Source organism: Bacillus infantis NRRL B-14911 (genome assembly GCF_000473245.1).
In the GTDB taxonomy this organism is placed as follows: domain Bacteria; phylum Bacillota; class Bacilli; order Bacillales; family Cytobacillaceae; genus Bacillus_AB; species Bacillus_AB infantis.
In genome coordinates, this window is sequence record NC_022524.1 from 2,400,883 (window position 1) to 2,513,094 (window position 112,212).

A 112,212-nucleotide genomic window follows, 5' to 3' on the forward strand; every position below is an offset into this window, starting at 1 on the left:
ACTTCGCTTTCCGCGGGGCGGCGCTGAGCCCTCTTCGCTCCGCTCATGCGGGGTCTCAGCCTTGCCGCTATCTCCCGCAGGAGTCTACGTGCCTTGCACTGCCATCAACTGTTCTCTATTATTTTTTCTCAATACTTCTAGCCGATTACGGCTGTACTATAACCGCACCAATCATACCCCTCTCATATTCCCCCACACAAATGTATGCAGCTGGGGCAGAACCCTGACTTCTTTCATTTCTTCTTCAAGCATTGCTTTTTCGATCAGCCAGCTGTATTTCTTCAGCTGCTGGCTCAGGAATTCGTCATTATTTGCAGCAGACAAATGTTCGTTGCCTGCCTGCAGGTAAAGTGGAATTCCTGGATATCGCTTCATTACCTTTTTGCTGTATTCAAAATCATTCTCGTCAAAAATAACCACCTTCAAGCTCACCTGGTGTGTAAAGCGATCTGCCAGTCTTTCAAAAATATCATCAAGAATTTCGAAGTCTGTTATCATGCCAGAGCTTGGCGGCTTTGGCGAGATTGTCAGCTGATCTATGGAATAGAACCAGTCCTGCCAGCGGCTGCCCTGTGTTTCCAGACAGAGTTGAATATTTTCTTTTTTTAACAGGCTAATCAGTTTGTCGAGATTTTTAAGGAGGGCAGGATTGCCGCCGGAAATCGTGACGAATGAGAAGCCTTCCCCGCCGATTGCCTTAAGTTCATTCCAGATTTCTTCTGCATCCATCTGTCTGATCAGCTCCTTGCCTGTTCCATCCCAAGTGAAGGAAGAATCACACCACGAGCATGAATAGTCGCACCCGGCGGTCCTGACGAACATTGTCTTCTGGCCGATGACCATCCCCTCACCCTGGATGGTAGGCCCGAAAATCTCCATGACTGGAATCTTACTCATTCTCCATCCACTCCCTCCTCGCCTCTGCATAACTGGTCGGAGTTTCAAACAATCTCACGAATTCGACCTTTGCATCCTGCTGCGGCGAGTAATCCTTTAGGCAGGCAGACATTTGCTCATAAATCCAGACAACCATATTTTCAGCTGTGGTGTTCATCGGAGGAAGTGTTTCATTCAGATATTTATGGTCAAGGTGGACTTCAATTTGTTTTTTCCATATTTCTTTAATATCTCCAAAGTCTATCAAAAGGCCAATTTCATCCACATACCCGCTGATTCCGAAGATGACCTTGTAGGTATGCCCGTGAAGGTTTTTACATTTGCCTTCATAGCAATGGAGATGATGGGCAGCATCAAAAGTGAATTCCTTGCTTACTAATACTCTTTTTCTATGATATTTTAGCTGGTTTTGCTTTATATCTTCATTTATCTTCTGAAGCTTGTCGACGATCCGGAAGCCATACATATCAGACTCCCTGCCTTTCAGCAAGATAGTCTTCCAATCCGCGCTTGCGCAGCCTGCAGGCAGGACATTCCCCGCAGCCGTCAGCGATAACACCCTCATAGCAAGTCAGAGTCTGCTTTCTTACATATTCAAGCGCCCCCAGCTCGTCAGCCAGCTTCCATGTTTCCGCCTTATTCAGCCACATGAGCGGTGTGTGAATGACAAATTGGCTATCCATTGAAAGATTCAATGTGACATTAAGCGATTTAACAAACTGGTCGCGGCAGTCGGGATAGCCGCTGAAATCTGTTTCGCATACGCCTGTAATGATATGCTTCGCTGCAACCTGGCTGGCAAGCACCCCTGCAAAAGATAAAAACAGCAGGTTCCGGCCTGGGACGAAGGTTGAAGGAAGCTCCCCCTCCTTCTCCTCTACCTTGATATCCTTCCTTGTCAAAGCATTAGGAGCCAGCTGATTTAAAAGGCTCATGTCAAGGACATGATGCTGGATAGCTAGGTCAGCGGCAATTCTTCTGGCGCATTCGAGCTCGGCAATATGCCTTTGGCCGTAATCAAAGGTGACTGCCTCCACCTCTTTGAAGTTCTTCTTAGCCCAAAAAAGGCAGGTCGTGCTGTCCTGGCCGCCGCTGAAGACGACGATTGCTTTTTCGTTTTTCATGGTTTGATCTCCTTTAACAGAAAAACAGCACCACTAAGAAAGCGGTGCTGTTTTCCTTAGTTTTTTTGAGAGGGTAGCTAGAACCTCTACCGTTTCAAGAACGGATTTTTATGCAGTTGTCGAAAATGACAGGTTTTATTCTACCATAAATATATGAGTCTATAAAAGATTGATTCTCTTTTTCTTAATAAAAATGTTTGATGCATGAGACACGTGGTATATAAATAATGCAAGCCAAAATATTAAAGGAGGGACTGGAAGCGATGGATCGCAGAACAGCGACTTCAAAATTGGTATTTGGCGCTGCACAAGAGGAAACTTTTACAGACAGGTCAATTGGGACACTTGTCCTGAATCGATATACGTAAACATCGATTCGGCTTTGATGTCTGGTTTCCATGATCCTTTTGGAGGATTGAGAAAAAGCGCCTATTCAGGGAATTGGCGCTTTTCTCGTTAATGGCTATTACGAAGCTGTCTTTGCCTTTTAATCCCCATCCTCCGTGACATCGAGGCAAGGCCAAAACTAATCAGGAGGGACTGGTATCGATGATTCGGTTAACAGCGACTTCTCGTTTATCGTTTGGCATTGAGAGAAAGATCAATTTTGCTTACCGGTCAAAGGGTCCGCAGTTCTATGGCCGCTATATGATAATAAGGTAAGGAGCAGAAAGCGCCGGCAGAATCCGGCGCTTTTTGTTTTATGCCGGAAAAATGGATTTCTCCCCTTTTTTGTGCTAGAATCCCCTTTAAATAACCAGCCGCAAGGAGTATTGACATGACAGCTTATCAAATTATTTTTTTGGATATTGACGGCACCATTCTTCGTCCTGATGATACCATACAGGAATCGACCAGGCATGCAGTCGCACAGGCAAAAGAAAAAGGCATCGAAGTGTTCCTTGCCACCGGCAGGCCATTGCATGAAATAGCAGAAATCGGAAAAGAGCTGAACATTTCCTCTTTTATCGGATATAATGGGGCCTTTGCCGTCCACAAAGGCAAAACGGTCCTGGATAAGCCGATGGACCGGCCAGTGATTGAAGAGTATTTGCAGACGGCAAAAGAGTATAATCATCAAGCAGTGCTTTATTCGAGTGAACAAAACTTATTGACCGACAAAGATGCCGGTAAAATGAAAGACTTCCTTGCCAAGTTCCATCTTAACAAAAACGCACTGATCAAGCCTGAGCACTTCGATCAGATTCTTGGAATGACAGTCCTCTCTCTTAAAGAAGGAGAACAGCATCTTTATGAAAGGAATGGAATTCACCTTTCCCAGGTTAATGTAGATGGAATGCGCGACTGTTATGACGTGATCCGCGATACAGTCAATAAAGGTTATGCCCTGGAGGTCGTCATGAAAGAGCTTGGCATCCCCCGGGAGGCCTCGATTGCTTTTGGCGACGGAATGAATGATAAAGAAATGCTGAAATATGCCGGTGTAGGAATCGCAATGGGCAATTCACATCCTGACCTGTTGGAATATGCAGACAAAAAGACGACCACAGTGTCAGATTCCGGCATTTTTAATGGGCTGAAAGAGCTTGGAATAGTAAATTGAATTGCAGCCGGAAACTATTTCCGGCTGCTTATTTTATTGGATTTCAGCTCTTCTTCCAAAGCCAGCATCGTTTCAGAGAGCTGCATCGTAATTTGCGACAGTTCATCTTTATCTTTTTTGCCGCTGCTCAGGTCGATAGGCTGTCCGATTTTAAGCAGGATAGGCTTGCCTGACAGCAGTGCTTTGACGCTTTCAGGTCCATAAAAGGCAGCAGGCACGATCACCGTCTTTGCCATGCTTGCAATTGTGACAGCCCCCCTTTTCAGGGATGCCTCCTCGCTCGACCTTGTGCCTGATGGAAAAATCCCGACTGTCTTCCCCTTTCTCAGAAGCTGGAGAGGAATCTTCAGTGTGCTTGTGCCAGGGTTTTCCCTATTAACAGGAAAAGCATTGATGCTTGTCAAGAACTTGCCTGCCAAACTCTTTTCAAACAGTTCTTTTTTTGCCATGAAGTGAATCTGCTCCGGGAAAACTCCTGCACCAAGTGCGACTACATCGACCCAGCTCCTGTGTGTACAGGCAATTACATACCCTTTTTCATCCGGCAGATTTTCCTTCCCTTCTATAATGAACTTCCCTCTTGATTTAAAAACTGCATTAGCCAGCCGGGCAAAAAAATTATACATCATGCTGACCCTCCCTTGTTGACAAGATTTATCATTATTTTAACACCAATTATTAGTATCTGGTACTAAATTTTACGAAAATAAAGAACGGGCTATTTAGGAGCCCGTTCTTTCCTCATTCAAATGAATCCACTTCAAGGAGGTCCCAGGAAGTAATGAAGCCTTGCGGTTTTTCATTATATCCGCCATGCTCTGTAACAATGATCCCTTCCAGCTTTTCATTCTTTGCATGATGGTCCTCGAACATATTTTCAATTTCAAAGATATCTAAATCTGCTGGAGCAAAGGCGATTTGATGCTTGAATTTCTTGTTATAGAGTTCCTTGATTTTCACTTCCTTAAGGCTGACAGTATCCTCAGAGAAATGCTCAGACATCCATTTTACGATTTCTGCTGAAGTAAGGAGCCAGCTGTATTCTTCTTTTTCGTTATAAATTGGGAATTGTGAATGCGAGAAACTATTGATAACCGAAAGCACATCTGAAAGCTTCCCTTCTTCATAAAAATAAAAGACCGGCTTGGCTGCTACCGAGATTGCAGTTTTAGGCTTTTCAAAATAATCGGCAATCTTTTCGATCTTTTCAACTGTTTCCAGATGGGGCTCTGCAATATAATAGCCAAGATCTATTTTTTCATGGACGATTGCGTTTCTCAGCTTGGCGAATTGGAAAAGATCAACCTCGTAACTTCTTACAAGTGAATGGCTTTTCCCCAAATCGACCAGCTTATGGAATTTGTCAGTGCGCGCGTTTTTAACTGATTGCTTCAATGCTTTGTGAATACGATTGAACGCAGCTTCAAAGCGCTCAGACAGGTTTTTCTCTGCTGTTTCTGCCATTATAATCTCTCCCAGGAATAAAATCTTTCGTTCATTTATTCCCTGATTCGCTGAAAAACTAACATCGGAAAAGAAAGTATTGATCTTCCTCATTAATATAATCTCAGCAAATATACTGAATGGATACTATTTTGTGACAATCTCAGATGGTTTAGATTCATTGCCGGATGAGCTGACTGCTGTGATATAGAAGGATGTTGCTTCTTCATTATCAATAACCATGCTCTTTCTTTCATGAGATGAAATACTGGCTGCATGGATGAAGTCTCCATTTTCTGTGCTGCTGTAAATGCGGTATCCTGAAATCTCACCGCTTCTGACTGCATGCCAGGTAAGCAGGCCCCCGCTTATTTTTACATGTTCAGGCGGTGGCGGTACTACCAAGGTTTCTGCTTTGTCTTCCTGTCCTGACTTAAGTACTGTGTAAACAACAAGCCTTTCTTCATGCGTGTTTGTTTTACGATTGTAAGTACCTGTGCACGTTATAAGGTTAAGCCTCCGTTCGTCTGAAGGACCAAACACTTCGCTGATGGGTGCGCGGTCATAAGGATAGCTTTTTAATTGCTGAACCTCAAACGTATAGCTTAGTCCATCCTGTGCTGTTACAATCACTGCATCCCCTTTTACAAGATCTTTTAAATAGAAAAAAACTGCGGGTCCTGCTTTACTGTCTACATGCCCAGCTATGACACTGCTTCCTTTTTCTCCAGGTTTTATTCCCGGTTCGAACCATCCGGCGGATTCGTTGTCATCAGGAACCCCCATTGCGCCATTCTCCAGGACGCCTACCTTGCCGACCGGGGCCTCGATTCCCAGAGAAGGGATTTTTATTGCTGCTGGTTCTATCCCTTTCAAATTCTCCTCTTCCTTGGTTTGAATCTTTATATCTACTGAATGGAATTCGTTTTTAATTTGTGACTTTTTTAGTTCCAGCTCCTGCTTTTGTTTAATTATGGGGGGATCCTCTAATTCATTGCTGTCCTTATAGCTAAAGCCTCCGATGATAAAACAGATCAGGCTGCCGGCAAGCAATACGGCTGGTTTTTTCATGGCTTCACCTCCCAGCGTCGCGGTTAAATCAAAACCGGGAAGAGGCAGCGCCCTTCCCAATTTTGCTGCAATTATTTTACTGCTTTTTTTCTAAGAGAAAATACTCCTCCTGCTGCAAGCATCACACCGAGTACACTCCATAAAATTGTGGCTGCTTCTGCAGGATTGCTTGCTCCGCCCAAGCCTGTCTTGGGCATTGATTCCGGCATGGCTGCTTCTGCAAACTTATCAGGCATCTGTGTGACAATTGCATTTCCCAGTACTTCCCCGATCGTGAACATAGCAGCAAATCCTTCACGGAAAGTTCCTGCTGACTCCTCATAATTGCCGGCTTTATATTGGTCAAAAGCCATGAGGACCTGGTTTTCATGGGCTTTTACAGCTGCTTCAGCGTCAGCTGCAGGAAGATTGCCATCTGTTGCCGCACCGAGGAATCCGCCGAAATCTTTTGCAAATTTGTCAAGCTGTGCCCTGGCTGCTTCGGCAGCTTCTTTATCTCCTTCAAGCTCTGTTGCTGCAATTTTGCCCTGGGCATTAATGTGGTCAGTCTGCCAAACTTTTTCAAACTGCTGTGCACCAGCTTCACCGTAAATGCTGCCTATGGCCGCCTTGAAGTCTGCAGTGTTGGCATTTTCTGCCCAAGTGATGAAATCATAATCCTCTGACTGAGTATATCCTTTTTCCATTCCCATGACTGCCAATGCAAAGTGTTCGGAAGCGAGGCTATTAAGGGCTGACCTCAAATCGGCCGCTGGCGTGTCAGAAGAAGAATTTGCAAACTTTTCCGGCATTTGAGCTGTGATGGCTGATGAAAGTGCTTTGCTGATGGAGAACATATGCTTGTACCCTTCACGGAAGCTTTTGTATGCTTCCTCGTATTCACCCTCAACATAATGATCAAAGGTTTGAATGACTTGGTCTTCGTGGAGGCTGACTGCTTTTGCAGCGGCTTCTGCCGGCAGCTTCCCTTCTGTTGCCTTGCCTAGGAAGGTGGAAAATTCCTCAACAAATTCTTCCACTTCCTTTTCTGCTTCCTGTCTGGCAGCTTCATCATTATTCTTAGCTGCTTGCACGAAGGTGTCTGCATAGCCGTTATGTCCCCGGAAAATCCTTTCAAACTCAGCAGCTCCTTCCTCACCGTATATGGAGGCAATTGCCGGTGTCATGTCGAGTGCATTTTGGTCCAGCGCTTTTGTAAGTGCTTCCGCATCCGTGGCACCTTCAAAGGATTTGGTCATGGACGAAACGGCAAGTATATAATGCTCTGATAAAAGCTGATCAAGTGCTGCCCTTAGATCGGCTGCTGGTGTTTTTACCGTTGGGGTCTGTTCTGCGGCAGATCCTGCAGAAGGGAATAAAAGTGAAAGCCCCAGTACAGGAATAATCATTTTTTTCAGGTTTTGTTTCAAATTCATGTGATGCACTCTCCTTTTCATAAGTTATTTTTTTGATTACATCTACTAAACGCAGCGGATTTTCTTTTGGATCACATTATAGAGACATTTTTTAATATTTTCTCAATATGAAAACATGCAGGAAGTATTTATAGAGCCATTTACACTTCATTTCTATCTAAGAAGCCGGATGCTTCAACCTGCCCACCGGCATATAAAGAAAGCCGGCTCCCTATTCGGAAAGCCGGCCTTTTATTGCTATAATTCAGAGCTTAAGACGATCTGCCCCTCTGGCAGGGAGTTGCCTGCTCTTGGCTCCAATGTCACTGCTATGGTATCCCAGTTTTCACTGCTGCTGTCTGCTGCTTGATAAAAGGCTGTACCTTTACTGGTGCTGTCTGGTACAAATGAACCTGCTGGAACAGGATTGCCGCCATTAATCAGCCACACCTGGTATACCTGTTCTCCTTCAGTCTGTTCTAGCCCTTCTGCATTAACAATGACTTTCAAGCCATTACTCTCCTGTATGAGATAGGCTTCAGCATTGCCGTCGAAGTTTTCCCCAGGCTGCAGGGCAATAGAAGAGATTTTTTCTTCCGCCCTTTGTACAGGCTCTTTCTCGGAGAGCTTTATTACTGCATAGCCATTTCCAATGACAGATAGAAGGAGTGCCGCAGCTAATGCTGGCATCTGCCATTTTCTCTTCTGTTTTGAAGTCAGTCCTGCCGGCTCATCAACTTTGTCTTCCTTAGCTGCTGTCTGCTTTTCTTCATTTTGGAATATTTCTTTAAATATACGGTCTTTCATGCCCTTTGGAGGCTGGACTTCCTCTGAAAGGAAGGGAAGATGGCCGGATAGCATTTTCAAATCCTCCATTTCTGCCCTGCATTCTTCGCAAGTCAGCAGATGCTGTTCGAATGCCTGTTTTTCTTCCTCTGAGAGTGTGCCATTAAAGTAGTCAATTGATAGTTCGCAATAATCTTTGTTCATGCCTTCTCCCTCCCTTCCGCAGCATCAAGAAATTTTCGGAGATTCCTAAGTGCCAGCCTTGCCCTGCTTTTGACAGTTCCAAGTGGAATATTGCAGGATTCAGAAATTTTCTGCTGTGTGAAACCTTTAAAATAAATAAGATCAATAATCCCTTTTTGGTCTTCAGACAGTTTTGAGACTGCACTATGTACCTTCATTCTTTCTTCTTTCCACTCTGTCTGCTCTTCCGCCGAGCTTTCCAGGCTGGCGGCCGGCTGAATTTCGTCAATAGGAACAGGACCCTTCTCCTTTTTCCGGATGATATCAATAGCTGTATTGCGCGCCATTGTAAACAGCCATGAACTGAATTTTCCTTTGTCTTCGGTATAATGTCCCTTGCCTCGCCAGATTTTTAAGAACACTTCTTGAAGGGCTTCCTCTGACAAATCTCTGTCTTCTGTCATTTTATATAAGAAAGAGAATAGGATTTTTTCGTATTTGTCATACAAATCCTCTAGTGCCTGCTTATCTTTACGAAGTATCTTTTCATAAAGCAAGCTGTCATTGCTTCTGCTCATCGTATTCCTCCTTCTTTTCAGGTTAGCTCTATCATTATATCGGAAAGTACTGTGCAGGAAGTAAATCAAATCTGCCCGCTCTATGCAAAAAACGAAAAGAAAAGGAATTTGGATCAGTTAAGATTATATTTTTTTCATATTCATGGCTTCGTATTAAAAGGGTCATATTTTGTTCATACTTTAACGATACAATGATCTTGTGGCTGCAGGCTGCCTGCTTTCCCCTTTTTAATATGGCCCTGCCTCTTTATCTTTGCTAACGGATATAGAGGCGGGCAAGCAAATGAATACCTCCCTTATCCTTCTGTTAAGGATTTTCCCGCCCGGCCAAAAAGCCGGGCATTTTTGTTATCAGCCTGAAGGTTAAATAGTGTGAATATTACGCCAATGAGGATATAATAAATACAGGCGATTAGAATACTATTTATTATTCTGCTCAAAGGTTTTAGGATGAACACAATTGAATATACTGTTTAAGATATGAGTGTATAATCCTGCTGCCGGCAGTACAGCCAGCTGCCAGGCAAGAAAAGGAGGGATGCGGGTGACGGAATTGGAAATTGGACAGCAGGCAGTTCTATTGAGAGAATCACACCGGAAAATGACAAAAGGAAAAATTCTCAAACGTGCTCTCCTCATTACGATAGGAGCAATCCTTATGGGAGTCGGGCTGGAGATTTTCCTCGTTCCCAACCAGGTCATTGACGGAGGAATAGTCGGCATTTCAATCATGCTGTCCCATCTTACAGGCGTTAAGCTCGGACTGATCATCTTCCTGCTCAATATCCCCTTTTTCTTTATCGGCTACAAGCAAATCGGAAAAACATTCGCGATTTCCACACTTTACGGTATTTTCATCCTTTCTATTACAACTGCCCTCCTTCATCCAGTGCCTGCTTTCACACAGGATATCCTCCTGGCATCTGTATTTGGGGGAATCGTGCTTGGAATCGGGGTCGGCATTGTCATCCGGTACGGAGGCTCCCTTGATGGAAGTGAGGTTCTCGCCATACTGGCCAATAAGAAACTTCCATTTTCAGTTGGGGAAATTATCATGTTCATCAATCTGTTTATACTTGGAAGTGCAGGGTTTGTCTTTACATGGGACCGGGCTATGTATTCTCTCATTGCTTATTTTGTTGCTTTCAAAACCATTGATATTACAATTACAGGACTGGAAGAATCCAAATCAGTATGGGTCATCAGCGACAACTACAGGCAGATCGGGGATGCCATCAACAGCCGCCTTGGGCGGGGTGTAACTTATCTTTCTGGAGAAGGCGCCTATTCCGGGGATGATAAAAAAGTGATATTTTGTGTCATTAACAGACTGGAAGAAGCAAAGCTGAAAGAAATAGTTGAGGGGCTTGATCCTTCTGCTTTCCTTGCCGTCGGAGACATTGCCGAGGTTCGGGGAGGAAGATTCAAGAAGCAGGATATTCATTGAGGATGTCCCGGACAGGATAGCCTCATTTTTTTGTGGATTTTTAAAAATACATGAACGAATTCAGTTTTGAACCGTCTTATCTTTGTACTTATAAATTTTAAGAGGTGTTCATGATGACAGAATTCTATATCTTTTGGCTGGCTTCGGTATTTGGAGCCATACTTGTCATTCCTTATCAGACCAAAATATTGCATGGCCGCATCCAGGAAGCGGCAGAAAAGCAGCCGAAAAAGAAGCTGCCTCCCCTCCCGGTGCTTGCACTGATTGGTGCAGTGCAGACTGGAGTCCTCCTGGGGGCAGCCTCATTTACAGGCACCTATCTGGCTCCAAAGACAGATTTGCAATGGCCGCTGCTGGACTATTATTTATATGGCACGAGGATATCTTTTTCAATATGGCCTGTTATGCTGCTTAGTATCCTTGGCGGTGCAGCATCCGCCTTGGCAATCCTGCTGCTGGACCGGATATTCAGCAAAAAGATGCCTCAAGCGGAAGCGGAAACACCGACAAGAAAACAAGCTTTTCTTGCTTCCTTTTACGGCGGAATATCGGAAGAAGTGCTGATGAGGCTGTTTCTGATGACATTGGTTGTCTATATGCTTTCATTCCTGTCCAGTGGAGGCTGGATCTACTGGACTGGAATAATCTTGGCTGCCTTCTTGTTCGGTGCAGGCCATCTTCCGGCAAGCTATCAGATATACGGGAAATCACTCATCGTGACGCTGCGGACTATTCTCCTCAATATGGTGCCCGGCATCCTTTTTGGCTACTTATATTGGAAGTATGGGATTGAAATGGCCATGCTGTCCCATTTTTGTGCAGATATCGTCCTTCATGTCATCCTAGCCCCGCTTGCCGCAAATTCAAGGAAGCAGTAAGGACCAGCGATTCCTGCAGCTGAACACATTTTTAGATATGACAGCGGCAAGATGTATTTAGATTTCTTTAGGCAGTATGTACTCTTCCATCCAATCAGCAGACTTTCCTTCTGCAGTAAATCCTGCCGCATCCCGAAAACTTGGCGGGTACGGCCTGCTTCGAATATGCCCGCAAACATGCTGGAGGACATCTTCATATATAAGGGCATTACATTGCCTGAACCACTGTTCGACCGTTTCATTTCTAAAGCGGCATAATGGATAGCTGCTTTCTATTAACATTAGTATTTTAAAAACTTCTGTTTTTTCCATGCTTTCTCACCTGCTTTCTGCCTGATATCATCTTGGCAAATAATCGTGAAAGCTAAACAGAATTTATAATCATTTATAAACTGAAAAGAAAGGTGATAAGATGGCTGCTATTATAAAAATGCTGGAACAGCCTCCGCTGGACTTGCTGCTGGCAGATCCTTCTGCTGAAGCTGTCAGGGACTATGCAGCTAAAGGAATTTGCTGGGGAGCGTACGAGGGGGAAGATCTGGCAGGAAGCTGCATCCTTCTTCTTACCAGGCCAAAAACAGCAGAGATCATCAATTTGGCCGTATATGAACACGCGCGGAGCCGTGGAATTGGGACACAGCTATTGAAGCATGCGATTAAATATACAGAGTCATCAGGATGCCTTACCCTGGAAATCGGAACAGGGAATTCAAGCGTACAGCAGCTTGGATTATATCAGAAGCATGGATTCCGGATAACAGGAATCGATTTTGATTATTTCACCAGACGTTACCCTGATGAAATCTGTGAAAACGGAATAGTCTGCCGGGACATGATCAGGCTCAGCTTGCACTTTTGAACCTCAATATGTTTCCCCGGTTTCGCTTTTCGTGATTAGGGAACAATATAGTGAAAGAAAATGGACAGGAGTGAGGAACATGGACAAATTGTACACAGCAAAAGCAACGGCTGAGGGCGGACGCAGCGGGAAGGTACGTACTGATGACGGCAATCTTGATTTTAACCTATCCATGCCAAAGTCTTTAGGCGGAAATGGAACAGAAAATGGAACGAATCCTGAGCAGCTTTTCGCGGCCGGCTATGCCTCCTGCTTTGATGGTGCCCTTAATCTAGTAGCCCGGCAGGACCGTAAGAAAATTGAATCAAAGGTAACAGCTGAAGTGACAATCGGGAAAGAAAACGATGGCGGCCTTGCCCTTGCGGTGGTTTTGAATGCGGCAGTCAGCGGCGTATCCCTTGAGGAAGCGAAGGAGCTGACAGAAAAGGCACATGGTGTCTGCCCTTATTCCAGAGCTACAAGAGGCAATATAGAAGTTACTGTAAACACAGAAACCTATTAAGCGCGAAGAATCCCCCGGATGATCCGGGGGATTTTCCTATTCTTCTATAATGTAACAATGACCGGGCCTTCTTTGGTCACTATAAGGGTATGCTCGATTTGAGCGACAAAGCTTTTTTCTTCGGTAACGTAGGTCCATCCATCACCAAGCTCCACTACTTCCTCAGCTGCTGTTGAAATGAACGGCTCAAACGCAATGACCATCCCCTCCCTGAGAAGCCCTGTATCCCATGAATCAAAATAATTAAGGACATGGTCAGGTTTTTCATGCAGTGAACGGCCGATTCCATGGCCAGTCAGGTTCATGATAACTGTAAATCCTTCATTGACAGCTGTCTGATGAACAGCTTTTCCTATTCCGTTCAGCTTTTTTCCCGGCCTGATTTTTTTAAGGCCGGCATCAAATGCCAGCTGGGCTGTCCTGCAAAGCTTTTTCAAGGTGTCATCAGCTTCGTCTCCTGCCACAAAAGAAAGGCCTGTATCCGCAAAATAGCCATTCTTTGATCCCGAGACATCTATATTGACCAGATCACCGTCCTTGATGATGCGGCTGCCCGGTATTCCGTGAGCAACCTCTTCATTTACACTGATGCATGTGTAGCCGGGAAAGTCATATTCTCCCTTTGGACCGGATATGGCCCCGTATTGTTCGAAAAGCCTGCCGGCATGCTCATCAAGCTCTTTTGTAGTAATGCCAGGCACTGTCTTCTCAATCAGTTCATCTCGGATTTTTGCAACAATGCTGCCGATCTCCTTAATTCCATTAATATCTTCTTCAGTTTTCACTATCATCTTTCGTTGTTCCCTTCTCTTTGAAATCTCTATATAAGATTACCACAAATTTTTTCTAATCAAAAACCATTATGAACAAGGTCTATCAGTGCATCAGATTGTTTTGAACTCATTATCGTAAAACTATGGTTAATATGTATTTCAGCAAAGCCAAGATCAAAGAAAAACGGCACCTGTATCAGGCTGCCGCATGTAACCGCATTCAGGAAACTGATATCCTAAAAAGAGGAGCCATGCTGGGTATATAGCTCCTCCTATTAGGGATTATCAAGATTGGGTATCCAATCCCTATCAGCATACTACCTCCTTTTTCGAATTGAGGCAAAAATGAATGTGCTGACAAGTAATTTTTTATGTAAAATACAAAAATCCCTTAACATTTCTAAATATTCTGAATATAATATAGAAAAATAAGGTATAAAAACATGCCGATGCTATAACAATATGTAAAGAAAAGGAGGTGAACAGCATGGGTCTTCTACAATCCTTCCAGGACTGGCTGGCTGCAAGGGAAGAAAACCGGATTGCCGGGATGCGGGCGGTCGACAAATGCCCTGACTGCTTTGGCCGCGGGTTCAATGCGTTCCATGCAAATGAATATGTGTATTATACCAATTCACTAGAATGCCCTGGCTGCAGCGGAAGCGGGCTTTATTCAGCCTGGGAGGAAAACAGGCAGTTTTAGCGGTCTAGCTGAATTTGGGACAGGCATCGATATGCTTGGTCCATGCTTTTCCTCTCTTCTGCTGAAAAATAGAAAACAGCCAATTGCTGAGTTTACTATGATCTATACTCCATTTAATAAAAGCCATGCGGTTAAGCATGGCTTTTATTCGCCCCCGGTTTCCTCTATCCAATTCTGAGACCATTGTTCAATTTCATAGAGTACTGGTTTAAGCGCCTCCCCTTTTTGGGTCAGCGAGTATTCTATCCTGACGGGTTTTTCCGGAAATACCTGCCGATGGACTACACCTTGCTTCTCCAAATCCTTCAGCCGCTCAGACAAAACTCTGCCGCTTATAGAAATAGAAGATTCTATAGTGCAGAATCTTTGCGGCCCTTGTGAAAGCTGATATATGATCAGCCCTGTCCACCTCTGGCTGAGTATGCTCATAGCCTTTTCAAATCTGGGGCAAATCTTTGAAGCGTTCATCTGAATTCACTCCTATAGCTACAGTATACATAAAAAAAAACAATTATAAAATTTTTGCTTTTCGTATGGCATTCTTCTTGACTGAATGAAGTTATTTTCATACACTAACTTACATAAAGTAAGTAGATTACAAAGGAGCTACTATTATGAATTTCCATGAAGCACCACTCACTTATGCTTCCCAAATAACACTCAAGGTCAGTGACCTTGAAAGATCGATTCTTTTTTATAAAGAAATAATCGGGTTAAAAGTGCTGCGGGAGGATACAGGAAGTGCTGAACTTACTGCTGACGGTAAAACAGTTCTGATTGTACTGGTGCAGCCGCCAGCTATAGAACAAAAGTCAGCCAGGTCTGCAGGCCTCTACCATTTCGCCCTCCTGCTCCCGGACCGCCCATCTCTCGCGTCAGCACTGGCACATCTGATCCAGACCGGCTGGCCTTTGCAGGGTGCTTCCGACCATCTTGTCAGTGAAGCGATTTATCTGGCCGACCCTGACGGAAATGGGATTGAGATATACGCGGACCGGCCCACAGAATCCTGGACCTGGGAAAGCGGAATGGTCAGGATGGACACTGCTGCACTGCATGCCGGGGAGCTCCTCGCCATGGAAGAAAAGATGCCTTGGAAAGGAATTCCGGGAGATACCATCATGGGCCATATTCATCTGCATGTGTCGGATCTGAAAGCAGCTGAAGAGTTTTATGTAAAGGGGCTGGGCTTCAATATTGCAGCTGAATACGGCGGGCAGGCTCTCTTTCTTTCCACAGGGAACTATCATCATCATATTGGCATTAACACATGGAATGGGATTGGTGCACCGCCGGCCAGAGAAAATGCTCCAGGTATGAAAGATTTTAAATTGCTCTATCCCGATACAAAATCAATCAGAGCAGCAGCAGAAAGGATCAGGAAGCTGGGCCAAAATGCTGAAATTCAAGGAGAGTTGGTTTTAACTGCAGATCCTTCAGGGAATAGGATTATATTATCACTCTAATTGGGTTAAAAAAATGAAATATTATTGTTAGCCTGCGTTTCTTTTTCACTCAGCTCTTATCCCAGAGATTAGGAGGAAGCTGGAATGATTTATGAAATGATAGCAGAGATTAAAATTCCCGAACTTAATGAAGGAATCGTTTGGTACAGTCCTTTTTTCAATAGAAAACCGGATCTGCTGCGGGATGGCGGCTTTGCAGAATGGTCTGTTGCTCCCGGCTGCGGTTTCAGGCTGGTCCAGGGACAGCCTGATTCAAAGAACAGCCTGCTCCGTTTAGGGGTATACAATCTTGAAACCGAGCTAAAACGCCTGAAGAAAGAAATCGGCATTGAGGTTGACGATCTTCAGATCAAAACCGAGCAAAGCATGCAAACCCGCTGGTGCACCATTAATGATCCCTGGATGAACAAAATTGGGTTATATGAATATTTAAATGAAAAACTCAAAAGCCAAGTGATTTTTTCTATACAGGATGATTGGAATGCTGCAGGTCCAGCTTAGATGTGAAGCTGGGCTGGATATGCAGTTTACATAATACATTTCTAGTCAACTTATTTATTGTTTGCCAGAATTCGCCAGAACAGCCTTTCCCAATTCCGCCATCCTATCCTGTCTTTCAGCTTCAGCGTGAAAGCTGTTCCCTTTCCTACTGGGTACCTCAGCCTTGTATTCTTTCTCCCAGCAATTTTCCCGCACAGCTCGGCCACTTCTGCGGGATCTCCGTATTTTTCAGAGCTTTTATTTAAATAATTTTCAAGCTGTGAATAGTATGCATAATAAGGAGAATCTGGCTGAAGAGACCGACTAGAAACCTTTTTACCTGTTGACCAGATGCCTGTATTGTATGAACCAGGTTCAATGAGAACAACATCAACATTAAAGGGCTTCATTTCAAGTCGGAGGCTTTCAGCCCACCCTTCGACTGCATGTTTGGAGGCGACATAGGGAGACAATCCCGGAAAACCCATTTTTCCGCTGATGCTGCTGATGGTGATGATCCTTCCCCTCTTTTGTTCACGCATATAAGGAAGGACAGCCTGAGTAACAGCAAAAACGCCAAATACATTGGTTTCAAACTGGCTCCTATATTCAGCAAGTTCAACTTCCTCTGCAAACCCTGCACCGGCAAATCCAGCATTATTAACCAGGAGATCAACTGAGCCAAGACCCTCCAGGTAGGTGCGGAACCGGAGAATAGATTCATCTGAAGCTACGTCGAGCTCATGCAAGTTTATATTATCCACTGCCCCTGCCTTTTCAGCCTGTTTCAGCAGTTCTGCAGAGCTGGACTTGTCCCTCATTGCAGCTGTCACGCTATAGCCCATTTTTGCGAGCTCAATGGAAATTAGAAGCCCGAATCCCCTGGATGCCCCTGTAACAATGGCATTCTTTTTCCCGTTCATTCTCTTTCATCCTTTCCTTCGGTACACTTAGATTAGAGCACAGCAAAAAAAATCCGGCCAGGCCGGCCGGATTTTTTTATTGTCTATTCTGCGACCACTTGTTTGACCGTTGCATTTACACTTTCGCGATTCATCTTTTCCTTGCCTTCTGACAAGGCAGAAAGGGTCCCATGTGCAAGTGCAAGCGGAATCCTGCAGAAATTCAGGATCGGGGCAGACTTGATATCTTTTATATATGCATCTGCAAGTGCAAGATTCCTGCGGGCGTAACTGAACATCTGGTCATTGTCCCAGCCATCGGGATAAAAGCTAACGCCCCGCTCTTTATCTTCGATTTTGTTGCGGAGGATATTGACAGATTGGAGACCGCGGCCAAATGCAATCGCCAGGTCCTTTTTCGTTTCTGTATTATCATGCCATTTCCAAATGTCGGAAAGCATGACGCCGACAAGGCCCGCCACATAAAAGGTATAGTCATCGAGATCTTTTTCGTCCCTGATATTCCAGCCCTTCATCGTCCAGTCAGCCATGCCCTTTGCCATTGTGCTGGTAGAATCAAGAACCTTTTCTTTGATGCTTGCTGGACAAAGCCTGATCCAGTCATACAGGCGCAATGTCACTTCAGGCAGCTTGGATTTATACGGCTTGAAAAGGGATTTCATATCCTCGGCATTTACAGGCTTCTTCAGCAATTCACTGATTGAACGCAAAAGGTGGTCCTTTGACTCCGCTTCAAGTTCGGGATGGTCTTCAATCTCATCTATAGCCCTCATGCATAAATAAGCGGATGAAACGGTTTCCTTCAGGCCCGGGGACAGATAACTGATCGGGATCAAAAAGGTCCGGCTTGTCTCTTTCAGCATTTCATAGGCTTCTTCATGTAGCTTGGCAGTGTCATTCATATCCAATGTTCCCTTCATAATAGAAATATCTATCTTAAATCCTACCATAAAATCATCTTTTTGTTATGTAATAATACTTCCCAATCAAAATATTGGCTGAAAGGCAGGAATTTTATCATACATTCCTGGCTAATACCCCTTTATGCAGGATAGTAACCCACATGTACTATTGAAGGAAACGGGTGGAAAAAGCCCATAAAGTAATGAGCTCTTCCATTTTGGCATAAAGATATTTTAAGCGAAATAGATATCTTGTTAAAACATTTAAATGTCTATCTCTTTAAATCTCTTACTTATTAATAATTATTATAAAAAAGTATTGATTTTTTATTGAGAAGTGATATCATTGATTACATGGAACAAGCAATCTATTAAACTAAGAGGTGATGTTTTGATGACAAATAATAAACTGACTACAAGCTGGGGCGCCCCTGTTGGCGACAATCAAAATTCAATGACGGCTGGATCCCGCGGGCCGACCCTTATCCAGGATGTACATCTTCTTGAAAAACTGGCCCATTTTAACCGTGAACGTGTACCTGAGCGTGTGGTCCACGCCAAAGGAGCAGGTGCGCATGGCTATTTTGAAGTCACAAATGACCTGACTACATATACAAAGGCTTCATTCCTTTCTGAAGTCGGCAAGCGCACTCCGCTGTTTATCCGTTTCTCCACTGTAGCGGGGGAGCTCGGTTCAGCAGATACAGTCCGTGACCCGCGCGGTTTCGCTGTGAAATTTTATACAGAGGAAGGCAATTATGACATCGTCGGCAATAACACACCTGTTTTCTTTATCCGGGATGCGATTAAATTTCCTGATTTCATCCATACGCAAAAGCGTCATCCGCAGACACATCTGAAGAATCCGAATGCTGTCTGGGATTTCTGGTCCCTTTCACCTGAAAGCCTTCATCAGGTAACCATCCTGATGTCTGACCGCGGCATCCCTGCTACATTAAGGCATATGCACGGTTTCGGAAGCCATACCTTCAAATGGGTCAACCAGAAAGGCGAAGGTGTCTGGATCAAATACCACTTCAAGACTGAGCAGGGTGTTAAAAACCTGGCGCCTGAAGCTGCTGCGAAAATAGCCGGGGAAAATCCCGACTACCATACTGAGGATCTCTTCAATGCGATTGAAAATGGTGATTATCCTTCATGGAAGCTTTGCGTGCAGATCATGCCGGAAAAAGATGCTGAAACATACCGTTTTGATCCGTTTGACGTAACGAAAGTGTGGTCCCAGAAGGATTATCCTCTTATCGAGGTAGGCCGGATGGTATTGAACAAAAATCCTGAAAACTATTTTGCGGAAGTAGAGCAGGCAACCTTCTCTCCTGGCACTCTTGTCCCGGGTGTTGATGTTTCTCCTGATAAAATGCTGCAGGGGCGCCTGTTCGCTTACCATGATGCACACCGCTACCGTGTAGGTGCGAATCATCAGGCACTGCCGATCAACCGTGCCCGGAATGAAGTGAATAATTATCAGCGCGACGGCCAGATGCGTTTTGACTCAAATGGCGGCGGATCAGTCTACTATGAGCCAAACAGCTTCGGAGGCCCTAAAGAAACACCGGAAAATAAGCCCGCTCCTTTTGCCGTAACAGGTGCTGCGGACAGCGTTTCTTACGACCATAATGATCATTACACACAAGCTGGAGATCTTTACCGGCTTATGAGTGAAGAAGAGCGTTCCCGTCTTGTGGAAAATATCGTCGGTGCCATGAAGCCTGTTGAGAGCGATGAAATCAAACTTCGCCAAATTGAGCATTTCTTTAAAGCAGATCCTGAATATGGAACTAAAGTAGCAGAAGGACTGGGCCTGCAGGTGCCTGTAAAAGCATAAATCCTTGTCTGAATCTGCCCTTCTCTATTCTCAATAATCGACAATATTCTCAATTACAGGCACCTGCTTCGGCCGGTGCCTGTAATTATTTTATGAAAAGGCTCATCGCATGAATGGCTGTTATTTTGCCATTCATAACTGAATAAGGAAATCCACAGGTTGAAAATAAGTGGAGTCATTCCGGCTATCAGCTGAAAAACTTGAAAATGGGCAACTTCGCTCTGCTTTATCGGAAATCCTCCGCTTTTTACACCCGCCAGAGTTATAGTCAGCAGCCTAACCGGAGAATCTACGCTTATTTTAAGGCTTGCTGGTCAAAAGACCGGATTGTGAATTGCTTCTTAAAGAATGGTCATTCGTACAAGCTGCTGAAGCAATATAACCATCCACAGGAGAGTAAATCCACGAAATGAGCCTCTGGCGACAATCTATCATGATCTTGAATTGTATGTGGAACTGCAGATTTGGACGAACTTCCTTATGGAACCGCCCCTTCTTCGGAACATGCAAGGAATGTGAAGATGCACTTGTCTCAGAATAATCAATGCTGAATGAGAAGGTGAAATTAATGATTAAGAAGATATGCCCTAAATGCCAGACAGCTGAAAAACAATTGAAGCACAGCATAATCTGCAAGTGCGGCAGCCGGCTGAGGGCGAAGAATTAATACGAAGAATGGTGTTTTAATATGATGATCATAGAATTTCCTGAATGCCGGGCCAGCCAATAGAAGCACGATAAATAGTGCTCTTTTATTGGCTGGCTAATTTTATGCAGGGCACCGCCGAAACTTTAAAAGATGTAATCAAGACCAGTAGATCATTTCCCGGCAAGTTCATCTCTTTCTGGACATGGCGGCGGCTGTTCGAACCATTTGTTTTGGATAAGCAGGTCAAGTCCGTCCTCTGAATAGGCTGTTGTATCTGCAAAGCATCTCATATAATAAGACGCAACATCCCTCCTCAGTGTCATGGACAGTGCCTGCCCGTAGCGTGCCACCCCCAAGGCATTGAGAGTAGAAACCAGGAAAAGCATCAATTGATCTGAATACGGAGCATCAGTAGATTTTGTTACTTTCGAGTCCCAGGTCATCCCATTTGGCACCAGGTCCTCTTCAAGCAGGCTCTGTACTTTAGAAACAAATTCTGAAGCAAGTTCCCTGCCCCTTATGAAATATTCTTTTATTTGCGGGTCTCTTACGGTTTGGATGAACCCTGTAAGCAGCTCCTTGCCCATCTGGTTGGTGATGCCGTTATCAAACAGCTGGGCGGCTTCGATGGCAAGAAGCGGCCTTCTTTTTCCCATCCACCCCTTGACAAAGCTATGTTTTTCTACGATATCAAGCTTGTCTGGATATGGGATATAAGGAGGCCGCACAAATATCCCCTTCCCTTTCATGGTATCAAGAATCTCTTTCAGCACATGGTTAGCTTCCTCATAGAATTCAGAATAGAGTATGAAAACATCTTCTCTGGAAGAAATGTTCAGGCCCATGGTATGGGAAAGGACTGCAAACCTTGCTGCATTAAGCATGACATCACAATAAAACATATCGGTATATAGGCGGGCAGCATTCAGGTTAACATGCTGGTCAGCCGGAAAGGCACGGGGCACCGGAATATTTTCCTTGGCAAACAGCTGTGCCACTCTTTCCATATGGCTTTCCGCCAATTGGATGGTATGCTCCAGGCAAGCCTTGATATCCTGGTCGTCCACTCGCTGGAAAAAATGATATATCAAACAGATGGTTGCGCTGTCGTCCATATAAGTGTTCCACAAGTAAGCTATTTCAGCACTGGTCAGCCTTGGGTCATGATGTAATTCCATCTTCCGATCCTCCTTTGATAATTGTAGTATGTGCGAATGGTTTAAAGAAATTACAGTAATATGGAATTAAATTGGGAATCATTATATTTAAATTGAGTCAGCAGAAATCTTTTACCATTGAATTTTGCTCAAGTTTGCATATAAAAAACGCCCGGGAAGATTCCGGGCGCTGCCTTTGGGATTATATTTAATGATTTAATCAGTTGTTTTCTCTGAAATTTAAATTCTGACCAGCTTGTTCCACTGTATTATTTAAATTTACCTGCTGGAACCTTTCTGGATAAAAAAGTGATGGCGAGCAGCAGAATAATAAACAACAGTGCCGTTAAAAAACTGCTTTCTCTGAAAACATTTTCAGCAAGCCTTTTTATTTTGTGAATGAGAGGCTCTTTTACTGCTTCCTCACGTTCATCCCTATATTGAACATGTTTGACAGTCGAGCCGGACATGACAGGCTCCCATCCATTCTTGCCTTCTTCGAGCCAAATTTCTATTATATCCCCCTTTGCGATATCCATCGGTGCAGGACCGGTGAATTGGTCAGCCATCCAGGAAGGAATATAATGATAATAAACCTCTAAGGCTACGTCCTGGTCAAAGCTTCCGGGCGCTTTTATTACTTCTGAGGGTAAAAGGGTCATTTTCCTGATCTGGAGAAATTTTTCGTTTGGCAAATCCTGAAAGAACGCATCTTTTTCCACCTTGCCAACGATATGCAATGGAGCCTGAAGCTTCATTTCTTCCACTTCAGCTGGATCGGGTGCAGCGAGAGCCTCTTCTCCTTCGTTTAAAATGAATAGAGCAAGAAGAACAGTTAAGGCCCTGACGATGGTTTTCATAAGAACCTCCCTATATATAAGCTTATTTATACAGCCGAAGATGCCCGACGATCATTTTGGCTTCTTCTTTATCCATAGGCGGCAGGGCTGATGCAGTGAGGCTTCCGGGAGCAACCTCTGTCCTTCCGGCATCTTTGATTGTTACATAGCCTTTCTCTTCAAGTTTCTTGAGCTCTGCTTCACGGCCGGAGAGCATAATTTTTGTTTGTCCGCTCATCAGCCATTCTTTGAAAAGTGGTTCTTCCATATAAGTGAGCACACTTATGGCTGCTGCATGGGCAGCCTGGGCAGCAGCTTTCCCGGCAGACATTTTTAAGTCAGAGTTAATCACATAATATTGCACAATTTGTTTCATATTGACCCTCATTTATTTCGTTTAGTTATATTCCAGCTCCAAATACATCCATGATTAAAGAGACTGCCAGCGGGCCAACGAAAATGGCAATGATCAGCCAGACGCCAGTTTCCATGCGTATTTCCTTTTTATCCAAAGACAGCTTTTTCAGAGCAAAGTCGGTTAATAGCAGGATGAACCCGATGGTGACGAAGATGGATAAGGTCTTCAAGGAATGCGGCTGGATATTTTCATAAGCAAAAGCAGCAGCCAGCCCTGACGAGACAAGGATAGCGGGATTAATAACAGTCGTCAGTTTCATAGGTCCTCCACTTTTTTTCAGATGGTTTTTAACTGGTTGATTTTGTAAGTTTCCTTGTTTTCTCATAGTAATGCATATGTGAAATTCTGTCCAGATAAGAAATTCTTTTTTTAATAGCGGCTTAATTTAAATATGCCTTTTTTTATGGACAAATAACAGAACCAAATCGCCTGCAGGAAGAACAAGGTCCCAAATACTTGTGCAGGAAGCAAAAGAGAAGCAGAAAGATTGGTTGCATCCCCTGCTGCCTGAGGAGACATCAAGCTCAGCAGCATGATCTCAAAGGCACTTGTGACGGATTCAACGAGCATGATCGATGCGATCAGGAGCAGGACATTTTGTATGAGCGAAGGGCTTCCTTTCTTTAAAAGAAAAGCAAAGCCGGCACCAAAAGAAATCAGCCAGAAGATCCCGTAAGCATTCCGCACCCAGAAAACCAGGTTAAGAATGATAAAGCCGAGCAGAATCAGAATCAGCACTTTGTCCTTTTTCTTCCCCAGCAGCCAAAAGGCGATAAAAGCCATAAAAGATGAAAAAACATATCCGGCAGCTCCAGTAAACACTCCCCCGAACCAATTAGAATGTCTTGTGTATGTGACACCTTCTGTATTGGCAAAAAGGGAGATATGATGGACTTCTCCCCCGAACAGGGCTACAAGCGCATGGCCGGATTCGTGGATGAGCGTATTGATGATGCCGGAATAGTCGCCGATGACCGGCATTCTTGTAATAAGGACGGCCAGTATTAAAAATATAAAAAACCGCCAGCTGAATTTGCTGCGAATAAAATTCATCCTTAGTCCTCTTTTCCTGGTATTCTTAGAGAAAATTATACCGGATATAACCTTAAAAAGCTTTTGTGGCTATTACTTTTTAAGTCTCTAAAAAATGCTAACTATATAAACCACTTTGCCTGCAGCCTTATTTTAAGTCTGATTTTCCATGCAGGCTGCTGATTTCCGTACCAGGCACTTCGCTTTCCGCGGGGCGACGCTGAGCCTCCTCAGAGCAAGCTCTTGCGGGGTCTCAGCCTTGCCGCTATCTCCCGCAGGAGTCTGCGTGCCTCCACTGCAATCAACAGGGTTTAATAATTTTGTTGGCTAGTTTTCAGTGATAAACTGGGTAGTTCCTCCACGGCTGGATTGGCTGTACTAAAAATATTTCACTTACTTCTATAAGAAAATAAATAACTTTCCCCCGAAATCCCTTCATTTTGTCATCTAGTTACATAAGTTTTTCTTATGATTAACTATAATATTCTGATCATTCCTCACTTTCTTTTCAAAAGTTAAAATAGATAATAGCAGATACATAAGGAGGTTTATTATGAAGGCGATACATGTTACAGCGTATGGCGGCCCAGAGAATATGATTCTGGCAGAAGCTGAAAGGCCGGTGCCTGCTGCAGGGGAAGTTCTGATAAAAGTGAAGGCGGCCAGTGTGAATTTTGCCGATATCAAGACGAGATACGGAAAAAAAGGAGGCGGTCCACTCCCTTATATCCCGGGTATAGACTGTACCGGCACGATAGAAGCTTTAGGGAACGGTGTGGAAGGTCTTATTCCAGGTCAGCGGGTAATTGCGTTTCCTTCTAAAGGATCTTATGCCGAATATGCCCTTGCCCCAGCCATGCTGACCTTCCCCATCCCGAAAAGCATTTCAGATATACAGGCTGCAGCATGCCCGATTGCCGGAATAACGTCACTTAAGCTGCTTGAAGATATAGCACGAATCCAGCAAGGAGAAACCGTACTAGTGCATGCCGGCGCTGGCGGAGTCGGGACTACAGCCATTCAGCTTGCCAGGATACTTGGCGCTGGAAAAGTAATCACAACGGCTGGTTCCCCTGAAAAAACAGCATATGCCTTGGAAGCAGGATCCGATTACGGAGTGTGTTATACAATCGAAGATTTTCCTGCAAAAGTAATGGAATGGACAGAAGGTAAAGGGGCTGATGTGATCCTTGATTCTGTTGCCGGTACAGTGACAGAAAAAAGTCTGGATTGCCTTGCACCTTTTGGAAGGCTTGTCAATTTCGGCAATGCTTCGGGAAATGCCGGATCTGTAGAGACAAATGATCTTCACAGCAGCTGCCGCTCCCTCCTTGGCTTCAGCTTTGGGACAGTGCGCAAAAAGAGGCCGCATCTTGTAAGGGCTTCAGCTGGAAAAATTATCGGTTTGCTGGAAACCGGCCGGCTCAGCATGAAAATTGGAGAAACTTTCAGCTTGTCTGAGGCAGCGGAGGCCCATACCAGGATAGAGAGCAGGCAGAGCCTGGGGAAAACTGTCCTGATTATAGACTAAAGATTCATAGCCTGCACCTATTTGCAGGCTATGAATCTTCTATATCGTCACACTTCTTTTAAGGCTTGCAGCAGCTTCCTTTATATCTGCAGCCTGGCTGATGCTTGTGATGACAGAAACGCCGTCTGCCCCGGCCAGAATAACAGCACGTGCATTGTGCGGTGTGATTCCGCCTATTCCTACAACTGGTATTGTGATAGCAGACTCTCTCAATTCCTGTATGAGAGCCATTCCCTGAATCGCCTTGGCATCTGCTTTTGTTGACGTCGGATAGATGGGGCCAAGACCCAGATAATCTGCGCCAGCCCTGACAGCTTCGTTCGCTTCCACAAGTGTATGGGCAGATACCCCCAAAATCTTATCCCCGATTTTCTCCCGTACTGCTTCGGCCGGCTCGTCCTCCTGCCCAATATGGACGCCGTCTGCGCCGATTTCACATGCCAGTTCTATGTCATCGTTGATGATAAAAGGAATGCCCCCTGTCCTGCACATCCGCTGAAGCTGCTCTGCAAGCACGTATTTTTCTTGCCTGCCAAGACATCCTGCCCCTTTCTCCCTGTACTGAAAAAGGGAGATCCCGCCTTTAATCGCCTCTTTCATAACCATATCCGGATTCTTAGTGCAGTTCGTGCTTCCCATGATAAAATAGACCTTTAACAGCTCTTTCATTCTTTGACTGTCAATTCGCGCCATATGCCAAGCCCTCTGCTTTCTGTCTATTGTTATATGCCCAGTGGTTTGTCGGGCCGTGGCCGCTCCCAAGGAGAAGATCATCTTCGATGGCTGCCTGGATGAAGTCTTTTCCAAGCCGGACACTCTCCTTTACAGAAAGCCCCTTCGCCAGTCCTGCCGTGATTGCTGCTGAAAAGGTGCAGCCGGTCCCATGGGTATTGACTGTATCCACCCTCCTGCCTTCAAACACATCAAAGCTGCTTCCATCAAAAAGCAAATCAGCAGCAGCTTCTTGATTTCCTGTTTCATGCCCCCCTTTAATGACTACATTGTGAGCGCCGAGCGCACATAATCTCCTGGCAGCTTCTTTCCGTTCGGCTAAAGAAGAGATTTTCATGCCGGTTATTGCTTCTGCTTCAGGAATATTAGGGGTGATGATTAGTGCGAGCGGGAGTAAATGTTCCTTCAGGGCTGCCATGGCGCTTTCCTGCAGGAGGCTAGCCCCTCCCTTGGCAATCATCACAGGATCGACGACCACCTTTGTCCATTGATAATGGCTGATAACAGCAGAAACAGCTTTAATGATGTCTGCATCAAAAAGCATGCCCGTTTTTAAAGCATCCGTCCCCATGTCGCTTCCAATGCTCTCTATCTGTTTACCTACAGCTTCGGCCGTCATCGGGAAGACCGCCTGCACGCCAGTGGTATTCTGAGCGGTGATTGCTGTCAGTGCTGACATGCCATAGACACCAAGTTCCTGGAAGGTCTTAAGGTCAGCCTGGATTCCGGCTCCGCCTCCACTGTCCGAACCCGCTATTGTCAATGCTTTCTTAATATTCATTTATATTTCTCCTTTGAGGACAGTAATGTCCGTCCTGTTTTCAAGATCCTCACCCTTAAGCAGGGCAAGGCTGTTAAGCAGCTCTATTTGAAAGGTTCCAGGTCCTTTGTTTCCCGCTGCTTCTGCAGCCATTTCTGCCGCTGCAGAGTATACAGCCAGCGCAGCCGCCGCGGCTTTCAGTGAGTCTGATTCAATTGCATGGAAAGCGCCTATGACCGATGACAGCAGGCAGCCGGTTCCTGTAACTTTTGTAAGGAGGCTGCTTCCGCCACTGATCCGGACAACTGTTATTCCATCAGAAATGATGTCCTCCTTCCCTGTAATAACAGTTACGGTGTTGAACAGTTTTGCAGCAAGAAGGGCTGTCTCTTCCGGGTTGCCGGCTTCCCCGCCGTCAACACCTTTAATTTCTCCTCCTTTTCCGGCAAGGTGAGATATTTCGGCTGCATTGCCGCGCAAAATGGAGATCGGCAGCTCTTCGAGAAGGTTTCTGCCTGTTTCAGTCCTGTAAGCTGTTGCACCTGCCCCGACCGGGTCAAGGATGATCGGCACTGAGTTTCTGCCCGCTGATTCTCCCGCAAGTTTCATAGATTTTACCACAGGGGAAGTAAGAGTGCCGATGTTCAGGACCAGCGCCCCTGCAATGCCGGCCATATCGGCAGCTTCTTCTGCAGCATGAGCCATGACAGGCGATGCCCCCAGCGCCAGCAGGCCGTTAGCGGTAAAATTGGTGACAACCATATTGGTGATATTATGTACAAGCGGCTTTTCAGCCCTAAGCTTTTCCAGCATCACTGCTATCTCTATTGTATTCATTCCCTTTTCTCCTTTCAGCAGCAAAAAAGCCAGGCCCTGAAAAGGACCTGGCAATTGTGCATAAAAATATAGCAAATAGTTCCACTTCGCTACTTTCCTACGCTGGCATCATCCAGATCAGGTCCAAAGGGTTAAAAAACGGGCCAGTTTTTCTCTCAGCCTGCTTTCCGCAGGCACCCCCAGTAGTTGCTTATTAGATTGACAATTACATAGTATCTTTTTTTGTCCCCGGCGTAAAGCGATAATCATTTACTAAACCATTTCTGCGGCAAAATGATAGATTGGCAGTTCAATGAAAACGGAAGTCCCTTCTCCTTCATTGCTCTCGGCCCAAATTTTACCATTATGCCTTGCGATGATTTCCCTTGTAATCGAAAGTCCGATGCCATTTCCGGCCGTCCTGCTGTTACTGCTTGCCTTGGTATAGTTCCTGTCAAAAATAAATGGAAGCCTTGCAGCCGGGATGCCGCTGCCGGTATCTGACAGGCATATCCTGACACTTCCGCCCTGGGATGCCAGCCTGGCGCTAAGGATCAAACCGCCAGTCTCTGTATGCCTGATGCTGTTTGAGACCAGATTGGAGAAGGCCTGCAGCAGACGGGCGGGATCTGCCTCCACCAACGGAACATTCTCAACATTCGTGTTTTCCAGATCCAGGACAAAATAAAGTCCTTTCTTTTCGGCTTCAAATTTAAATTGCTTCCTAATATTGACCAGCATCTGGCCAAGGGGCAAATAATCCATCTCAAACCGTATTTGGCCAGCCTCCATACGGGAAAGATCAAACAAGTCGCGGATCAGGACATTCAGTTCATTCAGGCGGCTGACACTTCGCTGAAGAAATTCTCTTTTTTGCTCTTCTGATTCGGCAATACCCTCCTGCACAGCTTCTATATAGCCCTTAACGGCAGCAAGCGGAGACCTTAAATCATGAGAGATGTCTGATAATATAGTGTTCTTTGCCTGCCTTGAGCGGTCGAGTTCTTTATTGGCCCTCTCCAGGCGGATATTTGCTTCATTCAGCTCTTCGGTCCGCCGGGCAACCCTTGCTTCCATCCTCTCATACAGATCTGCATTTTCCAAAGATATGGCTGCCTGAGAGGCAATCAATTCAAGAACCCGGAGATTTTCTTTTGTGAATGCATGCGAAATCTGGTTGTTTTCCAGGTACATCATACCCTTTACTTCACCCTTATTCAGGATCGGCAGGCAAATGAGCGACTTCAACAGCATCCTTTTGACATAAGGATCCCCTGAAATCAGACTGTTTTCACAGGCATAATCAAGAATGATTCCTTCTCTGCTCAGCTCTGCAAGTTCTATTGCCTGTTCGGACAGCATTTCTCTTCCTTGGACCGGCTCGAAGCGTTTTGGCCGTTCACCCCCACCGGCATACTCCCCGATCGTCCAAATTCCATCCCGTTTAAAGAGCAGAATCCCCCTGTCTGCTCCGCTGTAATGCATGGTAACCTCCATTAGCCGGGCCAGCAGATTTTCAAGCACTACTTCCCTGGATATGCTCTGGGCGGCGGAAACAAGGGCATACTCATCAAACTGAATGGAATGACTGGTTTCCGGTTCCTTCGGTAAGGAAATTTTAACCTTCTTCCGAAGATCATCAGCCTTGGCTTCTGCACCCCAAAGGCGATAGCATTTAAAAGCTTCTGAGAAAAAGGAACTTGCCATCCTGCTATATCCCTGCGCAGAAAAGTATCGGCCTGCACATTCATTTGCAAGGGCAGCATCCTGCAGGAAGCCGTTCTTTTCGGCTTCCTGAATGCTTTCATCATAAATATTAAAAAGATTGGAATCCCTCTTGGCAATCCTTCGGTATTCTGCTTTTAAAAGCAAGTATTTATGACGGAAATTCGACGGGGAAAGAGCTGCCCAGCGTTTCATTTTTGATATAGAGTCCTTCAGTTTAGCCAAATGAAGAGCTTTTTTCTTTTTCTGCTTTTCATGTTCATAAAAACGGACAAGCCATAAACCATGATAGAAATGGTATTCAGGGACAATGACAAGCGTCAGCCTTTTGCTGATAAGCGGTGCCAGTTTCTGAATCAGTTCATCGGCATATTCAGTTTTCTGAAAAAGATAGCTCATCTGCAGCCGGATCGTATAATGGATGATTTTTGCAGAGTCATCATCGAGCACAGGAGTAAAGGTCCAGTCATGACTCTCTTTTTCCTTCTTCAAATAGAGGACCCATTCCTCCATCTCCGTCAAAAAACCGATTGAAATAGGATATTGAATCCTATTGACGAACATGATCTGATTCCGGATCCCATCCAGCGCCTCTTCAAGCGGCGATCCTTTCATAAATAATGTGATGACGATGAATGAACTATTAGCACCGGCAAGATGGATATTTCCTGCATCCAGGCAGTATCTCTGTGAATCCGTGAGGTGGTGGAGGTTTTCTGAAATCGGGTGTCTCCAGTGGCTGACAAAGCTTCCAAAGACAAACTGCACACGGCCTTTAATGCCTGTGACACCAAAATGCTGAGACAGTTTGATCGCCAGCCTGCCATAGTCGTAGCTGCCCTTGAAATCGCTGAATCCCGCGCTTAATATCAGGCTGTAATTATTGAATACAAGGGCACTTAAGTCGGTTAATCCGTTGTTGAGCGTATAGTTCAGTGCCTTCAGCATCAGCATGGTGGCAAGATTCTGGTCTGCATGGTAGGATGGAGCGTTCAGGTTGATGAGCGTCTGCAGGATTTGCCTTTTGTCCCGGTCCACCATTTCAGGAAGGGACATTATGTCTTCTTGTGATTTACCGCTTAAAGCAAATTTTGCACGGAGAAACTCCATCACAATAGCATGTTTGCCGATGCTTGGTGCAAAAGTGATTCCGTAAAGCTTAAGGCCTTCTATTCCTGAGCTGACCGCCTCTTTCACCCTGTGCATATGAGTGAATAAAGTGATTTGCAGATTATAAATTGATAACTTCTCATAATCAGTTTTTGCATTTTCAAGCACTATAGCGAAGGTTCTTTCAGCTTCAACCAATTTTCCTGTCAAATAAAAGCATTCACCAAGACCTTTGAATATGCGGAAAGTCAGTTCATATTTCCCGTTCCAATCTTCCCCGGCGAGCTTAAGTGCAGCCTGGAAATAAGAGAGCGCTTCCCGAAAGGCAGCAGCATCCTTGGCAAGTTCTCCTGCAGCGGCATTCCATTCTGCCAGCGGAGCCCTTTCTTTCATTTCAAGCTGTTCACTGCAGATATTCAAATGGTGGACAATCTGGAAAAGGCGTGACGGTGTATTCTCCTTCATGCCGACAAGCAGCCTGCCGATTTTCAAATGGGAGGCATTCTGTTCTTCCAGGTTCATAGACTGATAGACTGCCTGCTGGACGGTATCGTGAAGGAAGCTGTACTCTGTTGGCATAGCATTCACATAGCCGCTGGAATGAATATATTTATATAAAGGATCTCTAGGGAGAATAAAGCCAGATTCAAGGGCCAGCCAAAGAGATTCAGCGAGCCACCCTGGACGGTCTTTGAACAGGAGGGAAAGCGTTTTGAAATCAAATCTGTTGCCAAAGCAGGAGGCAGCCTTTAAAACCTCTTTTGCTTTTTCAGGCAGCTTCTGGAAACGCTCCAGCATAAAACCGGATATTCCGTCATCCACTGGCCTTTCCATTATTTTTCCGATATCAGCTTTCCATTTTCTTTCTGCTGGATCCCTGGTAATGAAGCCATCCTCAAAATATGAAAATAAAAGCTGGCTGATGAACAGCGGGTTGCCCCCGGTTATCCTGTGTAAGAGCCCTCCGAGTTCCAAAACCGTTTTCCCATCATCTCTCAGGGCATTTCCTACCCATGCATAAATCTCCTTTTGACTGAGCGTGCGAACCGGGATATGATGAATCTCTGCTGCTCCTTCTTCCAGCCTGGCAAGTGTCCTTCTTACTGGATGCCTGGACCCTGTTTCATTGTCCCTGTATGCACAAATAAGCATAAAATGGGGAATCATGCCCTTCAGCAGGAGATATTCGATCAGCTCAAGCGAAGCAATATCCGCCCACTGAAGATCATCAAGAAAGAGAACAAGCGGATGCTGTTCATCTGCAAACAGGCATATAAACTGGTGGATATGAAACAAAAATTGCTGATGGGCGTCGGCTCCATTTGGCCCTTCTTCAACCTGCTCTCCCATAAGCAAGCCCAGCTCTGGAAGGACTGAGAAAAGGACCGCATAATTTCCGGTAAAGCCGTCCTTCAATTTAGATGCCCACATCGCTCTGCGGCTTTCGCTCTCAAGCATTACCTGGAGAACGAGAGAACGGAATGCTGCAATGATCGGGGCATAAGGCATCTGCCTTTGCAGCATGTCATATTTTCCGGAAACAAAATAGCCTTTTTCCCGGATGAGCGGCTTTTGGATCTCGTGTACAAGAGCCGTCTTTCCCATCCCCGGTGAACCTGGCAGGAACACGGCGCCTGTACCCCCCCGGCTGACCTCCTCAAAAACATGAAGGATTTGTGCTTTTTCATTGTCACGTCCATACAGCTTCCTTCCGGGTTCAAACAGCATACTATCATCGTCTTTCCCAAGTGGATAAACTTCTTGCCGCTTCCCGGACTTTAGATTTTCGAGGGCACGGAGAAGATCGGCGCGTATCCCGAAAGCGCTGCCGTATCGATTTTCAGGCATTTTTTCAAGCAGTTTCATGATGATTGACGCAATTACAGGTGGAAGATCAGGATTTGAATCACAGGGATTCTTCATACTTTTTGCCAGATGCTCGTACACAAGCTCAAGCGGTTCCTTCGCCTTGAAAGGCAATTCACCGGTAAATAATTCGTAAAATACTATTCCTGCTGAGTAGAAATCTGAACGATAATCAACTAGCCTGTTCAATCTTCCAGTCTGTTCAGGGGATATGTAAGGCAAATGAGCCAAATTGGCCAGGCTGGCAGCGTTCAAGGAAGGATGTTCTTCTTTTAATAGCGTCGACTGGCCGAAACCAGTAATTTTAATCCTGCCATCAACGGGGTTAAAAAGGATATTTCCCGGATTGACCGATTTATGGATAATATGCTGCTGGTGTACCTGCAGGATTGCCCCGGCCAGTTTTGCTGAAATGTCCAGCATCTCTGTAAGATCGGCATTCTTGATGCTGAGTTCACTTAGTGTTATACAAGGAAAGTATTTGCAGACCAGATATGGCTTTTTTAAGTGTATGATTAACTCTTCTGCTTTTAGGATGCTGTCTTCTTCCATTTCCTTTGTAAGCTGGTATTCGTGAACAAGAGCAGCAATCTCCATATCTGACAGCACATCGTTTTTATATGTCTTTATCAGCACCTGCTCCCTGCTTTTGACCGAGTAGCCTTTCAGGAAGATAAATTCTTCATTTGCAGTTTCTGCGGCAATCAGCTGGTATCCAGGTATATTAATGTTCTCAATCATAATGGTCACCCTCTTATTTAAGCGAAACTTTAATACGGCTTTAATAAAACTTTAACTTTCCATTTTATAATATAGCCAACGAGAAGAATGGTCTGGAGGTAAAGTATGAAGAAGGAAGAGAAAACGCTCTCTTATGAACAGGATTTGTATGAATGGATATGTTTGATGGCAGAAGCAAGAAAGCTTGGCATGACGGCTGAGGAAGTCAGGGAATTCTTCAAATCCGCCAAAAACCTCAACCTCCATTGAATTTATAGCCCATGCCCCTGACTGTGATAATATATTCCGGCCGGGCCGGGTCCTGTTCGATTTTCTTGCGGAGATTGCTGATATGGACCATAACAGTCCTGATATCCCCAAAGCTGTCTTTTCCCCAAATGGAATCGAATAAATGCTCTGCACTGAAGACACGGCCGGCATTTTCAGCGAGGCAGCAGAGCAGCTGAAATTCCTTTGCAGCCAGAGAGATGGGCTTTCCCTCCCTCGTCACTTCACAGCAGTCCCTGTCAATAGCCAGCTCTCCAAATATTAATGCCCGTCCATTACTAGCAGCCTTTGGGCTTCCTGACAGCTCTTTATATCTTCTAATATGGCTCTTTACCTTTGCAACGAGCACTGGCGGGCTGAACGGTTTCGTTATATAGTCATCGCCGCCTATCCTGTGACCTATTATCTGATCTATATCATCTTCCCTTCCACTAAGGAAAAGGATCGGAACCTTTGTCTTTGTTCTGATGATGCGGCAAACCTCAAATCCATCCATGTCCGGCAGCGCCACATCCAGGATGATCAAGTCCGGCTCCAGGCTTCCTGCCAGTTGCACCGCCTCTGCACCTGTTGCTGCAAAGGCAAGCCTAAAGCCTTCCTTAGATAAATAAGCCTTTTGAATATTCTGAATGTCAGGATCATCATCAACCAGCAGAATTAATTCACCAGTCATAGCACGCTTCCCCCTTTTTAAGCACAAGGAAAAAATTAACACTACTGATATATTATAGCACTCATTAGAGGTTTTATTGTATAAATCTTCTGACAGCAGGATTTATATGTTTGATGAGCTGGTCCCGGGGTAAAAAAGGAAGGAAAGCCAATCTATCGAAGGGACTGATAAACGATGAATCGATTAGCAGCGACTTCTGGTTTTGGCATCTTAATGGAAGGTTCTTTTGTTTTCCGTTCACAAGGAACCCTGGTGCTTAATCGGTGGACTTAGAACCGATTCGGCCCCAAAGCTGAACCTTCCGTGCCCCTCTAGGGGAAACTTAGCTGCTTATGCAGCAGAAAGCGCAGGCCATATGGCTTGCGCTTTTTCTATTGAAGATTGCAGCAGGAAACCGCACTTCTTGGGGTATCAGCAAAAAAATGGTAAGATATATTTAGGAAAACTAAACAAACAAAGAAGGTTGCAACATGCAAATCATTTCAAATAATAAGGGGTTCCTGGCTGCTTTTTTCATCGCTCTTGCCGGCGGTATAATTTTTACTCTCCTTCACCTGCCGATTCCCTGGCTGCTGGGCAGTCTGACGGCCATTCTTGCTGCCAGCCGGTTCATCCCCTTCAAGCTGGAATGGCCAAGAAAGCTGAGGGACGCAGGGATCCTCATGGTCGGATACAGCATCGGTCTGACATTCACAAAGGATGCAGTCAGCCAGATGTCAGGAAAACTGCCTAGCATGCTTGCCATGACCCTGCTTACCATTGCATTCTCGGTCCTCCTTGCCGTCATCGTTTCCCGCATATCCGGAATTGATTTTCCGACGGTCCTTACAGGAAGCATTCCTGGCGGGCTTTCGCAAATGCTTGTTTTTGCAGAAGAATCAGAAGGGATTGACTTGACGACAGTTACGTTTCTGCAGGTTGCAAGGCTGCTGATGATCGTCTTCTTTGTCCCTTTTTTAGTATTAGGTCCGCTTTTATCAGGAGAAGCGGGGCCTGCTGCTATCCTTCAGGAAGAAATACCGCAATGGAGTGCCTTGTTTCCGGCTGTCATACCCTTTATCTTCGCTTCACTGGCAGGTGCTTATCTGGGGAAAAAGTTAAGGCTGCCGACACCTTATCTGCTCGGCCCCATTGTCGCAACCGCTTTGATGGGGATATATTTTACGAGAGGACCTGCGCTTCCTCCTTCCCTGCTGGATCTGTCCCAGTTTTTCATCGGCGGCCATATCGGCCTCCTTATGAGGCCGGAAAAGCTCCATCACAAAACTAAAACCATCTCACTTGCCCTTTTAAGCGGCGCTCTGCTTATCGGTTTATCCCTTTTATTAAGTATCCTGCTGGCATTCGAGTACGATCTTTCATCTGCCACCAGCTTTCTCAGCCTTGCTCCAGGAGGAATGGACCAAATGGGAATCCTGGCACACGAGGTTCATGCAGATCTGGCCACAGTCACCGGCTATCAGCTTTTCCGGATCTTTTTTATCTTTTTCGCCGTCCCCCCTGCACTGCGCTGGTATTTCCGCCTTCGGACACGCAAGAGAACGGCAAAGAGGGCCTGACTATGACCATAGCAGTTCAGATAATGTAAAAATCACAGCCCAATAAACATGCGTTTTCGTAATGTAATTAGCAGGGTAATTAACACACCAAAAAAGCCTGGAATGTCCCCAGGCTTTTTATTTTTTTTTTGACTTTATTCAGTAAACGCTCTCAATCGCTGAATGGTTGAACTGTGATTTGCGTTAAACTTTTTGATTTTTAAACAATGAAGTCAGTTTTTTTGCAATAGAGTGTTATAGAGGGAAAAACTCCTCTTATTTTGCTAATTATACTGAAAACACCTATTATAGAGGGAGAAATTCCTTTTATGTAATCGAAAACGCGAAAAATAGATTGCTTTTATTTGCATAGAGGGAAAAACTCCTCTTATTTTAACCAAAAACGACTTCTGACCTGCAATTAACAGTAAAATCTCCCCTTATTGCCTGTCACTTGTTACTCACTTTGTAGTTTCCCAGCTGTTGTATCTGTTATGATCGATCGTAATTGTATGAGCAGATCAAACTCTCAAGAAAGTTAAATAACACCCTAAATGGCACGATACAATCTTCATTGCCAATGTGCTATTTGGGGTGCTTGTTTCTTTGCCATTTTAGTTGTGCTGTCTTATCAAACAACCATATGTTTTATGCACTGAAATGTATGCTGACACATATGCCATTTACAGTATTTCTACAAGAACGCTCTGATCAGGGCTTTAATTTATAGTTACAGCGTGGCTGCCCATCATCTTCCATGCTTCGGCGAAAGCTTCTTTTTCAGCCTTTCTGTCTTTCGTTCCATAAGGATCATTAACATAGATATGATCCTCATCATAGCCAGTGATCACGACACTGTGCATGTTGAATGTCACCTCTACCGCTCCCTCGGGCGTGTCCCATTTTTCAAAGGAAGCAGCCGGCGTTAAACTGGCCGTTGTTATAATCCATACGGGCGAGCCCTCACTAACCTTTTTAAGGATTTCTTCAAAGTCCCGGCCTGTCAGGTTTTCCGCCTTATCGCCGGCATAAGACTGAGCCAGCTTGAGAATGGGTCCGCTGTAGACGCCAAGTCCAGGCCCGTTGGCCATGTCACCCACAAACCCTGTGTTTGGGCTGCCATAGCTGCCGTTACTATAGCGGAGCGGGACGGTATCTATATTGTCCGCCAATTCATTTTTCGTAACCTTATATCCTTTATAATTCATAAGCATGGCTAGGCTTGTCACCTCACAGCCGTTATAAAGCCGGGGGGCGGCCATTTGGTTGAACAATGGGACATCCAGCATCACTTCCTCCTTTATAATTTCATTCTTCGTTATCGGCGCATTCTTTGCTTTACTATGTAATTCTGCTGCCAGGGCCTTTCCCGGCTGCTCGTTTTCTGCATCCATCCAATGGTAGCCTCCCAGAGTAATAGAAAGACCCACTGTGGCGGCAATAGCGATTCCCCAAGCTTTGTTCATCTGCAAATTCTCCTTAGCTGCATACATTCTAGTAGTTTTATTATTAAGTCTGGAGAGGGGACTTTCAAGAAATTTGCCTCAATTTTAAAGTTAACTTAACCCTTTCGACACAATCCCTCCCTTCTTTTCCAGTTAAGTATAGATATGGGCGCCTCAGCTGATACTGCCATCCTCCCCTTTTTTCTGCCAGTTTCGTGCAATTTCTCTTTCTATGATAGATTCCGTCTAGTTTTGTGAGCTTTTGTCAGACGGCAGGAAAAAAGACAGCACTGCGGAATATAACAGGCAATGATAAAAAGCGGCTCTAATACGTTAGGTAAAATCATGTTTTATATTCAATATAATTGAAAGGATGTTTTTTATGGAAACTCAATTTATGAAAGCTTACACGATTAAAGAGGTATCAAAGAAAATAGGAGTTCCTTCCGGTACACTCCGGCAATGGGAAAAAGATTTGAATGGCCTTCTTGTAATTCCCCGGTCCAAGCAGGGGGTGCGCTTTTTTACTGATACAGAAATTGAGCTATTGGGAAAAATTAAAGAGATGCGCGAGAAAAATCTCAGCAAGGAAATGATCCGCCATCTTATGCAGATCCACCTGGACGGGCGCGGCGAAGAAGATGCCGCCCCATTGCCGGCATCTCCTCCAGCCGTTACAAGAAGCCTTGAGGCGAATCCTGTAAATGATATGGAACTCTTTATGGAAGCCCTTGATAGCTACAAAGAAAGCTTTCTTGCTGATATCCGTGCTGAAATCAGGAATGGCATCCGAAAGGAAGTGCTTGAAGAAGTAAAAAAAGAGATTTCCAGGGGATCGGTGCACACAGTCAAAACAATATCCGATTCTATTTATAAAACAGCTGAAGGCACGAAATCCCAGCTTAAAAGCCTGTCTCACAAAATCGAACAGGTTTCAGAAGATACCTCCGAAACATTCGGAGCTTTTTCAGAAGAGGTTGCGAGGGCTTCGGAAGGCACTTCTGAGCAGATCCGCCAATTGACGGCACGTGTGTCGGATTCCTCGGAAGCGGCTTCTGAAGAATTCAAAACGATGATCCACTATATTTCAAAATCTGCGGAAATAACGAATCACGAGATTACCAGCCTCATTGATACACTGAATAAGGACCGTGATGCCTATCTTCATGCCATGAATGAAGAGAGAGAGCAATATCGGGTGGATATCAAACAGCGAGAAGATATCTTCCAGGATTTTGTCGTCGGCTTCCGCCAGGCAGCTGCTGCAGAGGAAAAGGCAAAAAAAGGCTGGAAATTCTGGAAATAAGCCTATATTCCTGATTGATCATCTGAGACATTGGCACGAAATTTCTGCAGCCTGACAGTTATTGTTATATTTTAACATCCTCTTTATGCTACGCTTATTTTATGCATTAGTACTAGCAAAGGAGCGATTAGCGTGTTTAATGGAAACCATCAAGACAACCCGGAAGCATACAGGATTTTTTCAAAAGAGTTTATCCAAAACCCTTATCCCGGCTACCGTAAGCTCAGAGAAGAACAGCCAGTCTATAAAACCGTCATGCCTGATGGACAGACAGGCTGGGTCATTACGAAATATGAAGACGCAGTTGCAGCATTGAAGGACAAGCGCTTCATTAAGGACTTTTCCAAACTTTACGGCGGCCAGATGGATCATGAGAGCATCTTTACAGAGAATATGCTCTTCTCTGATCCTCCTGACCACAAACGGCTTCGCGGTCTGGTCCAGAAAGCATTCACTCCGAGGATGATTGAAAACATGCGCGGCAGGATCAAGGAAATAGCAGACCAGCTTCTGGACAGGATGGAAAACAAGGAAGAAATCACCCTGATCGATGATTATGCTTTCCCCCTTCCGATCATCGTCATTTCGGAAATCCTTGGTGTCCCAACAGAAGACCAGGACAAGTTCAGGATCTGGTCCAACTCTTTGATTGAAGGGTCAAATGGCGAGAATTGGAATGAAATCCAGCAGCATATGAATGAATTTGTCAAGTACCTGGGCGAATGGTTTGCATTTTTGCGCGATAATCCGCGTGATGACTTGATCAGCCAGCTTATCAATGCTGAAGAAGGCGGGGATAAGCTGACAGAAAAAGAATTGTATGGCGTCGTCTCCCTGCTGATTATTGCGGGCCATGAAACCACCGTCAACCTGATCGGAAACGGGATCCTGTCCCTGCTTGAAAATCCAGATCAGCTAAAGCTTCTGAGGGAGAAACCGGAACTCATCCATAATGCCGTAGAAGAACTTCTGCGCTACAATGGGCCTGTAGAATACAGCACGTCCCGCTGGGCAATAGAGGATGTCGAATTCCAGGGGCAGACGATCAGAAAAGGCGAGCTGGTCATTGCTGCACTGAATTCTGCCAATCGCGATGATGAGAAATTTGCGGATCCGGACGTACTGGATATTACGCGGGAGAAGAGCCCCCATCTTGCTTTTGGCAAGGGCATCCACCTGTGCCTCGGTGCACCACTGGCTCGTTTAGAAGGCGAGATAGCCATCCTAGCCCTGCTGGAAAGGTTCCCGGAAATCGGTCTGAATGCTTCACCGGATGAGCTAGAGTGGCGCCCTGGCATGATTGTCAGAGGCGTTAAAGAGCTTCCTTTGAGGGTCAGATAAAAATTAAAAGCAGCACCCCTGTCAGGGTGCTGTTTCACTTTAAGATTCTGTCACTTTCAAATAAATCTCTTCATATTCCTCAAAATCCAGCACCTCGATAACGTCAGACCAATGAAGGACCGTCCCGATAAAATCCTTGATATCAAGGCCGGGCATTTCATATGTCTCATCTTTATTTACAGTGCCTGTGGCATCTTCAATGAAAGTTACTTTATATCCCCTGTCATAAGCGCTGATGCTTGTAAAGAGACAGCAGAATTCTGTATTGAATCCGGTGATCACCAGCTTTTCGACATCCATTTTCTGCAGCAGCTCTGCCAGATTCGTCTCAAAAAAGGCACTCGGGGTCCTTTTGTCAATCACATAATCTGGATAATCGGCAAATTCCCCGATGATTTCAGCTCCTTCACCTTTTTCATACAGCGGGCTTTCTTCAACTCCATCCAGATGTTTAAGGAATATGACCGGTCTGCCCCTGTCTTTAAATTCCATTATAACTTTTTCCATTTTTTGCAGTTCATCTGAAAAATCCCCTGTCGTAACAATACCATTCTGCACATCTATCACCAGCAATGCTTCCATTTTATCTCCCCCCCTAATTGGCAATCCTCTACCAATTCATCATTAGATTCGTAATCTCCTTCTATAAATAAGAAATCCAGGGGTGATGAATGTCCATTTGCCGGATGCCTTGCTTCAGCCAATACCTTTGTTCTTTGCTGAGAAAATCCCTCGCACTATGAAAATCTGCTTGATCTTTGGGACGGGCTTTCAGCTTGAAGAGAAGTACAACTTGCGGGTTTAGATAGGGGATATCATCTTCTGTGAACAGGATGGCTTCGGCAGCTGGGCAGGAAATCCCAAAGTTGCGGCGGAAGATCCACCTTCCTTCTTCACGCTCGCTCAGGAGAATTTCCGTCTGTTGATTATGTACTCTATCTACTGCGTGAATTTCATGTACCGGAAGATTGAGGTATTCTCCATTCCAGGTGATGAGAGACCCATTGACAGCCTTGCGAAACTCCCAATCTGCGAGTTGGTCCCTCAAAGCTTTCTGGTCTTCCCGGAATATGCCGATTTCCAGATCTGCATGCGGCCTGGTCTGTTTCCCTATAAAAAGATCAATCGCCCAGCCGCCCGCAACAAACCAAGGCCTCTCAAATCCGTCCATCCATCCAGCTGCTTTTTTACACTCCGGGAACATTGGCCCATTCCTCCTCTTTCTTTCAAAGAAAAAAACCGGATGGATTGCATCCGGCAGATTTCTGGACTAGCGGCTTTTTTCTTTGAGAAAGAAGCTTCCCAAAGTGGTTATGCTGGAAACCAGCATGAAGAAAAACGCAGTGCCGGCAAGCCAGGAACCTTGAAAAATCAAACATATAGCCAGGGCACTGAAAAAAATGATCAGGCTGAGATCCATCAGACCTTCCTTTGTCATAGAATTACCTGCCTTTCGTTGTTCAGTAACTCTTTGTTGTCATTTTTTCCGCTCAGACGGTCTTTTTAAACATAATGCTGAAATAATGCCATACAGCACCAGCAGGACTCCAGCTGCAAGAAAGGCTGCGGCAGCTTTTGGAATGTTTTGTTCGGAAAGGCTGTCAGCCATTTCAAAGCCCAGGAATTGTATGCCGATCCCGTCACCATCAACATCTGTCCCTAGGTGCATAAGCTCTATGCCTTTACAGGACAATGCTAAGCCTAAAATAGTCAAGAAGATTAGCAGGACAGCTTTCATTTACAGCACTCCCTTTTTTAAGGCAGTTTGTCTCTTTATTCGGGCTGGTGCATGTCATTCCCTCCTTTTTGGCAAAAGAAATAGGTTTCTGCATCCAAAATTCTGTTATAGCTCTCTTCATAGGCTGTTTGTTTAGTTTTTTCAGCGTTCCAAAGGAAAAAGAATAGAAATATAAGTGCGGCCAGGACAAAAATTGCTCCGTACATTAGATAATGCATCACAATGGATAGGGTCCTGTTTTGTTTGGGAAGGCGGTATAAAGTGAAGTGTATTTGTTGCTTGATAGAGTGCGGCAGATATGACGGCTCATTTTGCAGAATTCTTTTCAGCTGTTCATCCTTGCATTTATCATGCATTGCCGATCCCCCTCTCCTCAGAAAGATAGACAGACAATTTGGCCCTTGCCCGGTTCAGCCTTGATTTTACTGTTCCTGTGCTGATTTCCAGCAGCTCTGCAATTTCCTTGACGGAGAAATCCTCATAATAGTAAAGGATGACTGGTGCACGGTGTTTTTCATCCAGCTCACCGATTGCTTCGCTAATGCTTTGGGCCGGATCGCCGAGAAACCGGTCTGATAGATAATATTCAATATCCTCCACAGGCACGACTGTTTGTTTTTTTCTCAGGATGTTATGGCACTCATTGATGAGGATGCGCGTGATCCAGGTTTTAAAATATTTGGGCTGCTTCAGTTTGCGGATGCTGCGGAAGCTCTTCAGGATCGTTTCCTGAATGGCATCTGCACAATCATTATCATTGGACAGCAGGCCTCGCGCCACCCGGTAAAGCGATAGTTCGCAAGATTCGATCAGTCTGACGAAAGATTCCTCATTTCCTTTTTTGGCAAGAATAATGTCTTTTTCTGAAAACACATTTATCTTCCTCCCTTTGCACATTAGACATTTTTTCGAATGCAAAGGTTCCATTTTTTATCTAAATTGGGCTTAATTACTTATGGAAATTGGAGAAAAAAGGAGCTTTTTGGGCAAATGGTATTCCCGATTTCTAATCAGTCCCAGGCCTAGGCAGGCCTGAGCTTCAGCCGTTTAGGAGAAAAGATATCCGATGCAAGTATTTTGAGCAATATATTAAATGAAAGGTGAGAATGGTGCAAAAAAATGTTCATAAAAAAAGAAGGCCCAATTTCGGCCTTCTCTCATTACCTCCTGCCGCGGCCAGGTCCCCGGCTTCCATTTGAAGCTGGACCCCGGTCTCTGCGACCGCCTGTTCCATCTGAACTTCTGGAGCGCTGGCTGTCACGGCTCCGCTCCCCGCTTGAGCGTATGCCATTAGGCCTTGGGTTTCTTTCAGCAGATCGCCCACCTGACGATCTCCGGCCATCACTAAGAGAGCGCCTGTCCCCTGATCGGCGGCCATTCTCTCTCCGCTCGTCATGTGTATAGCTGCGGATTTCGCCATCGGCTCTGCGTCCTTCACTCGAACGGTTGCGCCTCTCCCCTGATCGGGTGCTGCGGACTTCCCGGCTACCCCGCCCTTCCGTCCGGCCGCCAGTCCTTCTCCGTGATTCAGCGCCGCCAGCCCTGCGGTCCCTGTCAGAACGATTTTTAGGTTTATCTCCACTGCTGCTTTTTTCCCCATCAGCTGTTGTATTGGCAGTCGCAGTGCTTTCTTCTTTAGGCAGTCTTATATTCAGCTCCTGCTCGATCGCTTTTAAAGCCGCCTCATCTTTTTCTGCGTAGAAAGTGACAGCAAGCCCGTCTTTGCCTGCCCGCCCGGTGCGGCCGATGCGGTGGACATAGCTTTCGCTGTCCTGGGGGATGTCATAATTGTATACATGTGTCACGCCCTCCACATCAAGGCCCCTGGCCGCTACATCGGTTGCGATCAGAAACTGGATTTCAGCATTACGAAACTTCTTCATGACTTTTTCACGTTTCGCCTGGGTAAGATCCCCATGAAGTTCTTCGCATGAGAACCGCTGGGACTTCAAGGCATCGTATAATTTTGTGGCCCTGCGGATCGTCCGGCAGAATATGATCGCCAAGAATGGCCTGTCTTCCCTGATCCTGCTGATAAGGGCATTCTGCTTGGCTCGGTCTGTCGTAAAAATAGCCAGCTGCTCGATAGCTTTTTCGGGAACAAATGTTTTTTCAATGCGTATGCTCTCCGGCTCCTTCAGATGCTTTTTGGACAATTTCCTGATATCGTCAGGCATGGTGGCTGAAAACAGCATCGTCTGCCTTGAAGCAGGTGTCTGGCTGATAATCAGTTCCATCTCATTTAGAAAACCGATATGCAGCATCTGGTCTGCTTCATCAAGAACAAGGAACGATACCTCATCAAGCTGGACAGTCCCCCTCCTGAGATGATCAAGAAGGCGGCCAGGCGTGGCCACTACAATCTGTGTCTGTCTTTGCAGCTTGTGCAGCTGTTTCTCGACATCCTGGCCCCCGTACACGGCCAGCACATTCAAGTCAGGCATGTCTTCGATCAGCTTTTTCACTTCGGATGTGATTTGCAGGGCGAGCTCTCTTGTCGGCGTGACAATCAATGCCTGCGTGCTTCCATTTGAAGGATCAATTTTTTCCAGGATGGGAAGAATGAACGCCAGCGTTTTTCCTGTGCCTGTCTGTGCCTGGGCGATGATATCCCTGCCTTCCAATACGATTGGAATCGCTTTTTCCTGGACAGCTGTCGGTTCATCGATTCCCTGGGCGGCCAGTTTATGTATAAGAGGATCTGAAATCCCAAGATGTTTAAAATTCAATCTAATCCCTGCTTTCTTTTGGACAATACTCCTATTATCTGCGATAGCTTCATCAAATAGCAACCTTTATCGGACCGTAAAAGAAAAAAGAGACCCGGGAGGCCTCTATAGGACAGAAGAATGCATAGCACGCTTAGTTTTCAATAGGTCACTGATGACTATCTTATCCGGAGGACTGATATTCTCAGGCAGCTGCTCCAACGGGAAAAACTCGACCTTCACTGCTTCCTCAGGATCTGGTTCAGCCGTTCCGTGGTATTTCGTGCAAATATAAGCAGCAATGACATTATAAACTTCGTCGCCATGAGGATACTTATAATATAATTGCTCGCCGGAATATACTTTGAAAAATGAAAGATCTTCTGCATGAAAGCCTGTCTCTTCCTTCAGCTCCCTGAGTGCTGTGCTTTCTAGTGATTCTCCCGGCTCAAGCGATCCGCCTGGAAGGCCCCAGCAGCCGTTATCCTTTCGCAGCTGCAGCAGCAGCCTGTCCATTCCATCCAATAGCAGGACACTGCTTCCCGCAGCAATAAGCGGCCGTGTCCCTACCACCTTTCTTAAATCCATTATATACCCCATGATTTTCCCCCTATATTAGTTTGGCAAGCTATGAACATCCTGCTAAATCCATTTAGAAAACCAGGCAACATAATAAGCAGCGGGCAAGAATAATGCCTGTGCAAAAAGCGTCCCGGCGAATTTACTTGTCACCATGGTCAGTGAATAGCTCTTCAAATACACATAGCCGGCCTTTTTATTGGCGACCCTGTCGGCGAGTATAGACGCTTTCGGATCAACAAAAAGGGTCAGCATAATGGTGGCGAAGCCATTGATGATGCCTGATGACATCATGGCTGCCCCCTGGTATTCAGGAGCCAGCGCCGAAGCATACAGTGCCGCAAGGATGCCCACTGTATAAATCCCGGAAATCAGGACATTAACGGCAAACAAGCGTTTAGGCACCGTCTGATAAGTGATGCCGTCCAGATAAGAGAGCCTCGGAAAACGGAAGCAGGCAGCTGTTTTTTTGAGGCTTGCTATTGTAAACCCTTTTTTCAGCACTTTGATATATGATCCTTTTTCTTCCGACAGCTGGACAATGGTCCTCGAAAAAATGCCGATGAAGGTTGGGAACAGCATTATGCCGAGCACGACCCCGGCAGATGAGACGAATAAAAGGAATCGGTATTGGTCCTCCAGAAAGCCAAGCTTGTCCCCTTCAGGAGCTAAATCGGCCAATTTTGCTGTCATCGGCTGCTGAAAAAGAGTGGAAAACCTGGATATAAGGACAATCGAGCTGAAAAGGGACAAAGCAGTGGCAATAAGGCCGACCCTTGCCCCTGACAGCCTTGCCGAATAAGCCAGTGTTTCTACAGCCGTGATGACCAGCAGAAGCAGGGCTATGATAAGGAGTTTTCCTGTAATGAAAGCCGCCATGCTCCACCCTCCTTTTTATTTTATTTTAAACCAAAAGGAAGATGATGGGAAATATTATCTTTAAAAGTTAGCTTTATAAAGTTCCATGTTTATAATACTGATAAAAAATAGGACTTCATGATTAGCGGAAGTTCCATTTTGCAGGAATTGCTTGCTAAACTGACGGACCCGATCGAAAAATCTATGTAAAAAAAAATCCGCGCCACCCCATAAAAGGACCGGACCTTCCCGGACCTGAATGAGGGGATCGGTGACAGGCACAAAAATAAGCGGAGAAACTCCCGCTTATTTTTAAAGCTTGCTGCTCAAGGATCCATTGAATCATCTTATCAACAATAGACTTTAACATAGCCTAAAACTTCATTTCCATCACTGTTGATATATCATGAAAGCCAATTTTCTCGTACATCCTCTTGGCGGGATTTCCCTGAAAAACATTCAGCTGTACCTTTTCATATCCCTCCCGCCTGAACACTTCTACCGCGTGGGACATCAGCATCCTTCCAACCCCAAGCTTTCTGTAGGGCGGGAACACATAAAGAGAATACAAAAATGCCGCATTGTTTCCATTTACAGGATTCGTATCCCTTCCTGCCATCAGCCAGCCAAGGATATTGTAATCATGGATTGCCACATAAAAGAATGCCCCACTCTGCAGCGCCGGAATAAATGCACCCAATCCCTTTTGGGGATCATTCTGAAGATGCCCCATTGAGCTTTCCTCCATCACATGCACGGTTGTATATAGCAGCTGTTCTGTTTCAGCCCGATTTGCTTTTCGTATAAACAAAAGGCAGCACCCCGTTCATTTGCTTTCAGCATAATATATGCCGGACAAATGCCCATGGTGCCGACAATCCTGTTTCAGCCGGTATTTTCAGTTGGATTTGAATCCCAGACCTTTTTCTTCATTATTATCACCGCAATGGCGATTAAAGCAATGATGCCCAGGCTAACGAAAAATCCGGGACGGATATTCTTTTCAAGCAGAGTGCCGCTGACGGCTGCCAGGATCAGCAGCAGTGCCGCCGAACCCATCAATTTACTCCAAATCTTCGCTTTGAGAAGCTTAAATGAAGAAATGACGATAAAAAACCAGTTATATAGAAGCAGTATCCCTGCCGCTGTTGTAATATACTCATAAATCTTACCCGGCAAAAGCAGGGCGGTGATAATGGATAACAGCAGCCCGACAGAAGCCAGCCCCAGGGATGGCAGGGGCAGATCCTTCATTTTCTTGATTTTTTTTCCGAAGAAAGCCGGTGCATCCCCATCCTTAGCCAGTGTCACAAGAAGATTGGTCACTCCGAAGAGTGAAGCAGTCATGGTTGAAAACCCGGCAATGATGATTGCCCCGTTAAAAACATGCGGAAAGAATGGCAGATGATTTTTCGACAAAGCCGTAATGAACGGGCTTTCTTTCTCATGGAAAGCATCAATCGGCACCATCGCGACAGCAAGCCCCAGAGAGATCACATAAATAGATGCCAGGAGGATCAGCATCACACTCCCCGCCTTTGGTGCATCTTCCTTCTTTTTCAGCTGCATGGCCATCAGCCCGATGACTTCAATCCCCCCATAGGCATAGAAAGCATAAATAAGGGAAGACCAGAAGCCTTTAAAGCCGTCTTCAAAAAAAGCACCTGCAGAGTCCGGGATCCCAGGGCGGTCCGCATCGCTGTGCAGCCAGCCGAACATGGCGGCTGCCGCCAGAATGATGAACATGATGATGGCTGCCGTTTTTACGACTGCCAGGATATCCTCTATCTTATCAAAGCCTTTTGTACCAGTCAGTACAACAAGGATGGACAAAATGGCATAGCCGGCTGCAAATACCCATAAAGGCACATGCGGGAACCAGAAACGCGACAATATGGACAAGGCTGTCAGCTGGCTGCCCATGATCAGGATATTGGATGTCCAATAATTCCATCCGCAGCTGAAGCCGGCCCATTTTCCATAAGCCTTTTTTGCGTAATAGCAGAATGAACCTTCCTGCGGGTCTTTTGCAGTCATCTTTGCAAGCAGGTTAAAAACAATATAAGTTCCAAGTGCAGCCAGTATGAACGAAAAGACGATGGAAGGGCCAGTAATCTTAATGCCGATGGCTGAGGCCAGGAAATAGCCTGTCCCGATTGTACAGCCAACCCCTGTCAAGGACAGCTGCCACCATTTCAGATTTCCTTCCTTCCCTCCCTTGCTTCCTTTTCCTGAACTGCTTGGATCACAACTAGCACTGCTCATTTTCTGCCTCCCTCTTAGAAAAATGAATTATTGTCATTTATCCGACAAACACTATACAAGATTATCGTTTCTAATCTTCGGCCAGAAAATCCGGTGAAATAAATGGAATCAGGGAGGTGTTGTTTGTGTTCGAGAATAAAAATAGGAAAATGATTGGTGCAGGCGCTATTCTCTCAAGCTTTTTCAGCCTGATCATTATTGGAATGACGATTTATCATCATCTGAGGATTGAGGAATTAATTATGAGGGTTCAGAACGGACAAAAGGTGAATTAAAGGCTTGTTTTTCTTTTTTACGTGGCTGGAGGAGGAGTGACATTTTGAGGTAAGTCTGGAATCAGGCTGAATAGAGTCATGACTCCCCTTTTGGCAGTCGGATCGTGCATCTCAGGAGCCTGTTGGGGTACATGACTTCCCTTTGCACGGCCGGGTCATGTATCCCAGGAGCCTGTTGAAGTACATGACTCCCCTTTGCACGGCCGGGTCATGTATCCCAGGAGCCTTTTCAAGTACATGACTTCCCTTTGCACGGCCGGGTCATGTATCCCAGGAGCCTGTTGAAGTACATGACTTCCCTTTGCACGGCCGGGTCATGTATCCTAGGAGCCTGATGAAGTACATGACTCCCCTTTGCACGGCCGGGTCATGTATCCCGGGAGCCTGTTGAAGTACATGACTTCCCTTTGCACGGCCGGGCCATGTATCCCAGGAGCCTGTTGAAGTACAGGACTTCCCTTTGCACGGCCGGGTCATGTATCCCAGGAGCCTGTTGAAGTACATGACTCCCCTTTGCAAGGCCGGGTCATGTATCCCAGGAGCCTGTTGAAGTACAGGACTTCCCTTTGCACGGCCGGGTCATGTATCCCAGGAGCCTGTTGAAGTACATGACTTCCCTTTGCACGGCCGGGTCATGTATCCCAGGAGCCTGACGGAATACAGGACTCCCCTTGCACTGCCGGCTCATGTACCTCAGAAGCCCAATGTAATACAGTACAACCCGTTAGAATGGGGAGTCATGTACCAGCCCTGACTTCCCCTCCCTTCTCATAGAACCGCCATAGCCAATAATACTATCAGTTCAAACAAAAAAGCCACAGCCATCAAGGCCATGACTAATCGCTATCTTCACTTACAAAACTCAGTCCCCCGGAATAATACCCTGCTACATCAGGATGACTTTCAAGCTCCTTCCTCCCTTTTTCTGTCAGGGAATAGGTTCCGCGGCTGATCCTTTCAAACCAGCTGTAGTAGTTTTTATGAAGGATTGATTGGGTTTTATCACCGGTGCCCATTTCGCGGAGCTTCTTTGGCGACAAGGGGCCAAAGCGCTTCAGGCAGCACGCGATGTGGATGCAATTTTCTTTATAGGCGGTCATGATCTTTGTCTGGGTGACTCCTCCAACATTATAGAATCCGTTCCGCCCGCTGATTTCAGAAAGCAATTTATCCTTCCTTTTCTTGTTGAGGCGGGAGCTTTTTTTGCGGTCGAATGCTCCCGGTTCAATCTGAATCTCCATTTTGGCGGAGCCCGCCTGGAAAGAAACTAAGATAAGGCCGAGCTCAAGCCGCCGGATGAGGTGGCTGATATCATTCCACTTTTTCGAGCGCATCCTGTACTTTGGCTTTGGGATCGCGATATACACCTGGTCGGACAGCTTTTGCCTTTTGGCCGCCTGCACCAGCAGCTCGACTGTCAGATTGAGCTTCAGCTCAACAATAATGAGCTCCTCTTCTTTCACAGCCACAACATCACAATCATGAACTTCTCCATAAACCTCGTAGCCGAGTGCAGAAAAATGCTTTTGTATGGGTCTGTATAAATCTGCTTCATATCTTTTCAAATTTGTGTTTTTCATTGCTGCTGCCTTTCTGTCTAATGGTTTCTCTTAAAGAAGTTCGAGGCCGCTATAAGGAGGATTCCTACTATAATGACAGGTATGGACAGATTGCTTACAGCTTCCGGCACATCCCCGATATCAAGCAGCGGATTGACGGCAAAACCAGCTGCAAAAAGGGCCATGCCAAGGAAATAGAGTGTCTTGCCTGTTTTTGAAAGGCGATTGATCATTATTATTTGCCTCCTTTATACTAAACGGCTTTAGTAACCGGCATCTCCCTCTGTTGATGATTCATGCGGTTAAGGAGGCTGCCGGCCGAAGCAGCCAGAATCTGCTGAAACAGCATGCCCATGATAACCGGAACTGCGACCGGGGCCGGAAAATAGGCAATGGCCAGAACGGCACCTGCACTGATGTTTCTCATGCCGCTGTTATAGGTAAGCGAGATAATTCCTGCTGTTTCTTCTTTCATGACCCTCCCTGCAAGAAAACCAAGGAGGTAAGCAGTGATAGAAAGCATAAGGACAGCAGCTGCTATCCCCCCCAGTTTGCTGGACAGAGTCTCAAGATACGGGGCAATCGCTGAACTGTTGATGGCGACCACCACCCCGATGCCTATTTTGGAAAACGGTGATAGGAATGGATTCAATTTTTTTGGGGCTGTGCCTTTAGACAGCTGGTTGGCTGCCATCCCCGCAATGGACGGGAGCACAATCATCCAAATCAGCCCTCCCATCATATCGGCCGCATTCATTTCTACCGATGCACCTGCAAAGAGATGCAGAATGAATGGCACTGCAAACGGGGCAATCATAGTGTCGACAAGAATGATGCATAAAGTCAAGAAGGTCTTGCCTCTATAAAGAGTCACCCAGACGAGGCTGGTGATGCCGGTTGGAATGACAAAGGAAAGGATCAAACCTGTCTTAGTGTAGTCATCATCCGGGAAAAACAGGGCTCCAGCGCCAAATGCTGCTGCCGGCATCACCAGGTGAAGGAGCAGCAGGCAGATGATGATCGGAAGCGGATGCAAAATGACCTTCTTCAAATCGCTGAAGCTTGAGCCGAGACTTCCGGAAAATGTCATGAAAGCAAATAGCCATGGCACGATAAAGACAAGATGATGAAGCTGATCTGCAAATGTAATGCCGAAAAGGACCGCCAGAGGCGTCATGAACGGCATGAATTTTTGTAAAAATCGGTTTAGCTTATCCAGCATAATTTCTCCTCCGGCCTTTGTGGTTTAAAAAGAAGGTGAACGGGTATTACCCTTTTGGGGCTGGAGGATTTCCGCCTAGTTCATCGATCAGCCTTTCAGCTGTCCTTCTATACATATTGCCCATATGGACGAGCGAGAGAATCAGGAGGATTTGTTCAAGCTCGCTGCTTCCTGCTTCCAGCTCTTCTGCCTGTTCGCGGGCCAAGCGGCGGCGGAGCGGGACATCTTCTTTAAAGCCGGCCAGATTCTGTTCTGCCAGCTGGAGATAGCTGCTGTAAAATTCCTCGATCCGGAGATTCCCTTTCAATGCATTATTATTCGCCCCATCCAGGGTCTGTTTGATATCCTGGATGGACAGGGAGCCTTTAAGCTGATAGATGAGGCTGATCATCATAAGCTGTTCACGGGAGTATTTTTTATTTTTGACCGGGGTAAACAGCTTTCCTTTGGCATAATTGTTGATCATCGTTTTGGTGAGGACCTTTTCCCCTTCATTGCGGGTGGCTGAACCAAATGTGTTCTCAAAAAGCTGGATCACCTGATCCATATACAGATCAATGCTTGGAAGCTCTTCAGGCAAAAGCTGCCTTTCAAAGCCAAGGGATTCGATCAGTTCTGTTATATTGTTTTTATCCATATTGTTTACCCTCTAGCTTTCTATGTAGTACGCTTCCTTTATTTTACCATAAGTGAGAACTATTTGTTGACGGGAAGGGATAATCGTTATATTATGATAAGTAGTTATCAATACTACGTATCGTTATGTAAGGGGGAATTGTCATGAATTCTTATATCCGCGAGCCAATCAACGGGCTCACACATCTTGCAGGCGCCATCCTGTCGTTCATCGGTCTGCTGGCAATGGTCATCAAAGCCTCGATGGTCACATCATCTGCCGTTGCAATCGCATCCTCTATCGCCTTTGGCGTCAGCATGATCCTTTTGTATTCTGCTTCAGCCACGTATCATATGGTGATTGCGAAGGACAAGGTAATCGCTTTCCTGCGCAGGCTTGACCACTCAATGATCTTTGTTCTGATTGCCGGGTCTTATACTCCCTTCTGCCTAGTGAGCCTGAACGGGACGACAGGCTGGGTCATTTTTTCCATTGTCACCCTTGTAGCCGTCTGCGGCGTCATTTTCAAAATGGTGTGGTTCAATTGCCCAAGATGGCTTTCAACTGTCCTGTATATCGCAATGGGCTGGATCATTGTATTGGCTTTCTCGCCGCTTTCAGAAGCCATGTCCTTTCATGGCGTTTTCCTTCTATTGCTTGGTGGGATCTTCTACACGGTTGGAGGCATCATCTATGCAGTCAAGCCAAAGTTCCTGGAATTCAAACATATGGGCTTTCACGAAATTTTCCATGTCTTCATTATGATGGGCAGCATGGCCCACTTTCTCAGTGTTTACCTTTATGTGCTGTAAGCGAAGCTGAACGGATTATCCGTCGGCTTTTTTTATTGCCTTTTACACCAGGCCCTCAGTTATACTTATGCTGTTTATTTAGTAAGGCAAAACCCTTAAATTCCTGTTCGCCTTTTGATGAGATTTCAGACAGCTCTTCCTGCGTCTGCCCCAATGCTGAAAGAACAGAACCGGCAGCCTGAATCCAGCTTCCTGATGTATCGAGCGATTTGCCGTCATTCCTCACTGCTGCGTCCGGATGTGTTAGAAAGGTGCTGAGGAAAAGCAATGTGCCGAAGGCCTGAAGGGAATTGCCGATAGCCTGCAGGAAACTGCCGATGATTTGAAAGGTTCTCCCTTCTGCTGTCGGATCATTCAGTTCGTCCCCAAGCACAGTAAGAGATCCGAGTGCCTGAATCAGATTTCCTGTAATGACCAGCTTTAACTCGCTTTCTTCTCCGGGATCTAAGACTAGTCCGGCAATTACGGATAAATTGCCGGCCGCCTGCAGTTCATTGCCTATTTTCTCCAAGGAAGGACGGTCTTGTCCGTCCGCCTCCAAAGCGCTTCCTGCAGCCTGCAATTCATTGCCTATAATAATCAGTGCCTCGGCGGCGCTGTCATCCAGAACAAGCCATTCAGACGTACCAATCGCGGCTATGATCGTCCCGGCAGCCTGTGTCCAGGCACCGGCAATCTCCTTTTTTTGATTTTTCATAACAGATTCCCGCCTGTTCTGCTGCTGGCTTACCAGGGGGCAGATGTCCGCCCTTTCACCAGTATATTCAAGAGCTGCTCAGCTGGTCAGCTTTCTGTTTAGTTTAAGCTATTATTTCTTATAGCCATATTTTTTTGGGGAGAGTATAATAGGGAATAAAATTCAGTATATTGGGATAATTAGACCAGAAAGGAGCTGGCTATGAAAGAAATAATGATCGGCATTCTTGCTTCCGTGTTTTTTGCGGTCACATTCATTCTGAACAGAACGATGGAGCTTGCAGGCGGGAGCTGGCTTTGGAGCTCCTCCCTAAGATTTATGTTTATGGTTCCTTTTCTTGTCATCATTGTAGCTTTGCGCGGTAATGGAAAGCAGCTATGGGCAGAAATGAGGAAACATCCTTTCTGGTGGCTGTTGTGGAGCTTTTTTGGATTCGTCCTTTTTTATGCCCCCATCACCTATGCGGCAAGCTATGGGCCAGGCTGGCTTGTTGCCGGTTCCTGGCAGCTGACGATCGTCGCTGGCACCCTGCTTGCCCCCTTATTTACTTCAGGCAGCATTGAAGGAAAAAGAAATAAAATTCCCTTTAGGGCCCTTTGCTTTTCGCTTATCATACTGGCTGGTGTCATCCTGATCCAGCTTCAGAAAGCAGACACTTTGTCTCCTGCTGAAATGGCCGCAGGAATCCTGCCGGTCGTAGTGGCAGCCTTTGCCTACCCGCTCGGAAACCGGAAAATGATGGAGCTTTGCGGAGGAAGGCTTGATACCTTCCAAAGAGTGCTGGGCATGACAATGGCGAGCCTCCCTTTCTGGCTCATCATCGCAGGTGCCGGCTACGCAAGTGCCGGACTTCCTTCCTCAAGCCAGCTTTTGCAGACCTTCATTGTCGCCATTTCATCAGGCGTTATTGCGACAACCTTGTTTTTCATTGCAACTGACCGGGCGCGCCATGATCAATCAAGGCTTGCAGCAGTGGAAGCGACACAGTCGACACAGGTGCTGTTTGTGATGGCAGGTGAAGTTCTCCTGTTTTCTGCACAGTCTCCTGACACCCTTTCTTCAGCAGGACTGCTGGTCATTGTAATCGGAATGGTGCTGCACAGCCGGTTCTCGCAATCTAAGGCTAAGCCCTCTCTGGCAATTCCTGCTTCACCTGTTAAAAAACAGGCTTGAAAACCCAAAGGACGAGACATTTCAATTGTCTCGTCCTTTTTCTGTTATTGAAAAATCATTGCTTTTATCCCCTGCAAGCATCCGGTGGAACGGGCATTTGCTAAGTGCACTGTCATCATCCCTTAAGAAATATTGCTGCCACTCATAATTATTATCGCTTCCATAACTGTTTAAATGAGGATGGGCTCCGATACTGTCGTAAGCTGCCAGCCGATCGCGAATTTTGCTTTTTACTTTAGAAGCACGCTCCGGGGCCGAATTGAACTCATCCAGCACCCAGCGGGGTGTGATTGCAAGCATGAAATAGGGAAAATATCTGCTTTGCCTTTTTACGTGCGCAGGTGTGGCGCAATACATGAAATACTGTTCTCCATGGCTGCAGAACTCCCAAAGCGGATCGTGAGGGTCCTCTGGAATATGGTCCGGCCATTTTTCCCTGTCCCTTTCTGCCAAAAGGTTCATCTGCTGCCAAAAAAGGGTTTCAAACTCCTCCACCGTCCCCTGCTCAGCCAGCTGTTCATTTGTTTCAAAAAAGACAATGAGCGAAGTATAACTGCCAAAGCTCCTTGAAAGTACTGTAAACTCCCTCATCATTTCTGCCAATTCGCCTGCTGAAGAAATATTCCGCGGATCTCCGGCAAATCCATAGCGCAGCTGCTGAAGGGCATGACCCTGGGTAGCCGGGATACAGGGGAATCGGTCTTTTTTATTGCCCAGCTTTGCCTGGAATGCCCTCAGTGCATCTTCTTCCCAGCAGTCTGTTTTTTTTAAGCCGGATATGTCGCTGATTAATTGCATGATCATCCCTGCCTCCTGTTTGCTTTTTCATCTTATTCAGGATGGGCCGTAAATGGGTTTGTACAGCGGAAAACCGGGCTTATACAGCGGAAAATTGAATACCCGTTTCACAGTTGGACAATACTGATAAGGTTTTTTACTAACTTAAACCAAGGAGATCATAATGGAACATATCGCTTACACCCAATCTGCCGAAAAAGTTTTGAAGCTCCCTACAAGTGCACGGCCATTGGTGAATCCTGATGATGTGTGGGTTCCAGAAGGGTACAAAGTGGAGGTGGCCGCTGCCGGCCTGTCCTTTCCGACCGGGATGGGATTTGCGGAGGACGGCACACTTTACATATTAGAAGGCGGAAGCACATGGCCGACAAGGCCTGCTCTCCCGCCAAGGATTTTAAGCCTGGATCCTGGTGGAATGCTCGATGTTTTTGCGGTGGAGACACTTGGCGGACCGCGCGGAGTCGTCTGCAGGGACGGGAAACTCTATGTATCCTGCAAAGGCGGCTATCTTGCACGCATTGTGGCATATGACAGAAAAACGAAGGAGCGCACCGTCCTTCATGAAAAAATACCAAGCGGCGGCTGGCATGAACCCGGAGGACCCGTTTTTGGGCCGCATGACGGATTATTGTATTTTGCCAATGGATCGGTTTCCCAAAACGGCGTCTGCCTCCCTGCAGGCTTTACAGTAGATTTGGCGAAACACCCCGAAGCCCATGATGTCCCCGGAGCGGATATTACCTTGACAGGGCATAATGTCACATCCCGAAACCCTCTCATGCCCTTCCCTTTCTTAACAGAGACAGGCGCTTTCAAGCCATTCGGGACACCAGCGCAGAAAGGGGAAAAAGTCAAAGGGGAATTATGGTGCTCAACGGGCCTCTGGAGATCTAATCCGGATGGAAGCGAACCTGAACTATTGGCCTGGGGACTCAGAAACCCATATGGATTGGCTTTCAGTGAAGAGGGCGAATTATATGCTTCAGACAACTGCCTGGAGGAAAAAGGCGAACGGTCGATCGCCGGCGACCCTGATAGAATCTGGCATATCCCCAATGCCAAAACAAAGCATGGAACAGTAAAAACACCTGACTGGTACGGTTTTCCCGATTACCGGGCAGATGGCGTGCCTGTATGGGATGAACGCTGTAAGCCGGCAAAAGGCAAGGCTGCCGAGCAGCTGATTGAGAATCCGCCTGAATGGGCCGGCCCTCCGGTTTACCTGGAGAAGCCTCATTCGGCCATGACGAAAATGGAGTTTTGCACATCCGATTTCTTTGGTCACCGCGGGAAGCTGTTTGTAACAGAATGGGGTACCTACGCTCCCATCAACACCCCGCACGAGAAAGACCTTAATAACGGATTCAGGGTGGCGATGGTTGATGTTAAAACAGGAACTTCCGAGGTATTCCTCCGCAACCGTGCCCCTGGTGCCGCTTCCTATTCAGGCACAGGCGGAATAGAAAGGCCGGTTGACTGCAAATTTCATCCGGACGGAAAAAGCTTGTATGTACTTGATTTCGGATACTCCCCTGTGACAAAAGGATATATTCAGGCATATGGCCATACGGGAGTGTTATGGAAAATAACAAAAGAATGATTGGAGGGTATGAATATGCAGGAACAAAAGGCCATTCTTATTGAACTGGGTGAGGATTATATTGAAATGCAGAAAAATGAAATGGAAAAATGGTTTGAACATATCCTCACAGCCCAAACCGCTCTTGAGGTTATGCTGGCAAAAGCTGTGCCCGCAATCAGGGAGCCCCATATCAGGGAAGCCATTGAAAAAATCCAGGAATCACAGCAGCATCATGCGGAAAGTGCGGATAATCTTTTTCGCTTTATCGGCCGAACAGCAGATGACCGTAAAGACCGGATTCTCGGCACGGTGATCGGCAAAGTGGAGGAAGCTTTATTATCTTTTCAGGACTTCCTCGCAGGTGCAAAAGGTTCCTGGCAATCCCTGCATCACCTTCTCCTGTTAAACCAGCAGGCAATGGGCGCTTTTGCTGTTGGTGAACAGCTCGGTCTTTCTGTCGGGAGCAGAGAAGTTGCCGACGCATGCTTTCTGATCGTCCATGATAAAACGATGCACCAGCTGCTTTTGCAGGAATATATGCTGGAGATGGCTCCTATCTCAATTTTATATAAAGAACAGGTATAATCCCGCACAGAAGCGCATTGCCTATAAGGGGGTGGAAAAATGAGCAGAAAATGGTTTCCGGGAATATCAGCGGCAGAAGAGATGTCCTACCATTCGAGTACGGTCAAAATGGTGATGGGCGCGATCCTTGGAGGCTTGGCGGCAATATTCCAGTCAGCAGGGCTTTTCGGGGGTGCAGGCTATGCGCTCAGCATCCTGACCACATGGCCAATCATTATAGCCTGCTTTCTATCGGTGCGGATCGGCCTGCTTACATATTTGCTCACAATTATGATGCTTGCTGTCCTCCAGCCTTCTGAGCTTTTCGTATTCCCATTTACCACCGGCTTGCTGGGCATCAGCATCGGCATTGCCCTCAATAAGCTGAAACATACTTTTACTGCCGTCTTATTAGGGGCTGCCTCCCTGACAGCCGGTATCTTATTCCTTTTGTATGTAGTGGGTTTTCCGATTCTTGGCCCTTCCCTGTCAGGTTATTCCGCATTGCTGACCGTCGGACCAATATTCCTGTTTGGCCTTGCCTACAGCAGCATCTGGCTCTGGCTATCACTGGCAGCAATGAAGGCCCTTAACCGGACAGTACGGAAGAAATCGCCTGAGCTGACATGAAAAAAGGCTGCCATTCAAGGCAGCCTTTGATCATGGACTTCATCTTGTCCTTCTTCAGCTTTACGGGCAAAGTATTCTTTCAGCATGGCTTTGTTTTCAACAATATCTTCTAGTGTATACTGATCCAGCACCTTTAAAAAACTTTCAAGCGCATGGTTTAAGATGTGCTTCAGAGAACATACCGGAGTGATCACACATTTATTTTTATGGTCAAAGCACTCAACAAGATAAAAATCCTCTTCTGTCTTCCTGACGATCTCCCCAATATTGATTTCCGCCGGGAGCTTAGCGAGCTTAAATCCGCCGTTGCGGCCGCGCACTGTCCTTATATAGCCCATCTTTCCAAGATTATAGATGATTTTCATTAGATGGTTCTTTGAAATATCGTAAGCTTCAGCGATTTCTTTTATGTTGACGAGCTTATCATTTTGATGTGATGCGAGATATATTAATACTCTTATTGAATAATCCGAATAGGTTGTAAGCCTCATGATTTTCCCTCACATTCTGTTCTCCCCCCCATCTTATCATAATTGTGAACAAATCATAAACTTTGCAGTCCTGCCCTCCAAAAGATGTATTTGCAATATTGCTTTTTAGTTATTTGGCCACTAAAATAAAGATGTATTCAAAATACTACTTAAGCAAAGAAGGGATTCAGCAATGTTATCTCGAAACACAATTGACACTATCGTATCAACCGTTCCTGTATTGGAAGTGAAGGGGACGGAAATAACAACCGTTTTTTACCGCAACTTATTTTCAAGCCATCCTGAGTTATTGAATATCTTCAATCATGCCAACCAGCAGAAAGGCAGGCAGCAGACCGCTCTTGCCAATACAATCCTGGCAGCCGCCGTTTATATTGATAACCTGGAAGCAATCATCCCTGCAGTGAAACAAATTGCCCACAAGCATAGAAGCCTTGGAGTCAAGCCGGAACATTATCCGATTGTAGGAGAACATCTTCTGGGAGCAATCAAAGAAGTGCTGGGCAATGCGGCAACTGATGAGATCATCGGAGCATGGGCAGATGCCTATGGCGTAATCGCCGACGCCTTTATCGGAATCGAGAAGGAAATGTATGAAGAAGCAGCCAGCCAGCCTGCAGGCTGGGAAGACTTTAAAGAGTTTACAGTTACAGATAAAGTAAAAGAAAGCGATGTTATTACCAGCTTCTACTTAAAGCCTTCTGACGGTTCAACTGTACCAGCCTTCTTGCCTGGCCAGTATATTACAGTTCGCATTGGCATCCCCGGTGAAGAATATCTGATGAACAGGCAGTACAGTCTTTCAGCAGCACCTGGCAAAGACTATTTCCGGATTTCTGTCAAACGGGAATCAGAAGAAAATACACCTGAAGGCAAGGTCTCCAATTACCTTCATGATGCCGTTGAAGCAGGCAGCATTATAGAAGTGACGGTCCCAGCCGGTGACTTTGTACTTGCAGCAGATGCTGATGAACCGGTTGTGTTCCTTAGCGGCGGTGTCGGCATCACTCCTTTCATGAGCATGATCAATTCTATTGCTGAACAAAACCCGGGACGCAAGGTAGAGTTTATAAATGCCTCCAGAAGCAGCAGCCACCAGCCGTTCAAAGAGGAACTTTCCTCACTTGAAGCTGAACTTGAAAACAGCAAGCTTCTGTATGTATACGAAAAAGCTAAGGAAACTGACCGCCAGGATGCCCGCTTTGCTAAAGAAGGCTATATCGATGCAGACTTCCTCCGCGAAATCCTGATTGATGGCGCAGACTATTATGTATGCGGGCCGGTGCCATTCCTCCGTGCAATTGTCAAAGGATTAAAAGAGCTGCATGTTGAAGAATCGAAGATTCACTTTGAATTCTTTGGTCCGTCATTGAATCTGGAAGTATAGGAATATTTGAAAAGAAAGAAGCCGGCGTCCCTTGATGGGCTCATCAGCTTCTTTTTTTTGCGGTTTGAGAGCAGATCTAGCGGCGGAGCTTGGGTACTCTCCGTGTGAAAAGGAGAAAATGCGGCTATTTTGGTGATTTTCAGGGAAATTCCGGCTGTTATTGTAAGCAGTCTTACAATATTGTAATTTTATTGAGTTGACAGCCGTAAGTGCTGGCTGCCTGGTTGGCTGACCCTTAGGAGCAGCCAATTTCCGTTTTTTAATCGAAGTTCGGATCATTTCAATCATTTGCAGGATTATTTTAATCAATTCGCCCGATAATTCAATCAAACTGCCAATTATTCTACCACCAGGGCTCATTCGGCGGTTTCGATGGATCCCCGGCACAGCTGACCTTTCCTGAGCAGCAGCCAATTTCCGTTTTTTAATCGAAGTTCGGATTATTTTAATCATTTGCAGGATTATTTCAATCAATTTTCCCGATAATTCAATCAAACTGCCAATTATTCTACCATTTCAACAAAATCAGGGCACATTCAGCGGTTCCAATAACTCCCTTGCACAAACCCAGTTGCCTCAAATGATTTCGCCAACCTTGGGACAGCATCACCATACCGCCTCACTATCTTCCCTCACACTCTCCGCCATCCTCCTTATTTCCTCCGCCTTTTCCTCCTGCTTACTCTCGCTCAATCGGTATTCGTCCTCCAGCAGGCTCCAAAGCAGCCGGTCTTTTTTTTCGGCGGGAAGATCCAGCCTCTTTATGACCAACCGGCAGTTCCCGAGGAATTCTGTATACACTGACCATGTCTCGTCAAAGAGCACCTCTAATTCTTTTTTCAGCTTCCGTGTCAGCTTAGGGCTGGTTCCGCCTGAAGTCACAGCAATCTGGAGGCCGCCCCGCCGCACTCTTGCCGGGAAAGTGACATTGCCGGTTTCAAATTCGTCAACTACACAGACGAGCTGATTGGCCGGGAGAGCCTTCTGCAGCTCATCATTGGCACTCCGGTCGTTTGTGGCCAGAATGGCAAGGAAGGCATCCGTAAAATCTGCAGCCGCTGCCTTACGTTCAATGAGCCCATAACCTTTACTCTCGGCTATCAAAAGAGCTTCCTCCGAAAATGCGGGGGCAATGAAAGTGATGTCAGCTCCCTCCTCTTCAAGTACACGCGCCTTCCTGGCTGCAATCCTGCCGCCTCCTGCAATGACTACTTTTTTCCCTCTTAGATCAATGAACAGGGGCTGCATCCTTCTCCTCCTTCCCTGCTGCACGGGCAATGACGATTTCCTCTATCGCAGAATGCCTGCTCAATGCGCCGGTATGTACAATCTGGATGCCTTGCTTTTTCCTTTTCCTCACCGCATTCTCAATTTCACTGAGAAGGAGCCCGCCGAACAATAGATAAGGAACGACTATGACCCGTCCAGGGCTATCAGCACATGCTTCCTCAAGGCCTTCACCGAAGGATGGGGAAGCCGCAGCCAGAAAGCAGACCTTCACCGAGGCGCCAATCTTATCAGCGACGCCCTTTTTAATCTCTTCAAACGCTTCAAGAACAGAAGGATCGCTGCTCCCCCTCCCAACCAGCAAAACAGAATCGTCTTTGGAAAGCACCAATGCCTCCTGAAATATCAATTCACAAACTGCCTGAATGATCGCCTGCTGGACACCAAAGGGATCTGCCATTTCAACCGGTATATCCGGAAAATTATTTTTTAACTTTTCAAGAATATCCGGGATATCTTCTTTTATATGCCCCGCTGATAATAGAAAGATCGGGACCACCCTGATAGAGGTGGCCCCCCGGCGAATACAATTTTCGTAAGCCTCGCCGATTGATGGTTCTGCAAGCTCCAAAAAACTGATTTCCTGGATCGGTGCGGCAGATTTCCCAATGATCCTATTCAAGAAGTCCCTTGCTTCCTGTGCCCCTTTTTTCGAGCGGGTGCCGTGGCCTATATAAAGGATCGATTCCATGTTCCTCCTCCTATATTCCCTGGATGACCGGCAGCCTGGGCGCAATTTCTTCCTCAAACCAATGGAGTTTTTTGTGCAGCTTTACGACTTCCCCGATAACAATCATGCTTGGATTGCTTATGCCGGCCCGTTCAACCAGAGGCAAGATTGTCTCAAGCGTCCCTGCGACAGTCTGCTGGCCAGAAAGCGTGCCCCAGTGCACAAGTGCTATCGGCGTTTCCTTTTCCTTGCCGTTTTCAAGGAGCTTGTCGACAATATTAGGTAGATGGGAAACCCCCATATAGACACAAATTGTATCAACCGCCCTTGCAAGATGGGCCCATTGATGCTCTGCTTCCCTGTCACCAGCCTGGTGTCCGGTCACAAAGGCGAAGCTTTTGCTGAGGGTTCGGTGGGTGACAGGAATTCCTGCGTAGGCAGCAGCTCCGATGCCGGCTGTTATGCCTGGAACTACTTCAAAAGGGATATCATTAATGGCGCATTCCTCGGCCTCTTCCCCTCCGCGGCCGAACACGAAGGGATCTCCGCCTTTTAATCTCACAACATTCTGGCCTTTTTTGGCGAATTTAACAAGGAACCGGCTGATTGTTTCCTGTTTCATTGTATGATAATGAGGCAGCTTGCCGCAGTAAATCAGCTGGGCGCCTTCTTTTGCGTACTCCAGCAGCTCAGGATTAACGAGCCGGTCGTATAAAATAACATCTGCCTGCCGGATACAGCGCAGCCCTTTTACCGTTATCAGCTCGGCATCCCCCGGTCCTGCTCCGACCAAATATACTTTTCCTGGCATCACTACCACCCTTTCTCATCTTCATCAAAAATATAGCCTGCCGTTTTTGCAGCCCGCTTTTTTTCGCGGAGGGCCACTTCCTGTACGCCCGGTTCTTTTAAATAAAATTTCTCGAGCTCAACATCCAATTGGCGGAAGGCCGCCTCGTCATTTTCAGCGAGGATGACAGCGGATATCTCTTTTTCTTCCAGCTGTACACTGAATCTATAAAGATAGGCCATGGGCTTCTCTTCCCAAAATAATATCAAGCTGCTGCTGGAAAAGCTCCAGACCGGCCCTGCCGACAAAATCGAAGAAGGATTCCCCTGCTGACTTTTCATTCTTGAAAAAGTGCAGCAATTCCTCAAGCACATCGGCCAGCTTTTCCGCTTCTACCTTCCCTTTCAGCTTTTCATTGAATTTGCCGCCGGCATTAAGCGTTCCTCCTACATAGATTTCGTAAGCCTCCACCATTTCCTTGTTCTCATTCCGCACCTTCATTCCCTGCAGGCCGATATCGGCAATCTGCCTTTGGCCGCAGGAGTTCGGGCAGCCAACCATATGGATTCTGACCGGCACATCCAGGGTGATCCGGTTATCCAGCTCTTCAGCTATCACGCGCATCCTTTCTTTAGTTTCTACAAGTGCCAGATTGCAATATTCAATCCCGGTGCAGGAAACCGCGTGGCCGATAAAGGAATTGGGATTGATGGTGATGCGGCTGAAAATCGGCTCCTGGAGCAGTGCTTCAACGTTTTCCTCAGGTATATTGGGAATGATCAGGTTCTGCGAATTGCACGTCCTGATTTCTCCATTCCCATAATGGGCAGAAATGCGGGAAAGCTCGAATACTTCATCAGCCGACAAACGCCCCACCGGTACATTGAACCCAAGGAACTTCAGGCCGGGCTGTTTCTGGTCATGGATACCGTAAAAATAGCCGGCATTCCAGCCTCCTGCAGGCTCTGTTCCTTTTTCAGGAAGAGGCCCTGTGTACTCCAGCAGCTTTTCCTTGAATTTCTCCGGACCCCAGTCAGCCATAAGGAATTTGAGTCTGGCCAGATGCCTTTTTTCCCGGTAGCCGTAGTCCCTGAATATCGTTGTTACGGCAATGGCTGTTTCCAGTGTGCGCTCAGGTTCAATAAATACGTCCAGCGTTTCTGCCAGATAAGGCCGGGAAGAAAGTCCGCCGCCAACCTTCAGGTGGAACCCTTTTCTCTCACCGCCATCAATCACCTTGACCGCCGGGGTGAAGGATACACAGTTGATTTCCGCATTAGAAGCATTATGCAGATTAGCTGAAATTGACATTTTATATTTTCTAGGCAGATTGGAGAAATCTTCATTTTTCTGAAAATAGGTATATACTTCATTAACAATCTCAGTGGTATCAAACAATTCGTGCGGATCAAGCCCGGCAATCGGATTGCCGACGATTGTCCTTGTGATGTCACCGCATGCCCCTGCACTCGAAAGGCCTACAGCCTCCAGCCTGTTGAAAATATCAGGAATCTGGCTGATTTCAAGCCAATGGAATTGGATAGCCTGCCTTGTTGTTATATCAAAGACGCCGCGCCCGTAGTCCCGGGCAATTCCGGCCAGAGCATCTACCTGCGGCTTCGTCAGGATGCCGGAGGGGACGTTCACCCTCATCATGAAATAGCCGTCCTCCTTCGGGCGCTGCAGGTACAAGCCTGCCCATTTGAACAGGTCCCACTGATCCTTTGGAATGGATTCAAAGCCGTTTGCTGCATAATAGGGAATATCATTAAGAATTTCGAGTCCGTCTTTTTCCAGCTTTGCTTTCTCCGTTTTGTTCAGCTTTTCATTATCAGCCCAATGCTTTACATATGCCATTCTTGCCCCTCCTTAAATGATTCCCTGCTCTTTTAAGTAGATTAATATCTTTTCAGCTGCCTCTTCTGGAGAAAGCTGGTCAGTCCGAATGATGATTTCCGGGTCTTCCGGCTCTTCGTAAGGAGCATCGATCCCCGTGAATCCTTTAATCTCCTCGCGCCGTGCTTTTTGGTACAGCTGCTTGGGATCCCGCTTTTCACATTCTTCCAAAGGGCAGTCAATGAATACTTCAATGAACTCCCCTTTTTCCGGAAAAAGGCTTCGCACCAGTTCCCTGTCCTTCCGGTAAGGCGAGATGAATGCTGTACAGACAATCTGGCCGCTGTCAGTAAACAGCTTAGCCACTTCACCGATCCGGCGGATATTTTCATTCCTGTCTTCTTCTGAGAATCCGAGGTCGCGGTTCAGTCCATGGCGGATATTATCGCCATCCAGGACATATTCATCAATGCCATCCTTGAAAAGCCGGTGGCTGACGATATTGGCTATGGTCGATTTACCTGATCCGGACAGCCCTGTCAGCCAGAGCACACAGCTGGCATGCCCGTTTTGCGCCCTCCTCTCTTCTTTTGTTACTGCTGCTTCATGCCATGTAAGATTCAGTGAATGTGCCATGCATTCTTCCTCCTTAAACCGTTTCTTTTTCCCGCAAGCCCTGAATCAGCACCTCAATTACTTCTTTCCTGCTGAAAGAGGATGGCGGGATTTCTCCGGCACGGAGCATTTCCCTGACCTTTGTGCCTGAAAGGATTACCCGGTCATCCGCTGTATGCGGGCAGGTCTTGTCGGAAGCCATGCCTTCACACACATTGCAATAGAAGCTGTGCTCGAAAAATAAAGGCTTGATCCCCAGCTCTTCTTCGGTAAACTCCCTGAATATATGCTGGGCATCATAGGTTCCGTAATAATTGCCTACTCCGGCATGATCGCGCCCTACGATGAAATGGGTGCATCCGAAGTTCTTTCTGGCGATGCTGTGAAAAATAGCTTCCCTCGGCCCCGCGTACCTCATGGCTGCTGGATAGACTGCGAGCTGGACACGGGTTTCAGGATAATAATGCTCCAGCAGCACCCGGTAGCTTTTCAGGCGGACATCTGCCGGTATATCATCCTCCTTCGTATCCCCGACGAGCGGGTTAAGGAAAAGGCCATCGACTGTTTCAAGGGCAGCTTTCTGGATATATTCATGGGCCCGGTGCACCGGGTTCCGCGTCTGGAAGCCGACAACCGTGTTCCAGCCTTTTTCAGCAAATAAGGACCGCGTCTCCTTCGGTGTCAGCCAGACATCTGTGAAATCTCCTTTATCAGGACGCTTAATCAGTGTAATTTTTCCTGCAGCATAGGTGCGGCCTCTTTCAAAAAGCTTATTAACTCCTGGATGTGCCCGGTCAGAGGTCCGGTAGACTGAAAGTGCCTCTTTTTCCAGATCTGGCTGGTAAAGCTCGGAAAGTTCAAGGATCCCGTAGGTTTCTCCCTTATGATTCAGCCTGCAGATATCACCTTTATGAAGGTCAGCTGCTATATCCGGAATGATCGGCAGCGTGACCGGTATCGGCCATACTGTACCATCTGCAAGGCGCATACTTTCAACCACAGATTCGTAGTCCTCCTTTCCCAGAAAACCTGTCAGCGGGCTGAAAAGTCCACAGGCGATCAGCTCCAGGTCACTTAATGCAACTGAGTCTATCTCTATCTCCTGATTCGTGTTCTGGATCGGATAATCCGGATTGAATGCTTCTATGAGTTTGCCTCCATGAGGCATAGGTAGTGACATTTTCATCAGCCTTTCCTTGCTAGTTTATAAGTTTCATTTTCCGGCAGGGCCGTATTCTGCCTTCCCATCAGGAAACGGACACCGAATACAGAAATAAGGACTCCAGCCATGGCAACAATCGGGTAAAAGTCATGCTTAATGATGATTTGGATCAAGGTATAGCTCAGTACCATCGACAGTACTGGCGACACAAGCCATACACCGAGGAGCCTGATGACAATTTCTTTCTGGAAAACAGAGCGCCCCTGGCCGGCAAAGCCGATTCCGATGATGGAGCTTGTCGTGATCTGGGTCAAGGGGACGGGAATCCCGAATAAGGATGCAGCAGTGACAATGCCTGCCCCGGTACCAGAAATGATGCATCCTTCTTCGAGCCGGATATCAGTGATTTTCTTTCCGTTTGTCTCCAGCACTTTACTGCCGAGAAAAACAGCGCCTGCGGCGACGAATATACCGCCCCAGAAAATCCCTGCCTCTGGCGGGAGGATGTCAGCACCAACAAGGGGGCCAACCGCATTGGCAACATTATTCATGCCGGCCGAAAAGGCTTCAAACAATCCCATGAGTGTGACCAGGAAGCCAAGGAAGCGGATGGTGCCCGGCTTTTTGGTCTTCTTGGTTGAGCGGAGTATCCTGATCAGCTTCGCTGCAATGACAGCAATGATAAAAGCGGCCAGCGGCGTAATCAGCCAAAAAGAAATGATCCACAAGAGCTTGGAAGCAAATAAAGATTGATAAGCAATCCCTGCCCCTACAACTGATCCGACTGTCACCTCACTGGTCGACAGCGGAATTCCGAAAATATTGGCCAGGAAAAGCGACAGTGCTGCAGAGGCAAGGACAATCAGGGCTATGCTCACGGTGAAAGTGCTTTTCGGCACAATCCCGCTTCCCATCGTTTTGACAACCTCGCCCCCTCCGAGCCAGGCGCCAAGGAATACGGCGGCTCCGCACAGCAGGAGAGCAGTCTTTCGGCTTTTGATGGATCCTGATCCGTATGCAATCCCCATCGAGGCAGCTGCCCCGCTTGCTCCTATATTCATGGCAAAGAATAGTCCAATGGTCATTGCTATTGCTGCAAGCATGGTCATGCCCCCCTTTCACCCGGAATGCAGGCCGCATTCCGTCTTGCCGGTCCCAGCCCACCTGCCTGCCCTGCTGTCCCCGCCAACTCCTGCAGCCCTTGTACAGGGAAAGCATCCAATGCTTGGATACCCATTGTCATGGAGGTTATTATATGGGAGATCTTTTTTACGGATATGCTCCCAAACTTCCTCCCAAGTCCAGTGAATAAGAGGGCAGATTTTTACATTTTGAAATTTGCTGTCCTTGTTTAAAAATTGCGCCCCAGCCCTGGATGCAGACTGATCCCTCCTCAGCCCGGAAATCCAGGCGATTTTGTCTTTCATGGCTTCCTGGAGCGGAATGATCTTCCGGATGCTGCAGCAGCGGTCCGGCTCTCTTTTCCACAGTGCCGGTCCATAGGCTTCCCGCTGGTCATCCAAAGAAAGGGAAGGAAGCTTCCTTTCAATATTCAGCTCCGGAAAACGCTCCTGCACCCTTTCAATGACCTCATAGGTTTCCGGAAAATGGAGCCCGGTATCCAGGAAAATAATATGGGCATCAGGCTTTATCCCTGTGATAAGATCAATCAGTACAATCGCCTCAGCCCCGAAGCTTGAGGCGTAGCTGATATCTTGCGGGCTGTAATGGCTATAGGCCCATTCCAGCACTTTTTGTGCTCCTTTGAATCCATCGTTTTCAGGGAATGATGGCGGTTCCCAGCTGGTGTATGTTACGGTGGTGCTCATTTCAGTGCTCCTTTCATGGTGCCTTCTGTTTTTTGACTGATTTTTAACAAGAAAAAAGGCAGCCTTCCTCCCGCTTTTGGGAAAAAGACCGCCTCTAGTTTGTCTAGTCAGCGCGCTTTATTAGATTGAAGGCGAACCTTTTCATTCTTCTCAATTTGAATGACCTTGCCATCCTGCACCACAAGTGTGATGCTTCCAAACTTTACAGACTGCAGCATCCTTTGCAGATGTGCGGCCACTTCCTCCCAATCAGCATGCTTCAGATCGGCTCGCCTCCTTTTTGAATGGCTGGGATGGGGACAAGGAGGAAAAAGAAAACGCCTTTTCCAACAGGAAAAGGCGCATTTCGCATACTTGCACCTTATCTCCCAAAATGCTGGACATTTTGCTGGAATTGGCACCTTGCTTTTAGCAGGTTGCCGGGCTTCGATGGGCCAGTCCCTCAGCCACTCTAGATAAGTGATATAATCAGGAGCGTTTGCTCTGATTTATTTTATTGAAATTAATCCTACCATACCCATATGATTTGTCAACGAGTTAACGAAAAGTTTTCTAATAATTTTTTTAATTAGGAAAATATGCTCATTTTATCTGATTCTCAAATTCCCACTCCTCTTTCCCGATTAAATAAAGAACCAGCAGGATGTCTTCCAGCTGCCTGAATGACTTTCGTTCCGGATCGATATCGAGCTTTGGCAGGAGTGAATAAGAAAGTTTTTTTGTGAGCTCTTCTCTTTTGCCTATAGGGAGCTGGAGCAGCCTCTCACTATAGGTCTTTAAAAGCTTCCACTCCTCGGCGCCAATCTTCCTGACAGTCCACTCGTCCATATATATATCTTCCTTTTTCAGGCCTCTTTCCTGGATTTCTTTTTCAATCCCGGTCATTTTACCCGGCTTCTTCTTTTTCCGTTCATGCACGACCACTGTCCCGGCAGCCAGATCGCCGACCCGTTTATGCCTGGAATGAAAAAATACCATCAGAATGCCAAGCAGATAGTACACCGGCAGGGAGTCTATGATGCGGAGGAGATTTCGGATAAAGCTTGAGAGCAATGTGATGCTCTGGCCGTTATCCTGAATGACCCTTATTCCCATGATCTTTTTCCCCAGTGTCCTTCCTGCCCAAAAATATTCCAATACAAAAAAATATCCCCAGTTGACCAGAAAAAGGCAAATTAGCATAATGGCGAACGGCCATGAAAGAAAAGTATCATCAAGAAAGAATGCTGCGGCACTGGAAGCATAAAAAGCAAATAAAAGAATGCTCGCCAGATTGAATACCATAAGGATCAGCTGATCGATGATGAGGGCCCCGGCCCTGCTGCCAAGTCCGGCAGGCTGGAATTGAAGCGATACAAATTCAGGTGTTTTGATAAGAATTGTTTCTGTTTGCATGATGCACCCCATTTCCTGGAAGTTTTGCCTGTATCTCACTCTCCCTATGATTTATAATGGAGATACAACTTTTATGGTTACAGGCAGGTGATTAGATTGAATAGTAAACAGTTCATCAAGCAGCATCGGGAAAACTGGCAGGAGCTCGAGGAGCTGCTCGCCAGGATGAAAAGACGAAAAGCCGCAGGAACTGATTTGGCCCGGTTTGACAGGCTGTATCAGAAAGCAGCACAGAATCTTTCATTCTCCCGGACTTTCTTTCCAGACGAAGAAGTGACTTTTTATTTAAATGATCTTGTCGCAAAGGCGCATAATCTTTTATATAAAAGCCAATCCTCCAGTATGGCCCAGCTGAAAGATTTCTTCCAGATCAAGTTTGTGCGGCTATTGTTCGAGCAATGGAAATTTGTCGTTGCCAGCATGCTCCTTTTCACATTGGGCGGTTTGGGGAGTTTCTTTGCTGTGATCCATGATCCGCTTTCAATCCATTCGATTCTCCCGGCCGAGATGTCCGGGGCAATTGATCCCCAGAGGCTCGGCGAGAATGAAGGTGCGGTCGATTCTGCGGTCATGTCAGCAAGCATCATGACCAATAATATCCGTGTCGCAATCCTCGCATTTGCCGGCGGTATCACCTTTGGGATTTTGACCGTTTATCTTATGATTTATAATGGCATCATTGTAGGCGCCATTGCCGGCCTGTTTTGGTCTCACGGAAAATCTTATGAATTCTGGGCCTATATTGTCCCCCATGGGATGATAGAGCTTACCGCGATATTCATCGCGGGCGGAGCCGGCCTGCTTATGGGATATAAGCTTCTGGTCCCGGGCAGATACTCCCGGGGCTATCAGCTGAAAACCAAGGCAAAAAGGTCGGTTCAGCTGCTACTGGGAACTATTCCGCTCTTCATCATCGCCGGATTGATCGAGGGGTTTATCACCCCTTCCCCGCTCCCGCTGGAAATGAAGTATATGGCTGCCTTCCTGACGGTCCTTGGACTGCTGTTTTATGCCTGGTCAGGCTGGCTCCTGGATCAAAAGCGAAAACGCCTGGTTCATCCCCTGCAAGCTCCATAAATATTTGCAGGGGTATATGCTATGGATGCTCTAAAAAACAGTTTCGCGCTCCCGACAGCTCACTGAGTGCCGGTGAGATAAACAAAATCTCTCCATGTAAATGGCAGAAATTAAAGAAGCCCCCGATTCAACACATTGATATAATGGGACACAGCAGCTGCTGCGAGACCTCCTTCAGGCGCTTCCGCCATTTGCAGGCCTTGTTTTTCCCATCTCAGCTTTTCCCGCTTTGCAATAAGGATCTGCTGCTGCGCCATGCTTTTTAGCATGGCGCTTTTTATAGTGTCCGGCCGATCTTTGGCCCGGGCTGAAAGGATATTGTCTTCGATTCCGAGCATAAAGAACAGGTGCCGCTGCCGGATCCTTTTTAGATAAACAAGCGCACCTTCCTCCAGGGTGAAAGTCCTTACATCAGAAAAGAGAAGCAATAAGCTCCTTTTGTTCTGGACAGACTGCAAATATTGAAAGGCACCGCTATAATTGGATTCTGCAGCGTCCGCCTGTATCGAATACAAAGCTTTCAGGATGAAGTTTAAGTGCTGCATCCCTTTTGAAGGCGGTACATACGATTGAATGTCTTTTGAAAAAGCAAGGACGGAAACATAATCACCGTTTTTGAGCGCCGCGGCTGCGGTAGTCATTGCCGCTTCCAGCGCCTTTTCAAGCCTGTTGCCCGTTTCCAGCTCCGCACCCATGATCCTGCCGCAGTCAATCATAATGGTGACATATTTTCCGTGCTCCGGCTCATGGACATTGGCCATGACCTCCTGAAGCTTGGCCGTCTGCCTCCAATTGATTTTACGGGGATCATCTCCTGGCGCGTATGCCCGTATTTTTGAAAATTCCCCGGCTCCGCTCTGCTGCCTCCGGATTTTTTCTCCTTCATAAAGCAAATAGGACTGAGCATTCTCAAGATAGCGCCGGGTTTCGGTCAAATCAGGAATCACTTTGACCTGGCTTTCGGCTTCTTTCACCATCTGCTTTTCCCATAGGCCAAGGAAGCTGCTGCAGCGGATATAGATCCTGTTCAGCGTATAATGCCCCCTTATACTGGCTGCGGTTTCATATTGGACTGTCCCCCTCGTGTTTCCTGCGAGCTTTCTTTTAAGCGGAAATGGCCTGGCAAAGGAGTCGGAGAGATCATCAATGATCCGCAACGTTAAAGGCAGCTGGGAATGGTTTTCTATTTCAATGCCAACATCGGCAGGAAGCCCTCTTTCCATCTCTTCCGGGACTCTCCGTTTCAGCCTGATCTGAGAACTCTTAGGCAAAAAAGCCAGGTCGGCAAAGGAAAGCAGCAGAAAGCCGATATTGAGTCCTGCTGCCAGTTTCCACGGCACTCCCCAGATTGCTGCCGCAGCAGCCAGGGCCAGTGAAAGAATAAACATGCCGATGAGGAGCCGCTTTCCGGGAAGTATGCCTCTATCTCGGAACAGGAACCGATCCCACAAGCTCATCGATTGTCTGGTCAACAGTCCTTCCCTCCAATTCTGCATTTGGGGATAATTGGATCCTATGCCTTAAAGCAGGCTTGGAAACCATCTTGATGTCATCAGGGGTAACATAATCGCGGCCAGCAAGATAAGCCCATGCCCTACCTGCTTTTCCGATGGAAATGGCCGCCCTTGTACTGGCGCCGAACCGGATGGACTCTGCTTCCCTCGTCTTTCTGACAATCCTTATGACATAATCCAGAATATCCTGGCTTAAAGCCACCCTCTCGATATTTTTCCGTATGGACAGAAAGTCCTCGAGTGAAAGTGCCTGCATGATCGACCCGGCTTCCATCCGTCCTTCCAGCACAGACTGAAGCACAAGCTTTTCCTCATCAAATTCAGGAAAACCAATGATCAGTTTGAAAAGGAAGCGGTCCTGCTGGGCCTCAGGCAAAGGATACGTCCCTTCAAATTCTATCGGGTTCTGGGTTGCCGCAACAAAAAATGCTTCCGGGAGCTGATAAGTTTCCCCCTGAATCGTCACCTGCTTCTCTTCCATTGCTTCCAAAAGCGCAGCCTGTGTTTTCGCAGGTGTCCTGTTGATTTCATCAGCGAGCAGGACATTTGTAAAAACCGGCCCTTTCAGGGTTTGGAAGGAGCTTTCCTTCATGTTATAAATCATACTTCCGGTTATATCGCTCGGGAGGAGGTCGGGTGTGAACTGGATCCGGCTGAACTCACCGCCGAGAAGCCCGGCCAGTGTCTTGACCATCTGGGTCTTTCCGGTGCCAGGCACCCCTTCTATCAATACATGGCCCCCTGAGAGGATTGCGGCAAGCAGCAGCCTCAGGTTCAGCCCCTGTCCTTTTATTCGTTCTTCATACTGCTGGAGCAGTGAAGATGTATCTTGTTTCATCTGTTCTCCACCTCTTTCCTTAAATGATCCAGTTTTGCAGACCAGAGCAAATAATCTTTTTTATGCAAATTCTCTTCTTTCAATACAGAAGATATCCCCTTAGTGAGTGACTCTACCTCTTCTTGAGTCAAAGAAGATGCTTTTGCCAGGATGGAAACCCCGGCTTCTTCCCAGTCGCGGCTGAACGGGATGCCCCATTTTTCCTGGAGCAGCTCTTTTGTATATTCCGACTGGATTCTAAGCGAATCCTGGTAGCGCCTTCCCCTTAAATGCCATGCAGACAAGGCTGAAATCTTTTCATCTGTAAAACGGACCGTTTCCTCCCTCGGCCAGTCGACAGGGCCAAACCTTTTGCCTTTATAGAAGGCCCATAATATAGCAAGCAGGGCTCCCTGTACAAGAATCACGAGGAACCATTGCGGATAAGCCCCGGCCCCGGAAGAAGATTCCTGCCCATGCAAAAATTCATCTATGAATATATCCTGTGAGGCTGATTCGTCCAATAATGCCAGGATGAGCTCTAAATGGTTTTCATCCAGGACCATTCCATTAGTGAGCCAGGAAGGGGAATTGACGGCAATCAGGCTGCCTTTGCCGACGGGCCTTTTGACCGCTACCGCACCCAGTTCATCTGAAAGCAGAATTTCATCTCCACGTTCTTCTGTGATCCGGAATGCAGAGTGTATGGCTGCACTGTGCACCTTCCCGTCTTTATCAGCAACCTTCACGGCGTTATCCCCTTCAGCTGCCAATTGCTCTGTTTTTATCCCGAACATCGGTGCCGGATTTTCCTTGAATAGCAGAATTGTATGGCCATTCTCCAAAAATTCCGTATAAGCTGCCATCTCCTCCCGGTCAGGGACAAAGCTGGGCTCTGCCATGACCAGGAGGATGGGTTCTTCAGAGTTCGGGAGCAGACCGGGCTCCCTGCTCCATTTTCTGATGCTGGAGCGGTTTTGCTCCAAATATGTATACAGTCCCTTAATGCCTGTCGGCGAAGGGGATTTGGCAAGATAGGGAGGATAGCTGGCTGGGGCATCGCCGGCCAGGAAAAAGCTGGCCATAATAAACAGCAGCAGCGGAACTATCCAGTAAAAAGCCTTCTTAATCAGCTGATTCCGCAACTTCCGGATCCCTCCCTTCCTGCAGGTTTGCACTATTGTCCATAAGTCTCAATGCTTCTCTCTTGAATTGCTGAAACTCACTGGCTTTTATGCTTTGACCCCCATAGGCAGCCCTGTCGAAAAGTGCTGAAAGTGAGTAGAAAACCTCAGCCGTTTTAGTGTCGGTTCTTTTAAGCTCCTCATAATAATCCCAGTTCGTTTTCCATATTTTCGCATTCAGCCACCCGTATTCATTGAACCAGAGCAGAAGGGCCAGGAAAATATGGCGTGCTCCTTTTGTCAAGTCCCCGGATTCCTCATGCTTTCCGGCTTCTTCAAGATGCTTCTTATAGGACCAGCTGATTTCAGCGGCCCTGTCAAGAGGCTGTTGCTCCTGCAGGATCTTTTGCCTTTTGGCAGCCCTTGCTGCCGCAAACACGACTATTCCAATGAATAGGACTCCCGCCAGAATCATGATGAACGGAAAGGCGCCTGAAGAGCCGCTGGAAAACTCTATCTGCGGGAACAGCTCTTCAAGCCACGTGAAGAATTTTTCCCTCAGCTTCTCAAGAAAGCTCTCCCCTTGATTCTGATAGACAGTATATTCCCTGTCTTCCAATATCTCAGACAGTTCTTTTCTTGCTTGTTCAGCATCCTTCATTGTCTCCACCTCTTGCCGGTATTCTCAGCCTTCATCCTACTGCACCCTGCTGTAGTCCTCTATCATGCTGTTAAGATCATCGCCGCCCTGCCTTCCTTTCAGGTCGAAATACATCACAGAAAATCCGATATAATACAAACATGTTGTGACAAGGGTTGCCAGATTCAAGATGATATCAAACAGTACACTGCCTCCAAGGAGAAGGCCGGCCGTCATCTCGATCGCAAAAGATACGATTCCGATGATCAAAAACAGCAGGGCATAAATAAGGAGCATATGCCAGGAGCGCCCCTGGGTCAATGTCCAGCTTTCGGAGAAACCCGGTGCTTTTTTTTCCAGAACGGTATATCCAAAATAAAAGCTCCACCTTGTCAGAAGGTAGCCTACTCCAACGGCAAAAGCGAGTAAAAACAGCCCGGCAAAAATAATGCCTATCACAGGATGGACCATTGACCCGAATATACCCGTGATGGATATAAATACAATTGGCAGAATGATGATGGCGAATGTGATGATGCTAAAAAGGATGCTTGTTCCCAGAATCGGCCAAAACCGCCTGAAAGCCTTCTTGATCACCATTCCCGGGGTGAATTCCATTCCTTTTCTCACCTGATCTACCGCTATAAGGACCGCCGCCCCTGCCAAAGGGATCATCAAAGCTGACAGCAGGCCGGCAAAAACCAGGCCCAGATCGGCAAAAAGCGAACCCGGTGCGTAAATATCTGTACCTGCGGTATCAGTTTCAAAGCTTGCGGCAATCTGTTCAAACCAGCTTCCCCCGGCATTTATGTCCCTGAAAAAACTCTGTCCCGCTGCCAGGCTGAACAGTGCCTGGAGAAGATAGACCGGCCCTACCAGAATGAGAAAGATGGCTGTAAAGGAACCAAATTTATTCCTGGCCAGGCTGAAGGTAAGATCAAGGATCTGGCCGATGCCTTTTGGCTTGTTTAATTGTGAATTCATATTTCAGCCTCCTAAATGAATGGAGAGGACCCCAGATAAATATCCGGATTGCGGTGATGCCTCTCCTGGATGAAAAATTTGTCAATCTATTGGATATTCTAACATTTTTCTTCCAGCAGCGGGGAGTAAAACCGTAAAACCTGGCAGTTTCCCAATATAGCAGGATACTATGATAGAAGTTTGTAATAAAAGACGGTTGTATGGAGGCTGCCGTCTTCCGAGCGGGCATAGCAGGGAATCATGCCTGATTCTGTATAACCCAGGGAACGGTAAAGAAGGTTGGAAGGATCTCCTTCCCTCGTATCGAGTACAATCAGCGAAACTCCGTCATCCATTGCCCTTTTCTCTGCAGCTTCCATCAGCCTGCGGCCAATTCCTTTGCGGCGGAAGTTTGTATGGGTCATCAGCTTGCCTATTTCAGCACGGTGGGTGCCATTTTCCTTTGTGCAAAATTGTAGCTGGACAGACCCTGCTATCATTCCTTCTTCTTCTGCTATCAATAGGGCAGTCTCTTTCAGCTGGAGTTCCTTCCAGTAGGAAAGGGCGGCTGCTTCATCCATCGGAGGCAGAAATCCAATCGACGCTCCGCTGTTGACTGCATCAGCCAGCAGCACGGACAGCTGTTTCAGTTCTTTTTCACCCAAGCTCTTAAGCTCTCTGACTTTCATTTTTAAATCCTCCTTTATTTTCTTTTCCAGATTCATTTGATTGTTCAGCCATGGAAAAAGGGGCCCATACATGGCCCCTTTCCTTCGCCTTTTCCATTTTATTCGCTGTCCTCAGCTATTTTTCCTTTTTTCAGGTCATAATAGGCCTTCATGATGCCCTGGCCGATTTTTTTATTGATAGAGTTTTTATCAGAAGACACATAAGGCACAACGATCGAGAAAGCAACTTCCGGATCACGTGAAGGCGAATAGCCCGCCAGTGTGAGATTATAGGTTGGAGTATCTTTGTACAGCTTTTTCTCTTCCATACTATAATAAAATGATTGCGCTGTGCCGGTCTTTCCTGCCAGGTCATATTCCCGGTAAGGGCTTCCGCTAAAATAGCTTGCTGCAGTCCCGCCCTGTTCCTGGAAAACCTTCTTGAAGCCGGCCTGAACCTGCTGGATTTCCCTCTCGCTCATGTCGATGCGGTTAAGCGTGACAGGCTCGAAGCCCTTATAGACAGGGCCAAGCTCTTTTGCAGGTGATGGTTCCCTGATTTCCCTGACAAGCTGCAGCTTCATGCGGTTCCCGTCATTGGCTATCGTCGATATATATTGTGCCAGCTGAAGAGCTGTATAAGTATCATATTGTCCGATTGATAAGTCGAGCAGAAGCCCGGGCCTGTAATCGGTGCCTGGAAGTCCGCTGGATTCGTTCGGAAGGTCGATCCCTGTCTTGACTCCAAGGCCGAACTGATTGAAATAATAGCGGAACTCCTCAAACGCTCCTGGATCGTACGGCAGCTTCATTCCTGGGGTATATTCCTTGCCGAGCGCCCTGATTGCCGTTTTAAACATATAAACGTTCGATGATTTCTTCAGTGCTTCAATATCATTAGGTGATCCCAGCGCAAGGCTGTATGATTTTTTCACTGGTGTCTGATACAAATTAAGGGGCTCATCTTTGAATCTGGTGCCGAGCTGAAGTACGCCCATTTCATAGCCGGCAAGGACAGTCGCCCCCTTGACGGCTGACCCGACTTCATACGATGAAGTGAAAGCGCCCAGTGCATAGTCATCCACCTTATAGCCGCCGTTTTCGTATTTAAGCTTCTTGCCTGATATAGCCAGGACTTCGCCTGTCCTAGGATTGGTCATGACAACGAAGGCACTGTCGAGGAATCTGCCTCCGCCGCTTGCTTTAGCAGCTTTCAGCTCACGCTCGATGACTTCCTCCACCTTCTCCTGCAGCTCAAGATCAATGGTCAGGATCAAATCCTTGCCGCTTTTTCCTGTTGATATCTCTACTGCTTCTTTCACTTTCCCGCTTTTATCCACTTTGTATTCTGTTTTCGTTTTTTCTCCAGCAAGCACATCTTCATATTGATATTCGATCTGGCTTTTACCGACCCGGTCATTCAGACTATAGCCGCGTGAAGTGAAATATTCCAGCCGGTCCTGAGGAAGGCCTTCTTCGCTTGAACTGATATTCCCAAGTATCGAGCGGAATGTATCGCCGTTTGGATATTCCCGCTTCCAGTCCGTGAAAACATCGACACCCGGCATATCCTGAAGATGCTCACTCACAAGGGCGGCTTCTTTACTGGTTACATTTTCATTTTTGACGATCTGCGGTGTGAGCGCATAGCCTTTTGCCATTTCCCTGAAGATGGCGGCTACCTTTTTATCCTGAGGCGTCATTTTAGCCAGATGATTTTCCGGAGAAATTCTTTTGAGCTGAAGCTTATAAAGGTCTTTGTCTGTCAGCTTCTCATTTTCCAGCTCTTTCTTTTTCAGCAGCGCCTTTGCCTCTTCTTCATGTGTCAGGATCCAAAAATCCTTCAGATCCCTTTCCGTCAGTTTTTCTGTGCTCATTTCAATATATTTGGCAAGCTCTTCCGCAACATTTTTGATGTCCTCTTGCTTCGTATTTTGATCTTTTATATAGGAAATGGCATTCTGCCCGACATTGCCGACAATTAGCCGCCCATCCCTGTCAAAGATTTTTCCCCTTGGGACAGATTCTTTGATGACATGATTCTCGGTCCTGTTCAGCTCGTTAACGAAATCCTCCCCTTTAACGATCTGGACGACGCCAAGCCGGACGATCAGAAGGCTGAAGCATACGAAAACAAAGAAGAAAAGCAGATTGAGCCGGAATGGCAGTTTGTTTTTTATCTTTTTTTTCTCTTTTTCCACTTCCACTTTTAAGGCCCCCTTTTATTTTTTGAACTCAAATAGCCTTGAGACAGACATATCAGCCATCTCGCCCTCTGCCTGTACAATCAAAAAGTATTCGCCCCCGCCTTCAATAATGCGGACAGGATTTTCCATCGACACCTCGAGCCTGCCGTCAGCATCTGGTATGAAATAAATATCGTCCTCAATCGAACCTTCCGCTATATCAATATTTTCAGCCGGTCCGAACACAACGCCAGCGTTTGCGGAGGACTTCAGTGTAACCGTATACCGGCGGCCGGGAGTGAGACTTTCAAGCGAAATTCCGCCAGTGAACTTCTGTGTACTGTCCATTGAAATGAAAGCCTTCCCTTTACCTTTTTCCATAGGAACGACCGTTTCCCCTTCCTGTTTTATGGAGATCACAGGTGTATTCTTTACGATTGATTTGATCCTCGCAGTATTGTTTGAATCCGAAGGGGCAAAGCGGATGGTATAGGCGTCTATGACGACTTGAATTCTCCCGCCTTCTTCCGCGGCCATTTTAATTTTATCTGAGAATTCTTCCTGATTTTCAAAAGTAATCCAGCTTTCCCTGGTATCTCCCTTAAAACGCGGCAGGAGAGCGTCAGTACCTGCATCAGGCTTAAAATAGAATTGGCCTTCAAGAAAACCGGAGGAGCTGCCGAAACTTTGGACTGTGCCGCTTAAAAGCTTCTCTCCCTTGAATTCTGCATATACTGTCTGGAAAGCCCCGTGCCTGCCTTCACTTTTAAGGTCCGATAAAATCATTGCCGCTACAGAATCGCCCGCCTCAGCTTCATCAGGGTCAAATATATTCCGTCCGGCGTCGATGGGGACCTCTTCTATAACAGCGTCCTGCGGCGTTGAACTCTGTCCTTCTGTCTGCAGGAGTCCCAGCTGATAGCCTGCAAATCCGCCTATAGACAGAAAGAATACACATGCAGTGAGCCATGCGGCAGCTTTGGGGAAAAGAGCTGGATAAGGTGCCTCTTTTTTTCTCTTTGCTGTGGCAATCTTTTGCCTGACCAGCCTTTTATCTTTCTCTGTAAAAACCGGGTCCTTAGAGATATAGGGATCAAAATGCTGCTTCAAATCTCTCAGCCTGTCATCCACTGAATTCATTCCCTTCTTCTTCAGAATAAAAGACTTTCAACTTATCCCGGCCCCTCCTGATCCTTGTTTTAACCGTTTCAATATGAAGATTCAGGATCTCCGCAATTTCCAGCATTGAAAATTCCTTTACATAGTAAAGGAGGATGCTCTCCCTGTATTTGACCGGCAATTTTAAGATATTTTCCATCAGGCGGTCCTGCCCATCTTTTTCAATCAGTTCATCCTCAGCCGATCTCTCCCTTTTGTCAAACCAGAATAGTTTGTCAGTAAACTGGAGATGGAGGTAATGCCAGCTTCGCAGATGATCTTTGCATTTATTTGCGGCAATTCGGAAAATCCACGTCTTAAAGGACGATTCACCCTTAAAATTTTCCAGATTCATATAAACGCTCAGGAATACATCCTGAAGAACATCCTCAGTCTGCGGCCAGCTTTTCGTATATGTATAAATAAATCGCTTCAATTTCTCGCCATACAAGTCCATGGCAAATTCTATGGCTTGGTCTTTTGTAAGCTTCAGCCAATCTCTATCGATGTCAGGGTTCAAAGGCTCCCTCCTTGCTGCCAAAAAAGCCGTTTGTAATATAGACGCAACACAACTGTAAAAAGGGTCAAAAAATAGGGAATTTTTTCTGGGGAATATGGGAGGACGCGCAGAAATCTTAAAAAATAGGGAAGCTCTGTCTGGATTGAGGATATACAGTCTGAGTTTAGCAGTGTGGGAATATATACTTCAGCTGATTCAGGATGATTCTGCATATATTTGCAGTTTTTCTGCCTGAATATGGAGGAGTTCTGCCAGCACTTTGAAGGATTCTACCTAAAACTCCTTTCTTTCTACCCGGAATCGGCAATAATTTTTCCAGCTTACAATTTTTTCAAAACTTAAAAAGAGCTGGAATCCATCCAGCTCTTCTCATTATTTGAACCATCCCTTTTCACGGGACCGTGTAATCGCTTCTATCCGGTTTTGTACTTCAAGCTTTTCCAGAATGGCAGACACATAATTGCGGACAGTCCCGCTTTTAATGGACAGCTCTGCTGCAATTTCATTTGTGTTCTTTCCGTCCGCGACCAGTTCCAGTACTGCTTTTTCTCTTTCGGTCAGCGGATTTTCTTCGGCATACATATCATCCATCAGCTCCGGGGCGTAAATGCGGCGGCCAGCCATGACACTGCGGATGCTGCCTGCCAGCTCTTCGCTCGGGCTGTCTTTGAGCAGGTAGCCGCTCACGCCGGCTTTGATCGCCGATTGAAAATAGCCTGTTCTGGCAAAGGTAGTCAGGATAATGACCTTGCAGATGCCTTTCAGTTCTTCCGCTGCCTCAAGTCCCGTTTTCAGCGGCATCTCAATATCCATGATGCAGATATCCGGCTGGTGCTGATGGACAAGGGCGACGGCTTCCTCGCCATTTCCTGCCTTGCCGACAACTTCCATATCATCTTCAAGGCTCAGCAGCGAACCAAGTGCACCAAGCATCATACGCTGATCTTCTGCTATGACAATACGAATCATTGCAGCTCCTCCTTTTGTCTGATCTTCACAACATTCGGCACCCGGACAATCAGTGTAGTTCCCCCGTCCTGGTACACCTCCATAGTGCCATTGACAAATTCAGCACGCTCCCTGATACCGAGCAGTCCGCTTCCTTTGCCAATGTCCCGGTCAGGATCAATGCCAACGCCATTGTCACTGACTGTGACTGCAGTTTCGTCATCGGCCTGCCTGATTTCCACGATAACCTCGGTAGCATTGGAGTGCTTCACCACATTATTCACTGCCTCCTTCAGGCACATGCTGAGGATGTTTTCCACAAACAGTGAAACATTGACAAGCTGCCGCTCCTGTTTAAGCACAAACGAAATCCCTGCAGCCCCGAGTATTTGTTCAATCAGGACTACCTCCTCCTTCAGCCGGATCCCCCTCATCTGCGAGACCATCTTCCTGACCTCATTCAGGGCGGTCCTGGCTGTCTGCTGCACATCTTTCAGCTCGGAACGGGCCTGCTCTGGATCTTTATAGACTAATTTCCCCGCCAGATCGCTCTTAAGCCCGATCAGTGAAAGCTTCTGGCCGAGCGTATCATGCAGGTCCCTGGCTATCCGCTGCCTCTCTTCCATCTTAACCAGCTCTGAAATCCGTTTATTGGCATCTTCCAGCTGCGACTCCAGCTTGCCCCGCATATTCCGGTTTTTGATGCTGAATGGCAGGAGGATGACGCTGAGCCAGCTGATGATTATAAATGGGATCTGCTTCACGAATAATGGATCCTGCAGGACAAACTGATAGTTGATTGCCGCAGAAGCTGCTGTCAGGTGAAGGATATAAAGAATGGCGAAAGCGGCCTTCCCTGTGATATTGCCGATGAAATAAGCAATGAAAAATGAAAAATACACATAACCGAAAAGTGTTGTCATCGCTGTTGAGATCCCGATCAGCACGATGGCCCAGATATAAACAGTCCATCCCCTCGAAAGGAAGGCCAGCCGGAAGAATAAATAAAAGATGACAGTTAAAATGATGCCGGCAACGATTTCCGCTGTTGATGAAGACTGAAAGATGAAATAGAAAGGCAGTATCGTTAGAATCGCCCATATATAAGGGGAAATCCCGGTGCTGCTGTTAAAGACAAGCAATTTTTTCTTCATTATACATCTCCAATATCTTTTGTATCCTTATTTTACATAAAAATGTCTTTTCAAAAAAGGACAGAGCCATGATATTCGGGCTCCGTCCTTTGAACTGGCTTTTTAAACTGAAACGCTTTTCTTCTTCTGTGCTTTCAGCAGGTGATGGATTTCCCTGAAAGAAACAAAGCTGCGGCTCTGTTCATTCCATAATCGGTATTTCAGCGACTTCAGACTAGTTGACAGTGTGATCGTCTGGACATTATTGAGCAGCGGTTCCTTATTATGGGCATCCTCCAGAAAATAGTTCGGAACCCTGGGGCTGAGATGATGGACATGGTGGAAGCCGATATTGCCAGTCAGCCACTGCAGGAGTTTCGGAAGCTTATAAAAGGAGCTTCCATCAACAGCTGCCCTGACAAATTCCCATTCTTCGTCGTATTCGAAATAAGAATCTTCGAACTGATGCTGTACATAAAACAGCCAGATGCCAAGCGCACCGGAAATATAGAAAATCGGTCCCTGGATAAGAAGGAAGGCCTTCCAGCCTACCAGCCAGCACATAAATGCAATCACAAGGACAATCAGGATGTTTGTGAGATAAGTGTTCATTTTTTCCTTAGGCCGTGCTCCCTTGCGGTTGAAGCGCTGGGCAATGAGGAACTCATAAATCGGTCCGAGGCCGAACATCACAAGCGGATTGCGGTAAGCGCGGTACTGCATGCGCTGCCAGAAGCTTGCGTCCAGGTATTCATCAACCGTCATGACCCAGATGTCACCGGTGCCCCTTTTATTCAGGTTGCCGCTTGTTGCATGGTGGACAGAATGGCTGTGCCTCCATTGATGGAAAGGGAATAGTGTCATCACTCCTGTGATCATGCCAAGCACTTCATTCGCCTTTTTGCTTTTGAAAAAAGAGTTGTGGCAGCAGTCATGGAAAATGATGAAGATCCTCACCAGAAATCCTGCATTCACAACAGTCAATATAAACGTGATCAGATAAGATATTTGCATGGTTTCATAGGCCAGATACCAAATGAGAAAGAAGGGCACCAGCGTGTTCATTAGCTGGAAGATACTGCTCTTTGTATCGGCTTTTTCGTAAGGAGAGATATTTTTCCTTGATAATTTGCCAGGTTTTGACGTTTTTTTATCCATATAGTTAATCCTCCTCGTACTTGCTTATTTCATTATGTAATACATGGAGGCATGATGTAAGGCATACATGTCATAGGGTGGACATGATAAATGTCATAGGTGGGGTTTAGAACTTCAAGTAGTTTCTTCCCCGCAAAGCACATACGGGGTCTTTAGCTTTCTGCTATTTTCGCTGGAGTCTGCTTATTCCTCTCAATCAACAAGGTCTCCATAAAATCAGATATCACTAAGTAAATACTACATTAAAAAGAGCACGGAAATTTTCTCCATGCCCTCTTTTTCCATGTTATTTAATAATCTTTTTATCCCTTCCCTGCCTGGAATCCGGGATACTGCGTCATACCTCCGTCAGCGAAGAGTGTGAGCCCGGTGACATAGCTTGCTTCTTTTGATGCCAGCCAGACGGCGCAGGCTGCGATTTCTTCGGGCTTTCCGATATAGCCCATCGGAATGAGCTCCAGGACGCCTTTTTCCAGTTCCGGATCCGAGAATTTTTCTGCGTTGATCGGTGTGTCGATGGCGCCGGGTGCAATGCAATTGACACGTATTCCTTTAGGGGCAAATTCTAGTGCGAGTGTTTCGGTCATCAGCTTCACGCCTCCCTTACTGGCAGCATAATGGACGAAGTGAGGCCAGGGGATACGCTGGTGGACGGATGACATATTGATGATAGAGCCTTTTATGTCGTTCTCCAGCATATAGTTGATTGCTTCTCGGGAGCCAAGGAACTGACCTGTCAGGTTTGTGTTGATGACTTTATTCCAATCATCCAGTGATAGTTGCTCTGATGGAACTTCATTTTCAATCCCGGCATTATTGACCATAACGTCAAGGGAACCAAAGGTATGCACAGCATGTTCAATGATCCGCTTGACATCTTCCTCGCTGCCGACATCGCCCTGGATGCTGCTAGCCTTTCCTCCTGCGTTTTCAATCTTCTCAATGATTTCGTCGATATTATCATCATTGCTGTGATAATTAATGACGACATTCGATTTTTCTGCTCCGAATCTTTCGGCCATTGCCCGCCCAAGCCCTGAGTTTCCACCTGTTATCACGACTGTTTTTCCTTCAAGGTCTTTGTACATATCCATTCTCCTTTCCTTATCCTTTTGTAAATCCAATCAGCACTCCGCCTGCTATGATGAGCAGGCACCCTGTGATGATAAGGATTGTTTGCTTTTTGGATGTTTTCTCGCCGAGAAGGAAAATCCCTCCCAGGGTAGAGATGACGATTCCTGTCTGAGAAAGCGAGAAGCTTGTTGCCACGCCGATTTTCGGGAGCGACAGCAGAAGCGTCAGATTTCCGGCTGCCCAGATCAGCCCTGTCAGAAGATTCCTGACAGCATATTTATTGAACGGCTTATTTTTGATTGTGAGTGCCGTACCGCCAATCACCATTCCAAGCGCCTGCGGAAGCAGCGCAGACCATCCGTCGATTTCGAGCCAGTTAATGATGACAACATATCCGACAAAACCAACAGTTGAAATAAGCAGGGTGACCAGCCCTTTTTTCAGATTCTTAGACTCATCATTCCCCTCCTTCTGGCCCCAGGAAGTCATGACTGCTCCGGCGATGATCAGGACAAGGGCAATGATGCCGAGCGTAATCTGAACCCCTGTCGACCATTCATTGAAAACGACAATCCCGAAAAAGCTTGTCCCGATAAGCTGGAGTCCGGTCGATAGCGGAGTAGTCTTAGCGACTCCAAGGTACTTCACTGCCCCAAACTGATTTTTTTGTCCCAGGGACCAAAGCGCCCCTGAAGCAAGTCCTGCACCCCATACAAGCGGTGACAGTTCCGGTCTGACAAAGAGAAATACCGCTCCTGCAAAAATCAGTGCGCCGATGGTTGTCCCAAAGGTCTGGCTATTATCATCCCCTCCGAGTTTATTGCTGACCAATATAATGCTGCCCCAGCATGCTGCTGTTATGACAGCCAATAAAATTCCTGACATGTATGCGGTCCCCTTTCTCGCTGATAAAAAACAAGATGCTGATATTAGCTTTTCCCTGATTGGGCTAAAAATGAAACCTCGAGTTAATAAGCACAATAAAAGGATTTTTTTTACAGATAGCAGAGTAATTGGACATATCTTTGCGGACATATGATCTAAGATAAGTCGGGAAGGTGAAAGAAATGAGAAAAGACGGGCAGTTTATCTTCTTCGTAATTGAAACGTCTTCCATCAAAAAATTCCTTACTTTGGAGATGGGTTTTGGGACAGCTTTCTATTATGGGGCAAAGTTTATTTTCGCCAATGAGATTACTTCAATATGTACTAGCATTTTGGCAGTGGAGGCTTTAAAAAAAGGTCTGAAACAGCTCGAGAGGTAAAAAGTTCATACAGTTTGAAGTGTACTTGGATAGGTCTAAAAAGACACTGTTCGCTTTAATGTAAAATATTCCTTGGCTCTACAAAAATAAGGCCCGGCATAATGCCAGGGCCTTCTATTTCATTTCTTCAGCCTCATTCTTCCCATTGCGGCTGATTGCCTCAGGAGGGAAAATCATCCTGCAGATGATTCGGGCTGCTTCCAGTGTATTGAGCGGCGAAGAACTTTGCTCCTCTTTATGAGGTCCATTTTCGGCCAAAATGAGGGCAGACCATGCGGCAGTGTCAAGATCTATGTCCTTCCAGGTCAATCCTTTTTGCCTCGCCTGTTCTAAACCCTGCACAATCTGCATATGTATATTTCTCCGAGCCTCCTGCAAAATGCCGGCCAATTCGGAATCCTTGGGCAGCAATTCAGGCAGCACACGATGAATGCCGACGGCTTCAAGCCTTTTGTAGTGCTCATCCAGCAGCCGGGCAAGGAGGAGAACCGGGTCTCCATTTAGCCAGTCGGGCTCAGGAATTATTAGAAAGTCGATTTTGTCCTGCAGCAGTGCCATCAGCAGCTGGCGCTTATCAGAGAAATAGCGGTAAAAGGTGCCTGTGGCCACATCGGCTGCCGCTGCTATTTCTTTTGCTGTTGTCATTTCGTAGCCTTTTTCTATGAATAGCCTCCGCCCGCTTTCCAGGAGTGCCTTTCGTTTTTGAAGTGCTCTTTCCTGTTTGGGCAGTGATGGGAATTCGCCCGGAAACGGGCCGGCACTTTTATCCGCCATAGGCTCACCTCCAAACTCATCATATCATATAAAGAACATAGCAGAGAGCTTAAAATCAGGTAGCAAAAAAACATGAACTGAAGTTCACCTTATTGTTTGACAGGGGTTTTTTATGGTGCAATAATGAACTTAATTTCACTAGGATAGTCCTTACGTCAAAGTTTTTTTACTGATTGAAAATTTAACGATAAGGGGTCACACATATGGCAAAAGAGGGAGATACAATCAGATTTAAAAGGCATGACCTTACCATTACCGGAACGGTTGTGAAGGTTAAAGAAGAAAGCGTTCTTGTCCAAATAAGCGATGAGGATGCACTGCTGTTAAAAATTGATACACCAATAACGGTTGTATCGCATAAAAATTACAAGATTGTCTGAAAGCGTGATATGTATAATGGCGGCCGAAGATATTAATAGAAAAAAAGCTGCTGAGTTTATTTGCTTTTACATGAAAAAATACGCAGGATTTAAGCTATAAAGGTAGAATTGATTTATATGTTTAATCATTCTGCCAATTGATCAAAATTCATACCCTGGGAGGATTCTGGCATGGAAATCAGCAAAGACTCAAAGAAATTAGCGGTAGATTCACCTGTTTTGCTAAAAGGGATTGTAAAGGCTATTTACAAAGATACCGTTCATATCCAGATCGGCGGCAAAATCATTGCTCTGCCAGCTTCCAATATGCCCGCCGCTTCCTCTTAACCTGCAGCCTGATGAAGGCTGTTTTTTATACTCACATAGGAATTTTCACCTTGTAAAAGGAGCCGGTATACCGGCTCCTTTTGTGCAGACTTATTCAGAAACCTTTTCAGCATATCTGAAATCCGGATTATTGAGCGGGCTGAACCGGATTCCCTTAATATTTTCTTTTACAACCGCATTCTGAGAAGAAAAGTAGATTGGGATGATCGGCATCTCATCCATCAGGACAGATTCAGCCTGATGCAGCAGTTCAAATCGCTTTGCTTCGTCCTGCTCTGTCAGTGACTGGTCAAGCAGCTTGTCAAATTCAGGATTGGACCAGTTTGTAAAGTTGCTGGAACTGCCTGAGCTGTACAGATCCAGAACAGGGTACGGATCCAGGAAGTCCCCTACCCAGCCCATGCGCGCCGCCTGGAAGTTTTTCTGCTTGAAAGTATCTATGAATGTTTTCCATTCCTGGTTCTCCAGCTTCACTTCAACCCCAAGGTTCACCTTGAACATTTCCTGCAGAGCTTCGGCAATCTTCTTGTGGTTTCCTTCTGAATTATATTTCAGGGTTACAGAAGGAAGCTCCTTCCAGCCTTCTTCCTTCATTCCTTCTGCAAGCAATTCTTTTGCTTCGTCCGCATCAAAAGAGTAGTAAGGTTTCTTCTCATCCCGGAAGTCCTTCCCTGACGGCCCTTCCACACCGTAGCCCACATAGCCGTAGGCTGGCTCTTCGCCGCCTTTAGAAATGTTTTTTGTGATAGCTTCACGGTCGATTGCCAGGCTGAAAGCTTTGCGGATTTTACTGTTATTGAAAGGCTCTTCATTTACATTGAATGTATATGTATAGACACTGAATTGCGGAGAGTTGATAAATTCCTTGCCCCCCTTTTCGATATCTATCGCATCGGCGGCAAGATTCTTGATCAAATCAATATCGCCTGATTTATACATCTGATATTCGGTGTTGGCATCAGCCACCATTTTAAAGTTTACGGATTCAATAGTAATATCTTTACTGTTCCAGTATTGGCTGTTCTTTTTCAGAGTAAGAAGATTATTATGTTCCCATTTGCCGAGTGTATAAGCGCCATTGGTCACAATGGTTTCCGGCCCTGCAGCCCAGTTTTCGTCTGCTTCGACTGTTTTCTGGTTCACCGGCATGAAGCCCTGTCCCATCAGTACTTTCGGAAAGAACTTGATCGGGGTGTCCAGCTCCACCTTCAGGGTATGATCGTCTTCTGCAGTAATTCCTACATCTTCCACAGAACCATTTTCCCTGTTATATTCTTCAGCCCCTTTTATGTAAAAAAAGCTAGAAGGATCATAGGCGCCTGTTTCAGGATTCAGGACCCTTTTCCATGCAAACTCAAAATCCTTTGCTGTCAGCGGATCTCCATTGGACCACTTCTGCCCGTCCCTGATTGTGAAGGTATATATTTTACCGTCTTCTGAAACATCAACCTTGCTGGCTGCCCCTTCCACTGCATTTCCGTCTTTATCATAGCGGTATAAGCCTTCATATAAGTTATCGATCACCCAGAAGGAAGTTGTATCAGATGCAAAAGCAGGATCAAGGGTATACGGCTCCCCTCCAAGATTGGCATTCAATACTTGTTCAACGTCATTTTCTCCGGATGCTGATCCTTCTTCACCATTGCTGCACCCTGCAAGAACAGCCAGCGCAAACAGCAGGATGGCCAGCGATACCAGTGATAATTTTTTCATAATTTTATCCTCCTTTTATTTTAGCGCTCTAAATCGATTTATCATATTAAAATACTAAGATTTAAATTAGCAATCCCCCCGTCCTTTATGGCTTATTCCGAAAATATCCTTTACTTCTTTACCATACTAAAAAACCTCCCGGCAAAGACAGCTGAGAGGAATGGTCTCTGCTTATCTTTCCGGTATACCGGTGGAATTGGCACAGTGTCAACAGACCTGCTGCCGAGGCTTCATCGGGCCAGTCCCTCCGCCTCTCTGGATAAGTGATATAGTTTTTTAGCTGGCAGAAATAAAAAAGCCCCTTCTGCAGATAGAAGAGGACAGTATGTATGAACAAGATCCCTTCTTATCTGCCAGGCCTTTGCCTGATGGATTTGGCACAGTGTCCGGATGAACCTGCTGCCGAGACTTCTTCGGGCCATACCCCTCCGTCTCTCTTGATAAGAAATTATAGATATATAATTTTTCGGTGCACTAAGAATAACCAATTTAGAAAATTTCGTCAACAGAAAAGATAAAAGTTCTACTTTTCTATATTTTCAAACAACAGAAGGGCTAAAGACATAATTAGGATAGTTCCTGCCTTATAATTCCTCCCTAAATTGCAAACACTATTTTCATACTGATTGAAGGAGTCTTCCTATGGACCAGAAAACCCCCCTTACATCGGCAGAAATCGCGATGCTCTGGACTACTTATATGAATGACAGCATGTCAAAATGTGTTCTTGGCTATATGATTACCCATGCAACAGAAGCTGAAATTGGCGCTGCCCTCCAATTTGCCATTGATCTTTCGACCAGCCACCTGCAATACCTGGAACCCCTTTTCAAAGAAGAAAAAATGGCTGTTCCGAATGGCTTCGGCGGAGGCGATGTCAATCCTGATGCTCCTAGTCTGTTTTCAGACACCTTCTGCCTGGCATATATCAACCATATGGCAAAAGCGGGAATGCTTGCTTACAGCGGCATGCTTGCTATGTGCGCCAGAAATGATATAAGGAAATTCTTTACCGAAGGATTGGCAGAAACAGCCTTGCTCTACAATATGACTACAAACCTGATGCTTGAAAAAGGGATTTACATAAGAGCTCCCTACATCTCGTATCCGCATGAAACGGATTATGTGGATACAAAGAAATATTTAAGCGGCCTGAACCCCTTTGCGACTAAAAGACCTTTGAATGCGGTGGAAATTTCTCATCTGACCGTGAATATACAGACAAATTCCATCGGGCTGCAGATTGCCGCAGCTTTTGCACAAACAGCTCGGCTGAAAGAAGTACAGGAATTTATGCTGAGAGGAAAAGAAATTTCCCAAAAGCATGTTGGCATTTTTACGAAGATTCTGCTGGAAAGCAATATACAGGCTGTAGGTTCACCTAATATAGCCGTATACGATACAACTAAGCAGGTATTTTCCGATAAGCTGATGATGTTTCATATGTCTTTGTTAAGTGCAACCGGGTCCGGAAATTATGCTACAGCAGGCGTTGCAAGCCAGCGTACTGATGTAGCAGCCAGCTATCAGCGGCTAGCCGTTGAGATTGCCCTGTATGCTAAAAGCGGAGCAGACATTATGATCAAGCACGGCTGGCTGGAGCAGCCTCCCGGAACGACAGACCGTGATGCATTGGCTAAAAAAGGAACACCCTGACCCCATCTTTAAAAGCTGGGGTTTGTGCTGTTCTTTTTTCGTTTGCTTCCATGATTGAATACAACCGGATTATACCAGCAGATAAGCAATTAAGGAACCTGGACAAAATATACCCAAGACTCCAGCTGGGAGAAAGTTTTAAGACTGAAAAAGGGACATCAGGCAAATCTAAAAAGGATACCAATGAGAGGAGGGCTTCTCATGACACAGTCTAAAAAGCAGGAAGAAAGACAGTGGCGGCAGAGAAAAGAAACTCAGCATCCGCATGGTAAGGTTAAATCATTTGATCAGCTGGCTGATGAACCCGGCAAAGGCGGACGCTCCTGAAAGAAAGGGTCCGGGACATAGTCCCGGGCCTTTATTTAGACTTTACATTTCCTTTCTGGCGCTGAAGTTGCTAATAAACTGGGAAAGATGCTAGTAAAATCGAAAAGTTGCTAATATATGGTTTAAGTTGCTAATAAACTGAAAAAGTTGCTAATAAATCCCAAAACTTGCTAATAACGCCCTTTTCTCTTGATAGCCTGTGCTGTAACTGGCTATTGGGAGCAAACCTGATCTATAACTGCTGCCATTCACACCGCCTTTCATAAATCCAGACAAGCATTTCAGCATTCAAGCTGAACAATTCCTTATCTCTTGAAAAATAAGCCATAAAGATCAGCTGGATGCAGAGCAGCATCTCCCCAAAATACTTCTTTTCAAGAGCCGTCAGACCGATTGTTTCATCATAGTACTTGAAAAGCATTTTTGAAAACAGCACCCACTGTTCCCTTTTTTCTTCATCACCAAAGATTTCGCATAATACACTGGTCGCACAATAGCAAATATCAAAAATTCGGTGGTTTACTTCAGCGATTTCAAAATCGATCATGCCTGAAAACCTGCCTTCATCAAAAAGAATGTTATAAAAATGTGCATCGCGATGAATCAGCTGCCTGGGAAGTGTGTCAGACATACTTCTGACAGCCGGCTCTACAGCAGCAATAATCTCTCTGATAGAATCCCCCCTTGCTAATGGGCTTTTCACCACCTCAGGGACAGCAAAACCATAGACAGTTTTATAAAGTTCCTTCTCCGGATAGCCAAGTTCGATTTCTTTCATTTCAGCATGAAAAGCCGCAATGGATGATGCCAGCAGCTGTGGTGCTTTTTCAGATATCAGTACTTCGTCAGCCTTGAAGTTTTCCCCTTTGCAATAGTTGTAAAGGCTGTATTCCTTGCCGCTATGAGTAAAGGATCGAGACCCATCTAATGCAAATAACAGCTGCTGGGCGGGTAGCCCTTTATCCTTTAAAATCCGGAGCAGCTCCCCTTCTCTCTCCAGATCATGACCGTTCGTCTTTTTGAGAATATAACGCATCCCGTCTTCAGAATTTAAAAGCGAAACACGGCCAGTCAGCTTCTCTTCCTTGCTTATTTTGAACTTATATTTGCTTTCCACAGCAGAAATTCTGTTCATTGGTTCCACTTCCATTATCGTTTTCTGAAATATATACAAATAAGGCCAAGGGTTTTCCTGCAAAAAATCAGGAATTTTGTACAATTTCCCCGCAGACAAGGATATGCGAGTATAATAAGGGTGGCAGTTTGCCACGCTTTCTTATCCAAGTCATTTTTGGGGGATCACATTTGATTACTTTGCTAAAAACGCTTTTAATAAACATGACGATATTATTCTCATTCACCTTTAATGCAAATTTATTTTTTCCTTTTCAAGTAAAGGAGCTGCTTTCCTTTAAGCACAAGCTTACTTACGGGCTGATTGGATCTTTGGGAGCAGTCTTTTGCATGCTGTATCCTATTGAGACACTTGGAGACACTCACTTCGATTTCAGGATGATCGCGATACTGATCATTTCTCTCTATGCCGGGCCTATACCAGGCCTGATCGTTGTACTTGTCGTCTCGCTGATCAGAATGGCCATTGGCGGTCCATTTATGATTACCGGTGTTGTGGTATCATTGCTTGCTATGCTGGTCGGGCTCGCTTTCCGGAAGAAATATATTGAAACTTCATATAAATTGATCATAAGCTCTGCAGCATTTGCAGTTTATGCAATCCTATATATCCTGGTCATTTACTTCAATATAAGATTTTTGGATTTATCTTTTTATCTCATGTACTTTACTGCTTTTTATATTACTTTCAGCAGTATTATACTGATTATCGAGAAACTCATTAAGACGAATAAGCAGATAGAAGAGGTTGTGTATCTGGACAAGCTGACGATGGTCGGACAGATGGCTGCTGCCATTGCCCACGAAATCCGGAACCCGCTTACAACAGTCAGGGGATTCATCCAGTATTTGAGCGAAAAGACGACAGATGATCAGGTTAAATCCTTTTCTCCACTCATATTGGAGGAATTGGACAGAACCAATAAGATCATCACTGATTATTTAAAAATCGCCAAGCCGGAACAATTCAATCTGACTGTCATGAATCTCGAAAAAGTCGTCAGGGATAGTGTGGACTTGCTCCGTCCGCTGGCGAATTACATTGATACGTCGATACTTTTTGAGGAACAGGGGCATCATTTTGTCCGCGGTGATGAGCACCATCTGAAGCAGGCCATCATGAATGTAATCAAAAATGCCATAGAATCTACAGAGAAAGACGGGCAGATTCAGATCACCATCCAGCCCAATCAGCTTTCGAACACGGTATCCCTTAAGGTTATTGACAATGGAATCGGCATGACAGAGGAACAGCTGAAAAAGATAGGTCTTCCTTTCTACACAACAAAATCAAAAGGAACGGGGCTTGGCAGCATGGTGACAAATAAGATCATCAGGGAGATGGATGGGAGGATAGAGTATGAAAGTGAAGTGAACAGGGGCACAGCGGTTACGATCATCCTGCCGCTTCAGCTTATTCCTGATAGAACAAAATAATGTGTCTATTAAGCCACATATGGTACAGGGGAAAAATAACGTGTATAGTTAAGAAAGAATCCATAAACAGGAGATTTATGATGCTGAATAACTTGTATGATCCGGATTTTATCCGTTTTTGTGAAACAGCCACCCCTCTTGAAATGGTCACAAGGCTTACAGGAGGAAAAGTGCGCGGACTGGAAAACCTGGCACTCAGGTCCCTGAACAACCGGAGACAGCTGCCGAAGGTAGTTGTCAATGTCCTGCTTGTTTATTTTTATGACTCATATGCCCATCAGGTATACGACCGTAACAGCCTGGCACGGCTTTATGATTACTGGGCGACAAAGAATGTCCGCTCCTTTGCTGCGGCTCGCGATATGGCTTCTATAGATATCAGGTCAATCATTAATAATTAGAAACAGTCTCTTCAGAGGCTGTTTTTTTTTCTCAGTTCCCTCACTTTCATCCACTTGGCTTCATAAAAAAACTGCTTCTGAACATGCTATTAATAGGTCTTTTTTATATTTTTGGCTCTTTAAACATTGCTGGTGGTTTGAGGTCATATAGACAGAATTTTTACGGTGTAAAAGCAGGCTTTTTCAGAGCAGAATATCCTGCTGCCTTTCGGTGCGACAAACACAGCCGAGCCTTAATTTTAAAGAAGGGAATGAAGAGCGATGGGACGAAATGCTTCAGACAGAAAAGTACTATGGTTCATGTCTATTTTTTCAATCTGCATCCTCTTTTTCACCTTAAGGAAACCGCCCATTAAAGATTGGCTTCTTGCATACCTTTTCAATGCGTACACAAATGGGATCATTGATAAATATGTTGTCAGCAAGAAGCTTGTTTCCTATCCTGTCCGGTTTTTGCCAAAGCTGAGTGATATCAATATACTATTTGACTATCTGTTTTACCCGACAGCCTCCCTGCTTGCCAACCAGGTGACAAGCAGGGACAAAGGGGTGCTTCTTTTTGTTAAAATGATTGTCATTACTTTTATCATCTTTCGGATAGAATCATGGGCTGAACGGAGAACAAAGCTTGTTAAATGGCAGAAAGGATGGACAGGATACCATTCATTTGCTTCACTTACGATCAAGTCGCTTCTGAACCGGTATATTATTGAAACTATTCGAAAGGTCGACTATAAACAGCAGAGAGCGTTTTTGAATAAAAATAGACATTAAATTTCAAGATTTCTTACCGGGCAAGGTTTTGAACTTGTCCAGCTGGGTATTAAAAAAGTGTATGAAATATTAAAGGAGGAGTTGAATCAGCCATGTCCATGATTGAAAACCCATTCAAGGCAGAAACTGATGCAGCCGCCATTCGGTCAGGTGAAGTGGAGCCCAAGAAATTGGTTATCAGCTTAACAGGTAGCAGTTCTGTCGTCCCTCCTTCTACTAAAGGAACAGCCCCCGAATTCGATATTTTCGGGACAGGATTGAATGAATACCGCTAATACCCTATTTACCTCCCCAGCCTTCAATGAGAAGGCTTTTTTTTTCGATTATTTTTCTATAAAGAAACGAAAAATAATAGACGATAAAATTATTATGTAAACAGAAAAAAGGAACAAGCTGCTGCCTGTCCCTCTTTTCTGTTTCAACTCTGCTTATTACTGATTAGAGCCTTGGTTGTATGCATTGCGAAGAATTTCCTTCATTTGGCCGCGCAGTGATTTGCGGAGGCTGTCAGCGCCTTTTCCAGAATCGGCATCCTCTTCGTAGCTGTCTCCGAATCCGTTCAGATCAGGCTTGTCAAAGTCCTGTCCGTCCTCATATTGACCCTGAAATTCTGGTTGAGCATCGAAATTATCAGCTGCAAATTCATCTGCCCCAAATCCACAGCGTGGATCAAACTGCTGTTTCTGGAAAAGTTTTAAGAAAATAACAACTTCCATTTTTTCAGTGATTTTCTTAAAGCTGCCGCACAGATTGTGATCTTTAGCCAAATCAAGCTCGTTAATAATAGCTCCAAGCAGTTTCACTTCAATTGGCTCATTAAAGAACTCGGAATGATAGGAACCGAATTGGTCTTTATCTGCACCATGTCCTTTTTTGTCCAGGAAGCGGTTTTCGTGGACGCTGGACTTTTGGCTTGTTCTGTTATTTACAGGATTGAAGATGCGGACCTGCTGATTGGTGCTGAACTTGATGTCTACGCCATAATCTCTTACATATCCGCTGTATTCTTCTACATACTGAATGTTTTTGTGGACTACGCCGGTAATGAACACTTTTACCAGGTCTCTTCTGACAACAGAAGGAATTACCTTAGCCTGAGTCAGGTGTACGTTTTTGCGGATGGATTTGATTTCCTTTGCCGGAGTCGGCAGTTCGATATGCGCCTCTACATCAGCTTCAAGAAGAACTTCTGCCAGCACCACATTTGCATCAATGACAGGGAAGAATTGAAAGTCTCCGCGCGGCGGGAATGAGCGTGTAAAGGCATCAACTGTTTCTGTTTCCCCTTTGTTGGACGGCTTGCAGTATCCATCAATCTGATGGTTTGCCGGATATTTCGGCGTGTGCTTCGGCGGGCATCCATAGTTCATATTATGCTGATAGCTAGTTGACTTTTTCTTTTTTTGATCTGACATTCTCATATCACTCCTTGGAATTTTTTGCTGACAGGTCCTCCCGTTGAATAAGGGAGCTGAAGTTCTGAAAGCATTGTGAAGTTTCTTCACTCTCTTAATTTATATGTGATGCAGCTATACGCGGCTTGTACGGTTGCCAGTGGTAAAATGTCTATTTTGCAAACAAAACGGATGGCCGGTATCCAGCCATCCGTTTCTGCACTCTATTTTTCAGCCAAGGTCCCTGTTTCGATAACCGGTAAAACCGGCAGAAGCGAAAACAGCAGCAACAATCAGCAAAAACAGAGGTCCCCTATTTAATTCTTCTGCAGGCAATGACGGAACATAGCCAAATGGCGACAGCCTCGCAAGCCACTCGGGAAAGTTAAGCAAGCTTCCCAAATAAACGATAATGAAAGAATAGCCGAGTATAATCCATATGAGGCCAGTCAGCCTTGGGAGGTATCCAAGCAGAAGGACGGCCGCGCCTGCCATCAGCCAGACAGCTGGCAAATAAACAATACCGGCACTCAGCATACTTCCAAATGGAATCGGATCTTCCATAACGGACACAGCCGCCCCCCAAAGTCCAAAAATAGCCAGCATTTGCATGACAACGCTGGAAATCAGTGATAGGCACAAATAGCTTCCTGCCAGTCTCAGCCGTGAAATGGGTTTTGACAATAGTATATCGATTCTGTCGTTTCTCTCCTCGCTCTTAAGCCTTAGAAAGAAGATCAGCGGCGGAATGCATGTGATCATAGATATGACGGACATCAGCATCGTCATGAATTGTTCTGTCAGTGATATGCTGCTTGCAGGGTCAATCATCCTCTTGAGCATTTCATTTTCCGTGAAAAAAGACTCCAGATCCCCAAACACAGATCCGTAGGAAACACCAAGGATAAACAACCCCGCGGCCCAGGCAATAATGGCAGTCCGCTGCAGCCGGAACGCCAGTGCAAAGGGGCTGGACAGCAGCGGGGAGGCCTTTATCTTCCCTGGTCTTGACGGGAAAAGCCCTGCATCAATATCGCGTCTAAGATTGAAATAAAAAGCTGCTGTAGTTATCAGGAGGCCAGCGAAGACTGTGAGGATGACAGGATACCAATAGTCATTAACGTATACTTCCGTGAACACTATCCATCCGAGCGGCGAAAACCAGGACAGGCTGCCGCCGCTCACATCCCCGACAGCTCGTATCAGGTAGGCGATGCCAAGAACAGCAAAGGACCAGCCGGCTGTTCCCCTTGCATTGTCTGAAAGCTGGGCGAACAAAGCAGCTATCCCTGTAAAAAGGATGCCTGCTGCACCGATTGCAGCTCCATAAAGCAGTGAACCTTCCAGACCGATACTTTCAATTCGCAGGCAGTAAAGACCTAAACCAGTCATCATGGCCAAAACTGTATTCACAGCAAACAAAACAATGACAGCAGCTGTCAGATTGGCCATTCTGCCAACAGGCAATGAACGGATCAGCTCGATCCTTCCCTCTTCTTCATCATTCCGGGTATGCCTTGCCATCAGGAGGATGCTCATAATGGCTGCAGCCATGCTTGTGAATAGGAGCATCTGATGGGCCATCATCGGGCCGGCAGTATAGTTTTCCAGCCCAAAGCCAGGTCCTACCATCGCAGTCATAGCCGGATTCTTCATTGTTTCTGCAATGGCCTGGCGTTCAGCACCGGTCTTATATAAATCAGTGAAAGCTGAAGCAGTCGCAATTGTCAGCCCTGCAAGCGCTAAGACCCAGACGGCTGCCCTGACTCTGTCCCTCCTGAGCAGAAAAAGGATTAGAAACCCTGTCCTGCTGAATAGTCTCTTTCCCATTCAGTTCCCCTCCTGCTTTTTTCCGCCATGATCCGGTGATGCTTCATAATGGCGCATGAAGAGTTCTTCCAGGGTCGGCGGCATGCTCTCCAGCTTTATGATGCCAAACTGGCTGACATATTGAAGTATCGCACCGAGATCTTCAGCATCTGCCTTCAGTGAAATAATTCCCCCATTGGCCTTAAGGTCATGAACCCCTTTCTGGCCCTCAAGATCCGGAACACTATTGCTGGTTTGAAAAACCAACTGTGTGCGGGTCAGGTGGCGGAGCTCGGCAAGCGATCCCGTTTCTATGATTTCTCCCTGCCTTATAATGCCGACCCGGTCGCACAGCTTTTCCACTTCGGAAAGAATATGGCTGGATAAAAGGACGCTTTTCCCCTGATTTTTTGCTTGCAGCACGCATTCCTGGAAGACGATTTCCATTAATGGGTCAAGTCCTGAAGTTGGTTCGTCCAGGATAAACAGTTCTGCGTCTGAAGAAAAAGCTGACACAAGAGCGACTTTTTGCCGATTTCCTTTTGAATAGGTCCTGCTTTTTTTTGAAGGATCCAGGTTGAACTTTTCCAGTAATTCCTTTGTCCGCTTTTTATCGGCAGTTCCCCTGAGCCTTGCAAAAAGGTCTAATATCTCTCCCCCTGTAAGATTTGGCCATAAATTGACGTCTCCAGGCACATAGGCAATCTTTTTATGAATATCTACAGCATCTTTCCAGGCATCCCTTCCAAACAGCCTTGCTTCTCCTGAGGTTGCCTTCAGGATACCGAGCAATATTTTGATTGTGGTGGACTTTCCGGCACCGTTCGGTCCTATAAACCCGTAAATTTCCCCTTCATTCACTTCAATGTTAATATCATTCAAGGCTGTAAACTTTCCGAACCTTTTTACAAGGCGGTTCGTTTCTAATAACGCCATTTTCATTCCTCCCCGCTTCGGCTCTTACTTCTTTTCATATTTATGAAATATTTTTATCGTTCGAGTTCATATTACATATAAATTCTACTTCTTACAAGAGTTTATGAACTATTTTATTTGTTATATTACATAAATTTCATTACAATAGGTTTGAGGTGAATAAATTGGACGGATTTCAGCGCAGAAAAGAACAAAAGCAGCGCCATATACTTGAGGCTGCCATTAAACTGTTTATGGACTCGGGAATTCATAAAGTGTCTATATCAGAAATTGCGAAGGAAGCACATGTTTCACAAGTGACCATATATAATTATTTTGAAAGCAAGCATAAGCTCATCCATGAGGTATTCCTCTATTATGTTGACAAAGCATCCAGTGAATTTGAGCAGCTAATCAGCAGCAATGATGCATTTCCGGATAAAGTGAAGAAAATCATTTTTAATAAAAAGGAAAATGCCAATGGAATCCACGAAGAGTTTTATCAATATATGATGAAGGAGTATTCTGTGGAAGGCAATTATATAGATAAAATCTATGAGGATAAAGCCATCCCCCTTTTCAAGGAGCTGTTCAGGCAAGGGCATGAACAAGGATATATCAATCCTGATCTTTCGTTTGAGAGTATGCTGTTCTATGTACAGATGATGAAGGAGTATTTTCAGCGGGAAGAGGTATACAGCAAGGCTTTGCCGCTGACTGAAGATATTACAAATATATTTTTCTATGGAATTATAGGGAAAAAGGAAGACCGCTAGAGCTGTCTTCCTTTTTCAATTGATTTCCGCTGATTTGCCTTTATCATGAAAGTTTGTCCTTTCAGCTGCATATATATAGGCTGTTCCTTCTTTTAAGGGACAATCTAATCAAGAATAGGCAGATGATCATGACTGGATTAATTATAATCTTTTTTCTCGTTCTGCTGCTGCCATTTACGCTGAAAGCTGTGGAACACAATCTGGAGATTTTCCTCTTTGCAATGGGAATTCTGGCGGCTTATATGAGCGGGATATTCAATGGCGAACTATTCCTTAAGGCTGCATGGGATCCAATTAAAATCACTGCGGCTGTCCTGGCTGCCGGTCTGCTGTTCAAATGGCTGAAGAGGCCGCTTGAAAGGATCATCATGGGGATAAGCAGAAGAATGCCATTCAGGCTGTTTTCCGCTTTAACGGTTGTCGTCCTGGGACTGGTTTCCAGCATCATTACCGCAATCATTGCCGCGCTGGTGCTCGTCCTGATTGTCGGCGCCCTCCGGCTTGAACGGCAGGCAGAGGTTCGCTTTACTGTGCTGTCCTGCTTTTCCATCGGCCTCGGGGCTGCCCTTACTCCTATTGGAGAACCCCTGTCAACCATAGCTATTTCAAAGCTGAATGAGGACTTCTTTTTCCTGGTAGAGCTGATTGGGCCTGAGGTAATCGCAGCCCTGCTTGCATTAGCGATTATGAGCATGCTCCTTATCCAGCCTCCTGAAAAACGGCCCGGAAGCTTCCGCAAAGAATCCGGAAATGAAACATATGAAGAAATACTGGCAAGAAGCATCAAAGTCTACCTGTTTGTTATGGGGCTGACCTTCCTTGGCGCCGGCTTTGAGCCGCTTATCAGGCATTACCTGATCGGCCAGAGTCCAGCACTTCTTTATTGGGTCAACATGATTTCCGCCATTCTCGACAATGCAACTCTAGCAGCAGCAGAAATCAGCCCTTCAATGGACCATTTTACGATTCAGTCCATCCTTCTCGGGCTCCTGATTTCAGGCGGCATGCTGATCCCCGGGAATATTCCCAACATCATCTCTGCCGGGAAGCTGAAAATCACCAGCAAAGAATGGGCAAGGTTTGGGGTCCCGGTCGGACTTCTAACTATGTTTGCCTACTATCTGGCCATCATGTGGCTGGAACATAGTTAAGAATCCCTTTATGCAGGGATTCTTCTTTTTTAGCCTCCTATGAATAGCTCTTGCTTATTGATCATCTGAGCCTTCAATCTGGCCCCAGTAATACAGAAAGCCTGCCGAAGACAGCATTGCCAGCAGGATCAGCAGCAGATTCATACTAACACCTCCATTATTTCATGCATTTTCTTATCATCCTCCAAAACATACAGCTTTTCCTCAAAAGGCTTGAGCAATTCCATTATTTGCGGCTTGCTTACTGTTTCGAAATACCGGTTCCATCTGAACATTTTCCTGAACATTTCCAATGTCGGCTTGTAGTTTGCTTTTTCCATATGAAGCTTTTGCTTGATGAACCGTTTAATGATCCTATAGATTCTTTGTCTATTAGGGGGATCCAGCAGAATGATCTGGTCCGCCTGCCTAAGGCTTTCCATGATCCAGGTGTGGTGAACACCTTCAATGATCCAGCTGTCAGAAGAAATAATTTCCTGTAACAGAGCATCCCTTTCCTTTTCAGTCCTTCGTTTGTCACCGTGCGGCCCCCTTTCCCATACCACATTGTCCAGTTCATAATGGGGAATTCCGAGCTGGGCAGATAACTTTCTGGCCAAAGTTGTTTTGCCGCTTCCAACAGAGCCGATAACATGGATTTTTCTATTCTCATTCATTAGGCATGCCACTCTTTCTATACCTCTTCGAGGAGTTCCTGATTCACTAACAGCTGAAGCAGAAACTGCCTGTCCTCAGGGAAAGAAAGGGGGATCCTTTCAAGCTCTTCTGTGGCTATCCAGGAAATATCATAAATAAGTCCATCAGGGTCCTGGATAACAGGTCTGCCGCCAGCTATTTTAATTTCAAAATAACCCACTTCCGAAAATTCAGTCTCTTTCACGAACAAAGGACGGATGATTTCAGCCAAATATCCTGTCTCCTCAAACACTTCCCTGATACAGCAATCCTCACTGCTCTCTCCCTGCTCCTGACCGCCCGATGGAACTGACCAGCGTTTTTCTTCATCAGGGGTTCCCTGCAGGACCATCAGCAGTTTTCCATTTTCAATACAAACACCAGCTGAACCAAACCACTTCTTCATTTGCCTTCCTAGTACCTCCCATTTACTGCTATATCAATATGCATTTCGATAATGAATGTATAAGTCCTTCTTTTTTGAGGAAAAAATAAGCAAAGAAAAAAACAGAGGATATTCACTCTGCTTTATACCGTATGTCCCCATATTTCTCGTATGCGTTTCTTTTCTTCTGATTTATCCATATATTCAAAGAGTCCCAGCAAATTTCCCCAAGGATCCGTAAAAGTGCCCCATTTTACCGGTACCCCGCTTCGCGACTGTATTAAAAAGGGTTCTATCATTAATTCATCCATCAGCCGCTGTCTTTCTGCTTCAATATTCTTGACCCCGAGGCGGATAGGCCCGCTTCCTTCTGCAGTATTCCCTGACGCCAGCTGCAGCCAGCTGCCAGGCACAAGCTCCCACTCAGCAAACCCTTTATGCGGAATAAAGTCAGGTGCTCTCTTGAGAAGGATGGTATACCAAGCCTCGCCTCTTTTAAAATCTGCCACTCGCAGCTGAGTGGTCATTTCAATGTACATATAGAACCTCCTCCTGGCGTTTTATCCAGTGTATCAGATAAAATCCGTGAGAAATTCTTCTTGATTGCTATTTTTTCGATCTTCTATAGATCTGTGGACATATTTCTAACATAGATTTTGTGCTGCAAACCCTCATCTGCTAAAAAGAATGACAGCAATAAAAACAGCGATTGGCACTTTTAAAATATCGGTCAAGTATTTTGACAGTTCCCTGAAGGTTCTTTTGCTTTTCAATCGATGCGTTCAGTTCTTTCCGAATTTCCATAAGTTTATCAAGCGGAATGCTTTCAGAAAGCAGAAAGTCTTCGATGCTTTCGGACAGCCATCCTGCCGTTTTGCCCTGGACTGGCAAGGAAAGTATCTTGCTTAAAAGCCTTCTTTTTTGTACAGTCCCGCGGGAACAGCAAGGACAGACTACCTTCTGCAAAATTTCTTCCAAGAGCCGATCCCCCTTCTCTTTTATATACGAATAGCTTATATGCTTTTGGAGAAGATTTCTGTATGCTTAACGGAGGATTTTTTACATTTATGTTACAAATTTTACTAGTTCTATTGTACGAGCTATGCTTCTTTATCCATTCAGTTAACGGCATTTTCATTATTTTTATGATGGTGAATGAACCAATAATCCATTGCGTATCTTTTAATTAGAATGAATTTCCTTCAAATTTAAAAAATAGCTTTGAGCAGAGGCAGGAAAGCTAGTATTGGAGAGTTTAGATGCTATAATTGAATAGTAATATCATTTTATATTTCTTATAAAACAGATGTTGTTTTATAAGAATCAGAGGGAGCACATGAATGGAAAACTGGAGAAATATTTGGGTAAAGACTGGTGCGAAGCGGATCATCATTTTTGCGATCATCCTCTTGCTCCTTATTTCACTTCACAGCATGATCAATATCATCCTGCTGACCTTTATTTTTTCCTTTTTAATGGACCGGCTGACCACCCTGCTTACAGATAAATGGAACCTTAACCGGCCGCTGGTGGTAATGTTTTTATACCTGGTTTTAATCGGCGGCCTGACACTCGCGGCCATTAATTATTTGCCTGTCATTTCACGGGAAGTAACACAATTGATTGCCCAGCTGCAGGCGTTTTATCTGCATCCCCATGAAAATGGATTCATCAATTATATTGTATTGTTCATTGAACAAAATGATATTAACAAATATCTTGAGCAAGGATTTACATTTTTGCTGAAATATTTTACTGATATAAGCAAAATCGGCATGCAAGTGCTGATATCCCTGCTGCTCAGCCTGTTTTTCCTTCTTGAAAAGAAGAAACTGATTGATTTTACCTTAAAATTCAAGACAAGCAAAGTCGCTGCTTTTTATGATGAAATTGAATATTTTTCAAGAAAGTTCTCCATGACATTCGGAAAAGTCATTGAGGCTCAGTTTGTTATTGCCATTGTCAACTGCATCCTGACAACACTGGCTCTTTGGATCATGGACTTTCCTCAGCTGGTGGCCCTGTCATTAATGGTATTAGTCCTGGGTCTAATCCCTGTAGCTGGTGTCATTATCTCTATGATTCCGCTGACAATCATAGCCTATTCCATAGGCGGATTCATGCTCGTCGGCTATATCATCCTGGTCGTCATGGTCATTCATGCTATCGAAGCTTATATCCTTAATCCGAAGCTGATGTCTTCCAAAACAGAGCTTCCGGTTTTTTATACCTTCATTGTACTTATCTTCTCGGAGCATTTTTTCGGTATTTGGGGTCTGATCGTGGGTATACCTGTATTTATGTTTCTGTTGGATATATTGGGCGTCAAAGAAATTGCCCCAAAACAAACAAAGCAGGCCCGCGTCAGCTGACCTGCTTTGTTTCTGGACAAAAAGGATGCACCTGAAGGCTGCATCCTTTTTGTCATGCTATGAAACTCTCTTTACTTCAATATACAGAACCTGGTGTCCGTCTTTTTCAGTAATTTTGAAAATAAATCCTTCTGCCTCTACTTCAGTTCCAATTTCAGCATCGAAATCCTGCGAAAGGACCCACCCGCCGATCGTATCGATATCATCACTCAACAGTTCAATTCCGAGAAGATCGTTTACGTCCTCAAGCAGCATTTTGGCATCAAGGATATACTCATCTTCCTTCACCTTCCGGATTTCAGGAACTTCATCGTCATCGAATTCATCCCTGATTTCCCCAACGATTTCTTCGAGTATATCTTCTACCGTAACAAGTCCTGATGTTCCTCCATACTCATCCATAATGATTGCAATATGGGTACGTTCTTTCTGCATCTTTACCAGCAGATCATGAATCGGTATATTTTCAATCACATGCATAACAGGTTTGACGAACTCGGCAAGTTCGTGGATTTTACCGTCATCCAGGATTTTTGCAGTGAGGAATTCCTTCACATTAACATAGCCGATGATATGGTCTTTGTCTCCATTGACAACAGGATAGCGGGTATAATTCTCCTCTTCCACCGTCAGCATGATTTCTTCAAATTCATCCTCAATGCTGATCGTTATCATTTCGGTGCGCGGCACCATGATTTCTTTTGCAACTCTTTCATCGAATTCAAAGATATTGTTGACATATTTCAGTTCGTTCTGGTTGATTTCACCGCTCTTATAGCTTTCTGACAAAAGCAGGCGGAGTTCTTCCTCTGAATGGGCAAGCTCATGCTCGGACGCAGGTTTCAGGCCAAAAAGTCCGACAAGCAAACGTGCTGACCCGTTAAGGAACCAGATGAAAGGATACATCAGACGGTAAAACCAGATGATGGGCCTCGCAAAGAGCAATGTGATTCTCTCAGCCTTTTGAATGGCAAGAGTCTTCGGGGCAAGCTCCCCTACGACAACATGCAGGAAAGTGGCAATAGCAAACGCAAAAGCCAGAGTCAGAATATGGGAAAGCGATTCGCTTACTTGGAAATATTCAAGCACAGGGTGCAGGATCACTTCAAATGTCGATTCTCCCACCCAGCCGATGCCCAGTGCTGTCACGGTAATGCCGAGCTGGCAGGCAGAAAGATACTCATCAAGATGAGTCACGACTTTTTTTGCAGCCAGTGACCCGTTTTTCCCTTCTGCAATAAGCTGGTCAATCTTAGAAGATCTTACTTTAACGATTGCAAATTCCGTCGCCACGAAAAAGGCGGTCAATGCAATTAAAATAGCAAAAATGATCAAGTTAATAGTGGTCAATGAATAGCCTTACAGAGTAAGGCGTACACCTCCTGGAAAATTAGGTTCATGACCGCTGCGTATCCCCTGTCAGTTGATCAGGCAAGTCAGGAGAAATATTTCTATTACTCATGTTTTTTAAGAACTTTTCAGGCGCTGGTGTTGCAGCAGCCTTCAATCCATTACTTAAGCCGAATCCCGGCCAGGCTGCAGCGGCAATTCAATTTAGAACGTACAGGTTTCAGCAAACTAAATTTGGTGTAATAGTTTACAGAACCCCTTGCATCATAGGTTGCTGTTGAAAAGCCAAGCAGCTTTAATTGCTCGTTCCCAAATGAATCACCCCCTTACTGGCACGTTATAGTTAGTTCTTATTTTACTGTCATTTTTGGCCGGTGGCAATCTATTAGTCCTTCTGTCCATAAAATGTTCAAAAATGATAAATCAATGCCAGATGGTTATGCTAAATACTGGACAAACCATTTGGAAAAAATGGAGAGGTGAAAAGATGTCTTTTATTCAATTGTTGAAAAAAGGTAACAAATCATCCGGCATTGCTGCGATTGGCAATACTGTGCTGACGATTGCCAAAGGGGTAGCTGCTGCCATAAGCGGCAGCGGTACAATGCTTGCAACCACCCTTCACTCTGCAGCAGATGCCCTTAATCAGGGCTTTGTATTCATCGGCAGTGCCCTTGCTGAGAAGGAGCCGACGAAAAGATTTCCTACCGGCTTCGGGCGTGTTGTCAACCTGTTTGTCCTGGTTGCGGTCATCGTCATCGCGATCATGGCCTATGAAACAATCCACAAAGGCTGGGAGCTGATCCAGCACCCAAAAGAGTCCACCAATATCCTGCTTAATATTTCCATCATGCTTCTGGCAATAGGGGTTGACGGCTTCATTCTGGTAAAGGCAATGAAGGAAATCAATCATGAAACCCGCAGTGAGGCCAAAGGCTTTAGCATTGTCACGACTGCGTTCAAGAATAATGGCCTGGCATCGCCGCCGACCAGGCTGGTGTTTTATGAAGACCTGATTGCCACATTTGGCGCACTGCTGGCACTTGTCTCCATCCTGCTTGCTCACTTTACAGGTTTTTACTTTCTTGATGGAGTCGGAACAATACTGATCGGCTTACTGCTCACAGGAATCGCCGTAAAAATCGGCTATGAAAATACCATCGGCCTGATCGGGGTAGCCGCACCGAAAATCGTGGAGGACCGTGTGGCAAATATGATCCTTTCCGATCCTGATGTGGTCGATATCTTGGATATGCGGATCCTGCAGGAAGGCAGGCGCTTTCATGTAGAAAGCTACATCGAGCTGAGGGCTGGCCTTTCACTGGCAGATGCTGATGATATCAAATTCAGAGTACGCGACCTGCTGCTGACCGATACCGACATCGGCGATGCAACACTTGGCATACTGGAAACAGACAATGTCCAGACCTGGAAAGATGAAGATAAATAAATAAAGAAGAGGGAGACCTCTTCTTTTTTATTTGGTCCGGGTGTGGTAACCTTTTTCGCCATAGGGCTGAAAATGATTATGCCACTTCTCTTCCAGCTCTGCCAAAGCTTCCTTTTCATTATAATAGGGGTCTTCCTTCTTCTTTAGAACCTCAATCACCGAGATTTCGAAAGCATCCATCCCGTACTTCCTCCAGTCATCCTGAAGATGCTTATTTATATAAGAGCCTGTTTCCAGACTGAATTTCAATCCATTCAGTGTCTTTAGATTCCTGGTACTTCCAATAAACATTTTATGGTTGTGTTTGTTTTTTATTTGAAAAACACCCGCTTCCACTTGGACTTCCTTAAATTGATTTTTCAGTTCTTTTCTCCGGTCCATTATTATTTCCTCCTTCGGTTTATCTTTTCAGCCAATATGCGCTTCCATCGGCCTTTCTGTCCAGAAGGCCATATTCAATCAGATATCTTCTGATAAGTGCATAGTCTTCGTAAATGCTCTCAATAATGCTGTTTAACTCTTTTTCGCTGTAAACTATGCCAGCCTTCAGAAGCTTACTGATTTCCCTTATCACTGCAAGCCGCTGTTTTTCTTTTGGCGGGAACTTTACAAGGCCGCCTTCTATGCCATTGGGTAAAAATTTATCAACGATTTTTTGCTGCTCTTCCTCAGTTATGGCATATCTGTCATCAACCATAGATGCATGTATATGCGGGGGTATAAAAGCTGGCGCATACCGGTCCTTCTCCCTTAAGAGCTCCATGACGGCAAGGAAAGCCTTTGCCTGTCTCTCTTTTTCCTTTAGGGCAAAACGGTGATGCCTGATTGTCGATGCACTGCCTATGCCCAATTCCGCTTGCACCTCTTTATCTGCCATCCCTTGATAGAACAAGCGCAAAAGCTGGCTCTGGTGCTCTGTCACCCCGGTCCATTTCTTATCAAGTCCCAGCAAATAATCAAACACCGAAGAATGCGATCTCTCGATATGAAGACGTGTATATCTCTCAGCTTCATACAAGAGGTTTTCATAAGGATAGACAATACCCTTATCAAATTTCTCCCCGCATAACAAGCATAGAAAGCTCTCACTTTCTTCTCTGTATCCTTTTTTTATTTCTTCAAGACTCGCCTCCCAAAGGCTTGCTGATATATCCGGCATACAAACACCCCCAATAGATTAATGACCTCAATACAAACTTAATATATTTTTGTTTATAATTATACAAACAATATATATTTTTGTTTGTTATAAGTCAATAAAAAACGGCTATCCATTTTTGGATAACCGAATATATTTATAAGTTCTTTCCTGTCAGATAGCCCAGGCAGGCGAGTAGAATACCGAAGAAATAGGTGATGCCAATGTACAGGAAAAATGCTTTTTTCTTTTGTCCGATATGCAGCTGGATGGTTTCTAGCTTTAGTGTAGAAAAGGTTGTAAAAGCACCCATAAAACCGGTGCCGGCGAATAACAGATATTTCTGGTCCAAATGGGCTCCTGTCAGCAGGCCCAGCAGAAAGGCACCAGACAGATTGACGATGATCGTTCCAGTAGGAAGGGATTTCTCTTTGCTGTTGTATTTCCGGCTTATGGCAAACCGGGCCATGCTTCCGAAAAAACCTCCGATGCCCACCAGTGCAAAGTGATAGAAACTCATGAAGCCAGCTCCTCCTTTGCTATCCTGAATCCAAGCCTGCTGAACAGCAGCCCGCCGATCATACTGAGGATGATATAAAGAATCCCAAGGACCAGATGGCCCTTGTTAAATAAATCGACAGTTTCCACACTTAAAGTTGAAAAAGTCGTGAATGACCCGACAAAGCCTGTGCCAATAGCTGCCGTAAGCTCAGAAGAGACATATATTCTTTTGAATCCAATGGTTGTCAGCCATGCGAGCACAAAGCTGCCGGCCAGATTGCAGGCCAGTGTGCTGTATGGAAAAACATTCTCCACGAACAGGCTGATCCCTATCCAGTATCTCAGTATGCTGCCTAACATTCCGGCGAGTCCGACATACATATAAATCATGGTGTTAACTCCTTTAATACTAATAATCTCTAACCGTACTTTTTAGTATAACATTTTTCTTGTTTCTCTTGATAATCATGAAAAAACCCCTGCCTGCATAGGAGGAGTTTTTATCTGTATCCTTATTTGTCCAGGTATGCCTGAAGAGCAACCAGTTCCCTTGCCAGTTTTTCAATTCTTTCAAGAACAATGGGTGATGCAATTTCATTGTCTTCATTAAAGTCCTTGCTGTGGACAAAAACTGAGCTGGCTGGGGTGGTTCCCTTAAGGTAGGAAATAATCGGCTTGAGCTGATATTCTGCTACAAGGAAATGCTTGTCGGATCCCCCTGTTGTGACAATACCGACTGCTTTTGAGTTAAAAACATCAACCGCGAGATGATCAAATAGATTTTTCAGCGCTCCTGTGATAGAGGCCTGATAGATCGGTGTGCCTATAATGAGGATGTCAGCTTCTGATACAGTCTGCACAACCTTCCATGTATCACTGTTATAATAGGTCAGCGGCTTTCCTGTAACAAACTCAACGTTATAGTCCTTTAAGTCAAGCAGCTCTGTCTGAATAGATGGATACAATCGCTTTGCAGCAGCGAGTATCTCATGTACAGCCTTTGATGTTTTCGATCCGGTCAGGGATCCTGAAATGCCGACAAGTTTCACAGCCGATTCCTCCCAATGTCAGATTTATTATATGGCAAATTCCTTCAATTCATTATCAATATGCTCTTTTATCAAATGAAGGCACTCCTCTGCTGTCTTTGCAAAAATCCTTTTTCCATTCACGATTGCATAAGGACGCCTGGCACACATGCCGCAAAAGGAGAGGCAGCTGCTTTCAATAACGGCCACTTCAGGATACTCCCCTTCAAGGAGCCCTTCGAGATCCAATTCTGTAATCAGGCTCCCGTCGCAAATCTCCACCACTACTATACCCATCGCTGCTCACCTCCCTGCTTTTTAGGCATGCTGCCCTTTGTATAATTCCTCACCAAGGGTGATCACTTCGGTTTCAAGGTCGACACCATGCTTTTCCTTCACAGTTTTCCTGACATATTCTATAAGTGCCAGATAATCCTTTGCCGTACAATTATCTTTATTAATGATGAAGCCGGCATGCTTGCGGGAAACTTCTGCCCCGCCGATATTTTTACCTTGAAGACCGCTGTCCTGTATAAGCTTTCCTGCATAATGGCCAGGAGGACGCTTGAACACACTCCCGCAGGATGGAAATTCAAGCGGCTGCTTGCTTTTCCTCGCCTCCGTGTTTTCTTTTATCCTGGCTGATATATCCTCTTTGCAATCAAAGGACAGATTAAACTCTGCCTTCAGGATGATGAATTTTTTTTCAGCCATGATGCTTTTCCGATAGCTCAGCACAAGCTTCTCTCTTCCCAGTTCCAGGATGCTTCCTTCCTCTGTGAGAACTAGTGTTTTTTGAAGGACATCAGAGATTTGTCCGCCGTAGGCACCTGCATTCATGTAAAGGGCCCCTCCAGTCGTCCCAGGGATCCCGCATGCAAATTCCATTCCTGAAAGGCTATGCTCTAATGCTTTGAGTGAAACATCGATGATCCGGCTGCCTGCTTCGGCAATTACCGTCTCTCCAGTGACCGAAATCTTATTCATTTTTGACAATGACAGAACAAGCCCCCTGATTCCTCCATCCCTGATGATCATATTCGAACCGTTGCCTATCAGAGTCACAGGCACCCCCTGCCGCTTTGCCTGCTTAAGGATATAAGCTGCATCCTCAGGGCATGCCGCTTCAGCGTAAAGATCTGCCGGTCCGCCAAGCTTTGTATAAGCATGCTCCTTTAAGGGTTCATTAAGTCTAAAAGAAGAGTCCGGCAATTCTAAGGAAAGCAATTCATACAGATTTTTTAGCATATGATTCATGAAACCAGCTCCTTAAACAGCAGGCGGGCCGAATTTGCCATTATGGAAATCCCGGTATGCCTCCCTGATTTCTTCCATTGTGTTCATCACAAATGGACCATAGGGAACAATTTCTTCCTTAATCGGTGCACCGGAGTATACAAGCACCTTTGATTTTCTGCTGTTCGCCTTTATGGCAAGTTCGCTGCCTTTATTAACATCCCCGCCGTCCTTGTATGAAAGGGTCGCGACTCCATGCTTTTTCAGATTCACTTCATTTTTCCCAAAGTCCATATCCCCTGAGAGGACATACAAAAAAGCATTATGATTTTCAGGGATGGTCAGGGTATATTCTGCACCCTTAGTTAAGTTGATCTCAGAAAGAGTGATGGGGACTGCAGAACTAAGCGGACCCTTGACACCTGCTATGTCTCCGGAAAACACCTTGATGGAGCCTCCTTGGAAATCCACCGTGGGTGCATCCTCTCCGTAAACATTCTGATAGCTTGTTTCAGAATTTTTCAATTCCTTCGGCAGGTTAAGCCAAAGCTGCAGCGTGTGGGCAATATCATTTTCCACGCCCTCCTCGGCATGGCGCGCTGCCCAGCCGGCATTCATATACTGCACATCGCCAGGCTCAAGAATATCCCGGCCTCCTGCATTGTCGATATGCTCCAGCCTGCCATCCACAACATAGGTGACTGTCTGGAACCCCCTGTGCGGATGGTCAGAGAAAGCGCCCCTCTTAAACCAGTCCTCCGCCATCAGGATGAATGGATCAAATTCCATGAAGCGGTCAGCCGGCAGTACCCAGCCCTTCTGGATGAACGGGAAGCTCGCTTCTTCATACTCAACATACCAGTGGTCTTTGACGCTTCTTTTAAACAGGGGTTTTTCTTCCATTCTATCCATCTCCTTCTTCGTTCAAGTAATCGGTATTCTCAGTATTTGCCTCCATTAGAACACATATTAGTTGTTATATCAACCATTAAGCTTTCTTCTTGTACACGCCTTTTTTATCAGATGAAGCACACAGTCAGGATGGGTATAAACATTGATAAAATCGGCATCATATTTATGCAGCCAATACACCAGCTCGGAGTATTCCCTGGAGCGGCTGTAAAAAATGACAGGATGATTGCTGAAAAAAGAGAGCCTAAGCTGATTTGCCAGCATTGAGTCTATATCCACAATAACAACATCCGCATCATCAGGCACACTGCCGCGTGCATCCTTCAGGAATGATACCTCTAATTCTGGGTATGCCTGCAGCAGCAATATTAAGCTTTTCCCTACTCGCCCATTATCCGAAACAATTACTGCCTTCATCAGCTCAGCCCCCTTTTTGCTCTTCTATCATAATGTAGCATAATGCAGAAGGGTTTCCTTCCGTCATTCTGGCGAAAAGCCTATGCTGCTTTTGGCTGAGTGGACTAAGACTAAAGTTGCAGGGAGGTCTCCTGTGATTGAAGCTAACTTGCTATATATGAATTCCTTTTTTGCCAGCTTAGTATACTGAGTGATCCATTTACTTTCAAAGTCCACTTATTCAGTGCCGGTA

General features: G+C 45.7%; 123 protein-coding genes and 5 riboswitches. Of the genes, 34 read left to right on the forward strand and 89 right to left on the reverse strand.

Annotation, left to right across the window (positions count from 1 at the left end):
* Positions 1-171: 171 nt before the first annotated feature.
* Genes queE through queC form a run of 3 tightly spaced genes read right to left on the reverse strand, consistent with a single transcriptional unit; the run spans position 172 to position 2,021 of the window.
* Entirely contained in the window at positions 172-897 is a 726-nt protein-coding gene (gene queE, locus N288_RS11985) for a 7-carboxy-7-deazaguanine synthase QueE (protein ID WP_009793682.1), read from the reverse strand.
* A complete protein-coding gene (queD, locus tag N288_RS11990) occupies positions 890-1,363 on the reverse strand; it encodes a 6-carboxytetrahydropterin synthase QueD (protein ID WP_009793681.1) in 474 nt (157 codons plus the stop codon). Before queD ends, queE begins: the two co-directional genes overlap by 8 nt.
* Position 1,364: 1 nt before the next feature.
* A complete protein-coding gene (queC, locus tag N288_RS11995) occupies positions 1,365-2,021 on the reverse strand; it encodes a 7-cyano-7-deazaguanine synthase QueC (RefSeq protein WP_009793680.1) in 657 nt (218 codons plus the stop codon).
* 50 nt (positions 2,022-2,071) lie between these two features.
* Positions 2,072-2,114: riboswitch (PreQ1 riboswitch) on the reverse strand.
* Positions 2,115-2,799: 685 nt separating this feature from the next.
* On the opposite strand from queC, the gene N288_RS12000 reads away from it, so the two are divergent.
* A complete protein-coding gene (locus tag N288_RS12000) occupies positions 2,800-3,585 on the forward strand; it encodes an HAD family hydrolase (RefSeq protein ID WP_009793677.1) in 786 nt (261 codons plus the stop codon).
* A gap of 14 nt (positions 3,586-3,599) precedes the next feature.
* Here the strand turns inward: N288_RS12000 and N288_RS12005 are convergent, their stop codons facing one another.
* The 6 genes from N288_RS12005 to N288_RS12030 all read right to left on the reverse strand — a co-directional run bounded on the left by N288_RS12005 (position 3,600) and on the right by N288_RS12030 (position 9,040).
* A complete protein-coding gene (locus N288_RS12005; RefSeq protein ID WP_035402537.1) occupies positions 3,600-4,211 on the reverse strand; it encodes a lysophospholipid acyltransferase family protein in 612 nt (203 codons plus the stop codon).
* A gap of 115 nt (positions 4,212-4,326) precedes the next feature.
* On the reverse strand, positions 4,327-5,049 hold the full coding sequence (locus N288_RS12010) for a CBS domain-containing protein (protein WP_022543894.1): 723 nt from the start codon (positions 5,047-5,049) through the stop codon (positions 4,327-4,329).
* Between the two features lie 126 nt (positions 5,050-5,175).
* Positions 5,176-6,099 (reverse strand): class F sortase, encoded by a 924-nt coding sequence (locus tag N288_RS12015; RefSeq protein ID WP_022543895.1) that lies wholly within the window; start codon positions 6,097-6,099, stop codon positions 5,176-5,178.
* Between the two features lie 71 nt (positions 6,100-6,170).
* Entirely contained in the window at positions 6,171-7,514 is a 1,344-nt protein-coding gene (locus tag N288_RS12020; RefSeq protein ID WP_009793673.1) for a hypothetical protein, read from the reverse strand.
* 237 nt (positions 7,515-7,751) lie between these two features.
* Positions 7,752-8,483, reverse strand: a complete 732-nt coding sequence (locus N288_RS12025; RefSeq protein WP_009793672.1) for an anti-sigma factor — start codon at positions 8,481-8,483, stop codon at positions 7,752-7,754.
* Complete coding sequence (locus N288_RS12030; RefSeq protein ID WP_009793671.1) at positions 8,480-9,040, reverse strand: RNA polymerase sigma factor; 561 nt, start codon at positions 9,038-9,040, stop codon at positions 8,480-8,482. Before N288_RS12030 ends, N288_RS12025 begins: the two co-directional genes overlap by 4 nt.
* Before the next feature lie 601 nt (positions 9,041-9,641).
* Here N288_RS12030 and N288_RS12035 point away from each other — a divergent pair.
* Positions 9,642-10,487, forward strand: coding sequence for a YitT family protein (locus N288_RS12035; RefSeq protein ID WP_374703147.1), 846 nt, complete (start codon positions 9,642-9,644; stop codon positions 10,485-10,487).
* Between the two features lie 110 nt (positions 10,488-10,597).
* Positions 10,598-11,365 (forward strand): CPBP family intramembrane glutamic endopeptidase, encoded by a 768-nt coding sequence (locus tag N288_RS12040; protein ID WP_009793669.1) that lies wholly within the window; start codon positions 10,598-10,600, stop codon positions 11,363-11,365.
* A 57-nt stretch (positions 11,366-11,422) separates the two neighbouring features.
* Here N288_RS12040 and N288_RS12045 read toward each other — a convergent pair whose 3' ends face one another.
* The gene (locus N288_RS12045; RefSeq protein ID WP_009793668.1) at positions 11,423-11,677 is read right to left on the reverse strand and encodes a hypothetical protein; all 255 of its coding nucleotides are present in this window, start codon (positions 11,675-11,677) and stop codon (positions 11,423-11,425) included.
* 100 nt (positions 11,678-11,777) lie between these two features.
* Between N288_RS12045 and N288_RS12050 the strand changes: the two genes are divergently transcribed.
* Together N288_RS12050 and N288_RS12055 are read left to right on the forward strand one after the other, a co-directional pair.
* Positions 11,778-12,224 (forward strand): GNAT family N-acetyltransferase, encoded by a 447-nt coding sequence (locus tag N288_RS12050; RefSeq protein WP_009793667.1) that lies wholly within the window; start codon positions 11,778-11,780, stop codon positions 12,222-12,224.
* 79 nt (positions 12,225-12,303) lie between these two features.
* A complete protein-coding gene (locus N288_RS12055) occupies positions 12,304-12,726 on the forward strand; it encodes an organic hydroperoxide resistance protein (RefSeq protein ID WP_009793666.1) in 423 nt (140 codons plus the stop codon).
* A gap of 44 nt (positions 12,727-12,770) precedes the next feature.
* Here the strand turns inward: N288_RS12055 and map are convergent, their stop codons facing one another.
* Entirely contained in the window at positions 12,771-13,517 is a 747-nt protein-coding gene (gene map, locus N288_RS12060; RefSeq protein ID WP_009793665.1) for a type I methionyl aminopeptidase, read from the reverse strand.
* Between the two features lie 469 nt (positions 13,518-13,986).
* Between map and N288_RS12065 the strand changes: the two genes are divergently transcribed.
* Positions 13,987-14,202, forward strand: coding sequence for a hypothetical protein (locus N288_RS12065; RefSeq protein ID WP_009793663.1), 216 nt, complete (start codon positions 13,987-13,989; stop codon positions 14,200-14,202).
* 144 nt (positions 14,203-14,346) lie between these two features.
* Here the strand turns inward: N288_RS12065 and N288_RS12070 are convergent, their stop codons facing one another.
* On the reverse strand, positions 14,347-14,670 hold the full coding sequence (locus N288_RS12070; protein WP_009793662.1) for a winged helix-turn-helix transcriptional regulator: 324 nt from the start codon (positions 14,668-14,670) through the stop codon (positions 14,347-14,349).
* A gap of 146 nt (positions 14,671-14,816) precedes the next feature.
* Here N288_RS12070 and N288_RS12075 point away from each other — a divergent pair, with 146 nt between their 5' ends.
* Together N288_RS12075 and N288_RS12080 are read left to right on the forward strand one after the other, a co-directional pair.
* Positions 14,817-15,668, forward strand: coding sequence for a VOC family protein (locus N288_RS12075; protein WP_009793661.1), 852 nt, complete (start codon positions 14,817-14,819; stop codon positions 15,666-15,668).
* A gap of 84 nt (positions 15,669-15,752) precedes the next feature.
* Positions 15,753-16,169 carry a VOC family protein gene (locus tag N288_RS12080; protein ID WP_009793660.1) on the forward strand — a complete coding sequence of 139 codons (417 nt, stop codon included), beginning with the start codon at positions 15,753-15,755 and terminating at the stop codon, positions 16,167-16,169.
* Between the two features lie 50 nt (positions 16,170-16,219).
* Here N288_RS12080 and N288_RS12085 read toward each other — a convergent pair whose 3' ends face one another.
* Both N288_RS12085 and N288_RS12090 read right to left on the reverse strand, forming a co-directional pair.
* Positions 16,220-17,071 carry an SDR family oxidoreductase gene (locus tag N288_RS12085; protein ID WP_009793659.1) on the reverse strand — a complete coding sequence of 284 codons (852 nt, stop codon included), beginning with the start codon at positions 17,069-17,071 and terminating at the stop codon, positions 16,220-16,222.
* Between the two features lie 83 nt (positions 17,072-17,154).
* Positions 17,155-17,973 carry a squalene/phytoene synthase family protein gene (locus N288_RS12090; RefSeq protein WP_035402531.1) on the reverse strand — a complete coding sequence of 273 codons (819 nt, stop codon included), beginning with the start codon at positions 17,971-17,973 and terminating at the stop codon, positions 17,155-17,157.
* Positions 17,974-18,367: 394 nt separating this feature from the next.
* Here N288_RS12090 and katA point away from each other — a divergent pair, with 394 nt between their 5' ends.
* Complete coding sequence (gene katA, locus N288_RS12095) at positions 18,368-19,819, forward strand: catalase KatA (protein WP_009793657.1); 1,452 nt, start codon at positions 18,368-18,370, stop codon at positions 19,817-19,819.
* An 819-nt stretch (positions 19,820-20,638) separates the two neighbouring features.
* Here katA and N288_RS12100 read toward each other — a convergent pair.
* The 5 genes from N288_RS12100 to N288_RS12120 form a co-directional block, all read right to left on the reverse strand.
* Positions 20,639-21,646 carry a DUF3231 family protein gene (locus N288_RS12100; RefSeq protein ID WP_009793655.1) on the reverse strand — a complete coding sequence of 336 codons (1,008 nt, stop codon included), beginning with the start codon at positions 21,644-21,646 and terminating at the stop codon, positions 20,639-20,641.
* 248 nt (positions 21,647-21,894) lie between these two features.
* Positions 21,895-22,485, reverse strand: a complete 591-nt coding sequence (locus tag N288_RS12105) for a hypothetical protein (protein WP_009793654.1) — start codon at positions 22,483-22,485, stop codon at positions 21,895-21,897.
* 22 nt (positions 22,486-22,507) lie between these two features.
* Positions 22,508-22,840 (reverse strand): aminoacyl-tRNA hydrolase, encoded by a 333-nt coding sequence (locus tag N288_RS12110; protein ID WP_022543897.1) that lies wholly within the window; start codon positions 22,838-22,840, stop codon positions 22,508-22,510.
* Positions 22,841-22,865: 25 nt separating this feature from the next.
* Complete coding sequence (locus N288_RS12115) at positions 22,866-23,141, reverse strand: hypothetical protein (RefSeq protein ID WP_009793652.1); 276 nt, start codon at positions 23,139-23,141, stop codon at positions 22,866-22,868.
* Between the two features lie 110 nt (positions 23,142-23,251).
* A complete protein-coding gene (locus N288_RS12120) occupies positions 23,252-23,935 on the reverse strand; it encodes a M50 family metallopeptidase (RefSeq protein ID WP_022543898.1) in 684 nt (227 codons plus the stop codon).
* Between the two features lie 532 nt (positions 23,936-24,467).
* On the opposite strand from N288_RS12120, the gene N288_RS12125 reads away from it, so the two are divergent.
* Complete coding sequence (locus N288_RS12125; RefSeq protein WP_009793649.1) at positions 24,468-25,445, forward strand: quinone oxidoreductase family protein; 978 nt, start codon at positions 24,468-24,470, stop codon at positions 25,443-25,445.
* Between the two features lie 39 nt (positions 25,446-25,484).
* On the opposite strand, the gene thiE is transcribed toward N288_RS12125, so the two are convergent.
* From thiE to N288_RS12145, 4 genes are all read right to left on the reverse strand, one after another.
* On the reverse strand, positions 25,485-26,138 hold the full coding sequence (thiE, locus tag N288_RS12130) for a thiamine phosphate synthase (RefSeq protein WP_022543899.1): 654 nt from the start codon (positions 26,136-26,138) through the stop codon (positions 25,485-25,487).
* On the reverse strand, positions 26,125-26,958 hold the full coding sequence (gene thiD / locus N288_RS25135) for a bifunctional hydroxymethylpyrimidine kinase/phosphomethylpyrimidine kinase (protein ID WP_009793647.1): 834 nt from the start codon (positions 26,956-26,958) through the stop codon (positions 26,125-26,127). The genes thiE and thiD overlap by 14 nt, the downstream gene beginning before the upstream one ends.
* Entirely contained in the window at positions 26,959-27,774 is an 816-nt protein-coding gene (thiM, locus tag N288_RS25140; RefSeq protein WP_050767298.1) for a hydroxyethylthiazole kinase, read from the reverse strand.
* 77 nt (positions 27,775-27,851) lie between these two features.
* Positions 27,852-27,965, reverse strand: a riboswitch (TPP riboswitch).
* Between the two features lie 61 nt (positions 27,966-28,026).
* A complete protein-coding gene (locus N288_RS12145; RefSeq protein WP_009793645.1) occupies positions 28,027-33,195 on the reverse strand; it encodes an ATP-binding sensor histidine kinase in 5,169 nt (1,722 codons plus the stop codon).
* 105 nt (positions 33,196-33,300) lie between these two features.
* Between N288_RS12145 and N288_RS24720 the strand changes: the two genes are divergently transcribed.
* Complete coding sequence (locus tag N288_RS24720; RefSeq protein WP_009793644.1) at positions 33,301-33,444, forward strand: anti-repressor SinI family protein; 144 nt, start codon at positions 33,301-33,303, stop codon at positions 33,442-33,444.
* Here N288_RS24720 and N288_RS12150 read toward each other — a convergent pair.
* Positions 33,431-34,135 (reverse strand): response regulator transcription factor, encoded by a 705-nt coding sequence (locus tag N288_RS12150; RefSeq protein ID WP_009793643.1) that lies wholly within the window; start codon positions 34,133-34,135, stop codon positions 33,431-33,433. The two genes, N288_RS24720 and N288_RS12150, sit on opposite strands and share 14 nt — an antisense overlap.
* Before the next feature lie 470 nt (positions 34,136-34,605).
* Here N288_RS12150 and N288_RS12155 point away from each other — a divergent pair, with 470 nt between their 5' ends.
* Entirely contained in the window at positions 34,606-35,694 is a 1,089-nt protein-coding gene (locus N288_RS12155; protein ID WP_009793641.1) for an AbrB family transcriptional regulator, read from the forward strand.
* A gap of 698 nt (positions 35,695-36,392) precedes the next feature.
* On the opposite strand, the gene N288_RS12160 is transcribed toward N288_RS12155, so the two are convergent.
* Complete coding sequence (locus N288_RS12160; RefSeq protein ID WP_022543901.1) at positions 36,393-37,139, reverse strand: C39 family peptidase; 747 nt, start codon at positions 37,137-37,139, stop codon at positions 36,393-36,395.
* A 361-nt stretch (positions 37,140-37,500) separates the two neighbouring features.
* Between N288_RS12160 and N288_RS12165 the strand changes: the two genes are divergently transcribed.
* Both N288_RS12165 and N288_RS12170 read left to right on the forward strand, forming a co-directional pair.
* Positions 37,501-38,424, forward strand: a complete 924-nt coding sequence (locus N288_RS12165) for a MerR family transcriptional regulator (RefSeq protein WP_022543902.1) — start codon at positions 37,501-37,503, stop codon at positions 38,422-38,424.
* A 132-nt stretch (positions 38,425-38,556) separates the two neighbouring features.
* Positions 38,557-39,765 (forward strand): cytochrome P450 family protein, encoded by a 1,209-nt coding sequence (locus N288_RS12170; protein WP_009793638.1) that lies wholly within the window; start codon positions 38,557-38,559, stop codon positions 39,763-39,765.
* A 39-nt stretch (positions 39,766-39,804) separates the two neighbouring features.
* Here the strand turns inward: N288_RS12170 and N288_RS12175 are convergent, their stop codons facing one another.
* From N288_RS12175 to N288_RS12220, 11 genes are all read right to left on the reverse strand, one after another.
* Positions 39,805-40,347 (reverse strand): isochorismatase family protein, encoded by a 543-nt coding sequence (locus tag N288_RS12175; protein ID WP_009793637.1) that lies wholly within the window; start codon positions 40,345-40,347, stop codon positions 39,805-39,807.
* A 61-nt stretch (positions 40,348-40,408) separates the two neighbouring features.
* Positions 40,409-40,969: a nucleotidyltransferase domain-containing protein gene (locus N288_RS12180; protein WP_009793636.1), complete on the reverse strand. Its 561-nt coding sequence runs from the start codon at positions 40,967-40,969 to the stop codon at positions 40,409-40,411.
* Positions 40,970-41,035: 66 nt separating this feature from the next.
* Positions 41,036-41,203: a hypothetical protein gene (locus N288_RS25145; RefSeq protein ID WP_009793635.1), complete on the reverse strand. Its 168-nt coding sequence runs from the start codon at positions 41,201-41,203 to the stop codon at positions 41,036-41,038.
* A 39-nt stretch (positions 41,204-41,242) separates the two neighbouring features.
* Positions 41,243-41,503, reverse strand: coding sequence for a hypothetical protein (locus tag N288_RS12185; protein ID WP_009793634.1), 261 nt, complete (start codon positions 41,501-41,503; stop codon positions 41,243-41,245).
* Positions 41,504-41,538: 35 nt separating this feature from the next.
* Positions 41,539-41,859, reverse strand: coding sequence for a hypothetical protein (locus N288_RS12190; protein WP_009793633.1), 321 nt, complete (start codon positions 41,857-41,859; stop codon positions 41,539-41,541).
* Positions 41,852-42,376, reverse strand: a complete 525-nt coding sequence (locus N288_RS12195; RefSeq protein ID WP_022543903.1) for a sigma-70 family RNA polymerase sigma factor — start codon at positions 42,374-42,376, stop codon at positions 41,852-41,854. The genes N288_RS12190 and N288_RS12195 overlap by 8 nt, the downstream gene beginning before the upstream one ends.
* A gap of 287 nt (positions 42,377-42,663) precedes the next feature.
* Positions 42,664-44,232, reverse strand: a complete 1,569-nt coding sequence (locus N288_RS12200; protein ID WP_022543904.1) for a DEAD/DEAH box helicase — start codon at positions 44,230-44,232, stop codon at positions 42,664-42,666.
* A 105-nt stretch (positions 44,233-44,337) separates the two neighbouring features.
* Entirely contained in the window at positions 44,338-44,811 is a 474-nt protein-coding gene (locus tag N288_RS12205; protein WP_022543905.1) for an NUDIX hydrolase, read from the reverse strand.
* 42 nt (positions 44,812-44,853) lie between these two features.
* Positions 44,854-45,669, reverse strand: a complete 816-nt coding sequence (locus N288_RS12210; RefSeq protein WP_009793629.1) for a lipid II flippase Amj family protein — start codon at positions 45,667-45,669, stop codon at positions 44,854-44,856.
* 352 nt (positions 45,670-46,021) lie between these two features.
* Positions 46,022-46,459 carry a GNAT family N-acetyltransferase gene (locus N288_RS12215; RefSeq protein WP_009793626.1) on the reverse strand — a complete coding sequence of 146 codons (438 nt, stop codon included), beginning with the start codon at positions 46,457-46,459 and terminating at the stop codon, positions 46,022-46,024.
* Positions 46,460-46,533: 74 nt separating this feature from the next.
* The gene (locus N288_RS12220; protein ID WP_009793625.1) at positions 46,534-47,913 is read right to left on the reverse strand and encodes an amino acid permease; all 1,380 of its coding nucleotides are present in this window, start codon (positions 47,911-47,913) and stop codon (positions 46,534-46,536) included.
* Positions 47,914-48,038: 125 nt separating this feature from the next.
* Here N288_RS12220 and N288_RS25150 point away from each other — a divergent pair, with 125 nt between their 5' ends.
* Positions 48,039-48,188 carry a hypothetical protein gene (locus N288_RS25150; protein WP_022543907.1) on the forward strand — a complete coding sequence of 50 codons (150 nt, stop codon included), beginning with the start codon at positions 48,039-48,041 and terminating at the stop codon, positions 48,186-48,188.
* A gap of 836 nt (positions 48,189-49,024) precedes the next feature.
* Here N288_RS25150 and N288_RS12225 read toward each other — a convergent pair.
* The 4 genes from N288_RS12225 to N288_RS12240 are packed head-to-tail and all read right to left on the reverse strand — an operon-like array spanning position 49,025 to position 51,606.
* On the reverse strand, positions 49,025-49,768 hold the full coding sequence (locus N288_RS12225) for a DUF2161 domain-containing phosphodiesterase (protein ID WP_009793623.1): 744 nt from the start codon (positions 49,766-49,768) through the stop codon (positions 49,025-49,027).
* A gap of 17 nt (positions 49,769-49,785) precedes the next feature.
* Complete coding sequence (locus N288_RS12230) at positions 49,786-49,980, reverse strand: hypothetical protein (protein WP_009793622.1); 195 nt, start codon at positions 49,978-49,980, stop codon at positions 49,786-49,788.
* A gap of 20 nt (positions 49,981-50,000) precedes the next feature.
* Positions 50,001-50,969 carry a bile acid:sodium symporter family protein gene (locus tag N288_RS12235; protein ID WP_009793621.1) on the reverse strand — a complete coding sequence of 323 codons (969 nt, stop codon included), beginning with the start codon at positions 50,967-50,969 and terminating at the stop codon, positions 50,001-50,003.
* 46 nt (positions 50,970-51,015) lie between these two features.
* A complete protein-coding gene (locus N288_RS12240) occupies positions 51,016-51,606 on the reverse strand; it encodes a DUF1836 domain-containing protein (RefSeq protein WP_009793620.1) in 591 nt (196 codons plus the stop codon).
* A gap of 143 nt (positions 51,607-51,749) precedes the next feature.
* On the opposite strand from N288_RS12240, the gene trhA reads away from it, so the two are divergent.
* A complete protein-coding gene (trhA, locus tag N288_RS12245) occupies positions 51,750-52,397 on the forward strand; it encodes a PAQR family membrane homeostasis protein TrhA (protein ID WP_009793619.1) in 648 nt (215 codons plus the stop codon).
* 55 nt (positions 52,398-52,452) lie between these two features.
* On the opposite strand, the gene N288_RS12250 is transcribed toward trhA, so the two are convergent.
* On the reverse strand, positions 52,453-53,094 hold the full coding sequence (locus tag N288_RS12250) for a DUF6944 family repetitive protein (protein WP_022543908.1): 642 nt from the start codon (positions 53,092-53,094) through the stop codon (positions 52,453-52,455).
* A gap of 201 nt (positions 53,095-53,295) precedes the next feature.
* On the opposite strand from N288_RS12250, the gene N288_RS12255 reads away from it, so the two are divergent.
* Complete coding sequence (locus tag N288_RS12255; RefSeq protein WP_009793616.1) at positions 53,296-54,267, forward strand: DMT family transporter; 972 nt, start codon at positions 53,296-53,298, stop codon at positions 54,265-54,267.
* 21 nt (positions 54,268-54,288) lie between these two features.
* On the opposite strand, the gene N288_RS12260 is transcribed toward N288_RS12255, so the two are convergent.
* Positions 54,289-55,071, reverse strand: a complete 783-nt coding sequence (locus tag N288_RS12260; RefSeq protein WP_009793615.1) for a YqcI/YcgG family protein — start codon at positions 55,069-55,071, stop codon at positions 54,289-54,291.
* A 157-nt stretch (positions 55,072-55,228) separates the two neighbouring features.
* Here N288_RS12260 and N288_RS12265 point away from each other — a divergent pair, with 157 nt between their 5' ends.
* The 3 genes from N288_RS12265 to N288_RS12275 are packed head-to-tail and all read left to right on the forward strand — an operon-like array spanning position 55,229 to position 57,841.
* Positions 55,229-56,665, forward strand: coding sequence for a PQQ-dependent sugar dehydrogenase (locus tag N288_RS12265; RefSeq protein ID WP_009793614.1), 1,437 nt, complete (start codon positions 55,229-55,231; stop codon positions 56,663-56,665).
* A 15-nt stretch (positions 56,666-56,680) separates the two neighbouring features.
* Positions 56,681-57,232 carry a hypothetical protein gene (locus tag N288_RS12270; RefSeq protein WP_022543909.1) on the forward strand — a complete coding sequence of 184 codons (552 nt, stop codon included), beginning with the start codon at positions 56,681-56,683 and terminating at the stop codon, positions 57,230-57,232.
* A 39-nt stretch (positions 57,233-57,271) separates the two neighbouring features.
* On the forward strand, positions 57,272-57,841 hold the full coding sequence (locus tag N288_RS12275) for a hypothetical protein (RefSeq protein WP_009793612.1): 570 nt from the start codon (positions 57,272-57,274) through the stop codon (positions 57,839-57,841).
* A gap of 14 nt (positions 57,842-57,855) precedes the next feature.
* On the opposite strand, the gene N288_RS12280 is transcribed toward N288_RS12275, so the two are convergent.
* On the reverse strand, positions 57,856-58,332 hold the full coding sequence (locus tag N288_RS12280; protein WP_009793611.1) for an RrF2 family transcriptional regulator: 477 nt from the start codon (positions 58,330-58,332) through the stop codon (positions 57,856-57,858).
* Positions 58,333-58,504: 172 nt separating this feature from the next.
* Here N288_RS12280 and hmpA point away from each other — a divergent pair, with 172 nt between their 5' ends.
* Positions 58,505-59,719 carry an NO-inducible flavohemoprotein gene (hmpA, locus tag N288_RS12285; RefSeq protein ID WP_022543910.1) on the forward strand — a complete coding sequence of 405 codons (1,215 nt, stop codon included), beginning with the start codon at positions 58,505-58,507 and terminating at the stop codon, positions 59,717-59,719.
* On the opposite strand, the gene N288_RS12290 is transcribed toward hmpA, so the two are convergent.
* The 12 genes from N288_RS12290 to N288_RS12345 form a co-directional block, all read right to left on the reverse strand.
* Entirely contained in the window at positions 59,699-60,214 is a 516-nt protein-coding gene (locus tag N288_RS12290; protein WP_009793609.1) for a hypothetical protein, read from the reverse strand. The two genes, hmpA and N288_RS12290, sit on opposite strands and share 21 nt — an antisense overlap.
* 111 nt (positions 60,215-60,325) lie before the next feature.
* Positions 60,326-60,967 carry a precorrin-2 dehydrogenase/sirohydrochlorin ferrochelatase family protein gene (locus N288_RS12295; RefSeq protein ID WP_009793608.1) on the reverse strand — a complete coding sequence of 214 codons (642 nt, stop codon included), beginning with the start codon at positions 60,965-60,967 and terminating at the stop codon, positions 60,326-60,328.
* Positions 60,948-61,697, reverse strand: coding sequence for a sirohydrochlorin chelatase (locus N288_RS12300; protein ID WP_009793607.1), 750 nt, complete (start codon positions 61,695-61,697; stop codon positions 60,948-60,950). The genes N288_RS12295 and N288_RS12300 overlap by 20 nt, the downstream gene beginning before the upstream one ends.
* A 10-nt stretch (positions 61,698-61,707) precedes the next feature.
* Positions 61,708-62,487 (reverse strand): uroporphyrinogen-III C-methyltransferase, encoded by a 780-nt coding sequence (gene cobA, locus N288_RS12305; RefSeq protein WP_009793606.1) that lies wholly within the window; start codon positions 62,485-62,487, stop codon positions 61,708-61,710.
* 2 nt (positions 62,488-62,489) lie between these two features.
* Positions 62,490-62,708, reverse strand: coding sequence for a DUF3906 family protein (locus N288_RS12310; RefSeq protein WP_009793605.1), 219 nt, complete (start codon positions 62,706-62,708; stop codon positions 62,490-62,492).
* Positions 62,692-64,323, reverse strand: coding sequence for a nitrite/sulfite reductase (locus N288_RS12315; RefSeq protein WP_009793604.1), 1,632 nt, complete (start codon positions 64,321-64,323; stop codon positions 62,692-62,694). Before N288_RS12315 ends, N288_RS12310 begins: the two co-directional genes overlap by 17 nt.
* Positions 64,324-64,335: 12 nt before the next feature.
* Positions 64,336-64,938: an adenylyl-sulfate kinase gene (gene cysC, locus N288_RS12320; protein WP_009793603.1), complete on the reverse strand. Its 603-nt coding sequence runs from the start codon at positions 64,936-64,938 to the stop codon at positions 64,336-64,338.
* A 13-nt stretch (positions 64,939-64,951) separates the two neighbouring features.
* Positions 64,952-66,097, reverse strand: a complete 1,146-nt coding sequence (sat, locus tag N288_RS12325; protein WP_035402499.1) for a sulfate adenylyltransferase — start codon at positions 66,095-66,097, stop codon at positions 64,952-64,954.
* A 5-nt stretch (positions 66,098-66,102) separates the two neighbouring features.
* The gene (locus N288_RS12330) at positions 66,103-67,182 is read right to left on the reverse strand and encodes an inorganic phosphate transporter (RefSeq protein WP_022543912.1); all 1,080 of its coding nucleotides are present in this window, start codon (positions 67,180-67,182) and stop codon (positions 66,103-66,105) included.
* A 15-nt stretch (positions 67,183-67,197) separates the two neighbouring features.
* The gene (locus N288_RS12335; RefSeq protein WP_009793600.1) at positions 67,198-67,908 is read right to left on the reverse strand and encodes a phosphoadenylyl-sulfate reductase; all 711 of its coding nucleotides are present in this window, start codon (positions 67,906-67,908) and stop codon (positions 67,198-67,200) included.
* Positions 67,909-68,015: 107 nt separating this feature from the next.
* Positions 68,016-68,147: a YezD family protein gene (locus N288_RS24725; RefSeq protein ID WP_009793599.1), complete on the reverse strand. Its 132-nt coding sequence runs from the start codon at positions 68,145-68,147 to the stop codon at positions 68,016-68,018.
* 119 nt (positions 68,148-68,266) lie between these two features.
* A riboswitch (SAM riboswitch) is annotated at positions 68,267-68,370 on the reverse strand.
* Between the two features lie 120 nt (positions 68,371-68,490).
* Positions 68,491-69,303, reverse strand: a complete 813-nt coding sequence (locus N288_RS12345) for an RDD family protein (RefSeq protein ID WP_022543914.1) — start codon at positions 69,301-69,303, stop codon at positions 68,491-68,493.
* 96 nt (positions 69,304-69,399) lie between these two features.
* Between N288_RS12345 and N288_RS12350 the strand changes: the two genes are divergently transcribed.
* Positions 69,400-70,380 (forward strand): stage II sporulation protein M, encoded by a 981-nt coding sequence (locus N288_RS12350; protein ID WP_009793595.1) that lies wholly within the window; start codon positions 69,400-69,402, stop codon positions 70,378-70,380.
* A gap of 110 nt (positions 70,381-70,490) precedes the next feature.
* Here the strand turns inward: N288_RS12350 and N288_RS12355 are convergent, their stop codons facing one another.
* The 15 genes from N288_RS12355 to N288_RS12435 form a co-directional block, all read right to left on the reverse strand.
* Positions 70,491-71,768, reverse strand: a complete 1,278-nt coding sequence (locus N288_RS12355; protein ID WP_009793594.1) for a DUF58 domain-containing protein — start codon at positions 71,766-71,768, stop codon at positions 70,491-70,493.
* A gap of 34 nt (positions 71,769-71,802) precedes the next feature.
* The gene (locus tag N288_RS12360) at positions 71,803-72,732 is read right to left on the reverse strand and encodes an AAA family ATPase (RefSeq protein ID WP_009793593.1); all 930 of its coding nucleotides are present in this window, start codon (positions 72,730-72,732) and stop codon (positions 71,803-71,805) included.
* Complete coding sequence (locus N288_RS12365) at positions 72,729-73,856, reverse strand: DUF4350 domain-containing protein (RefSeq protein ID WP_009793592.1); 1,128 nt, start codon at positions 73,854-73,856, stop codon at positions 72,729-72,731. The genes N288_RS12360 and N288_RS12365 overlap by 4 nt, the downstream gene beginning before the upstream one ends.
* Entirely contained in the window at positions 73,837-74,496 is a 660-nt protein-coding gene (locus N288_RS12370; RefSeq protein ID WP_009793591.1) for a DUF4129 domain-containing protein, read from the reverse strand. The genes N288_RS12365 and N288_RS12370 overlap by 20 nt, the downstream gene beginning before the upstream one ends.
* A 36-nt stretch (positions 74,497-74,532) precedes the next feature.
* Entirely contained in the window at positions 74,533-75,459 is a 927-nt protein-coding gene (locus N288_RS12375) for a hypothetical protein (protein WP_009793590.1), read from the reverse strand.
* Positions 75,460-75,626: 167 nt separating this feature from the next.
* Complete coding sequence (locus N288_RS12380; protein ID WP_022543916.1) at positions 75,627-76,127, reverse strand: GNAT family N-acetyltransferase; 501 nt, start codon at positions 76,125-76,127, stop codon at positions 75,627-75,629.
* A 98-nt stretch (positions 76,128-76,225) separates the two neighbouring features.
* A complete protein-coding gene (locus tag N288_RS12385; RefSeq protein ID WP_009793588.1) occupies positions 76,226-78,313 on the reverse strand; it encodes a peptidoglycan D,D-transpeptidase FtsI family protein in 2,088 nt (695 codons plus the stop codon).
* 15 nt (positions 78,314-78,328) lie between these two features.
* Complete coding sequence (locus N288_RS12390; protein ID WP_009793587.1) at positions 78,329-79,432, reverse strand: hypothetical protein; 1,104 nt, start codon at positions 79,430-79,432, stop codon at positions 78,329-78,331.
* Complete coding sequence (locus N288_RS12395) at positions 79,416-79,970, reverse strand: sigma-70 family RNA polymerase sigma factor (RefSeq protein WP_022543918.1); 555 nt, start codon at positions 79,968-79,970, stop codon at positions 79,416-79,418. The genes N288_RS12390 and N288_RS12395 overlap by 17 nt, the downstream gene beginning before the upstream one ends.
* A 372-nt stretch (positions 79,971-80,342) precedes the next feature.
* On the reverse strand, positions 80,343-80,939 hold the full coding sequence (locus N288_RS12400; RefSeq protein ID WP_009793584.1) for a response regulator transcription factor: 597 nt from the start codon (positions 80,937-80,939) through the stop codon (positions 80,343-80,345).
* On the reverse strand, positions 80,936-82,072 hold the full coding sequence (locus N288_RS12405) for a sensor histidine kinase (RefSeq protein ID WP_009793583.1): 1,137 nt from the start codon (positions 82,070-82,072) through the stop codon (positions 80,936-80,938). The genes N288_RS12400 and N288_RS12405 overlap by 4 nt, the downstream gene beginning before the upstream one ends.
* 102 nt (positions 82,073-82,174) lie before the next feature.
* A complete protein-coding gene (gene desA / locus N288_RS12410) occupies positions 82,175-83,209 on the reverse strand; it encodes a Delta(5) desaturase DesA (RefSeq protein WP_009793582.1) in 1,035 nt (344 codons plus the stop codon).
* 302 nt (positions 83,210-83,511) lie between these two features.
* Positions 83,512-84,297 (reverse strand): SDR family oxidoreductase, encoded by a 786-nt coding sequence (locus N288_RS12415; protein ID WP_009793581.1) that lies wholly within the window; start codon positions 84,295-84,297, stop codon positions 83,512-83,514.
* Between the two features lie 16 nt (positions 84,298-84,313).
* The gene (locus tag N288_RS12420; RefSeq protein WP_009793580.1) at positions 84,314-85,168 is read right to left on the reverse strand and encodes a GRP family sugar transporter; all 855 of its coding nucleotides are present in this window, start codon (positions 85,166-85,168) and stop codon (positions 84,314-84,316) included.
* Between the two features lie 494 nt (positions 85,169-85,662).
* Positions 85,663-86,322: a TetR/AcrR family transcriptional regulator gene (locus tag N288_RS12435; protein ID WP_009793577.1), complete on the reverse strand. Its 660-nt coding sequence runs from the start codon at positions 86,320-86,322 to the stop codon at positions 85,663-85,665.
* A gap of 203 nt (positions 86,323-86,525) precedes the next feature.
* On the opposite strand from N288_RS12435, the gene N288_RS24730 reads away from it, so the two are divergent.
* Both N288_RS24730 and N288_RS25395 read left to right on the forward strand, forming a co-directional pair.
* A complete protein-coding gene (locus N288_RS24730; protein WP_009793576.1) occupies positions 86,526-86,702 on the forward strand; it encodes a YkvS family protein in 177 nt (58 codons plus the stop codon).
* 171 nt (positions 86,703-86,873) lie between these two features.
* Entirely contained in the window at positions 86,874-87,029 is a 156-nt protein-coding gene (locus tag N288_RS25395) for a hypothetical protein (RefSeq protein WP_009793575.1), read from the forward strand.
* Positions 87,030-87,119: 90 nt separating this feature from the next.
* On the opposite strand, the gene N288_RS12440 is transcribed toward N288_RS25395, so the two are convergent.
* A complete protein-coding gene (locus N288_RS12440) occupies positions 87,120-88,742 on the reverse strand; it encodes a peptide ABC transporter substrate-binding protein (RefSeq protein ID WP_009793573.1) in 1,623 nt (540 codons plus the stop codon).
* Positions 88,743-88,910: 168 nt separating this feature from the next.
* Positions 88,911-89,008, reverse strand: a riboswitch (SAM riboswitch).
* 77 nt (positions 89,009-89,085) lie between these two features.
* A riboswitch (SAM riboswitch) is annotated at positions 89,086-89,189 on the reverse strand.
* 195 nt (positions 89,190-89,384) lie between these two features.
* Between N288_RS12440 and N288_RS12450 the strand changes: the two genes are divergently transcribed.
* Entirely contained in the window at positions 89,385-90,398 is a 1,014-nt protein-coding gene (locus tag N288_RS12450) for a DUF3231 family protein (protein ID WP_009793571.1), read from the forward strand.
* Between the two features lie 201 nt (positions 90,399-90,599).
* Complete coding sequence (locus N288_RS25545; RefSeq protein ID WP_009793569.1) at positions 90,600-90,725, forward strand: DUF6254 family protein; 126 nt, start codon at positions 90,600-90,602, stop codon at positions 90,723-90,725.
* A gap of 232 nt (positions 90,726-90,957) precedes the next feature.
* Here N288_RS25545 and N288_RS24300 read toward each other — a convergent pair whose 3' ends face one another.
* Positions 90,958-91,860 (reverse strand): phosphotransferase enzyme family protein, encoded by a 903-nt coding sequence (locus tag N288_RS24300; protein ID WP_022543921.1) that lies wholly within the window; start codon positions 91,858-91,860, stop codon positions 90,958-90,960.
* A gap of 170 nt (positions 91,861-92,030) precedes the next feature.
* Between N288_RS24300 and N288_RS12460 the strand changes: the two genes are divergently transcribed.
* The 4 genes from N288_RS12460 to N288_RS12475 all read left to right on the forward strand — a co-directional run bounded on the left by N288_RS12460 (position 92,031) and on the right by N288_RS12475 (position 94,746).
* Positions 92,031-93,296, forward strand: coding sequence for an ATP-binding protein (locus tag N288_RS12460; protein WP_035402488.1), 1,266 nt, complete (start codon positions 92,031-92,033; stop codon positions 93,294-93,296).
* 77 nt (positions 93,297-93,373) lie between these two features.
* Positions 93,374-93,697, forward strand: a complete 324-nt coding sequence (locus N288_RS12465; RefSeq protein WP_009793566.1) for a hypothetical protein — start codon at positions 93,374-93,376, stop codon at positions 93,695-93,697.
* 261 nt (positions 93,698-93,958) lie between these two features.
* A complete protein-coding gene (locus tag N288_RS12470; RefSeq protein ID WP_022543924.1) occupies positions 93,959-94,471 on the forward strand; it encodes a CBO0543 family protein in 513 nt (170 codons plus the stop codon).
* 92 nt (positions 94,472-94,563) lie between these two features.
* Positions 94,564-94,746 (forward strand): hypothetical protein, encoded by a 183-nt coding sequence (locus N288_RS12475; protein WP_009793564.1) that lies wholly within the window; start codon positions 94,564-94,566, stop codon positions 94,744-94,746.
* A gap of 156 nt (positions 94,747-94,902) precedes the next feature.
* On the opposite strand, the gene N288_RS24305 is transcribed toward N288_RS12475, so the two are convergent.
* The 3 genes from N288_RS24305 to N288_RS12490 all read right to left on the reverse strand — a co-directional run bounded on the left by N288_RS24305 (position 94,903) and on the right by N288_RS12490 (position 98,610).
* Positions 94,903-95,886: a CsxC family protein gene (locus N288_RS24305; RefSeq protein WP_009793563.1), complete on the reverse strand. Its 984-nt coding sequence runs from the start codon at positions 95,884-95,886 to the stop codon at positions 94,903-94,905.
* Positions 95,887-96,096: 210 nt separating this feature from the next.
* On the reverse strand, positions 96,097-97,695 hold the full coding sequence (locus tag N288_RS12485; protein ID WP_009793562.1) for an ABC transporter permease: 1,599 nt from the start codon (positions 97,693-97,695) through the stop codon (positions 96,097-96,099).
* Positions 97,696-98,610: an ABC transporter ATP-binding protein gene (locus N288_RS12490; protein WP_022543925.1), complete on the reverse strand. Its 915-nt coding sequence runs from the start codon at positions 98,608-98,610 to the stop codon at positions 97,696-97,698.
* 164 nt (positions 98,611-98,774) lie between these two features.
* On the opposite strand from N288_RS12490, the gene N288_RS12495 reads away from it, so the two are divergent.
* Complete coding sequence (locus N288_RS12495; protein WP_022543926.1) at positions 98,775-99,365, forward strand: TetR/AcrR family transcriptional regulator; 591 nt, start codon at positions 98,775-98,777, stop codon at positions 99,363-99,365.
* A 125-nt stretch (positions 99,366-99,490) separates the two neighbouring features.
* The gene (locus tag N288_RS12500; RefSeq protein ID WP_035402480.1) at positions 99,491-100,516 is read left to right on the forward strand and encodes a DUF1646 family protein; all 1,026 of its coding nucleotides are present in this window, start codon (positions 99,491-99,493) and stop codon (positions 100,514-100,516) included.
* 140 nt (positions 100,517-100,656) lie between these two features.
* Here N288_RS12500 and N288_RS12505 read toward each other — a convergent pair whose 3' ends face one another.
* The 4 genes from N288_RS12505 to N288_RS12520 all read right to left on the reverse strand — a co-directional run bounded on the left by N288_RS12505 (position 100,657) and on the right by N288_RS12520 (position 102,554).
* Positions 100,657-101,172, reverse strand: coding sequence for an AAA family ATPase (locus N288_RS12505; protein WP_009793556.1), 516 nt, complete (start codon positions 101,170-101,172; stop codon positions 100,657-100,659).
* A 17-nt stretch (positions 101,173-101,189) separates the two neighbouring features.
* Positions 101,190-101,597: an NUDIX domain-containing protein gene (locus N288_RS12510; RefSeq protein WP_009793555.1), complete on the reverse strand. Its 408-nt coding sequence runs from the start codon at positions 101,595-101,597 to the stop codon at positions 101,190-101,192.
* Between the two features lie 122 nt (positions 101,598-101,719).
* The gene (locus tag N288_RS12515) at positions 101,720-102,115 is read right to left on the reverse strand and encodes a VOC family protein (protein ID WP_009793554.1); all 396 of its coding nucleotides are present in this window, start codon (positions 102,113-102,115) and stop codon (positions 101,720-101,722) included.
* 139 nt (positions 102,116-102,254) lie between these two features.
* A complete protein-coding gene (locus N288_RS12520) occupies positions 102,255-102,554 on the reverse strand; it encodes a hypothetical protein (RefSeq protein ID WP_009793553.1) in 300 nt (99 codons plus the stop codon).
* Between the two features lie 362 nt (positions 102,555-102,916).
* On the opposite strand from N288_RS12520, the gene N288_RS12525 reads away from it, so the two are divergent.
* On the forward strand, positions 102,917-103,948 hold the full coding sequence (locus N288_RS12525; RefSeq protein ID WP_009793552.1) for an AI-2E family transporter: 1,032 nt from the start codon (positions 102,917-102,919) through the stop codon (positions 103,946-103,948).
* Positions 103,949-104,005: 57 nt separating this feature from the next.
* Here the strand turns inward: N288_RS12525 and N288_RS12530 are convergent, their stop codons facing one another.
* Positions 104,006-105,298, reverse strand: a complete 1,293-nt coding sequence (locus tag N288_RS12530) for a hemolysin family protein (protein ID WP_022543927.1) — start codon at positions 105,296-105,298, stop codon at positions 104,006-104,008.
* 487 nt (positions 105,299-105,785) lie between these two features.
* Here N288_RS12530 and N288_RS12535 point away from each other — a divergent pair, with 487 nt between their 5' ends.
* Positions 105,786-106,748: a cation diffusion facilitator family transporter gene (locus tag N288_RS12535; protein ID WP_022543928.1), complete on the forward strand. Its 963-nt coding sequence runs from the start codon at positions 105,786-105,788 to the stop codon at positions 106,746-106,748.
* Positions 106,749-106,775: 27 nt separating this feature from the next.
* Here N288_RS12535 and N288_RS12540 read toward each other — a convergent pair whose 3' ends face one another.
* From N288_RS12540 to N288_RS12580, 9 genes are all read right to left on the reverse strand, one after another.
* The gene (locus N288_RS12540) at positions 106,776-107,129 is read right to left on the reverse strand and encodes a GIY-YIG nuclease family protein (protein WP_009793549.1); all 354 of its coding nucleotides are present in this window, start codon (positions 107,127-107,129) and stop codon (positions 106,776-106,778) included.
* 19 nt (positions 107,130-107,148) lie between these two features.
* Positions 107,149-107,907 (reverse strand): DUF2087 domain-containing protein, encoded by a 759-nt coding sequence (locus N288_RS12545; RefSeq protein WP_009793548.1) that lies wholly within the window; start codon positions 107,905-107,907, stop codon positions 107,149-107,151.
* Positions 107,908-108,043: 136 nt separating this feature from the next.
* Positions 108,044-108,406, reverse strand: a complete 363-nt coding sequence (locus tag N288_RS12550) for a fluoride efflux transporter FluC (RefSeq protein WP_009793547.1) — start codon at positions 108,404-108,406, stop codon at positions 108,044-108,046.
* Positions 108,403-108,777: a fluoride efflux transporter CrcB gene (gene crcB, locus N288_RS12555; RefSeq protein WP_009793546.1), complete on the reverse strand. Its 375-nt coding sequence runs from the start codon at positions 108,775-108,777 to the stop codon at positions 108,403-108,405. The genes N288_RS12550 and crcB overlap by 4 nt, the downstream gene beginning before the upstream one ends.
* A gap of 122 nt (positions 108,778-108,899) precedes the next feature.
* Complete coding sequence (locus N288_RS12560; protein ID WP_009793545.1) at positions 108,900-109,436, reverse strand: NADPH-dependent FMN reductase; 537 nt, start codon at positions 109,434-109,436, stop codon at positions 108,900-108,902.
* A 27-nt stretch (positions 109,437-109,463) separates the two neighbouring features.
* Entirely contained in the window at positions 109,464-109,712 is a 249-nt protein-coding gene (locus tag N288_RS12565; RefSeq protein ID WP_009793544.1) for a YuzB family protein, read from the reverse strand.
* 21 nt (positions 109,713-109,733) lie between these two features.
* Positions 109,734-110,672, reverse strand: coding sequence for a UDP-N-acetylmuramate dehydrogenase (murB, locus tag N288_RS12570; protein ID WP_009793543.1), 939 nt, complete (start codon positions 110,670-110,672; stop codon positions 109,734-109,736).
* Between the two features lie 12 nt (positions 110,673-110,684).
* Entirely contained in the window at positions 110,685-111,554 is an 870-nt protein-coding gene (locus tag N288_RS12575) for a pirin family protein (RefSeq protein ID WP_009793542.1), read from the reverse strand.
* A 78-nt stretch (positions 111,555-111,632) separates the two neighbouring features.
* Positions 111,633-111,980: a hypothetical protein gene (locus tag N288_RS12580; RefSeq protein ID WP_009793541.1), complete on the reverse strand. Its 348-nt coding sequence runs from the start codon at positions 111,978-111,980 to the stop codon at positions 111,633-111,635.
* Between the last annotated feature and the right edge of the window lie 232 nt (positions 111,981-112,212).

Excerpts from the sequence above, each read along its gene's own strand:
- queE (WP_009793682.1), bottom strand. The coding sequence starts at position 897 with ATGAGTAAGATTCCAGTCATGGAGATTTTCGGGCCTACCATCCAGGGT.
- queD (WP_009793681.1), bottom strand. The coding sequence starts at position 1,363 with ATGTATGGCTTCCGGATCGTCGACAAGCTTCAGAAGATAAATGAAGAT.
- queC (WP_009793680.1), bottom strand. The coding sequence starts at position 2,021 with ATGAAAAACGAAAAAGCAATCGTCGTCTTCAGCGGCGGCCAGGACAGC.
- N288_RS12000 (WP_009793677.1), top strand. The coding sequence starts at position 2,800 with ATGACAGCTTATCAAATTATTTTTTTGGATATTGACGGCACCATTCTT.
- N288_RS12005 (WP_035402537.1), bottom strand. The coding sequence starts at position 4,211 with ATGTATAATTTTTTTGCCCGGCTGGCTAATGCAGTTTTTAAATCAAGA.
- N288_RS12010 (WP_022543894.1), bottom strand. The coding sequence starts at position 5,049 with ATGGCAGAAACAGCAGAGAAAAACCTGTCTGAGCGCTTTGAAGCTGCG.
- N288_RS12015 (WP_022543895.1), bottom strand. The coding sequence starts at position 6,099 with ATGAAAAAACCAGCCGTATTGCTTGCCGGCAGCCTGATCTGTTTTATC.
- N288_RS12020 (WP_009793673.1), bottom strand. The coding sequence starts at position 7,514 with ATGAATTTGAAACAAAACCTGAAAAAAATGATTATTCCTGTACTGGGG.
- N288_RS12025 (WP_009793672.1), bottom strand. The coding sequence starts at position 8,483 with ATGAACAAAGATTATTGCGAACTATCAATTGACTACTTTAATGGCACA.
- N288_RS12030 (WP_009793671.1), bottom strand. The coding sequence starts at position 9,040 with ATGAGCAGAAGCAATGACAGCTTGCTTTATGAAAAGATACTTCGTAAA.
- N288_RS12035 (WP_374703147.1), top strand. The coding sequence starts at position 9,642 with ATGACAAAAGGAAAAATTCTCAAACGTGCTCTCCTCATTACGATAGGA.
- N288_RS12040 (WP_009793669.1), top strand. The coding sequence starts at position 10,598 with ATGATGACAGAATTCTATATCTTTTGGCTGGCTTCGGTATTTGGAGCC.
- N288_RS12045 (WP_009793668.1), bottom strand. The coding sequence starts at position 11,677 with ATGGAAAAAACAGAAGTTTTTAAAATACTAATGTTAATAGAAAGCAGC.
- N288_RS12050 (WP_009793667.1), top strand. The coding sequence starts at position 11,778 with ATGGCTGCTATTATAAAAATGCTGGAACAGCCTCCGCTGGACTTGCTG.
- N288_RS12055 (WP_009793666.1), top strand. The coding sequence starts at position 12,304 with ATGGACAAATTGTACACAGCAAAAGCAACGGCTGAGGGCGGACGCAGC.
- map (WP_009793665.1), bottom strand. The coding sequence starts at position 13,517 with ATGATAGTGAAAACTGAAGAAGATATTAATGGAATTAAGGAGATCGGC.
- N288_RS12065 (WP_009793663.1), top strand. The coding sequence starts at position 13,987 with ATGGGTCTTCTACAATCCTTCCAGGACTGGCTGGCTGCAAGGGAAGAA.
- N288_RS12070 (WP_009793662.1), bottom strand. The coding sequence starts at position 14,670 with ATGAACGCTTCAAAGATTTGCCCCAGATTTGAAAAGGCTATGAGCATA.
- N288_RS12075 (WP_009793661.1), top strand. The coding sequence starts at position 14,817 with ATGAATTTCCATGAAGCACCACTCACTTATGCTTCCCAAATAACACTC.
- N288_RS12080 (WP_009793660.1), top strand. The coding sequence starts at position 15,753 with ATGATTTATGAAATGATAGCAGAGATTAAAATTCCCGAACTTAATGAA.
- N288_RS12085 (WP_009793659.1), bottom strand. The coding sequence starts at position 17,071 with ATGAACGGGAAAAAGAATGCCATTGTTACAGGGGCATCCAGGGGATTC.
- N288_RS12090 (WP_035402531.1), bottom strand. The coding sequence starts at position 17,973 with ATGAATGACACTGCCAAGCTACATGAAGAAGCCTATGAAATGCTGAAA.
- katA (WP_009793657.1), top strand. The coding sequence starts at position 18,368 with ATGACAAATAATAAACTGACTACAAGCTGGGGCGCCCCTGTTGGCGAC.
- N288_RS12100 (WP_009793655.1), bottom strand. The coding sequence starts at position 21,646 with ATGGAATTACATCATGACCCAAGGCTGACCAGTGCTGAAATAGCTTAC.
- N288_RS12105 (WP_009793654.1), bottom strand. The coding sequence starts at position 22,485 with ATGAAAACCATCGTCAGGGCCTTAACTGTTCTTCTTGCTCTATTCATT.
- N288_RS12110 (WP_022543897.1), bottom strand. The coding sequence starts at position 22,840 with ATGAAACAAATTGTGCAATATTATGTGATTAACTCTGACTTAAAAATG.
- N288_RS12115 (WP_009793652.1), bottom strand. The coding sequence starts at position 23,141 with ATGAAACTGACGACTGTTATTAATCCCGCTATCCTTGTCTCGTCAGGG.
- N288_RS12120 (WP_022543898.1), bottom strand. The coding sequence starts at position 23,935 with ATGAATTTTATTCGCAGCAAATTCAGCTGGCGGTTTTTTATATTTTTA.
- N288_RS12125 (WP_009793649.1), top strand. The coding sequence starts at position 24,468 with ATGAAGGCGATACATGTTACAGCGTATGGCGGCCCAGAGAATATGATT.
- thiE (WP_022543899.1), bottom strand. The coding sequence starts at position 26,138 with ATGGCGCGAATTGACAGTCAAAGAATGAAAGAGCTGTTAAAGGTCTAT.
- thiD (WP_009793647.1), bottom strand. The coding sequence starts at position 26,958 with ATGAATATTAAGAAAGCATTGACAATAGCGGGTTCGGACAGTGGAGGC.
- thiM (WP_050767298.1), bottom strand. The coding sequence starts at position 27,774 with ATGAATACAATAGAGATAGCAGTGATGCTGGAAAAGCTTAGGGCTGAA.
- N288_RS12145 (WP_009793645.1), bottom strand. The coding sequence starts at position 33,195 with ATGATTGAGAACATTAATATACCTGGATACCAGCTGATTGCCGCAGAA.
- N288_RS24720 (WP_009793644.1), top strand. The coding sequence starts at position 33,301 with ATGAAGAAGGAAGAGAAAACGCTCTCTTATGAACAGGATTTGTATGAA.
- N288_RS12150 (WP_009793643.1), bottom strand. The coding sequence starts at position 34,135 with ATGACTGGTGAATTAATTCTGCTGGTTGATGATGATCCTGACATTCAG.
- N288_RS12155 (WP_009793641.1), top strand. The coding sequence starts at position 34,606 with ATGCAAATCATTTCAAATAATAAGGGGTTCCTGGCTGCTTTTTTCATC.
- N288_RS12160 (WP_022543901.1), bottom strand. The coding sequence starts at position 37,139 with ATGAACAAAGCTTGGGGAATCGCTATTGCCGCCACAGTGGGTCTTTCT.
- N288_RS12165 (WP_022543902.1), top strand. The coding sequence starts at position 37,501 with ATGGAAACTCAATTTATGAAAGCTTACACGATTAAAGAGGTATCAAAG.
- N288_RS12175 (WP_009793637.1), bottom strand. The coding sequence starts at position 40,347 with ATGGAAGCATTGCTGGTGATAGATGTGCAGAATGGTATTGTTACGACA.
- N288_RS12180 (WP_009793636.1), bottom strand. The coding sequence starts at position 40,969 with ATGTTCCCGGAGTGTAAAAAAGCAGCTGGATGGATGGACGGATTTGAG.
- N288_RS25145 (WP_009793635.1), bottom strand. The coding sequence starts at position 41,203 with ATGACAAAGGAAGGTCTGATGGATCTCAGCCTGATCATTTTTTTCAGT.
- N288_RS12185 (WP_009793634.1), bottom strand. The coding sequence starts at position 41,503 with ATGAAAGCTGTCCTGCTAATCTTCTTGACTATTTTAGGCTTAGCATTG.
- N288_RS12190 (WP_009793633.1), bottom strand. The coding sequence starts at position 41,859 with ATGCATGATAAATGCAAGGATGAACAGCTGAAAAGAATTCTGCAAAAT.
- N288_RS12205 (WP_022543905.1), bottom strand. The coding sequence starts at position 44,811 with ATGGGGTATATAATGGATTTAAGAAAGGTGGTAGGGACACGGCCGCTT.
- N288_RS12210 (WP_009793629.1), bottom strand. The coding sequence starts at position 45,669 with ATGGCGGCTTTCATTACAGGAAAACTCCTTATCATAGCCCTGCTTCTG.
- N288_RS12220 (WP_009793625.1), bottom strand. The coding sequence starts at position 47,913 with ATGAGCAGTGCTAGTTGTGATCCAAGCAGTTCAGGAAAAGGAAGCAAG.
- N288_RS12225 (WP_009793623.1), bottom strand. The coding sequence starts at position 49,768 with ATGAAAAACACAAATTTGAAAAGATATGAAGCAGATTTATACAGACCC.
- N288_RS12230 (WP_009793622.1), bottom strand. The coding sequence starts at position 49,980 with ATGATCAATCGCCTTTCAAAAACAGGCAAGACACTCTATTTCCTTGGC.
- N288_RS12235 (WP_009793621.1), bottom strand. The coding sequence starts at position 50,969 with ATGCTGGATAAGCTAAACCGATTTTTACAAAAATTCATGCCGTTCATG.
- N288_RS12240 (WP_009793620.1), bottom strand. The coding sequence starts at position 51,606 with ATGGATAAAAACAATATAACAGAACTGATCGAATCCCTTGGCTTTGAA.
- trhA (WP_009793619.1), top strand. The coding sequence starts at position 51,750 with ATGAATTCTTATATCCGCGAGCCAATCAACGGGCTCACACATCTTGCA.
- N288_RS12250 (WP_022543908.1), bottom strand. The coding sequence starts at position 53,094 with ATGAAAAATCAAAAAAAGGAGATTGCCGGTGCCTGGACACAGGCTGCC.
- N288_RS12255 (WP_009793616.1), top strand. The coding sequence starts at position 53,296 with ATGAAAGAAATAATGATCGGCATTCTTGCTTCCGTGTTTTTTGCGGTC.
- N288_RS12260 (WP_009793615.1), bottom strand. The coding sequence starts at position 55,071 with ATGATCATGCAATTAATCAGCGACATATCCGGCTTAAAAAAAACAGAC.
- N288_RS12265 (WP_009793614.1), top strand. The coding sequence starts at position 55,229 with ATGGAACATATCGCTTACACCCAATCTGCCGAAAAAGTTTTGAAGCTC.
- N288_RS12270 (WP_022543909.1), top strand. The coding sequence starts at position 56,681 with ATGCAGGAACAAAAGGCCATTCTTATTGAACTGGGTGAGGATTATATT.
- N288_RS12275 (WP_009793612.1), top strand. The coding sequence starts at position 57,272 with ATGAGCAGAAAATGGTTTCCGGGAATATCAGCGGCAGAAGAGATGTCC.
- N288_RS12280 (WP_009793611.1), bottom strand. The coding sequence starts at position 58,332 with ATGAGGCTTACAACCTATTCGGATTATTCAATAAGAGTATTAATATAT.
- hmpA (WP_022543910.1), top strand. The coding sequence starts at position 58,505 with ATGTTATCTCGAAACACAATTGACACTATCGTATCAACCGTTCCTGTA.
- N288_RS12295 (WP_009793608.1), bottom strand. The coding sequence starts at position 60,967 with ATGCAGCCCCTGTTCATTGATCTAAGAGGGAAAAAAGTAGTCATTGCA.
- N288_RS12300 (WP_009793607.1), bottom strand. The coding sequence starts at position 61,697 with ATGGAATCGATCCTTTATATAGGCCACGGCACCCGCTCGAAAAAAGGG.
- cobA (WP_009793606.1), bottom strand. The coding sequence starts at position 62,487 with ATGCCAGGAAAAGTATATTTGGTCGGAGCAGGACCGGGGGATGCCGAG.
- N288_RS12310 (WP_009793605.1), bottom strand. The coding sequence starts at position 62,708 with ATGGCCTATCTTTATAGATTCAGTGTACAGCTGGAAGAAAAAGAGATA.
- N288_RS12315 (WP_009793604.1), bottom strand. The coding sequence starts at position 64,323 with ATGGCATATGTAAAGCATTGGGCTGATAATGAAAAGCTGAACAAAACG.
- cysC (WP_009793603.1), bottom strand. The coding sequence starts at position 64,938 with ATGGCACATTCACTGAATCTTACATGGCATGAAGCAGCAGTAACAAAA.
- sat (WP_035402499.1), bottom strand. The coding sequence starts at position 66,097 with ATGTCACTACCTATGCCTCATGGAGGCAAACTCATAGAAGCATTCAAT.
- N288_RS12330 (WP_022543912.1), bottom strand. The coding sequence starts at position 67,182 with ATGCTTGCAGCAATAGCAATGACCATTGGACTATTCTTTGCCATGAAT.
- N288_RS12335 (WP_009793600.1), bottom strand. The coding sequence starts at position 67,908 with ATGAGCACCACCGTAACATACACCAGCTGGGAACCGCCATCATTCCCT.
- N288_RS12345 (WP_022543914.1), bottom strand. The coding sequence starts at position 69,303 with ATGCAAACAGAAACAATTCTTATCAAAACACCTGAATTTGTATCGCTT.
- N288_RS12355 (WP_009793594.1), bottom strand. The coding sequence starts at position 71,768 with ATGTTTATTCTTTCACTGGCCCTGGCTGCTGCGGCAGCAATCTGGGGA.
- N288_RS12360 (WP_009793593.1), bottom strand. The coding sequence starts at position 72,732 with ATGAAACAAGATACATCTTCACTGCTCCAGCAGTATGAAGAACGAATA.
- N288_RS12370 (WP_009793591.1), bottom strand. The coding sequence starts at position 74,496 with ATGAAGGATGCTGAACAAGCAAGAAAAGAACTGTCTGAGATATTGGAA.
- N288_RS12375 (WP_009793590.1), bottom strand. The coding sequence starts at position 75,459 with ATGAATTCACAATTAAACAAGCCAAAAGGCATCGGCCAGATCCTTGAT.
- N288_RS12380 (WP_022543916.1), bottom strand. The coding sequence starts at position 76,127 with ATGAAAGTCAGAGAGCTTAAGAGCTTGGGTGAAAAAGAACTGAAACAG.
- N288_RS12390 (WP_009793587.1), bottom strand. The coding sequence starts at position 79,432 with ATGAATTCAGTGGATGACAGGCTGAGAGATTTGAAGCAGCATTTTGAT.
- N288_RS12400 (WP_009793584.1), bottom strand. The coding sequence starts at position 80,939 with ATGATTCGTATTGTCATAGCAGAAGATCAGCGTATGATGCTTGGTGCA.
- N288_RS12405 (WP_009793583.1), bottom strand. The coding sequence starts at position 82,072 with ATGAAGAAAAAATTGCTTGTCTTTAACAGCAGCACCGGGATTTCCCCT.
- desA (WP_009793582.1), bottom strand. The coding sequence starts at position 83,209 with ATGGATAAAAAAACGTCAAAACCTGGCAAATTATCAAGGAAAAATATC.
- N288_RS12415 (WP_009793581.1), bottom strand. The coding sequence starts at position 84,297 with ATGTACAAAGACCTTGAAGGAAAAACAGTCGTGATAACAGGTGGAAAC.
- N288_RS12420 (WP_009793580.1), bottom strand. The coding sequence starts at position 85,168 with ATGTCAGGAATTTTATTGGCTGTCATAACAGCAGCATGCTGGGGCAGC.
- N288_RS12435 (WP_009793577.1), bottom strand. The coding sequence starts at position 86,322 with ATGGCGGATAAAAGTGCCGGCCCGTTTCCGGGCGAATTCCCATCACTG.
- N288_RS24730 (WP_009793576.1), top strand. The coding sequence starts at position 86,526 with ATGGCAAAAGAGGGAGATACAATCAGATTTAAAAGGCATGACCTTACC.
- N288_RS25395 (WP_009793575.1), top strand. The coding sequence starts at position 86,874 with ATGGAAATCAGCAAAGACTCAAAGAAATTAGCGGTAGATTCACCTGTT.
- N288_RS12440 (WP_009793573.1), bottom strand. The coding sequence starts at position 88,742 with ATGAAAAAATTATCACTGGTATCGCTGGCCATCCTGCTGTTTGCGCTG.
- N288_RS12450 (WP_009793571.1), top strand. The coding sequence starts at position 89,385 with ATGGACCAGAAAACCCCCCTTACATCGGCAGAAATCGCGATGCTCTGG.
- N288_RS25545 (WP_009793569.1), top strand. The coding sequence starts at position 90,600 with ATGACACAGTCTAAAAAGCAGGAAGAAAGACAGTGGCGGCAGAGAAAA.
- N288_RS24300 (WP_022543921.1), bottom strand. The coding sequence starts at position 91,860 with ATGAACAGAATTTCTGCTGTGGAAAGCAAATATAAGTTCAAAATAAGC.
- N288_RS12465 (WP_009793566.1), top strand. The coding sequence starts at position 93,374 with ATGATGCTGAATAACTTGTATGATCCGGATTTTATCCGTTTTTGTGAA.
- N288_RS12470 (WP_022543924.1), top strand. The coding sequence starts at position 93,959 with ATGGGACGAAATGCTTCAGACAGAAAAGTACTATGGTTCATGTCTATT.
- N288_RS12475 (WP_009793564.1), top strand. The coding sequence starts at position 94,564 with ATGTCCATGATTGAAAACCCATTCAAGGCAGAAACTGATGCAGCCGCC.
- N288_RS24305 (WP_009793563.1), bottom strand. The coding sequence starts at position 95,886 with ATGTCAGATCAAAAAAAGAAAAAGTCAACTAGCTATCAGCATAATATG.
- N288_RS12485 (WP_009793562.1), bottom strand. The coding sequence starts at position 97,695 with ATGGGAAAGAGACTATTCAGCAGGACAGGGTTTCTAATCCTTTTTCTG.
- N288_RS12490 (WP_022543925.1), bottom strand. The coding sequence starts at position 98,610 with ATGGCGTTATTAGAAACGAACCGCCTTGTAAAAAGGTTCGGAAAGTTT.
- N288_RS12505 (WP_009793556.1), bottom strand. The coding sequence starts at position 101,172 with ATGAATGAGAATAGAAAAATCCATGTTATCGGCTCTGTTGGAAGCGGC.
- N288_RS12510 (WP_009793555.1), bottom strand. The coding sequence starts at position 101,597 with ATGAAGAAGTGGTTTGGTTCAGCTGGTGTTTGTATTGAAAATGGAAAA.
- N288_RS12515 (WP_009793554.1), bottom strand. The coding sequence starts at position 102,115 with ATGTACATTGAAATGACCACTCAGCTGCGAGTGGCAGATTTTAAAAGA.
- N288_RS12525 (WP_009793552.1), top strand. The coding sequence starts at position 102,917 with ATGGAAAACTGGAGAAATATTTGGGTAAAGACTGGTGCGAAGCGGATC.
- N288_RS12535 (WP_022543928.1), top strand. The coding sequence starts at position 105,786 with ATGTCTTTTATTCAATTGTTGAAAAAAGGTAACAAATCATCCGGCATT.
- N288_RS12540 (WP_009793549.1), bottom strand. The coding sequence starts at position 107,129 with ATGGACCGGAGAAAAGAACTGAAAAATCAATTTAAGGAAGTCCAAGTG.
- N288_RS12545 (WP_009793548.1), bottom strand. The coding sequence starts at position 107,907 with ATGCCGGATATATCAGCAAGCCTTTGGGAGGCGAGTCTTGAAGAAATA.
- N288_RS12550 (WP_009793547.1), bottom strand. The coding sequence starts at position 108,406 with ATGAGTTTCTATCACTTTGCACTGGTGGGCATCGGAGGTTTTTTCGGA.
- crcB (WP_009793546.1), bottom strand. The coding sequence starts at position 108,777 with ATGATTTATATGTATGTCGGACTCGCCGGAATGTTAGGCAGCATACTG.
- N288_RS12565 (WP_009793544.1), bottom strand. The coding sequence starts at position 109,712 with ATGGGTATAGTAGTGGTGGAGATTTGCGACGGGAGCCTGATTACAGAA.
- murB (WP_009793543.1), bottom strand. The coding sequence starts at position 110,672 with ATGAATCATATGCTAAAAAATCTGTATGAATTGCTTTCCTTAGAATTG.
- N288_RS12575 (WP_009793542.1), bottom strand. The coding sequence starts at position 111,554 with ATGGAAGAAAAACCCCTGTTTAAAAGAAGCGTCAAAGACCACTGGTAT.
- N288_RS12580 (WP_009793541.1), bottom strand. The coding sequence starts at position 111,980 with ATGAAGGCAGTAATTGTTTCGGATAATGGGCGAGTAGGGAAAAGCTTA.